The following is a 115,343-nucleotide window of genomic DNA, read 5'->3' as shown; positions in this document are numbered from 1 at the left end:
AGCATTCACTACGATACGCTAGTGATGGCTTTGGGAAGTACGTCCAATGATTTTGGGACTCAAGGGGTGAAAGATCACTGTATTTATCTTGATAATCCTCAGCAAGCCCACCGTTTTCGTAATGAAATGTTGAATCAGTTTCTTAAGCATTCATCAGCACAACACACCGATAAACCCGTGAACATCGCGATTGTCGGGGGTGGGGCGACAGGCGTAGAGTTATCAGCCGAACTTTATAATGCTGTTAAGCAACTCAACAGCTATGGCTATAAAACTTTAGGGCGTGAAGCGCTTAATGTGACCTTGGTGGAGGCAGGCGAGCGCATTCTTCCCGCATTACCTACCCGTATTTCGGCGGCGGCGCATCAAGAGCTAACTAAACTGGGTGTCCAAGTCAAAACTGCGACGATGGTGACCAGCGCTCAATCAGATGGGTTGAATACCAAAGACGGTAGCTTTATTGCAGCAGACCTAATGGTGTGGGCAGCAGGTATCAAAGCGCCTGATTTTATGAAGGATATTGCCGGTTTGGAAACCAACCGCATTAATCAACTGGTGGTACAACCAACCTTACAAACTACCCGTGATGAGAATATCTATGCCATTGGCGACTGCGCGAGCTGTGCGTTACCCGGTGGTGGATTTGTTCCACCTCGCGCGCAATCCGCACACCAAATGGCCTCGCAGGTACTTAAAAACATTCTTGCGGCACGTGCAGGAAAACCACAAACCGCCTATAAGTATCATGACCACGGCTCTTTAGTCTCCCTATCGCGCTTTAGTACCGTTGGGAGCTTAATGGGTAATCTGATGCGCGGGTCAATGATGGTCGAAGGGCGTATCGCACGTATGGTTTACCTCTCGCTTTACCGTATGCATCAAGTCGCTTTACATGGTTATTTCCGCACAGGATTGATGATGCTTTCAGGCAGTATTAATAAAGTTATCCGGCCTAAACTTAAGCTTCACTAATCTTTCTAGGCCGTTTCGGCGGCCTAGCTTAGTTTCACTGTCTATTTTCCTCCCTATTAACCTATAAAATAGCGTTCTGCTGTTTTTTGCAGCGTCTTATACTCTTTTTCTCCATAAATCTGATGGCTGATGTCAATTTCATTTGTCAGACTCTGTTAAACAATATCGAGAATACGGGATGAACCCTGTATTGAATAACGTCACAGGGTAGGAGGAATGATGAATAAATCATTAGTGGTCGGAGTGGGTATCGGTGTATTAGCGGCATTAGGGGTCGCGGCTGTGGCAGGTAATCATTTTGCACAACCTTCTCCCCAATTTGCTGAGGTGATTGCCGTACAGCCACACACTGAGATAATCAAAACGCCTCATGAAGTCTGTCACAATGTCAATGTTGTTCATCGCCGTGCGGTACAAGATGAGAATCGTATTACGGGCTCAGTATTGGGTGCGGTGGCAGGTGGGGTGTTGGGTCATCAATTTGGTGGAGGCCACGGGCGTGATATTGCGACAGTTGCCGGGGCTTTGGCTGGTGGTTATGCGGGTAATCAAGCACAACAGAGCTTACAAAATAGTGATACTTACCAGACGGCTCATCGTCGTTGCAGTACGCAATATACGCAGGAGCAGCGTACCAAAAACTATACTGTTACCTATAAAATCGGCCATACACAAAATACGGTAGTAATGGATCACAAACCGGGCTCAGTGATCCCGCTGGATAGTCAGGGCAATCTGAAGCTCAATGCGCCGATCGAACAGAAAAGCGAGTAAAGCAGGCGCAGCCTGACCGGCTGCGTCTACTTGATGATTATACAGTAACCCGATGCTGATCCATCTGCGTCAATAGATCGATCAGCCAATCGATACGTTGTTGCCGTTCACTTAAGTTACGAACAAAACGCAATTTTACCGGTCCTTCTAATTTCCATTGTTTAGGATCTTGCTGTAAAAGGCCGATAAGCCAGCCAGGATCAACCTCGTTCTTTTCAGCAAACTCGATGTAGCCACCTTTCTCACCGGCTTCAATTTTGGTGATACCTAATGATTCAGCTTGTAGACGAATCTCGGTCTGTAGTAATAAATTCCGTGTCGCATCGGGGAGTAGACCGAAACGGTCAATCATCTCCACCTTTATATCGTTTAATTCGGTACTGTCCTGCGCACTCGCAATTCGCTTATAAAGTGAGAGACGCGAATTAATATCAGAAATAAAGTCATCAGGGATCAGCGCAGGTAGACGCAACTCGACATCGGTATGTCGCTGTGAAAGGTCCTCTAACGACGGCTCTTTCCCGGCTTTAAGGGACTCCACGGCATTCTCCAGAAGTTCCATATACAGGGTGAAACCCAGCGTTTCCATCTGTCCACTTTGGTCGTCTCCCAGAAGTTCACCAGCGCCGCGAATTTCTAAATCGTGCGTAGCTAACGCAAAACCTGCACCCAGATCTTCTAACGCTGCAATGGCCTCTAACCGTTTGCGCGCATCGGTGGTCATGGCTTTGGGATGTGGTGTTAATAACCAAGCATAGGCTTGATGGTGCGAACGACCCACTCGCCCCCGTAACTGATGTAGCTGTGCAAGGCCGAAATGATCGGCACGCTCAATAATAATAGTATTTGCTGTCGGTATATCGATGCCGGTCTCGATGATTGTCGTACACACTAAGACATTAAAGCGTTGGTGATGGAAATCATTCATCACTTTTTCCAATTCACGCTCACGCATCTGGCCATGACCGATACCGATACGTGCTTCAGGGACTAATTCTGCGAGCTTTTCGGCGGCTTTATTAATGTTTTCAACATCGTTATATAAATAATACACTTGGCCGCCGCGTAAAATTTCACGCAATATCGCTTCACGGACCACTAATGCATCATATTCCCGCACAAAGGTTTTGACCGCCAGTCTACGTGCTGGCGGCGTCGCGATAATTGATAAATCACGCATACCGCTCATAGCCATATTCAATGTACGAGGAATAGGGGTGGCGGTTAAGGTTAAAATATCGACATCGGCACGCATGGCCTTAATGCGTTCTTTATGGCGCACTCCGAAGCGATGCTCTTCATCGACAATAAGTAGACCGAGATCTGCCCATTTCAACTCACTCATTAATAACTTATGCGTACCGATAAGAATATCGACTTTACCCTCAGCGGCAGCTTGCAATACTTGCGCTTGCTCTTTGGCACTTCTAAAACGCGACAGCATTTCGACATGAACGGGCCAATCGGCGAAGCGATCACGAAAGTTATCAAAATGTTGTTGGGCAAGTAGTGTGGTCGGCACTAACACTGCCACTTGTTTATGATTTTCTACCGCCAGAAACGCGGCACGCATCGCAACTTCTGTCTTACCAAACCCGACGTCACCACAGACGAGGCGGTCCATTGCCAGCGGTTGGCACATATCACTCAGAACAGCATTAATCGCTTGATTCTGATCATGGGTGGTTTCGTAGGGAAATGAGGCACAAAATTGCTGATAATGCTCACGATCATGGGTGAAGGCAAATCCCGTTTTCGCCGCGCGTTGTGCATAAATATCTAGTAACTCCGCAGCAACATCACGAACTTTCTCTGCCGCTTTTTGGCGTGCACGGTTCCACGCATCACTTCCCAATTTGTGCAACGGAGCATTCTCGTCAGCTCCCCCTGCATACCGACTGATGAGGTGCAGAGAAGAGATGGGAATATAGAGTTTGGCATCATTAGCGTAATTGAGAACTAAATATTCGGCGGTCACGCCTCCAGTTTCTAAGGTAGTCATACCGACGTAGCGACCAACCCCATGATCGAGATGGACAACGGGTTGACCAGGATGGAGTTCAGCAAGATTACGAATTAACACATCGGGGTTAATGGCGCGCCGCGTATCTTGACGCCGCCGCACGACACGTTCACCCAGTAAGTCGTTTTCACAAATAAAGATCAGTTGCTGAGGGGAGGCAATAAATCCTTTTTCTGCCGCTCCGACCATCAAATAGGTTCCCGCTTCGCTGGTTTCAGAGAAGGTATTAACGGTGGTAAGCCGTAGTTTACTACGAGCCAACATCTCTTGCAGTCGTTCACGGCGGCCTTGACTCTCGACTGAGAAGACAATCCGCTTATCCGCATGAGCATCGAGCAGTTTACGTAACGGCTCAAGAGGGTTTTGCTGATTATCTGCTTGATGAAGGGCCGGTAGGCTCTCATAACCCAAGTTAGTATTCGCGGCTTTTTTAGGCAATGCCTGAGAAAGCAATTGGACCCGAGGCCAATGTTTTAATTCACCATGTAATGTATCAGGGGCTAACCAAAGTTCATGGGGGGGAATTAGGGGACGCATCGGATCGACACGCCGATTTTCGTAGCGATGTCCGGTGTCTTGCCAAAAGCGCTCGCTACTTGCTGCCAGATCACCCGTATTCACCAGTAATGTCTGTGGAGGGAAATAACTGAATAGGGATGTTAAAGGCTCGTCAAAAAATAACGGCTGCCAATACTCAATGCCAGCAGGCAGAGTTCCGCGCGATACTTGCTGATAAAGATGTTCTGAATCACGCAATACATCGAATCTCTCACGCCACTGCGTACGAAAGCGTTCAATGGAGGCTTTATCGGTCGGAAACTCATGGGCAGGAAGTAAGCTAATCGCGTCCACTTCATGCAGCGTTCGCTGTGTATCTGCATCGAATGAGCGCAGGGTATCAATCTCATCATCAATAAAATCGAGACGGTAAGGGGCTTCACTACCCATTGGAAACAGATCCACTAACGCGCCGCGTGTTGCATATTCACCATGTACCATCACTTGTTCTACATGGCGGTAGCCCGCTTGGTCGAGCTGACGAATTAAAATATCACGGGATAATTTATCGCCGCGTTGCATGACTAATGCATGGCTGTGCAGGTAGCTATGAGGGCAAACACGCTGCATGAGCGTATTAACTGGCAGGATTAATAGCCCTTTTTTCAATTGCGGCAGCTGATAGAGCATCGATAAACGACTGGAAATAATCTCTTGATGTGGTGAGAAACTGTCGTAAGGTAACGTTTCCCAATCTGCCAGCGTATTCACATTGAGCGAGGTAAATTGGGCGATTTCACTGGTTAATTGCAATGCATTTTGCATATCACTGGCAATTAAAACCACCAGACCATCGTGCTTTTCGGCAATGTGTGCCGCTTCAATTGCGAATGCTGAGCCGACTAATTGGCCTAACTGGCGTACATCGCCTGCCTTGCTTGGCAGTGAATACTGCTGAATATCCGTCATAAACTTAGATTATCTCATGTTAACGATGCATTAATGTTTCTGTCTACATGGCAGAAAATCACTGATCAATGTTTCCCTTCCCTTAAAGTAGCACTCTGTATCGTGAAGCGGTATTCGCTTTGGGTGATTAATCGATGCGTTTGCCTTATTTTTATACAACTAAACCTTTTTCCGATAGTTTAGCGTCGTGTTAAGCCCGGTAAAGGTTTCATAAACCGCACAGCTCCATTATCATTCGTTCACTCCTTTTTTACCGTCCGGGATGGACTCTATGTATCAACCTGTCGCTTTATTTATTGGTCTGCGTTATATGCGTGGGCGTGCTACTGATCGGTTTGGGCGGTTTATCTCTTGGCTCTCGGCGATCGGTATTACCTTGGGTGTACTGGCGTTAGTCACCGTACTATCGGTGATGAATGGCTTTGAGCGCGAATTGGAGGGGAATATTTTAGGATTGATGCCACAAGCTGTGGTGTCGCAACCTGCAGGAAATATCGATCCACAGAGCTTTCCGGCCACAGCCCTGAATATTGCGGGTGTAAAGCGTGTAGCGCCCTTAACCACGGCGGAGGTGGTATTACAAAGTGCCCATAATGTTTCGGTAGGCGTCATGCTGGGCCTTTTACCGGGTGAGCAAGATCCCTTACTACCCTTTATTGAACAGGGTAGTCGCACTGTTCCTGCGGCAGGCAGCTATCAAGTGATTGTTGGTGCCCAATTAGCCAATCAGCTAGGTGTGCAACTCGGTGACAAAATTCGGTTAATGGTGCCATCGGTAAGCCAATTTACCCCTATGGGGCGTCTTCCAAGCCAACGTCTCTTTACTGTCGCGGGAATTTACGCGGCAAACAGTGAAGTCGATAGCTATCAAATTATCGTCAATCAACAAGATGCTTCGCGAGTGATGCTTTATCCACTCGGGCATATTACGGGGTGGCGTTTATACCTTGACCACCCATTGGCCATTGATGAGATCGATCATCATGCATTGCCACACAACGCGGTCTGGAAGGATTGGCGAGAGCGTAAAGGCGACTTGTTTCAAGCTGTGAGAATGGAAAAAAATATGATGGGCTTATTGTTAAGCCTTATCGTAGCGGTGGCTGCCTTCAATATCATCACCTCACTGGGCTTACTGATCATGGAGAAGCAAGGAGAAGTGGCGATTCTGCAAACGCAAGGGCTGACTCGTCGACAGGTGATGACTGTCTTTATGGTACAAGGCGCAAGTGCAGGCATTATCGGTTCCTTATGTGGCGCACTGCTTGGATGTTTATTGGCAACCCAGTTAAATCACTTATTGCCAGTTATTGGATTACTCTTGGAGGGTGCCGCATTACCAGTCGATATCCACGTTGGTCAAGTGGTGTTGATTACGCTAAGTGCAATGATTCTTGCACTGTTAGCAACGCTTTATCCCTCGTGGCGTGCAGCCACTGTACAACCCGCTGAGGCCTTACGTTATGAATAATACCCCATTATTACAGTGTGCTGAGTTATGCAAAACTTATCGTGAAGGCGTAGTCAGCACGGAAGTATTAAAAAATGTCAGTTTTAGTATTGCCGAACGAGAACTAGTGTCGATTATCGGCAGTTCAGGATCAGGAAAAAGTACACTGTTACATCTTCTAGGGGGATTGGATCAGCCCACTTCCGGTGAGGTGTTATTTCAAGGTCGATCGCTCAATACCTTAAGTGCGGGGGCTAAGGCAGATTTACGTAACCAACAGCTGGGATTTATTTATCAATTTCACCATCTCTTGCCAGATTTTACTGCGCTAGAAAATGTCGCGATGCCTTTGTTAATCGGTGGGTGTTCAGTACAAGAGGCGTCCCATCGTGCCGATGAGATGCTCAAGGCCGTGGGGCTAAGCCCACGGGGTAAACATCGACCCTCGGAGTTATCAGGGGGTGAGCGTCAACGTGTTGCGATTGCTCGTGCACTGGTTAATAAGCCCAGTTTAGTGATGGCTGATGAACCAACGGGCAACCTTGATGCACGTAATGCGGATGCTATTTTCGCGCTGCTAGGCGAATTGAACCAAAGCCAAGGTACAGCCTTTTTGGTCGTTACGCATGACTTAACCTTGGCAAAGCGTCTTGATCGGCAGATGGAAATGCGCGATGGCATTTTGCACGCGCAACCGGTATTGCAGGGAGGGAGCTAATGCGCGGCTCACTCTCTTTTTTGCTGGCATTACGTTTTAGTCGTGGACGTCGACGGGGCGGAATGGTTTCGTTGATTTCTGTATTATCCACTGCCGGGATCGCACTGGGAGTTGCCGTGCTGATTATTGGCCTGAGTGCGATGAACGGATTTGAACGGGAGCTTAATAAACGGATTCTCGATGTAGTGCCTCACGGTGAGATTATTCCTGTTCATCAACCTTTTAGCAATTGGCAGTCACTCTTGACTCCCATCGAACAGGTGAAGGGGGTTGCGGCAGCGGCGCCTTTTATTACCTTTACGGGGTTAATTGAAAGTGCGCAAAAATTACAAGCGATTCAAGTTAAAGGGGTCGATCCCCAGCAAGAAACCCACTTAAGCAGTCTACCGCAATTTGTACAGGATAATGCTTGGGCACAATTCACTGCCGGTCAGCAACAGATCATTATTGGTGGGGGAATCGCTAAAAGCCTTGGCTTGAAAACGGGAGATTGGTTAACAGTATTAATCCCCAATAATGACCAACAAAATAAGCTATTAGAGCCTAAGCGTATTCGTCTACAGGTCAAGGGTATTCTACAGTTAAGCGGTATGCTTGATCATAGCCTAGCCTTAGTGCCGCTTGCTGACGCGCAACAGTATTTGGATATGAATCATTCAGTCACCGGGATTGCGCTGAAGATGAATGATCCTTTCCAAGCTCCGGCAATCGTTCGCGCCGCAGGCGAAGCCACACACGGCTATGTTTATATTCGCAACTGGACCTCAGATTTTGGTTATATGTATCGTGATATTCAGATGATTCGCGCGATTATGTATTTAGCTATGATTCTCGTCATCGGGGTGGCCTGTTTTAATATTGTCTCAACGTTAGTGATGGCAGTTAAAGACAAAAGCAGTGATATCGCGATCCTACGTACCCTTGGCGCAAAAGATCGTCTCATTCGTGCCATATTTATTTGGTACGGTTTACTGGCAGGTATAACCGGCAGTCTTCTTGGCGTGGTGCTTGGAGTGTTAGGGGCTTTAAATCTAACGCGATTAATTAAAAGTATTGAATCGTTGACCGGGCATCATTTTCTCTCCGGGGATATTTATTTTATCGATTTTCTGCCGTCAGTTTTGCACTGGAGCGATGTCGTTATCGTTCTGTTCTGTGCATTGATATTAAGTTTACTTGCGAGCTGGTACCCGGCTCGTCGAGCGAGTCATATTGATCCTGCGCGAGTATTGAGTGGGCAATAACTTATCATGTACTCGTGCTATGGCGAGTACAGTGTTTAACGTGTTCTGCAGGAGTTTTCATGCGTACTAGTTATCGTCATCGCATTCGCGTCGCCCGTTTTAAAAAAGATAAGCGTAAAATGCGCCAACGTTTACGACAATCTTGTTTTGAAGATGCACGCATAGCCAAACTTATTCATAAACCTATGCCCAAAGTCGTTATCTTGACGGGGGCCGGGATTTCAGCCGAATCGGGTATTGCGACTTTTCGAGCCGCTGACGGTTTATGGGAAAATCATGCAATCGAAGATGTTGCGACTCCTGAAGGTTTTCAACGTGATCCAGAGCAGGTAAACCAATTTTATAACGCCAGGCGTCGTCAGTTAAAGTCTTCGGGGATATTACCGAATAATGCCCATCGTGCATTAGCGAAGTTAGGAACGGTATTAGGGGATAATTTATTAATAGTGACCCAGAATATTGATAACTTACACGAGCGAGCAGGCAGCCCCAACGTTATTCATATGCATGGCGAATTACTCAAAGTGCGTTGCTGTCAGAGTCAACAAGTTATTAACTGGCATGAAGATTTACATCCCTCGGATCGCTGTACCTGTTGTCAATTTCCTGCCCCATTACGGCCACATATTGTCTGGTTTGGTGAAATGCCTTTACAGATGGAAGGTATCTATCAAGCGATTGCTGAGTGCGATATTTTCATAGCAATCGGTACCTCAGGGCAAGTTTACCCTGCAGCAGGGTTTGTCCATGAAGCGAAGTTACAGGGCGCACAAACTATCGAGTTTAACCTTGAGCCTACTGCCTCGAAAGAGGAGTTTATTGAAGGACATTACGGCCCAGCTTCCCAAACGCTACCAGCTTGGGTGGAAATGTTTTTAAGCCAACGCTAAAGCGCTTAGGTAAACGCGTCAGTCATAACGGGTGGGGTGAAGCCTTGAGATGTTGCCACTTGTGGGCGGTTATCGTCGTGAATAGCGTTCTCGAAGAATACAAATACAAGACAAACCTTATGATGGGGCCATCATAAGGTTATAAGCGGCGATTATGCGTCGTCTTGTTCTTCAGCAAAGTACCAATAGCCCGCGTTAATTAACCCCGTAAGTTGCGCTAAAAGCACAGGGTTCTCGGTGAATGGCTGTAGCTGTGTTGGCGTGATGATTGTCGAGTTAGCGAGTAGAGAGAGAAAATTGGAGTCCGCACTACTCAATATTTCGCCATTGATAAACGTGTGTTCAGCGAGTTGCAATACTTTTAACCCACCAATACGGTGAAGCGGAGTACCTTCCTCTACTGCGCTGCGGACTTCATCTTCCTGATAAGCCGGTTCTGGCGGCGCGATATCAAGCTCATGGCGGGACTGTGAGAGAAACTCGCCTATCCATGGAGTAAAGTCTTGAGAGTGAAGCAGCGATATCATCATTTTACGTAACGTTTCCACCTCATCAGTCAATACTGTTGAGGCATTGTCTCTAAGGCGTAAGTCAGCATCTTGATAGCGACGACTGCCAAGCTCATGGGCCAATACATAGTCGGCAAAACCACTGAGCAGTTCTTTAGCCGAAGGCGCACGAAAACCGACAGAATAATTCAGTGAGTTCTCAAGTGAATAACCTTCATGTGGGAATCCGGGAGGAATATAAACTAAGTCACCGGGTTCAAGGATTTCATCGATTATCGCCTCAAAAGGGGCAACTTGCAGTAAGTCGGGATGGGGAGAATGCTGTGCGATGACATCGTTGTTACCCACCCGCCAATGACGTTTACCCGCGCCTTGAATAATGAATACATCATATTGGTCCAAGTGTGGGCCGACCCCGCCGTTTGGGACCGAGAAAGAGACCATTAAATCGTCCATTCGCCAATCTGAAAGTACACGAAACGGATGCATTAATTCCGCAGCAGCGGGATGCCAATGGTTAACGGCTTGAACTAAAAGAGACCAGTGACTCTCTTCCAACTGATCAAAATCGGTAAATGGACCATGAGCCACTTGCCATCCCTTCGCATTTTGACTGACTAATCGACTGTCTACTTCGTTTTCCATTGCTAACCCGGCGAGTTCATCGGGACTAATAGGATCCTGAAAATCGCGGAAGGCTTGGCGGATAACGACGGGCTTTTTTTGCCAATAAGTTGCAAGAAATTCAGGCCAATCAATGGAAAGTTCAAACGACATAATACCCTCAGAGCTAGAGATAATGGGCGTGAGTATACCAGTGTGGGACAGAGAAAGTGATCAGATTTCAAATCATCTGATTAGCAAACTCGATTTCCATGCGTGCACCACCCCAATGACTGCGCGCCACGCGAATCTCGCCGGCATAGTTGTCGACGATTTCTCGGGCGAGAGAAAGTCCGATACCTTGCCCTGGACGTAGCGTATCCACCCGATGCCCACGTTGAAAAATCATCTCTCGGCGAGCAATCGGAATACCAGGGCCGTCATCGTCGATAAAAAAGGTGAGCGTTGATTCGTTTTGTATTGCGCTAATTTGAATAAACTCTAAACAATATTTACAGGCATTATCAAGAACGTTACCCATGACTTCCATTAAATCATCGCGGTTTCCAGTAAAGGTCAGCTCAGGAGAGAGATCAACGGTAATATCCACCCCTTTAGTCTGATAAACCTTATTAAGCGCAGAGCATAAGCTGTCGATTAACGGTGCGACTGCATGAATTTCTCGGTTTAATAAATTATTTTCAGCTTGCAAGCTAGCTCGATGCAGATAATAACCGACTTGTTGTGAAATCCGACTGATTTGTTCGAGCATTATCGGTTCGGCCTCTTCAATCGGCATTGGTTTCGCTCCACGCAATGAACGGAGCGTACTTTGTAGTACTGCTAGAGGGGTTTTAAGGCTATGAGTCAGATCGGAGAGTGTTGTGTGATAACGACTACTGCGCTTTTGTTCACTTTTTAGCAGTAAGTTTAAATTACTGACTAAACTCTTAAGTTCTTTAGGCGGTGAGTCACCCAGCGATTCACGTTGCCCAGATTCTAAAGCCTTTAACTCGGCAGAGAGTTGACCGATAGGTTTTAGACTCCATCTTGCCGCTACCCACAGGAGAGGAATGACCAGTAAAAAGTTAGCGGCTAATACATAATTAAACCATGACCAGACTAATTCACTATGCTGTAACTCTTGCGGTATTGAATCCACGACCACGATGGTTAAGGCAGGAAGAGTTGCAGTCGCATCATAGCGACTGACGGCCACAGAGTGCGTAAAGGTATCCGCGCTATCAAGTTCTGCAATTTTTCTCTGGGCCTTACGGTTATCACCTATCGCCGCAATACTCGCCTTATTAGTGGTGTCTATCTCATAAAAATTATTCGTCTGTAACCAACTTTTTGAGATGCTATGACGAATTTCTGGCACATCACGCAACTGCCACAGTAAACGGCCGTGTTCATCATAAATAAAGACTAAGGTAGGAAAATTCAGTTTTAAATTATCAGGCCGGTCGATCACCAGTTTATTGTCACGCCACTGGGCAAGCGTAAAAAAAAGATTACTTTCACCGCGCATTACCTGGTAGGTATTCTTATCAAAGCTAATCACGTAACCGACAACGGCAACCACACCATAACAGAGCGAAATGACTAAAACTAAAACGGAAGCGGCGAGTAAAAAACGACCACGCAGTGAGAGTGGAGAGAGATTATTTTTGAGTCGATGAAAAGTACGAGAAGGACTAGGGGGCATCGAAACGATATCCTAGACCCCGTAAGGTGGTGATCACCTCTTGCGGATAAAATTGTTGAATTTTTTTACGTAAACGACCCATTAAAACATCGATAGTATGTCCTTCGCGAAGGTCGGCATCAGGATAAAGTTGTAACATTAATGACTCTTTACTCACCACACGACCCGCATTGATGATCAACGTCTCAACAATGGTATATTCAAAGGTCGTCAGTTTGATCGGCTGCTGATCAATGGTCAGCTCTTTTCTTGATAGATCAATAAGGAAAGGTGCATAGGAAATGACTTGCGAAGCATGGCCACCTGTTCGACGCAGTAGGGCTTGAAGGCGTGCAGCCACTTCCTCAATATGAAAAGGTTTTGTGACATAATCATCAGCACCCGCTTGTAATGCGGCGACTTTGGATTGCCAACCTTCGCGTGCCGTGAGCACTAATATTGGTTGTTTGATTTCTTGCGCGCGCCAACGCTGAATAAGGCTCATCCCATCTTCGTCAGGGAGCCCGAGATCGACTAAGGCAACATCAGGAGCATACTCATTAAGAAAATAGTCGGCTTCGTTAGCATCTTCGGCAGCATCGACTTGATGGCCCATTTCGCGTAGTTGAACGGCGAGATGGTGCCGTAACAAAGGGTTATCTTCGACCACTAATATACGCATTCGCATATCCTCTTTCTTATGAAACAACACATAAGCGTATCACTAAGGGTCTAAACGGGGACTTAACATAGTTAACAATTGTTAGCTTTATTAAGTCCCACTCATCACTATTTTAGTTCGTCAGTGAGTTGGATCGCACGGCCTAGATAGTTAGCGGGCGTCATTGCTTTTAGTCGAACTTTTTCTTCTTCTGGTAAGGCTAAATTATCGATAAATTGTTGCATGCCTTGTGCGTCGATACGTTTACCGCGTGTTAACTCTTTGAGTTTTTCATACGGTTTTTCAATACCATAACGGCGCATTACTGTTTGAATAGGCTCTGCGAGCACTTCCCAGTTTTGATCCAATTCTGCAAGCAGTTTATCTTGGTTCACTTCTAATTTAGAAATCCCTTTTAAGGTCGCTTGGTAAGCGATAAGCGCATAACCCAGTCCAACGCCTAAATTACGTAATACGGTAGAGTCGGTAAGGTCGCGCTGCCAGCGTGATACAGGGAGTTTGGTCGCTAAGTGGTGAAGAACAGCGTTAGCTAAGCCTAAGTTACCCTCTGAGTTTTCAAAGTCAATCGGGTTAACTTTGTGCGGCATGGTAGACGACCCAATTTCGCCAGCAATCGTTTTTTGACGGAAGTGATTGAGGGCAATGTAACCCCAAATATCCCGGTCAAAGTCGATAATAATCGTATTAAAGCGAGCGATACAATCAAATAACTCAGCAATGTAATCGTGCGGTTCGATTTGAGTAGTATAAGGATTCCAGCGGATGCCTAGTGCGGTAACAAACTCTTCACTAACTTGATGCCAGTCGACTTCTGGGTAGGCAGCAATGTGGGCATTATAGTTACCGACGGCACCATTGATTTTACCCAGTATATCGCTGTTTTCTAGTTGTGTAATTTGACGAGCTAAACGATAAGCGACGTTTGCCATCTCTTTACCTAAGGTCGAAGGTGTTGCGGGTTGACCATGTGTACGTGAAAGTAATGGGATATCACGGTACTCAGCGGCTAAGCCTTCGACTGCGGCTAACACTTTACGCCATTCAGGTAGGATAACTTGTTGACGAGCGGTTTCCAGCATCAATGCATGGGACAAGTTATTAATATCTTCGGAAGTGCATGCAAAATGGATAAACTCAGTCACCGCATGTAATTCAGGTACCGCCGCCACTTTCTCTTTTAAGAAATATTCGACCGCTTTAACATCGTGGTTAGTGGTACGTTCGATGGTTTTAATCGCTTGTGCATCTTCTAGCGAGAATTCTGCAACGATTTTATCTAGGTAAGCGTTTGCGTCGGCGCTAAATGAAGGAACTTCAGCAATTTGAGTGACTGATGAGAGTTTTTGTAGCCAACGGACTTCGACTTCTACTCGATATTTTAATAGACCGAACTCGCTAAAAATCGCGCGTAATGGGCTAACTTTGTCACCATAGCGACCATCAATCGGCGATACCGCGGTGAGAGAGGATAATTCCATCAGTAAACTCCTGAGTAAAAATGAAAATTGCTGCCGCTACGCGTCTGCGTGCGGCAAGCCAGATAAAATTAGTTTAGCCATTTCGACCAACTTACCGCGAGAGAACAGTAGCTGCAATCGTCCACCGCCGAGTTGTTGCCATAGCATCGCCGAACGGATACCTGTTAGTAATACGGCACGAACGCGGCTTTGTACTAACGAGTTTTGTAAAATAGCCTGTTCCCCAGTAATCTGAATACGAGGGCCAAGTGGGCTGACGATATCCGTATAAATACTGGCGATAGAGGAGGCGAGGGTCGAGGAGTCAATACCAAAATGTTGTAACTGACGGTCTAGTTGGCGTAAGCGTTGCTCGAAGTCGTTAAGAGCCTGCGTATTTTTTACAATTTTCCGCTCTAACCCAATCATTCCAAGGCTGTAGCGTGTTAGTTCAGCCAACGCTCCTTTCTGAGAGGGGGTGTTGAGTACAGCGATGGCACTCTCAAGCCCAAAGCGTAAAGCGGCTTCATCACCCCCAAAAAAGGGTAAAGCACCTGCCTGAATATCTAAAGGCATGGTTAGACTTCGCAGCGAACTGTGGTAAGCCTCTTCTGGGCAACGACCATGACGCGCTAATTGTTGCGCGAGATGTGCAGCTTGACAGATGCCTGCAAATGCTAAGGTCATCTCATAGATATTTTTTTTGGCCACTACAGGTTATCCGAACCGACCAGAGGTAAACGTTGTTCAATGACACCGCCACCCAAACAGCATTCTCCGAGATAAAACACCGCAGATTGTCCGGGTGTCACGGCAGCCACTGGCTCATCAAAGCGCACATCAATACGTTCTGCATCGATCGGCGTGACGGTACAGGGAATATCGATTTGGCGATAACGGGTTTTGACCGTACAGCGCAAAGGTGCAGTTAATGGTTGGCGATCAACCCAATGCAGTTGCTGGGCGATTAAGCCTACCGACATCAGTCGAGGATGTTCGCCACCTTGTGCAACAATGAGTTTATTATTCGCGACGTCTTTATCCACTACGTACCAAGGATTATCGTTACTCTCTTTGAGTCCGCCAATACCCAGTCCTTTACGCTGTCCTAGGGTGTGATACATCAAGCCTTGATGTGTGCCAAGTGCTTGGCCATCAACACTAAAAATAGGGCCTGGTTGTGCCGGTAAATAGCGGGCGAGAAAATCTTTGAACTTACGCTCACCAATAAAGCAGATGCCGGTCGAATCTTTTTTGCGTGCGGTCACCAAATCCAGTTCTTCAGCAATACGCCTTACTTCCGGTTTTTCTAATTCACCGACCGGGAAAAGACTTTGTGCGATTTGTTCGTGACTCAGGGTGTAAAGGAAGTAACTTTGATCTTTATTGGCATCCAGCCCACGTAGGAGCTGGCTTTTACCCTCTACGTCTTTGCGGCGGACGTAGTGACCGGTCGCAATATAATCAGCACCGAGATCTTCTGCTGCGAATTCTAAGAAGGCTTTGAATTTGATTTCTTTATTACAAAGAATATCGGGATTAGGGGTACGTCCAGACTTGTACTCTTCTAAAAAGAGTTCAAAGACATTATCCCAATATTCGGCAGCAAAATTAATTTTATGCAGTTTGATGCCGAGTTTGTCACAAACAGCTTGTGCATCGGCGAGATCCTCAGCAGCAGTACAATACTCTTCGCCATCATCTTCCTCCCAGTTTTTCATAAACAGGCCTTCAACCTGATAGCCCTGTTGCATCAGTAACCAAGCTGAAACGGAAGAATCTACGCCTCCGGACATACCGACGATGACTTTTTTTGCACTCTGGTCAAACATAAATACTCACTGAAGTTGGCAATAACTACGAACGCCCCAGTGTATCACGCAGCGAGGCAGATCGCACCTGTAAACACGGTGCGATGCTACACGCTATGTGCGGTGTTGGGGATTTACCGACTCTAGTGAGGAGGAGAGCGCAGAAGAGTGCGCGGCTTTTTTAAGCCGTTGGTTAAGTTGATTACCAAACAAGGTTAAAAATATACCTACCGCTAACGGACACATAAGACAGAGTGAGCCGAATGTGAGCGAACGACCGTAAACAATATTTTCTAAGCTCAATGCAATTATTGGAAAAACCAGAAAAACCGTTGAGGCTTGGAAAGCCGTTGCGCGTTGTTGCAGTAAGAAATAACACATAATCCCAAAGACACCGGCAAAGGCGCCCAAGTAGACAACGGCAAGTAGCGACTCGGTGGAAAAGTGCGTGATAACTGGGTGTTCTACCAGCCCGCCGAGGAGAGTTAACAATATTCCGGCCATAAGACAAGGCAGTGCATTGAAGGTTAGGACAGATACCTGACAACAACGCTTTTTGCACAAGGCATACATAACCGCATGGATAACGACTGCGGCGACTAACATAAGAATTCCCAGTAATTGCCCTGATGCCGCGCCTTGGGATTCGCGTAACAAGACTGAAATTAAGGCAACCAGTGCGAGAGTCAGCCCTAGTAGTTGAACGGTGTTTGTTTTTTCCCGCAATAGAATCATCGAAGCACTGAGGACTGCGACGGGCATCATTGCAAAGATAACCGATGCTAACCCTGAACTGACCCAGCGTTCACCGTAGATCATTAAGGTAAATGGAAGCGCAAAGTAGAACACACTGATAATTGCTTGAAAAAAACGTTGCCCTTTGGGAAACAACAGGGGGGTATTCGTTATTTTAAGAATAATGAGTAACAACGGTGCGGCACAGAGAAACCGTAACCCTGTCGCGAACAATGGTGGAATGGAGGTTCCAGCGATTTTCATCGCTAACCACGTTGTGCCCCAAGTGAGAGCGACAATAATAAAGAGCAGTAGTTTGATAGCAGAATTCATCTCAAAACCTCGATAAGTAGATGATGCAACTATATCGAGATTCCGAGAGAATTTTTTTACGATGTCGAGCACGTAACGCGCTTTTAGGAGAAAAAATATCTCTTTATTTTGAATTAAGGGGAAATATTTTTCCTATTAATAAGGAGTCTGCGGCGGCGATTCAAACCAATGGAACAGCGTGAGGGGGTGACGGCTTCCGGATTGCCAGAGCTTTATACTTTCAGCCACTAAGGGTGATCGCAATTGCGTTGATTCCATGATTTGCATCGGCGTCAGCCAGTGACAGCGCTCTATGTCACTGTCTTGCGGCGTGGTCGAGCAACAGGTTTCTATTTCACAGCTAAATAAAAAACGGATAAACGGAGTCCCATCTTTCGCTGTCCACTGGTGAACCCCGACGAGGTAGTCAGGGGTTAAATCTAAGCCAGTTTCTTCGCAGATCTCACGCTTCATCGCCGCGATTAGGCTCTCATCTGCTTCCAGATGCCCGGCCGGTTGGTTCCAAGTGAGTTTTCCGTCAATACGTTCTTCAACAACCAATAGCTTACCTTGTGCATGGACGATACATGCAACGGTGATATGGGGGGTAAAAAACATGACGGCTCCTTAACTTTGTTCAGTATCGATTTGTCGCCATTCACCTACGCCTAAACCCGTGAGTTGATAAGGGCCAATGGCATAACGAATCAAGCGTAATGTTGGAAAACCGATATGAGCGGTCATACGCCGAACTTGTCGATTTCGCCCTTCTTGAAGGGTGATTTTCAACCACTGTGTGGGGATCGCCTTGCGTTCACGAATAGGGGGAGTTCGGGCCCATAACCATTGGGGCGCTTCGCAACGTTCTACGCCCGCAGGCAGAGTGGGTCCATCTTTTAAGATAACCCCTTGCCTTAATGGTTCAAGTTGTTCTTCAGTGGGATGACCTTCCACTTGTACATAATAAATTTTATTTGTGCGCTTTCCGGGTTGTGTCAATTCCGCTTGTAACTTCCCATCATTCGTCAGAAGAATAAGGCCTTCACTGTCCCGATCTAAACGTCCAGCAGGGTAGACATCTGGAACTGAGAGATAATCTTTAAGCGTTTGTCTGCCTGCTTCATCGGAAAACTGAGGTAAGACATCAAAGGGTTTATTTAACAAAATAATAGTCTTAGGCCCTCGGGGACGGCGAGCAAGCGTGGGTTTTCTATGACGAGATGGGCGGGAGAGCGGTTTCATATTCACATTATCAATAGCGTTATTTTGCCCAGTATAGCCTAGACCGCTGTACGTTGAACAACGTTGTATTACGCTTTTACATTGATGTCTGCGAAAGATTCCAGTAAGTTTTTTTGAGGCTTACACTGAAGTTTGATATAGATTGAGCGATACCATGATTTTTTTGTTGTGAAATTGTATTGACCTATAAATCTGCGCTAATTCGAGGCTTAATCTGTGGCCAGAATAATTAGTATAGGTTTACCAACGGGTTATCAAATATAAAAATAAATTTTGCGACGTAGATACATTATTTTTACTATGAAAAGAGTAATCATTTCGCGTAGTATACCCCAACACATTACAACTTATTAACAAAGAGCTCGAAGGAGAGGTTGATGGAAAGCAAAGTAGTTGTTCCTGCATCAGGCCAGAAAATCACGCTAAATCAAGGTAAATTAACTGTTCCCAACAACCCTGTTATTCCTTATATCGAAGGGGATGGTATTGGCGTTGATGTCTCTCCTGTGATGCTGAAAGTGGTAGATGCTGCTGTCAATAAAGCCTACAACGGCGAGCGTAAGATTTCATGGATGGAAATCTATACCGGTGAAAAATCCACGGAAGTCTACGGTAAGGATGTTTGGTTACCGCAAGAGACACTAGATTTAATTAAAGAGTACCGTGTCGCGATTAAAGGCCCATTAACAACGCCAGTTGGCGGCGGAATCCGTTCATTGAACGTTGCTTTACGTCAAGAACTGGATCTCTATGTTTGCTTACGCCCAGTGCGTTATTACACCGGTACGCCAAGTCCAGTGAAACGCCCTGAAGAGACCGATATGGTCATTTTCCGTGAAAACTCTGAAGATATCTATGCAGGTATTGAGTGGAAAGCGGGCAGTGCAGAGGCTGATAAAGTGATCGCCTTTTTACGTGAAGAAATGGGCGTAAAAAAAATTCGCTTCCCTGAACACTGTGGTATCGGTGTAAAACCTTGTTCAGAAGAAGGGACTAAGCGCCTTGTCCGTGCTGCGTTCCAATATGTTATCGATAATGATCGTGATTCATTGACCCTCGTCCACAAGGGTAACATCATGAAATTTACCGAAGGTGCCTTCAAAGATTGGGGTTACCAACTGGTTAAAGAAGAGTTCGGCGCAGAGCTGCTAGATGGCGGCCCGTGGATGAAAGCGAAGAATCCTAAGACCGGTAAAGAGATCATCATCAAAGATGTAATCGCCGATGCGTTTTTACAGCAAATTCTACTTCGCCCAGCAGAATATGATGTCATTGCTTGTATGAACTTAAATGGTGACTATATCTCTGACGCCCTAGCAGCCCAAGTAGGCGGAATTGGTATTGCACCTGGAGCCAACATTGGTGATGAATGCGCGTTATTTGAAGCGACTCACGGTACAGCACCCAAGTATGCAGGCCAAGATAAAGTTAACCCGGGTTCAGTGATCCTCTCCGCTGAGATGATGCTCCGTCATATGGGCTGGTTTGAAGCGGCCGACTTAATCGTTAAGGGAATGGAAGGCGCAATCGCCAATAAGACCGTAACTTACGATTTTGAGCGTCTAATGGACGGCGCTAAGTTACTGAAATGTTCAGAGTTTGGTGATGCAATCATCTCTAACATGTAATTAATCACGCTGCGTGATTGATAAGAGCGGGTACTGGAAGGTGCCCGTTTTTTGTCTGTAAAATTCTTTCCCCAAAACTCTCCCCAAAATTCTTCCCCAAAACTACCCCGATTTTAGTGAAATAGTGACCCATTCTTTGCCTCGATCATCGTTATATCGGTCGGTCATTTTTGCTGACTTATGCCCCAATAATTTTTGAGTATTGATACCCTGTTCACGATAGAGTCGCTCCGAGAGTGATCGTTGTTCGTGTAAAGTCGGGGCCGCATTTTCTGGCCACGTAAAGCCCGATTTATCGCGAGCTTTTTTAAAGGCAGTGGTTAGGTTGCTGGTGGACAGTTGGCCACCACGAGGAGCTTGTGAGGTGGCATGGCGATAATGAACGAGGTATTGGCTCACCACTGCATCACGGCACTGTGATATAACCTCGGCTAACGAGATATTTAGCGCGTTACATCTGAGCGCTAATGGGATCGCTAATCGGCTTCCGGTTTCTCCTGTTCAATATGCAGATGCTCATCCCAAATATCGGTAAACTTCATCCTGCAGATATCGCCAATACGCTGGCCGGTCACCACAGCCAAGAGCATCCCATTAGCGAGATAGGGGCGCATGGTCTTGGCCTGCACGAGTATGGCTTGCCATTCTTCCAAGGATAATCTTTGGCGAGTGACCTTATTCCTTGGCTGCCGAGTTGCCAATGCGGGGTTATAGCCAGGCAGTACCACGCCAACATGCTGCGCCTCTTTGAAAACATCGACCAAAACCAGTCGTACAACTTGAGCCATACGATTGTGGCCCTTAGCTTTCACCTCATCGATAATTTCAGAGATATGTAGGGTAGTTACCTGATCCATTGGGGTCATACCACAGTGCTCATTGAATAATCTCAGCGGACTTTTTTTCTGTTTAAGACTGTTTTCTTTTAACTCGAGATGAGCCACTTTCTCTGCTTGAATTTCTAAGTAGCGATCGATCCATTGAGAAACAGTAGGGCTATAAGATGAGTTTTTTAGCCGGCTTAGTCGTTCATTAAGGCTAAGAATTTGTCGCTTTTTCTGTTCAGCGATTATGGTGTTCGCCTCGGAGGCTATTTGTTTTGCTTCAACTTCGTCGCTACCGAGACTATGAAATTTTCCTGTCAGAGGATGCTTATACTGCCAGTAGATCTTTCCGGTTCGCTTATCTAACTTGCAGTATAAGTTAGGTATAGAGATATTATGTGCTCTAGGTCTAGCAGCCATCCTCAATGATCCTTTTGAGTTTTGGGTGAGCATTTGTGGGTAATTTCGGAGCTGATAACTGCCCAACGTAGCGAGCTTCCTTGTCCACCATCCATCTACGACCCACTTTAATCGCTGGCGGCATGATCATATTGGCGCGTACTTGCATAAAATCCGTTCATGCGGCGCAAATTCGCCAAATTCAGTTATTGATGGAGAAGTCCGGCGGCTAGGCAGCATCTGATGGGAGTGGTGTTTATTACTTACATATTGCTGCAGGCTTCAAAGGTCTATTCCCGCCGACCAAAGGTTCCTCCCGCCTTAGTTACTCTGATGGTGATGGGCTAATCATTGATGGGTGCGCTTTTAAAGCACGAGGCATTCGGTATCTTTTTAGGGCCTGTAGTTGTCGGGGATTGGTTTATAATGCTTGGTATGGAGTTCAAAATTGATAAATGAAAAAAAGCGATTGAAATTGCAAAGTCTTTTGCAAGAGATAATAGGTATGGTTGGGATGAAAGCTTTTATGAAGCCAAGCTATCTTCTATCGATGGGAAGTCAGTTTGGTTAATTTCAACATTAGATATAAAACATTTTAAGGAATTACCCTGGATGATGGAAGAAATGCCTAGTCCGATTCATTACTTTATAGATATGTCTCTAGGTGAGTGCATAGCAGTAAAAGGAAGGGGAGAAATAACAATAAAACTTAAGTGAAATTTATAAAATATTACTCATGCCTCCTGCATTTTATCCTTTAATCTGATAAGAGTGGTTACTTTGACACACCGCTTATCCTATTCTCAGTCAAATGACTGGGTTGGTGGCGTAATTAGAAAGAAATTCATTTCCTCCCACTCAGGGATTATCTTTGTGAAAGGGGTGACTAGTACAGTGTTGACGCACTCTACCAGCCATCTGCTCATAACGCGGATCACAAGCAAACCAAGGCCCACCATTTTTGCGCAAAAGAGTAATGAGCCTAACAAGGCAAAGCTTATTGATCTATGAAAAGTCTTTCACAAGAAAACACATTTGCGATGTACCACGCAGATTGCCTTCAGGTCTTATCTTTATTATCAGATAATTCCATCGATCTAATTGTTACCGAGCCCCTTACTTTATTCCTGTCATCGTTATCTCGGTTAGTCTGTTTTTGTGATTTATGACCAAGTAGCGATTTCGTATTGATGGCTCGCTGAAAACTCACTGTTCAAGGGTTTGCCTGCTAGTGGAGTATTTTTCTTGGTACTAGAAGGGATGCGAAAATTAATGCTTACTTATAACATTGGAGCAAATAAAAATGGTTTTTTAAACTCTTATTTATATATAACAGTCCTTTTCGATTTGAAAAGTGCATAGGAAAAAGTATGCAGCTAAAAAGGATCACAATATGATCCTCTTTAAAAAGACTAATAATTTATATCACTTCTAGAAATAAGATAACTATTTACGCCTCCCAAAGAGCATTCTTCACTTGAAGAGTTGCTGGTGGTAATTACCTCATAGGATTGGCCGCTTTTACTGTAAAATTTGAAATGATAAACCTGAATGTAGAGATCCTTAGCCTTTTTCTCTGAAGCCAATAATAGATACTCCGTTTTTGACTCATCTAGGTTGGTAATATCAACAATTCCTGAGTTTTTCATCCAACCTTCTGTCATGTTCATGGGCCATGAATGACAATCAGGGCCGTTTGTGCTCGCGAACACGATGCTAGGAATCAGCATTATCGTAAAAATAGCTATTATTTTCCTCATTTTACTACCTCAATTTGCTTATCGCCGTGGATTAAAAAACCAGAACGAACAAACATATTATTTTTAGGAGCAGGCTGTAATCTGATAGAGTATGTTTCTGTAAGAGGGTGATGGAATGGATGACCTATAATGAGGTATTTTTTCTATGTTGAACAGATACGTACCAGCATAAGGTCGTACAAGCTTATAATCTCTTTGCTCAATACTACTTTCCATAATTTATCCTTGCTTCGCGTTAGGGTGTTGTAGGTCACTTGTGTCACATCAGAAGCAAGAATAAACACGCCAGTAGGTAATGAAATGCCAAAGGGGTATTTTATTTTCCTAAATACGGCTCTTGCCCCGAGAGAGGCATAAGATGTCCCTTTGTTCAAATCACCCCTTGTGCCTGAGTTGTTTATTTCTGGGACTACCGATGACAGCACTAAAATAATTTCCAGTTAACTCTTTAACCATATCCACATCTCCTTACTGGATATTATGAATTGAGTTCAAAATATAAACAAAATTCTAGGCCAGCTCAAGCAGCCGCTGCATTTTCAGATAACACCATACTTCTCGACAACTAACGCTAACTATCTGGAGTTATTGGTATTATTGCGTATAATTTAGCGTGAGTTTTATAAGTCTTTTACTTGTTGTTTTTTATGAAATTTAAAGGATTGAACTTGTTTTTCAAAGACACTGTTCTACCATAGGGGCTGCTTTAAAGTGGTGGACTTGGTGGTTAATGGAGTGAAAAGCTATAAATTACTAAAATAATAAGTGTTTTAGGGTGCTATGTTTGCCAATATACAAGCATTGAGTTTTAGCTTACAAAAGAATCGAGCACTAAAAGGTACCGAACTTTTAGTAAGCCTGCTAAGGGTTGTCAAAATATTATTAAAACCCCTCACGATTTATACTACTACGGTAGTACAATTCTTACTGAGATTGTCATGATATCGGTCAGTTTGTTTGTGCGTTTTATGACCGCGGATGCACCGTCTCTATAATCGTGGTACCTATTGGTGATTGCAAGAGGGCGCCGGAAGAGTCAGAGAAGAGTTATTTACGGTATCGGGAGGTAATCTTGACTAGTAATATTGAGATCATTAAAATTGAGCGCTAATGGGGAGTGTGGATAGCTTCGATTTTTCGTACCTTCCATTTTTTAATACCAATAACAGAACCCAACATTGAATTATTTTAGTTTTCATTTTGTATTTGGTAGATTCAAAAATTAGGTTATTAAGTTTTTTAAAATAAAATATTAGTTATGATGGGTAGATTTCATTAATGTTATAGGGTGTTGTCACAATTATATTATGAGAGGTTTATTTTGTAAGGCTGTCATTAAGTAAAACTTACAGTATAAATAATAAAATTTATATTTTTCTTTGGAATTCCATCATTAAATTCTTATTTAATATCCGTTATAACCTGATAAATGATACTTTTAGTTAATATTTTCATCTACGTGAATATTTCATGATTCACTACGTTAGTTAACTATATTAAATATAATATAAAAACATCAATAGTTAGCTACATTAAATATGATAATGCAGCTAACTATAATTTATTTACACTTAAATTTTAAATATATTAAAATTATTACCAACCAGCTGCAAATCCTACTCCTACAGCAGAGTTGTGTGATGAATCCCACGAAATATTAACTCTAGCTGCAGTATTTTGAGTCATGTGAACTTGTGCTCCAGCAGCAACTGCTTGGCCATTACTATATGTTCCACCACCCATTCCGTAAGAGAAACGATTATTATTTAAGTATGGTATCGATGCGATGGCTGTCACACCGGCTATACCAGCATTCAATTTCTTATTAGCTTGATCTATTTTATTAGAAAGTTTTCTTATTTTTTCATCACCTTGAATATTTAATTTTTCTATTTGTTTATCAGTATAGTTATTTGCTGAGCTCAGGGTGTTGGCCGAGGATTTATCAGTATAGCTATTTGCCGAGCTCAGGGTATTGGCCGAGGATTTATCAGTATAGCTATTTGCTGAAATAAGTGTATCTGAAGTGAATTTATTTAGTTGCTTTACATTCACCGCATCTGTATCTGAGGTCCCTTCAGCAACATTAGTAATTTTTCTTTTAATAGTATCACTTCCTACCGATACTGTATTTTCCTCATTTGTTGAGGAGTTTGAACCTATTGACACGGAGTTTTTTGCTGAGGTTGATGCTCCATCACCAATGGCCACTGAACTTGTTTCTGATGCACTTGCATTATGCCCAATAGCTGTTGAGCTTGTTCCATTTGTAGTCGCTCCCCGGCCTATTGCTGTTGAATAGTCACCATTACTCTTTGAATCATATCCGACCGCTGTACTTGTATCACCATTTGATTGGCTTTGACCTCCTACAGAAATTGCACCCCAGCCATTTGATGTAGATTGATTACCTATTGCTATCCCTTCTTTTCCTATACCAGTAGTTGTGTCGACTTTAGCATTTACCCCAATAGCAACCGATGCTTCATCGTCAGCATGCGCGTTAAAACCTATTCCAGTAGCAAGATAACCTGCAGAGCTTCCAGCGCCATAAGCAGACGCTCCTGGTTGGTTAGCATTACTATTTTGGCCAATTGATGTTGAGGCTTCAGTATTATGATCGTTACCACCACCCTCCGAAAAAGCTAGAGATGCGCTTGAATATGAAATTAATGTACTTAGCATTAATAGTTTAAATTTGATCATTTTTATTTAATCCCCAGCTTTTAAATTAAACATAAAGAAATGTAATATATTAAGTATCTATTAATGTAATTTATATTTCATTGATCTATATCATTATTTTGTTTAATTACATTAAATTAATTAACATAACTTATTCTTATTAGTGGTTATTGTGTTTTTTTAATTTTTAAATTAATATTTAAGGTGTTTATTTTAATTAATGATTTTATGGGTTGGGTATTTTATAAATAATATTTTTTAAATATAAAAATATTATTTATATTGAATTTATTGGTGATTGTATTTACAATAATTAAGTTTATTGGGGTTTTCATGTGTATGTATTTTATGAAGGTGTGATAAAAATAAATAATTTCTAACCGTGGGTAATTACCATGATAAATAAATCATGTTACATAATATTAGTCTCTACCTAGTGTTTTTTTAGTAACTTAATATTATTAATAAAAATATAATTACTACCTTACCTTCATATGCCCTTAGATGATTTTTATCTTATATATGAATTCAAGTAATAAAATATATCCATTTAAAAGAAAATTATGAACTTATGCTTCTGAAAAACTAGACAGTAGATTTATTTATAAATAAGATTTAGACTTGACTATGTGCCTAACATTAATACTAATTTGAGATGACTAAGATACCGTTAGTGTAAGAAGCCACAAACGTAATACTCCGCAGGGGAAAATTACTATTAGTATGCTTGTAGGGTTCATGGCGGTGCGTGGATTAAAACACTCAGCCAGATGTTATACTAGAATAGTGTCAATGTTGGACTATGTTCTGTACGACGACTGATGTAGTAATGCGGACTAACAAGTCGTCAACCAGTTAAAGAGTACTGCAGGGTTAAAGAAGACAGTATCCTTACATTACCAAACTGACTGAGCCGACAACTTTCGCCGCCCGCACTATACTGTCTCTGGTTCAGTGCTATTAGTTTCATTCGAGTGCATGATAAACGGTGCTATATCTCGCAGGTCTTTGATTTATATTCACGCCCGATTATCGATTTAGCCTTCTCTCTAGCAGCTTTTTCTAATTGAGCATGCAGGGCTTTGCGGAATACACAGAAAGACGATAGCGTAACTGACGAGTATTATTTCATTGGGATTCGAGAGTTTGGTGTACAGGTAATCAATACAGAAAATTATTATGGAATTATTGTATGATATTAAATATGAGCTGAAGAAGCGATTGCCTAGAACTCAACGATGGACAGAGTTTTTCATAGCCTCAAGAGTTAATAAATTCCCAATGTGATTTACGATAATTTTACCTATCTGGTGCACGGGATAAACTAATAGATAACAAGTTATTATGACTTAAAACATCCTCATATAAATAATCGCGGTTTACCTCCTTGCTGGTATTAAAAAGGTGGAAGTAGGATGTTCTGGTGTCCTGATTACGTGATTGACTACATAATCATATAATTTTACCCAACAAACAATTGTAGACACGAAACTAAGTGAGTAAACTCTTAACTATGAGTGATTACTCATGATAATAATCAGCATTAACCTGTAAAACTCTTCGTAAAACATAACCCTCGAATTTCACAAAGAAGCCCTCGAACTCGCTAAACATATTATTACCGTCAACGCAGAAGACGGGTAGATGATAAGTTACATAATGGATATCAACCTACTGCTCTGTTACCCTAGCTAATTTAAAGCTAATGACCAATCATCAATATAATGACAATTTATTGGCCGATATGCTTAACAAAAATTTTCCCATGATCGGGATAGTATTACAGCGAATCTTGACATAGATGGATTTAATTTTTCATCGGCTTTGATTGGCTGGCCTGTTTGACAGGTAACACTCTACGGTTGTTATATTTCTTTTAGAAGTAAGGTGACTATTTACGCCACTCAATGAACAGCACCGCTATGCGGTGTTTTTGATGGGTAATGCTTTAATTGTCACTGATTCCACAAAATTACAGCTTGGGTAATAGAAAGCCCTAATCCTAAGATTAGGGCTTAACACTTATGCTTTAAGACGGTTGCCGTTAGGTAGAGTATTCACTCCCCACAAACCCGCTAGGGAACTCACAATTGCACCTAAAAGTAGGGCAATGAAAGACCATAATGAGATTTTGGCAGCTGCTTTTGCTGCGGCATCTGCTTTTTGCTTAGCTTCTTGTTTAAACTGCGCGTACTCAGCCTTAGCTTGATTCACCTTATTTTGTAATTGATTAATGCTATCGTTAGCTTGTTGAACCGCTTTATCACGTGCCTGCATAAAGTTATCAACCGCTTTATTGGCTTGCTCTTGTGTCATCGACGTATTTTGAGCTAATGCATTTTTGACATCATCGCGGTTAACCGATTGACTAATTGTCTGGGTGCGTGCTTTAAGTTTATCCGTCAGCTGGCTAATAATTTGATCGCTGTTGTCTGGATTTGAAGCAATAGCTTTGCCTGCATCGATGACATCATTACTGGCTTGTTGTAGTTGGTCCTGCAAATAATCAGGTTGTAATGCCGGAATATTTGATTTTTTAAGAGCATTAATGACATCTTGATTTGTCTCAGAGGTATTCACTTGTGTGTTAACACCGAGTTTATCAAACATATCTTTACTGAAGTCAGCAGTGTTGGCGACAGCTTTACCCGCTCCGCTCACTACCGAACCGGCACCCGAGGCAACAGAACTGACTGCGCTGCCCGTTAATTTTAGTAGACCACCGACCGCAGAGAATCCAAGGACCGTTGCGACCAGCAGCGAGGTTCCCCAAATAAGAAAACCGTGTATTAAGCCATCAGTACCGGCTAAACGGCCTGCGACGAATCCGCCAGCAGCCAGACTGATCACTAAAGCGATCACCGTCCATATCATCACGGCTTTATCTGCACCGTTAACAATATCGTCAGAGGTCGGGGAAAGAAGGGAAAAGCCTAAACTTGCTCCTAAGGTGGTTAATAGCAGCGATACCGCAAGGACGGTAATTACCCCTGCAATAATGCTGCCCCAAGAAATACGTTTAGTCAGTGTGATCGGGTTATTTAATTCCATCATAAACTCCATTTTTAAAAGGATTACTCAATTAATACTGTAGTTCAAAGATAGAATATTACGAGTTTATGTATAAGATTCTGAGAAGGGCGTACACACTCCCTGTTTCGACACCAATGTTAGTATGGGCAGCTTAAAGTACCGCAGGGGCAGAGCATAACGGTGCGGTGTCTACGGTCGGTAATGCAGTAAGGGGTGACATCCATCACGTCACTGTCTTAACGGCTTACAGCATTACCGCACGGGTTAGCTATTTCACGACGGGGTTTTTATGCGTGGATAAGGCATTCATAAAATTATCATCGAGATGCAAGTGTTGCTGCACAAGCTCACTAGGTGTGCTGGCAAGCCACTGGTTGAGAGAAATATCAGCATAATAATCGCTCTTGAATAGCTCAAGAAAACGCAGGGGGGTGTCACCCGTATTTTCGACATAATGTCCCATCGCGAAAGGAACATAGCCGACATCACCGGCACGAAAATCAAAGGTTCTTGCTTGTCCTGACGAAGCAAAAACACCCATGCGCCCTTGGCCTGACAAATAATATTGCCACTCATCGTTATTAGGGTGCCAATGCAGTTCTCGCATTCCTCCCGGCGCTATTTCAACCAGTGCGGCAGCGATTGTTTTCGAGATAGGGAAGTTGGACGAATCTGTAATGCGGACTGAGCCTCCAGCAGACGTGATTGGTGTTTGATCCATCATATGATGAGTAAAATTCAGTAGTGATTTTTTACCCTTCTGGGGGGCCACTGAGGTAATATCGCCCGGGACTTTCCCAGCAAACATATATTCGCTCTCTGGGGAAGGGAGATGAGAAAAAGTCGACACGGGAACATTAAAGTTTTTTGCCAAGACTTCAGGGGGAATGTGCTTAAACCAATCTGACAGCAAGAAGGTGCTATCTTCATCGAATCCCCCATCGTCAAAGGCTAATAAAAATTCACAGCCATCATCACCAATACCTTGAATCGAATGAGGGATGCCAGGGGGAAAATACCATAAATCGCCGACTGAAATATCATCGATAAACCAGCCGCCCTTCGTATCAAAAGCAGTTACCCGCGCATGGCCATAGGTTACAAAAGCCCATTCGCCTTCTTTATGCCAGTGAAGTTCTCGAATCCCTCCGGCATTAAGGCGCATATCAACACCCGCAATGGTTTTCGCAGCGCCGAGCTCTCTATTAGTGACTTGCCTCGTCCATCCTCCACTACCTCGTCTTATATGGGCATCACTAAACGAATAACAAAGGTTAGGCAATGTACCGCTATCCGTTGACGGGGGATCGACAATATCTCTATTTTCCTGCTCACGAATTGGGTCATGGGGTCCAGGAAAATCGGCTTGAAAAGGGATCGCTTGAGTCTTGCTGTCATGGGCCATCACTTCACCGGCAGCGAGCATCATTGTTCCACCCGCTGCAAAGGACATAAAATTTCGTCGTGTAAAGTTAGCCATACGATTACCTCATTGTTATTTATAAGCTAATTTTTTACTCCATAAAGGAGTCGCGATAAAGCGATTGCTGTAACACTTTGTTAACAATGTTTTCCACGGCTGAAAAATTAGTCCCTTTTTTTTAAGAGGTTATGTCAGTAGATATTGGATAAATCTTGTTAAGATAAGTCGCACACCTTGTATTTGATACATACTGGTCTACGATTATTGTATAGCGTTGTTGAGCCATATTTCACTACCCAAGGATGAGTAGTGCTATACAACACCTAGATAGTAGTTATCCCGAAAATACGACTTATTTCCTTATTGGCCTTTCTTTATTGAAAGGCTTTTTTTTGGTTAAGAGTATGGATCGTTTTTCTGTATATAAAGCGATCAATGTAAGCCATGGTCGCCACCAATAAATGTAAATAGCGGTAATCGCTGAGTAGATAGCGAGGCTTTTCTGCTGTACCCTATGTCTATTAATTCTTTGATTTCTTATGGCGATTATAATGTCTAAGTCTAAACGTAAATTTTGGACCATTACGCTGCTCGCAGTTATTGTTGTGCCTTGTTTAATTATGGCAGCGCTATTAATTACAGTGATGTACGTAAAGCCTTACTAATCGTACTGTTTACGCCTGATGCTGCCTATCGTGTAGTGTCCTTTTCCGAGGTACCTCGCAGGTGGCGGGAGCGAGAGCGAGTCAGTGGTTAGGGCCAAAATCCGATTAACGCGAATCGCTTAATTAGGCTGTTCATTTTTTCATCTCAGAAACCTTCATCTAAAGTGCGTTCTTACCCTCGTTATTTTATTTTCGCATCGATCGGGGATTGGTACTGGTTAAGCTGTAAAACGATATTTATTAATGACTTTTTATTCAAAACAAGGTGGATAACTTGGAATCGATATATCACTCGACGATTAAATGGACAGGGAATTTGGGGCAGGGAACAGCGCACTATCGAGGCTACGCGCGAACATGGGACATCAGCATACCGGGTAAGCCGACAATAGCGTGTTCTAATGACCCACTTTTGGGGGGTGATCCGAGTAAAATGAATCCTGAGGATTTGTTGATCTCCTCACTCTCTGCCTGTCATATGCTCTGGTACTTACACTTAGCGTCATCCGCAGGTATCACTGTCGTGGCTTACCAGGATATGCCGAGTGCTGTCGGCGAAGTATTGAAAAGCGGGGCCGGTCGATTTCTTTCGATGACCTTAAAACCGGTGATTACCGTGTTACCTGGCACAGATCTTCAACTTGCCGAGCAGCTGCACCATAAGATCCACGAAGTGTGTTTTATTGCACGTTCGGTTAACTTTCCCGTCGACTATCAACCAGAATTTATTATCGCATCCGATAAAACTACCGCTGATAATACCTAATAAGCTGTGCGGGGGGGATTACATCGCAGAGAATAGAGTGGGCGATAAAAATAGTCGGTGACTGAGTCAGTCGTGTTTCTCTCTACGTGAAAATTATCGGAACATCAGTTGAACCCCTGCCAATAATAGGTAGACTGGTCTGTCTATTATTGGGAGGACTGTCTGTTGTCAACGAAGCAAAAAATACGAGATACGGCGCATTGCCTTTTTTATAACGATGGGATTCATGCCACCGGTATTGATCGCATTATTAAACAAGCCGGCGTTGCCAAACAGAGCTTTTATAATCATTTCACTTCTAAGCATAGTTTGGTGATGGATTATCTTGATCTCCGTCACCAACAATGGCTGGATCTCTATACTGCGCGGCTTACTGTCGCCAATACACCGCAAGAACGTATCCTTGCGGTGTACGATGCCTACCAAGATCATGCTGAAGCTCATTATCTAAAAGGATTTCGAGGTTGTGGGTTGCTTAATGCGGCAGCAGAATTTCCCGCTGACTCACCGGAGCGACAACAGGTTTCTAGGTATAAAGCACAAATTCAGCAATTTATTGAACATGCACTCTTGGATCTCATCCCTGATAGGCCCGAACTCGCAGCGATTTTAGCCTATGAGTTTGCTTTTCTTCTCGAAGGCAGTATCAGTCTAGCCGGTTTGGCTAGTCGTCCTGCATTAATTCAACTGGCTAAGCACAGTGTGACCCAACGGTTGGAGGTTTTATGAAACCGGCTACTTGGGGAAATGCTTGTGTGGTTATTGCTGCATTATTGTGGGGAACGACCGGAACGGCGGCGCATTTAGCACCACAACTAAGCCCGATTACTATTGCTTGTGTCGCGATGGGAGGAGGTGGGATCTTACAAGCATTGATTGCGTATTCCGCTATTATTCGTGCGCGTGAACCGCTTAGGCAGCACTACCCTTTATTACTTTGTGGGGCCGGTGCAGTGGCGATCTATCCACTTGCTTTTTATAACGCAATGGATTGTGCAGGTGTTGCGCTGGGTACAGTTATCTCGATTGGCTCGGCTCCCCTTTTTTCTGCACTAATCGAGAATCGGGTAGATGGGGCGCATTTGTCTATTCGGTGGTGGTGTGGTGCATTACTCGGTGCCTTAGGTATTGCGCTTTTGGCCAGCACACACGCTCATCCTATGATTGATAACGCACAGCCTTCATTACGATTTCCCCTTGGTATAGGGCTAGGCTTATTAGCTGGGTTAACCTATGCATTATACTCTTGGACCGCGAGAAGGATGATGGTCAATGGGATAGCGAGGGCGGCAGCTATGGGAGCAACCTTCGGCGTAGGTGGACTGCTATTGCTACCGCTATTATTCTACACCGGTGCACCACTGCTTCAGTCTTGGCATAACGCTGGGATCGGTGCTTACATGGCGCTCTTTCCAATGTGTATTGGGTATATCTGCTATGGGGCGGGACTTGCAAGAATAAGGGCTAGCGTGGCTACGGTTATAACTCTACTCGAGCCAGTTATCGCTGCACTACTTGCTGTGATCATTTTAGGTGAAAGGCTGACTTCAATGGGGTGGTTAGGCATTGTGATCATTATCAGTAGTTTAGGTATTATTATCTACCCTAATCAGCGTGTACCTAGCCTATAGCGAAACCTATGCTCAATTGCCGCAGTGAACTGTTGTGAGGTTATCAATACAGGGAGCAACTGCGGTATTGCAATTATTGTCCCCTCGGTTTTACCCTGCATGTTAACCGTTATCTAGTGGTCATTGAAATTGTGCGGCAAGCGAATAAAGAAAAATACCCGGCTAAAATCGATTAAAAATAATACAAATCACTGGGTTTCTTGGATAAAGAGTGTAATCGTTTACAATGATATCTGGTTAAGTTTTTGTTAATTTATTATCTTTTTAGGCTGAGCGCTGATCGACAAAGACACTAACAGAGGAATTCTTTCCTCTTCTCAAACCCTTTATCATCAACACTCTCAGCAAAAAAGATGAAACTGCATCCTTACAAATGTTGCATTATGAGAGTTACATCATGTTATAGAAACAAGTCATTAACATTTTGTGACTCGTCACGCAGTGTTCCAAAACGCATCACATTACTATGCGTTTACATAATAAAATTCACTGGAACGCTAAAATGATTGATAACGCACATCGACAACGTAAGGCTAGAAATTTCACCTTATTTGTAGGCGGAATTGCCGCATTGTCTGGTCTATTATTTGGCCTTGATATTGGTGTTATCGCCGGGGCCTTACCTTTTTTATCTCATGACCTTAATATTACTAGCCACCAGCAAGAATGGGTGGTCAGTGCAATGATGCTAGGCGCTGCAATCGGCGCACTCTTGGCGGGCTGGATGTCCTATCGACTTGGGCGGAAGAAAAGTATTTTAGCGGGTGCTTTTCTGTTTATTATTGGTTCGTTGTGGTCAGCCTTTTCCCCTGATGTGACCAGTTTAATGTGCGCTCGCATGTTGCTCGGTATTGCCGTCGGCTTTGCCTCGTATACTGCACCACTTTATATTGCTGAAATTGCCCCTGAGCGGTATCGCGGTTCGATGATCTCTATGTATCAGATGATGTTAACGACGGGTATCGTTGTCGCCTTTTTGTCTGATGCTGCGCTTAGCTATAGCGGTAACTGGCGATTAATGCTGGGGATCATAGCGTTCCCTGCAATAGTGTTATTTATCGGGGTATTATTTCTTCCGAATAGCCCCCGGTGGTTAGCAGCGATAGGGCGCCATAATGATGCACAAAAAGTCTTAGAACGGTTACGCAGCACGGATTTACAGGCACAGCAAGAGCTGGATGAAATTCGGGAAAGTTTATTAGTTAAACAGAGCGGTTGGGCGTTATTCCGTACTAATTCAAACTTCCGACGTTCAGTGGGGTTAGGGGTACTGTTACAAGTCATGCAGCAATTTACCGGTATGAACGTTGTAATGTATTACGCCCCTAAAATCTTTGCCATTGCAGGATTTGCAAGCACATCACAACAGTTATGGGGAACGGTTGTCGTAGGGTTAACCAATATGCTGGCAACACTGATCGCCGTAGGGTTAGTGGATCGTTGGGGAAGAAAACCAATGCTAATAACCAGTTTCTTCATCATGGCGGTTGGCATGGGAGCTTTAGGATTATTTATCCATAATGGCATTCACTCTGTATTCATCCAGTATGCAACGATTACAATGTTACTACTGTTTATTATTGGTTTTGCGATGGCCGCGGGTCCAATAGTGTGGTTACTCTGTTCAGAAGTTCAGCCATTAAAAGGGCGTGACTTTGGGATCACCATTTCTACTACGACGAACTGGATTGCCAATATGATTGTAGGCGCAACGTTCCTGACGCTACTCGAAAGTTTTGGAAATGCAAATACCTTTTGGCTGTATGGCGGATTCAATGTCTTGTTTATTATTCTGACATTCTGGTTGGTGCCTGAAACGAAAAATGTCTCTCTGGAGCATATTGAAAGAAATCTAATGCAAGGCAGACCATTACGCCACATTGGTAAGTAACTGAAAGGCGAGGGGGGGAATAATTCCCCCCTTACTGTTTCTTCTTATTCTGCAACAAGCCACATATCGGCTTCTTCAAACATCTCTTCTAACATACGGTTAAGTTTTTCCCGATCGCTCTTGCTCGCATCACTGTTCAATGCGTTGGTTTGCATCGGTTTAACCCGTACTTGTGCGTCAGGAAATAGACGTGCTACACGCTGTGTTAATTCTTGCAAAATAATTGCTTCAGCATTGTCGAGCCCTGCGACATTTCTTTTATCGTAAACTAATTCAACGTACATATCACACCCTACGGCTGTATGGATAAACAGTATATTGCCGAGGCGCTCGGGGCTTGTCAAGCGGGCCTTTACAAACCATTAGTGCTCAATATTGAAATCAGGGCTGTGCAGCGCATTGTCATCTACTATGCTAGTCAGTAATAAGAGATCAATGATATCCGACAATTTATGGAGTACGTTATGAAAGCAATAGTTTATCGTCAACACCAATTACCTATCACTGACAGCCAAGCACTGTACGAAATTGAGACGGCAATCCCGACACCCGGCGCCCGTGATCTATTAGTTAAGATTACGGCTATTTCAGTCAATCCCATTGATACAAAGATTCGTCGCAGTGCTGATGCCGAAGAACCACGTATTTTGGGGTGGGATGCGGTAGGAGAAGTGGTCGACGTGGGTGAAAACGTCACCTTATTTTCCCCCGGGGATAAAGTCTACTACGCAGGATCGCTAATTCGACCGGGAACAAATGCGGAATATCACCTTGTTGATGAACGTATTGTTGCGAAAAAACCAACACGTTGTAGTGACGCTCAAGCGGCGGCTTTACCACTTACCGCGCTCACGGCATGGGAGCTATTATTTGATCGTCTTGCCGTTGATAGTACGAGCGAGAAAACATTACTTATTATTGGTGCTGCAGGGGGCGTGGGCTCGATACTAACGCAACTGGCCAGTAAATTAACACGTTTGAGGGTGATAGGTACCGCGTCTCGCCCAGAAACGACGGAGTGGGTGCGTAAATTGGGTGCCGATCAGGTGATTGACCATACTCATCCCCTTAGTGAAGAGCTGGCAAAGATTGGGGTTAAACACGTCGACTACGTGGCCAGTCTGACTCACACTGATAGTCATTATCAACAAATTATTGAAGTCCTTGCACCACAAGGTAAGCTGGGATTAATCGATGATCCTAAAACTCTCGATGCAATGCCATTGAAGAAAAAAGCCCTTTCACTGCATTGGGAACTTATGTTTACACGATCGCTTTTCGAGACTGAGGATATGATCCGTCAACATGAAATTTTGAGTCAGGTTGCGAAGTTAGTTGATGAAGGGATTCTTAGTACGACGCTTGCTGAGCATTATGGCAAAATCAACGCAGATAATCTTCGTCGAGCACATGCAATGTTAGAGAGCCATAAGGCGAAAGGCAAAATTGTGCTAGAAGGATTCTAACTTTCTGATACGAGGGGCGACCCCCCCTCGTTCTGAAAAGTGTACTAGTCTAGCTGTGAGACTTCTTGAGGGGAAAGCGCTAAGGTTTGACGTTGACCACTGTGAGAGGCCTTGAACGCCGCATCAATCACCGCCATCACCGCAAGCCCTTCTAATCCACTTACAGGATTTTTACCGCCATTGCGAAGAGCATTATAGATACCTTGATAAAAGAGGCACTGATCACCGGCAGGTGTGGGGAGAAGTGTCTTTTTGCCGTCAGCAGGATAATAAATAGTCTCGTCACTATCTTTTCCCCACTGTTCACTGTGAGGAAGAATGCCAGCCAGCAGCTGAGGTTCTTGTTGGTCAGGAGAAGTCTTGACTAAACTGCCTTCAGTACCGTGTGCGACAAACCGTAAGTGGCCGCCAGCAGTCATCATTGAGCAGTGTAAAATCACCCGGTGATTGGGGTAGTTAAGAATGACATGTGCCCAATCGTCTGCCTGTGCGCCTTCGCGTAGCAGACTGATATTAGCCTCCACCGTTTCGGGTAAGCCAAATAACTGTAAGGCCTGATCAACAAGGTGCGGGCCAATATCGAACCACAAACCACTTCCCGGCTGCGATTGCTCACGCCAACGATCGAGAACTTTCGGGCGAAAACGGTCAATATGGGATTCAAAATGCACGACTTTACCAATTTTCCCTGCTTCAATGTAGGTTTTCATCGCCAAAAAATCGCTATCCCAACGTCGGTTTTGGAATACTGACAGCAAGCATTGCTGCTGCGTCGCTAAGTTTATTAGTTCTCGGGCATCCTCAAGATTAAGCGTGAACGGCTTATCAACCACAACATGTTTTTTTGCTTCCAGTGCACGTTTAGCAAGCGGGAAGTGCGTTTGATTCGGGCTTGCAATCACAACCAGATCAACATCAGGATGTGTAATTGCGGCATCTACGCTATCGGTGACTTGCACCGATGGGAAATCGTTATGGACTTTTTGACTATTACTGGAAGCCACAACCACCAATTCGAGGCCTTCAGTGGCGGTGATGAAAGGGGCATGCATGGTTTTACCGACAAAACCATAACCAATTAAAGCCACTCCCAAACGTGGCGATTTTTCTGGAGTCGATTCGCTCATTTTATCTCCTCAATGTTTACTAATTGTTAAATTATCATAACTAGTTAACAACGTTAACAGGAATTTGTTACTGAGTGAACCCAGAGATGTCACTTGCTTTCATCTTTCACCCCCTTTATCGTGTAAAACACTTATTTTGAACGAGTGTGCAACTGTGCAGACAACTCTCTCTATTACGGCTAAAAAGTTTAAAAAATCTTGCCTACTATTACTACTCGGTCTCTCTCTGGGCAGCCAGACTGCTTTGGCCGAGACATTAACAGTGACTTATGCTGGGTCAATGGGCGTTGTGATGGATAACGGCTTAGGGCCTGACTTTGCTAAACAACATCATGTCGATTATCAAGGACAAGGGCAGGGTGCTTATGGAATGGCCCGACTACTGGCTGCGAAAAAAGTTGTTGCAGATGTTTTCGTCTCGATTACCCCTGGACCTATTGACGTGCTTAAACAAGCTGGGCTTGTGGATCAGGCTCAGCCGGTCGCCAGTACACGGATGGTTATTGCGTATAATCCACGGAGTCGCTTTGCACCGCAATTGGCTAAAACCGGTCTCACGACAAGTCTCCCTTGGTGGAAAATCCTCACTGAGCCGGGCTTTCGTTTCGGCAGAACAGATCCAACCAGTGATCCACAAGGGCAAAATATTATTTTTACACTGAAACTCGCTGAAAACTATTATCAGCAACCAGGGTTGGCACAAAAAATAATGGGGCCTGTCATCAATCCACAACAAATCGCTGCGGAAGGCGGCCTACTGACGCGCTTACAAGCCGGGCAGATTGATGCGGCATCGGGCTATGAGAGTGCCACGCGTTCGGCGAAATTACCTTATATCGTTTTGCCCGATGAAATTAATCTCAGTAATCCGGATGATAGCCAACAGTGGTACGATAAAGTGAGTTTCACATTGACGGCTCAGACAGGCCAGCAAAAAATCTATCGTCCACAGCCTTTGGTCTTTTATGCAGTGGTTCTTAAAAATGCACCGCATCCGCAACTTGCACGCGACTTTGTTCACTATTTGATGAGTAAGCCTGCACAGAAAATTTTCAAGGATAATGGTTATGATCAACCCAAAGGGAAGCCATTTTAATTCTCTTCTCGGGAAAATGTGTCGCTGATGTTTTCTCGGAGTTTAATGTTTCCGGCATTGTGCCTGCTTGTCGTGCCATTTATCACTTTACTCATCGTGACACCTTGGCACGATTTTCACCTCGCCTATGGGGACGGACATGCCGTACTGACCTCTTTGAGCTTAAGTCTTATCAGCGTGCCTCTAATCGTTTTACTGGGTACCCCGGTTGCGTTATGGTTGGCGAATACTCAATCTCCTTGGCGGATTAGCGTTGAAATTGGGATCTTAATCCCACTATTAACGCCGCCACTGGCAATGGGAATACTGCTAGTAACGGCTTATGGACCTTATGGCACACTAGGTGAAGTTCTTACCCGACTGGGTATTAATCTTACCAATACACCCGCGGCATTTGTATTGGCGCAAGTTTATGCGGCGCTTCCCTACTATATATTGATGGCACGTAATGCGTTTGAAAATATTCCTCGCGAGGTTACCGAGGTGGCTCAAACATTAGGCGCAAGCCGCCAACAGCTATTTTGGCGATTAACCTTACCGCTGGCGAGAAGAGATTTACTCAATAGCCTCTCTTTAGCCTGGGCGAGGGCGCTAGGTGAATTCGGGATTGTGATGATTTTTTGTTATTTTCCACAAGGTATTCCGGTAAAGCTGTATGTTAATTTACAAAATGGCGGAGTTGATGCGGTATATAGCTTGCTGTGGATATTACTTCTTACCAGTCTGCCATTTCCGTTATGGTGTTTTTATCGTTCTCAGCGCAGTAAACATACGCCCGCATAACGCGGGCGTACATTAATAAAGAGAAGGTTTACCCTCTGGGCGTGTTTTAAAGCGCCGATGTAACCACATATATTGTTCCGGTGCCATCATCACACATTGCTCAACCAACTGATTGAGCGCGGTGGCGGTGCTGACATCTGAATCGACTGGAATAGTGTCAGCGGCAGGTAGGATAACCATCTCATAACCTTGATTTCCAGATAAGCGGCGGGCAAGGAAAGGGATAACGGCAGGTTGACTCATCCGAATAAGCATATAGCTACCTTTGGTCGAGGCGGCTTCATTGACGGCAAAAAAGGGTGCGAACACGCTGGTTTTTGGCCCATAATCATGGTCGGGCGCGTACCATAAAATATCACCTTGCTTCAGGGCTCGAAGCATTCCTTTGACATCTCGGCGATTAATCATATCTTTGTTAGAACGCATACGGCCGTAAGTCTGCAACCAATCCACAACCGGATTATCGTTTGGTCGATAAACACCAATACCGGGATTATAAATACCGAAAATGCGGGCACCGAGCTCTAGGGTAAGAAAATGTACCCCTAATAATAGCACCCCCTTGCCTTCTTGCTGAGCTTTGGAAATATGCTCGAGGCCGGTGACTTTAAAGTGTTTTTTGACGCGCTCATCCGACCAAAACCATGCCATTCCCGTTTCAAATAACGCCATACCCACAGAGGCAAAGTTGTCTTTAAGAAGCTGTTGCCTTTCTGACTCGCTTTTTTCAGGGAAACAGAGATGGAGGTTACGCGTAGCGATATAGACACGTTCCGTCATGACTTTCATCGCTAACCGTCCGACAAGTGGCCCCAGCTTATTAAGCCAGCGATAAGGCAATTGAACGACGAGATACAGCATGCCGATACCACACCATAATAAGAAAAAGCGAGGATGCAATAATTGACGAGTAAATTTAGGCAAAATGGTCATGTTAAACCCTGATCAACTAAAAAATTATAACAAATGCCGCGCAGTATACCGTAATTGCATAACATTTGCTGAGTTCGCTTTGCTACACTTAGATGAAAGAGTAAATAAAGAGAATCTTATGGCACGTGACACTGATAGTGAACTTTATCGTTACCCACAACGTCTACGAGAGACCCTTGATCACCTGCCACAAGCACCCGGTGTCTATTTTTTTTGGGCGGCAGAGAGCAAAGTTCCTCTTTATATCGGTAAAAGTGTCAATATACGTTCGCGAGTATTCTCCCATCTTCGCACGGTTAATGAAGCAAGATTACTGCGTCAAACGGATAAGATTACATTTACCGAAACAGCCGGCGATATCGGTGCACAATTGCTGGAAGCAACATTAATTAAGCAATTGATCCCATTACATAATAAACAGCTACGTAAACAACGTGCGCTTTTCTCCTTACACTGGGATGAAACAAAGATTGATATTGTCAGTTCTCGAGAAAAAAACTTTGCACTAACCCCTGAGTTGTATGGTTTATACCGTAACAAGCGAGCTGCGATGGAGTTTATTCGTAATTTGGCCGATGAACATCAGCTCTGTTTAGCAACATTGGGTATTGAGGCGCAACGGCGTGGGCAAGGCTGCTTTCGATCCATGTTGGGAAAATGCCGTGGAGTCTGTCAAGGTAAGGAGAGCATCGTCACGCATCATAGCCGTGCCAAGGATGCGTTAGCGACATGGCAGATAAAAATGTGGCCTTACCCAGGAAGAGTCGCTATTCACGAACAGCGAGAAGGATTTAATGATTATCACATTATCGATCATTGGCGCTATATCAACACCGTCAATAACTTAACTACGTTGCCCCCCGCTGCGACTGAAAATAGCTTTGACGGTGACAGTTATCGCATACTTTGTAGGGCGCTTTTTAATGAGAAAATAGACGTTATTACTCTCGAGTAGCGATAAAAAATAGGTAAATGGCAGAGCCCATTTACCTATATAGATAGCGTCAGTACGTCAAGTCATGATGGAGAAGTGCATATCTTCAATCAACAATGCGCCTTGTCGTAAAATCGTTCGCTTACCTACATATTGCTCTCGTATTTGTGGCCATTTAGGCAGTTCGTCACACTCTTTCTGCCATACACCACGGTAGTCGGGATTAATCGATTCAAATTCGTTTTTTGTTAATGTAAACATTCGTCTTCTCCTCAGATTTCACTGCACCAGACTCTAGATAATATTTGATGGCGCTCACATATCACCAGATTCCTTCTGATTGGCCACTTAATTCTTAAGTCCATATAACAACTATAGTGTGACAATCCTGTTACACCGCTAATTTTTACAAAAATTGAATATTTTTTTATTTTCGCTGAGGAGAAAAGGATATTAAGGCAGTACGTGGGGGAATATTCAGAAGAGGGGAGGTCAAATGACCTCCCGCAGTATCTGTATGATTTAGTGATTATAACGGACGGCGACGCCTAAAAATTCTGATACCACCACTCTTTACAGTGACTAAAATAATGCCAATAACGACTAAGTTAGCTCCCCAAACGAAGCTATTTTGAATCGTCTCATGGAGTAACCATGCACCGAGGATGACACCAAATAATGGCGTCATAAAAGTGAGTACCCCTAGCTGTGATGCAATATATTTTTTCAATAGCGAAAACCATGCTAAGAAACTCACAAAACAGATCACTACGGATTGAAAGGTGAGCGCAGCAATATTTTTAAATGAGGGCTCAAAGAGCGTGTTATCACTTAACCAACTAGCGATCAGTAAGAAAATAAACGACACAATCAGTTGATACAGTAAAATGGATCGAGAGGCCATTTGATTGACGCGAGTACTACGGATTACGACGGTGGTTGCACCCCACATTAACCCTGACAGCAGTGCAAAAAAATCACCTTTCAACATAGTGGTGTCAGCAAATCCACCCGAAAACGACACGCAGATCCCAATAAAAGAAAAAATAATACCGACCCATTGTAGCCCTGATAACCGTTCATCTTTAATGGCAAAATTTAAGCCGACAGCCGCAAAAATCGGGGAAGTGTACAGGAATACCACCACATGTCCGGCTGTTGTGTATTTGACCGCTTCAGAAACGAAAAAATATTCCAGCGAAAAAAGCAGACCCACTAACCCCCCCACTAACCACATACCGTTTGCGATGGGAAAACGCTGACGCTGAATCCCCATAAGTACGGCTAACATCAATGCGGCAATACCGGAACGGAAGGCTAATAATAGTAGTGGGGAGAAATTACTGGAAGTTTCTTTCAAGATAACTTGCTGAGAACTCCATACTAGACAAATCAATAGCATTGCGATTACCGCTGCACCATCGAGTTGTTTTCTGACGTCCATAATACTCCTATTAAAATGTGTGAAAGACTAAACGGCCGCGGACTATATCATAAACAGATTGATTCTTGCGGTACGGGAAAGAACAAGGCGCAGAATAAAAAAAAAGCCCGCATAAAGCGGGCAAGATAACTAGAGCAATGTGAGTAAGTTATATAAATACCTGATTGTTTTTATCAAGTATTCGATACGATAAAAATAACGTTAGGTAGCACGAATTGCAACACTATTTAGGATGATAAACATAAAAAAAGCACCCTAGGGTGCTTTTAGAAAAAGAGGGCGGCTATTTTCTACCGAGCAGATAACCAAATGCTACACCGATTGCTGCTGCAACCGCTAAACCTGCGTAGGGTTTATCAGAAACTTGTTGTTTGATCGTATCAGCAGCATCCTTTACCGCGTAGCTTGCTTGTGAGCCGTACTTGCGTGCTGCACCGCGTACAGAGTGCTCACTTTGGTCAGTTGCATCGCCATAAGCTTCTTGTGCTGCACCTGCATACTCTTCCACTTTATCTTGAATTTTATTAACCATTGTAATGCTCCTTGGTAAGCTGATTTATTGTTAACGATTTAACTATAGCAAAGAATTAGTACTGTGTAGTGAATACAGATTTTTCTTAAGAAAATGTATAACTATTAGGGTGTAACAGCATGCGTTGGGCAATTCCATGTCACCATTTCATTTTGCTCAGCATCAATTAATCTAAAGCGATCTGGCGAAAGACGCTGAGCCATAAACCCTTCTGCGGTTGTTGCACTGGGAACATAAAGAGAGGGATCGGCACTTTTTAAATAGCCACTGTTGACCGTATTACTTTTATGGGTCACCGAGAAGTGCTGAATTTCATCAAAGACCCAAGCAGAGGAATGGCCGGTTACCTTGCCATTGAGGGTTGAGACTTCACCAGGGCAGAGCCGACCGTAAGGCTTATGGCTACATCCGGTTAAGAAGAGTGACACTGCAACTAGGTGAATAACGCCTCGCATTTTTCCTCTCCGTGATGAGTCGTAGTGACGATATTAGTTATTACATAATGAAGGATAGCCAGATAGTTGTAATTGTCGTTGCTTTTCTTGCGCTATGAGTGTGGCTTGAGCGCCAATCGGTAACGTTACCGTATCTGGCTCATGTCCATAGTCTAAATGATTAATAAATGGCACGCCTGTTTTATGCTGCATATATTCCCAGACCGTCGCTAATTGATAGCCTTGATCATACGCATTGGGAGAGCTATGACTAAAACTTCCCGTAATAACGGCTTTCTGCTGCCCTAAAATCCCTGCGTGATACAGTTGCAGTAGCATTCGTTCGACACGAAAAGCACTTTCATTGATATCTTCAATCACTAAAATTCCATCAGTGACCTTAGGCAACCACGGTGTACCAATTAGTGAACAAATCATTGCAAGATTACCTCCCCACAGCTGGCCCTGCCAACAGCCATTCATAACCTGGGTATCTTGCCAGTTTATCGTATAGTGTTGTTGCTTGAGGAGTTGCCAAAAATGGTTTTCAGTAAATGATGAGAGTGTCTCTGCCCCGAAATTACCCGCTAACATAGGGCCGCTAAACGTAATTAATTCGCTCTGTGACAATAAGGCTAGTTGTAATGCTGTAAAATCGCTATGACCGCAAAAAATCGTTGGTTGGCCATTAAACGTTGACTGTAATCCTGCATAGTTAATCTGGTCGAGCAGCCGACTGACGCCGTAGCCCCCCCTGACTGCCAAGATAATATCGGGTAAAGAGACCAATTCCACGAGCTGATTAATATCATTCAGACGTTCGGTATCCGAACCTGCAAACCGTTGTTCTCGACGCTGAATGATCTCGGTATTTTCCAATCGATGTTGTTGGCTTAGCCGCATTATGGCCCGTGTTGCCGCATCTTGATGTTGGCAATAGCCGGATGGAGCAACTAAGCGTATTGAAAGAGATTTAAGCATGGGGGATCTTCATCTTGGCAAAATTTTATGATGAGTGAGGAGCGGGGCGAAGGCAAGACCTGCCATAAAATATTTGATGATGGGGAATCATAATTAGGATCTTTCAATTTTTTATGCTAAAAAATCGGTCAATCAGGAAAATATCTGATTAATGAGGCTAATTCAGTCACTTTAAGACAAAGAGCCATTTTCTAAATTTTACTGCTGAGTAAGATAGCTCGCAATTCATTATGTAGGAACTCCATGACGTGAAAAGCAAACTTTTGCTGTTGACGGTTCTCGCGCTGTCAGCCTGTTCACAGCATCCAGCCCCGAGCACTGAAAAACCTGATATTCAAAGTTCTAAATTTTTACTTGATCCACAAGATATCCCTACACCGGGTAAAGTTGCTACCAATAATCATTGGTCCCACTATACCCAAGATGCCGCCAGTCATTATGGCGTTGACCCGAAGTTAGTCAGCGCCATTATTAGTGTCGAATCTGGTGGAAATCCTAAAGTTGTCAGCCACTCTAATGCGATAGGGCTCATGCAAATCAAAGCCTCAACCGCAGGTCGTGCCGTGTATCAAGCGACTGGCCGTCGAGGACAACCGACCGGACATGAACTTAAAGATCCGGCTAAAAATATCCAGATTGGCACCGCATACTTGAAGTTATTGCAAGAAAACGAGCTTTCTGGCATCAAAAACCCGGTCACTTTACGTTATGCCACGATTGTTTCTTATGCAAATGGAGCGGGCGCGCTAATGCGTATTTTCTCCTCGAGCCGTGAGCAGGCTATTGCTAAAATCAATCTGATGACGCCTGAACAATTCATCAGTTATGTTCAGCGTGAACACCCAGCCGCCCAAGCGCCACGTTATTTGCGTAAGGTCACGGAGGCTTATCAAGACAGTTAACACGTTAAATTATAGCGATTTCTTATTTTTTATTCGCCAGGTTGTAATTTGTCTCCTATAATTATTTTGACAGTGTTTAAAAATATTCATTAATCACTTTGTGAATGTATAAATTGATGTTTGTCAGATAAGGAGCAGTAAATGGGTATTCTTTCGTGGATTATCTTTGGTCTGATCGCAGGGATCCTTGCGAAATGGATTATGCCTGGCAGAGATGGTGGTGGTTTTATCGTCACTGTTATTTTAGGTATTGTGGGTGCAGTCGTTGGTGGCTGGATCAGCACATTCTTCGGTCATGGTCGTGTTGACGGCTTCAACTTCGGAAGTTTCGTCGTTGCAGTAATCGGTGCGATAGTTGTACTGTGGATTTATCGCAAAGTTGTGAGCTGATGTCTGACGAATGACAACACCTACCGTCGGTGGTTAGTATCGAGCGGTTAGCATAACTCTTCGATGGTATGATAAAAATCCGTAACCTTAATAAGGATTACGGATTTTTTTATGTCTTAATTTTATGACAGTGGCGAATTTCATTGCAATGCTCGCGTTACTCTTCCCCTACATCTCGTCGCTAACCTGCTACTTAGGCTAATTGTCGTTGCCTAATGACTACGGCGTCACGATCGCTCCTACCCGAAACTCAACAGTGCAGGGCTTCATGGTATACTGTCGGTCATTACTTCGACCTTAGGCCCAAACTTATGAATGAATTTTCCTTGCTCTGCCGCATCCTTGGTACTCTTTTTTATCGCCAACCTGACGATCTTACCGTCAAACCCCTGTGGAACTTATTGGCAGAGGGTAAATTAAATCAACATTGGCCGTTAGAGCAAGATGAGTTACTGGCTCAATTACAACGTCCGTATGAGCGTGCGGCACTCAATCAGGATTACCAACAACTGTTCTTGACAGAGACGCCTGCGGTAACGCCTTATGGTCATGAATGGCCGAATGGACCCGAGGAAGCGGATGTCGCGAGTTTTTTGACTGCCCGCGGTATGCCACTTGCTGAGACTCCTGCGGATCACTTTGGAAGACTTTTATTAGCTGCCTCATGGTTAGAAGACAATGCTGCAGACGATGAAAATCAAGCAATTATGACTCTTTTTGAAGAATTTTTACTGCCTTGGTGTGGCGCATTCCTCGGTAAAGTGGAAGCCCATGCTCAAACTGGTTTTTATCGGGCGTTGGCGATGACAACACGCGGGGCTGTACAGGCGATGGCCGAAGAGTTACTTGAAGTCGATGATACTGAGGATGAACAGGAGGCGTAATCATGCACTACGAACCTGAATTGATTGATGAACTGGTCGCTTTACGACGTTCTTTGCATCAGCACCCTGAAGTTGCATTTGAAGAAGTGGTAACAGCGGCAGCGGTTGAGTCCTATCTACAACGATGCAATATGGATGAGATCCATACCGGCATTGGCCAAACGGGGATTGTGGCAGTACTTCACGGTAACCGTCCAGGTAAGATGATTGCATTACGGGCAGATATGGATGCGTTACCGATGCAAGAAGGCCGAGATCAGACTGAGGTAGAATACTGTTCACATCTTGCTGGCCGATTTCATGGCTGTGGGCATGACGGTCATACTGTGATGTTACTAGGTGCCGCAAAAATACTGGCTAAGCATCGACATTTTTCAGGTACCTTAGTCTTTATCTTCCAGTGTGCTGAAGAAAATTTACTCGGTGCTAAGGCGATGCTTGATGATGGGTTATATACCCGTTTTCCCTTTGACGAGATCTATGGCTTGCACAATATGCCGGGGAGAGCGCGAGGTGTTATTGAAGTCAATCAGGCGGCAACCTTAACTGCGAGTGATATTTTCACGCTCACCTTACAAGGGAAAGGCGGTCACGGTGCGGTGCCTGAACGCTGTGTTGATCCTATTGTGATGGCCGCAAGATTAATTGCTGACTATCAGACGATCATTAGCCGTTCTATTAGCCCATTGCAGACGGCAACCATTAGTTTCGGCTCGATCCAAGGGGGGAGTTCCCACAATATCATCCCTGATAAAGTTATACTCAGTGGCACCGTACGCACTTATGATCCGCAAGTACGTATTGAGGTCAAACAACGTATGCAACAACTGTTAGACAGTGTCACCCAAGGCTATGGGGGTAAGGGTGAGATTACCTATATTGCAGGCTGTCCTTCCGTGATCAACGACGATAAATTAGCCCGTGAGCTAGTTACCGCCTTTCAACAATGGCGAGGAATAGAATCCTGTTATCTGGCGAATAGCCCTGTAGGGCCTTCTGAAGATTTTGCCTTTTACCTGGCACATGCACCCGGTGTCTATGGCTTTTTAGGTATTGGTGAAAAACCGATGTGCCATCATCCTCACTATGATTTTGATGACAGCGTTATTGGTCAAGGGATCGACTGGTGGATAAATATTGCGGTAACGCGCCTTAGCTATCAGCGGTAAGCTAAAAACTAAGGGGTTGGTTGATCCGACCAATGATGTCGACAGCGATATACCCAAGCGGGTGGGACATTTTTTATTACACGTTGTCTCTCCCAAATAAAGTAGCGAGAAAGTACAGGTTGAGTCAGGGATGTGTATTGAAACTGAATAAATACACCGCCGGGTGTCAGGGTATGGTGGACTTTTTCTAAAATCGCGTGACGTGTCTTTGCAGGTAGCGAAAGGAGCGGTAGACCTGAAAAGATCGCATCATAACGTCCATTGAGATGCTCCGCAGAATGTGCATGGATTGCCAACCTGTGGTCGTGTATTTCATGTAACTGCTGTACAAGTCGTGGATTGATCTCAAAGATATCCAGTGATGCGTGAGGATCAAGGTATTGCAGCAGCAATCGAGTCAGGACGCCATCACCCGCTCCCAATTCAGCTACACGGGAAATGGTCTGCCAATCGGCGCTTTTTGCCATCGTTTCACAGAGCATCACTGATGAAGGGGTGATACTGCCTATAGCGCGTGGGTTACGGATAAATTGTTGAACAAAGCCTGCTTTTGAACGGACCATATTTAATGCTGAAGCGAGCATTTTACCCTCCTATTGCGACCTATTAAGTCACTTAGTCTTAAGTGTAGGATGAAAGTTTCAGAGTTTGGTCGTAATCCCTAAACTTATAGGAATAGTCCGTATCGGTATGCCGACTAATTTTCTTATCTATCTCACAAAATCATCCTCTTTCTTGTGACATTTTCAGATACTGGCGGTAATTTAACAGTTGTTTAACATCTGTTAGGGGGTTTTATGCGCTATGCATCACCAAGAGAAGCAGGTTCGTTAATAGTCTTACAAGAGACTTACCACAATTATATTAACGGGCAATTTAAACCGCCTCAAAGTGGCGAGTATTTCAAAAATACCTCGCCGATTGATGGATCGTTGATTGGTCAATTTCCCCGCTCAAATCAGCAAGATATTGATCTAGCAGTGGAGGCTGCCGCGCAAGCCTTTCCTATATGGAGTCGGTATTCAGTACAGCAACGTTCAGAAATTTTACTCAATATTGCACAGCGATTAGAACAGGCCTTGGAGCGATTTGCGGTCAATGAAACCTGGGACAATGGCAAACCAATACGTGAAACGTTAGCCGCTGATCTGCCTTTAGCCGTTGATCATTTTCGTTATTTTGCAGGTTGTCTTCGGGCACAAGAAGGCAGCTGCGCGGAAATTGATGAAACGACCGTCAGTTATCATTTTCATGAACCATTAGGTGTGGTTGGGCAAATCATTCCGTGGAATTTTCCCTTACTGATGGCGGCATGGAAACTGGCCCCGGCCCTTGCCGCGGGTAATTGTGTCGTGTTGAAGCCAGCGGAACAAACACCTTTGACGATCACACTATTTGCTGAGCTGATCGGCGATCTTCTGCCTAAGGGCGTATTAAATATTGTACATGGCTTTGGTAATGAAGCCGGGGAGGCTCTGGCCAGTCATAAAGGAATTGCTAAAATTGCCTTTACCGGTTCCACGGCAACAGGTCGTCATATTCTGGAATTAGCGGCAAAAAATATCATTCCCTCAACGGTTGAATTAGGCGGTAAGTCGCCGAATATCTTCTTTGAAGATATTATGACAGCGGAAAAGAGTTTCATCGAGAAAGCGGCTGAAGGACTGGTACTGGGTTTTTTAAATCAAGGTGAGATCTGTACTTGCCCTTCTCGTGCCTTAGTGCAAGCCTCCATGTTTGAACCTTTTATGGCTGTCGTGATGGAGCGTATGAAGGCAATTAAACGTGGTCACCCGCTCGACACGCAGACGATGATTGGTGCGCAGGCTAGCGAACAACAGTATGAGAAAATTTTGTCGTGGTTAGAGATTGCAAAACAAGAAGGGGCCGACGTTTTAGCAGGAGGACATGCCGAAAACTTTTCGGATGAGCTTGGGTCAGGGTTTTATATTCAACCGACATTATTAAAAGGTAATAACTCAATGCGGGTGTTCCAAGAAGAGATTTTTGGACCGGTCATTGGCATTACAACGTTTCAGGATGAGGCCGAAGCCATTGCTATCGCTAATGACACCATCTATGGCTTGGGGGCGGGGGTTTGGACTAGGGACACCAATCGAGCTTACCGTGTTGGGCGAGCCATACAAGCGGGACGTGTATGGACCAATTGCTATCATCTTTATCCCGCTCACGCTGCTTTTGGTGGCTATAAACAATCAGGAATTGGCCGGGAAACACATAAAATGATGCTTGATCATTACCAACAAACGAAAAATTTATTGGTGAGTTATGGCATTCAGCCATTAGGGTTTTTTTAGTCTTGAACCAGGGCGGCTAAAAGCCGCCCTGAGGGATTAATGAAAAAACATCACAGAGACACACAGCACACCGATAATTAACGTCAGTAAGTTGCCGAGACTACGATAGGGCTTTAATTCTGCAATTAACCATGTCGATAATGTGGGCATAATAAACAGTATCATGGCGATTAATGGACCACTAATGGCATAAATCATCGACAAAGCATTGGGATTAACGCTACAAACACCGAAAGTAATCAACGAAACAACACAGACCGATACCGTGCGATTAAAACGATAACTCCTCGATACGCCGAATGGCTTTAAAACGCTTCGAGTGAGCTCTGTTGCACCTTCAATCACCCCAAAATAAGTACCCAAAAATGATTTAGACATCGCGACGATTGCTACGATGATGCCCGATAAGGCTAGCCAAGCAGGAGAGTCCGGTTTCATCGATAGCGCTGAGAGAACGGTCAATCCCTTATCTTTCGCTTCTTGAATATTGGCGGTTGGGATCGATAAATAGCAGCTAAATACAAAAAATAGCACGCTAAGACTAATGACCAGATAAGCCCAACGCATAATACGTTGAACGTTGGATATCGCGGCATCGCCATGCGTCTCGCGTTGTGCCACCGAGAAGGTTGAAATAATCGGGGTATGGCTGAACGCAAAAACCATCACCGGCAATGACAGCCAGAGTTGGTGAAAGCTCGATGTCGAAAACTGACCCGTTAGCGCTAGGCGTTCTGGGTGCCAATCTTTTACCATATAACAGGATAGGAAAAAAAAGTATGCCAGTATGGGAAAGACCAGAAAGCCCATAACACGTAGGGTCGTTTGACGTCCCATCAAGAAAATTAAGTTAAGCACCATGACCACTAAAAAACTCAAACCGACGCGGGCGAGATGAGTGAGCGGATAGTGGGTAGCAATCTGCTCAATCAGTGAATTAGTGATGGCTACGGCATAAATTAAAACGATTACGAAGAAAGCAATAAAATAGAGAAAGGTGATAAGGTTACCCACTCGCTTTCCATAATAATATTTTACTGCATGGGTGATACCCTCTGCGGCACCGCTAGCGGGAGCCGCAAGAATAAACTGACTCAGGGCTTTATGCGGCCAATAGGTCAGTGGCCATGCCACAAGCGCAGTAATAAAAAGGACAATTGTCCCTGCAGAACCGAGTTGGATAGGAAGGAATAAGGTTCCTGCGCCTACCGCTGTACCGTAGAGTGCAAAACCCCATAGCGCAGCTTCTTTTGACCAAAATCTTGCCATCGATGAATTGATTATCCTGGTTAAATTAAAAAAGGCCGCTAATCTATCACATAAATTTGATCACTGTTAGAACGATTGATGGAGTTATTATGAGTAAAAAAGTATGGGTATTAGGCGATGCAGTCATCGATCTATTACCAGAAGGTGAAGGGCGTTTACTACAATGCCCCGGAGGTGCGCCAGCTAACGTCGCAGTTGGTATTGCACGCTTAGGCGGCAATAGTGCTTTCATCGGCCGTGTAGGTGAAGATCCATTTGGTAGATTTTTACAGAATACGTTAAAAAAAGAGCAAGTATCGACCGACTATATGTTTTTTGATCCTGAACAACGGACTTCTACTGTCGTCGTTGGGTTGGATGATGACGGCGAGCGATCATTCACCTTTATGGTCAGACCCAGTGCGGATCTTTTTCTGGTGAACCAAGATCTTCCTGGTTTTCAAGCTGAAGAGTGGCTGCATTGTTGTTCTATTGCTTTGAGTCGAGAGCCGAGTCGCGGAACAACGCTTGAAGCGATGGCACGGATCCGCCGTGCAGGTGGAAAAGTCTGTTTTGATCCGAATATTCGTGAAGATTTTTGGCCGAATGAACACCAGTTGCGTGAAACGTTGGCTGACGCTTTGACGTTAGCCGATGTGATTAAGTTGTCGGAAGATGAATTACAGTTTATCAGTGGGGATTATCAGTTAGAACAGGGCATTCGCTCAATTGTTGAGGCGTATCAACCGGAACTGTTGGTCATCACCCGCGGTAAAGAAGGGGTGACAGCCTACTATCAGGGTGAAATAAGTTATCACGAGGCTAAACCGGTCGTCAGTGTCGATACAACAGGAGCGGGGGATGCGTTTGTAGCAGGATTACTTTATGGACTCTCTACCCGAGGTTTTCCACAATCGTCGTCTCAGCTTGAGAGTGTGCTTGCGTTAGCACAGGTATGTGGGGCGCTTGCTACCACGGCAAAGGGAGCGATGACCGCGCTACCTTACTACTCAGAGATTACTAAACAGTTTTAACAGCCCATAGAATATCTGATTAAGATGCGTTTAATGCAGAAAACAGTTACCCTATACACATAAAGTATAGGGTTTTTGTTTTTTTATTAATTATGAGGTTCTTAATGTCAACACTTCCTCCTTGTCCCCAGTGTCACTCTACCTTTACTTGGGAAAACGAAGGGACGCTTAATTGTCCTGAATGCGGCCATGAATGGTCGCTGTCTGCTGTACAGGGGGGGGACGAACAGTTAATCGTCCGTGATGCCAACGGTAATCTCTTGAGCGACGGAGATGCTGTCACCATTATCAAAGATCTCAAAGTCAAAGGTAGTTCAACGCCGCTGAAAATTGGGACAAAAGTGAAAGCCATCCGGTTGGTTGAAGGTGACCATAACATCGATTGTAAAATTGATGGCTTTGGACCGATGAAGCTGAAATCAGAATTTGTAAAAAAGAACGGTTAATGTGCTTACCACGAAATACCACATTCAGGTATTTCGTGGTCTTTTCAGCGTGAAGAGTGCTTATTGTGACCAGGCTGTAATTGACGCCGCCCTAACAAGGCCATGCCAAACACCAGCATGGTCATAACGATCGCTGTAATTATCCAGAAAAGATGTTGATAACCATAATGGTCATGCAATGCGCCGAGAGGATAGGATATCAGTACCACTCCGATCGAACTGGCCACTTGAAACCCAATCAGAAAAATAGTGGAGGAGAGGCGTTTATCGAAATATAGGGTGCTATATTTGAATACCGCAATTACACATAAAGGAACTTCCAGTGCATGCAAAAGTTTGACTGCTGAAATCAGGTAGGGATTAACACTCAGCGCGCAGGAAAATATACGAATCGCCATAATCATCACACCTAATAATAAGGCATTTTTTGCGCCGATACGGTTCACCAGTGAAGGAATAAGAGCCATAAAAAAAGCCTCAAGGATCACTTGTGATGCATTGAGATAGCTATAAATCTCGGCGCCTAGCGCTGATGAGCTAAAAAGTTGTGTATAAAAAATAGGAAAGAGTTGTTGGTCGAAAATATTATAAAAAGACCATGTACCAATCACAAAGATGACAAAAATCCAAAAGTGCTTATCGTTAAATACCGCAATAAAGTCTTGTCGCCTAATTATATTTTGTTGAGATTCGGTATATTCAGGGGGAGTAAAGCGCGTATTAAGAAAGGCGAAGGCCACACCAAACAGCGATATAAGCCAGAAATTGAGATTAGGATCAATGCGAAATAACATACCCGCAATAAAGGCGCCAAGGGCGTAGCCTAACGATCCCCATGCTCTCGCCGCACCATATTCAAAATGAAAATGACGGCTTATTTTTTCGCAAAAAGTTTCTACTAACCCGAAACCGGCTAAGTAACCAATACCCAAAAAGAGTGAGCCTATAATAGCGCCTAAATAAAAGCTATTTAGTAATAAGGGCTGGTAAATAAACGTCATAAACGGGCCGGTCAAGATGAGCACAGCACTGACCACCCACATTAATATTTTTCTCAATCCTAATTTGTCTTGAATCACTCCGTAGGCAAGCATAAATATGATGCTGGCTGTTTGATTAATAGCGTAAAGAATTCCCAGCTCCGCACCGGTTAGTCCAATCCGCTGTTTTAGCCAGATGGCATACAACGACCACCACAGTGACCAACAGATAAAAAATAAGGCCAAATAGCCTGAGCTAATTCGATAGTGGCGGTCCGTGAATGGAATTGAAAACGTCATGATAGTCTCCCTTGTTCTGCGACAATGATTAGTGATACGCGCTTTCACCAATTTGCAAATCCCTCCCATCGAAAAGCTGCAATCTCCATCACACTTATCCTAGGTTAACGTTAACATTTGTGATTTTATTCACATATTAAGTCGGTCGACACTTTGCGAAATCGATGGTTAACGTTAACAATATAGAAAATGTACAGGGGAGAAGTACCATGAATAGTCTTAAGCAAGGGCAACAGGCACTGACTCGATTACAAGAAAAGCGAGGTAATCACTATTATCCACACTTTCATCTTGCTCCTCCTGCGGGGTGGATGAATGATCCCAATGGCCTTATTTACTTCAACCAGCGTTACCACGCCTTTTATCAACATCATCCGTTTAGTACCGATTGGGGACCGATGCATTGGGGGCATGCCACCAGTGACGATATGGTGCATTGGCAACATCAACCTATTGCTCTAGCACCTGATTGCGAGGCGGATAGCGATGGCTGTTTTTCAGGTAGTGCAGTGGTCGTCGGGGAACAACTTGCCCTTATTTACACTGGGCATCGTTGGTTGGGGGAAGTGGGGGATGATAGCCAAATTTGCGAAGTACAATGTTTGGCACTGAGCCAAGATGGTCTAACTTTTGAAAAACAAGGGGTGATACTGATGCCCCCTGCAGGAGTGATGCATTTTCGCGATCCGAAAGTGTGGTTTGAAGCCGGAAGCTGGTGGATGGTCGTTGGTGCAAGGAATGCGCAGCAGCAAGGCCAAGTATTGCTCTATAAAGGCGAGTCACTCACGTCATGGGTTTTTGATCGTATTCTCGCACAAGCCGCATCGGGAGAAGGCTATATGTGGGAATGTCCAGATTTTTTTAAGCTAGGTGACCATCGCTACCTTATGTGTTCACCGCAAGGTATGGTTGCTCAAGGTGACCGATTTAATAATTTATTCCAAAGTGGAGTATTTGCAGGACAGTGGTCGCCCGGTGAGGCCTTTATCCGTCAACAAGGGTTTCAAGAGCTGGATCGTGGGCATGATTTCTATGCCCCACAAAGTTTTCTTGCAGCAGATGGCCGGCGAATTGTTATGGCATGGATGGATATGTGGGAATCGAAAATGCCGACGAAGCAGGAGGGATGGTGTGGCAGTTTTACGTTGCCACGTGAACTTACTGAGGAGAATGGTCGATTACGGCAGCGACCCGTACGTGAACTGCAAGCGCTACGCGGGACACAAAAGACGATCATTGCCCCAACGATTTACCAGGATTATCCGCTAGCTAATTGGGTTGACCCGTTTGAAATTATTATTGCTTGGGGGGATTTAACGAATATATCGTCATCAGAAGTGGGAATTAAAATCGGTAGTGGAGTAAAGATGAGCTACCATGTTGCGGATCGAACACTATCCTTACGTCGAGACTACCCAGCACTGGGGATACAAGATGAGCGCCGTGTGAGTCTCGACGATGCACACTCCCTGCAGTGGCACATATACATTGATAGCTCCTCCATCGAACTTTTTATTAATGATGGGGAAACCGTATTAAGTAGCCGTATTTATCCTGATGAGGTTGATTGTGCAATAGCGTTGTATAGCCTAAATCTTCCTACGGTTATTGATGCACTTCACTGGTGGCCATTACGATCAGCGACAGAGTGACGGTGTAACAGCGGGCAATGTAGGTGATGAACGCCTGGGTTGTGCCGCTGTTGTATAATATGCAACGCGGCTTGCCGACCAATCTCTCTATGGGGGAGTTGTAACGTCGTTAAACCCGGTAAAAAAAGATGGCCAACGCCAACTAAATTATCAAAACCGATCACTGCAATATCATCCGGGATTTTTAATCCTAAAGTGAGAAGCTGCTGATAGGCAACAAAAGCGCTGCGATCGTTACCACAAATCACCACATCATGCGGTTGTGGTGGAGAAGCGAAACTGTCTTTTAAGAGCGCAGCAATTTTTAAATAGCCCTCATCACCCTTGGGCATATGGTATTGCACCGCATCGTGGAGATTTTTTCCCGCATCACTCCAGGCTTGTTCAAATCCCTTGCGTCGCGCTGTCGGCGCTAATTCATTTTCAGGTAACCAATAACAAAGTGGGTGTTGATAGCCTTGTGCTATTAAATACTGAGTCGCTTGATATTGGGCGTTATAATCATCGGGAATGTAGCTGGCAAGATGTGGATCGTCAGAAATACAGTTTGCGAGCACCACCGGTAATCCCTGCAGTACCTCAGGCAGCTGAATTTTGCGCAGGCCCATTGTGGTGTAGATAACCCCATCAGGACGATGTGCGAGTAACTCACGTGCTGCACGCTGTGTATCACCTGAAGCGAAGATATTAATGATGAAACTATCCCAGCTAAATTGCTGTGCAGTTTGTTCAATCGCTAATAAAAGCTCGACGGAAAAGGGGGTCGTGGCGGTATCTTCTGCGAGGACGGCAAGCGTCCGGGGCCTATTGGCCTGACCCCGGATTTTTTGAGCCGAGAGGTCAGGGACATAATGGAGGGCTTGAATGGCATCTTCTACACGTTGACGGGTTTCGGCATTGACGCGCGGTGCATGGTTAATGACACGGGAGACGGTCATCATCGAAACGCCTGCTAATTGTGCAACATCTTTCAGTGAAGCCATGCTATCTCCTCCATAAACCTTAGGGCAGTGTAGCAAAAACGAACGCCTAACATAAGAGTTGTTGCGTATCAATGAGATAACGCAGAAGCATCACATGCACGTTGACGAATACCATAAAATCACAGTGGGCGAGGTGTCACGCTCGATAGGGCGATAAATAGCTATCCCCAATAAGTGACAGGGTGTGAGAACAGGTCAATAACCTCAGCCCAGTGATGGTCATTATTTGAATTTTAGCAGTCTAACAGTTTCGTCTATATCCACTTCATCTTCACTAAAGACCAGCGTCTCACCTTGAAAAGTAGTGATAGCAATTTTGCGTAATGTACGCATTGCATCGGGACGCTGATCCGTTTTTGGACGGATTGTATTCATCAGCATTCCGATACTTAAGACGGTATTCGCTTTATCGATCGATTGGTTTGCCGGCACATCTTCACTAAATAACTTATAGTTTTTTATTGCGGTCAGTTTAACGCGCTCGCCTGCGATAAATAAATATTTGCTCGCCGGGATGACTTTAACGGCGTAGGCCGAAAGGCCTTTATTGTTAGTGGTTGGTTCAAAGGTTACCGCTGCATCTTTTTTGATTAAGTCGGGATTAGCGACTTTAACCTCATGAAAATAACGGTTATCACCATTTTCATCTTTGATAAACCCAAAGCCTTTTTCTTTAAACCATGTGGTGATGGTGCCGTTTAAAGCCATACTGTCCTACCTTATTTCTTACATTTTTTCTGCGCGCAGTGTAATGCATATTGCCTTGAGACTCTATGGGGGAGACGTGGATCAGGTTAATAAATCCGCGGAGAAACTATACCTGCGATTATTTTGTCGTTATGCGGTTGAACCGATTGTGCGAAAAGCAGACTGCGAAAAAATAAAAAAGCCCATGCTGTGTAGCATGAGCTTTTCTTTAACAGACAGCCTTAAACGTTAAACAAGAAATTCATGATATCGCCATCTTTAACGATATACTCTTTCCCTTCAGCACGCATTTTACCCGCTTCTTTTGCACCTTGTTCGCCCTTATTCGCGACAAAGTCATCAAAAGCAATGGTTTGGGCGCGGATAAAGCCTTTCTCGAAATCCGTGTGGATTTTGCCCGCCGCTTGGGGTGCGGTAGCACCAACAGGGATGGTCCATGCACGTACTTCTTTAACGCCCGCTGTAAAGTAAGTTTGCAGATTGAGTAAACGATAGCCTGCACGGATCACTCGGTTTAAGCCCGGTTCTTCGATGCCTAGCTCTGCCATAAACTCTTCACGTTCATCATCTTCCAGTTCAGAAATATCAGACTCAACGGCCGCACAGACTGGAACGACGACAGACCCTTCTTGTTCTGCAATAGCATAGACTTGATCTAAGTAAGGGTTATTTTCAAATCCATCTTCATTGACGTTGGCAATATACATCGTCGGTTTAAGTGTTAGGAAACTTAAGTAACGGATAGCGGCTTTTTCTTCGGCATCAAGATTAAGGCTACGGAGCATGCCAGCATTTTCCAAATGCGGCAGACATTTTTCCAGTACCGCTAATTCAGCTTTTGCATCTTTATCGCCACCTTTCGCTTTCTTTTGTAGGCGTTGAATAGCGCGTTCGCAAGTATCCAAGTCTGACAGGGCAAGCTCGGTATTAATGACATCGATGTCGTCGGCAGGGTTAACTGTCCCTGAAACGTGGATAATATTGTCGTTTTCAAAACAACGTACAACATGACCAATGGCTTCAGTTTCGCGGATGTTAGTCAGAAATTGGTTACCCAGCCCTTCACCTTTTGATGCGCCTTTTACTAATCCGGCAATATCAACAAATTCCATTGTGGTAGGGATAGTACGCTGTGGCTTAACAATTTCTGCGAGCTGGTCAAGACGCGCATCGGGCATTGGCACCACACCGGTATTTGGCTCAATGGTACAAAACGGAAAGTTCGCCGCTTCAATACCTGCTTTCGTCAGTGCATTAAAAAGAGTGGATTTACCGACATTTGGCAGGCCCACGATACCGCATTTGAATCCCATGCTTGAATACCTTATTACGTTAATTGTGCTTCGCTAAGCAGAACTGAATAGCAGAAAATTTGCCGTATTATACACGGATTTTAGTAAAGAGGGCAGCGCACTCAACCAGCTTTAAAGCTATGTAAACGATTCATCGCACGTAAACGATCTTCTTTTAGCCAGACTTCGGTGCAACGGGCAGCTTCATCAACTGCATCATCGATTAGCTTTTGTTCACTCAGTGGCGGCTTTCCTAGCACAAAACCAGTGACTTTATTGCGATCGCCAGGATGACCGATACCAATGCGTAATCGGTGAAAGTCAGCCACATTGCCTAACTTGCTGATGATATCTTTCAAGCCGTTATGGCCACCATGACCTCCACCTTGCTTAAACTTCGCTATACCGGGTGGTAAATCCATCTCATCGTGAGCCACTAAAATCTCTTGTGGTTGGATACGGTAGAAATTCGCCATTGCTGCTACAGCTTTGCCGCTTAAATTCATAAAGGTGGTGGGAACTAATAGGCGAACATCTTCTCCAGCGAGTGAAATACGGGCCGTTGCGCCAAAAAATTTAGCTTCTTCTTTCAACGGTTGACGAAAACGGTCTGCCAATAAATCGACATACCATGCACCCGCGTTGTGACGGGTGGCGGCATACTCAGTTCCGGGGTTAGCTAAACCCACAATCAATTTAATGGTACTCACGGGGGATTATCCTATCTGCGACAAAAAAAGGTAGTGTACTGCAATGATGAAGTGAAGTTCAAAAACATTCCTGCCCGGCAGTTTCAAACATGTGCCTGCGCTATCAAATCTCTCAAACTATGATCAAGATTAAAGATAATTACCTTGGTTACTCTTAACCTTTGTCAAGTAAGGTAAAAATTTCTAAGGAGAGGCTTATGAAACGTCAACATGCTTTATGCTCAGGTAACGCATTAATGGCTATCGGATTAGTAATGTCGCTGTTTAGCCTACTTATTGCGCTCTTAAGTCATGCTGGCACTATTCCCTTTACTACAAACTGGGCAACAGTGGCAGTTTTAGGGATATTTTGTGGGGCATTTATCTGGTTGCTGGGAGCCCAGATCAGTGGACGCGAGACAGTGTACGAAAAATATTATTTATTACGCTTTTATCAACGTTTCCCCCGTCGTCGTCGGCACTGATGATGACAAAAAAATGGGCCTTGTGGCCCATTTTTTATATCGCAATATTAATGTTCAAACATCGCTGAGATAGACTCTTCGTTGCTGATACGGCGGATTGCTTCAGCCAGCATCCCTGAGAGAGTCAATGTTCTGACATTAGGTAAGGCTTGAATTTCTGGAGAAAGTGGAATGGTGTCACACACAATCACTTCATCGATTACTGAACTGCGTAGGTTTTCAAGCGCATTACCCGAAAAGATGGGGTGGGTTGCATAAGCAAAAACGCGCTTAGCACCACGTTCTTTTAAGGCTTCAGCTGCTTTACATAAGGTACCGCCCGTGTCGATCATATCATCAACCAAAATACAATCACGACCGGCAACATCACCGATAATATGCATAACTTGGGAGACATTTGCGCGTGGACGGCGTTTATCGATAATAGCCATATCCGTTTCATTCAGTAATTTTGCAATAGCACGTGCCCGCACAACACCACCGATATCAGGAGAAACGACAATCGGATTTTCCATCTTTAGCTGTAACATATCTTCGAGCAAAATGGGGCTACCGAAAACGTTATCAACCGGGACATCAAAGAAGCCTTGGATCTGCTCTGCGTGTAGATCAACCGTTAATACGCGGTCAACTCCCACACTCGACAGAAAGTCCGCTACTACTTTTGCAGTAATGGGAACACGGGCTGAACGAACACGACGATCTTGGCGCGCATAACCAAAGTAAGGGATCACGGCAGTGATACGGCCCGCCGAGGCACGACGCAGCGCATCGATCATGACTACCAATTCCATTAGGTTATCATTGGTAGGTGCACAGGTAGATTGGATGATAAAAACATCACCACCCCGTACATTTTCATTAATCTGAACACTGACTTCTCCGTCGCTAAAACGACTCACTGCAGCGTTTCCTAGCGTCGTGTACAAACGGTTGGCAATACGTTGCGCTAGTTCCGGCGTGGCGTTACCAGCAAAAAGCTTCATATCAGGCACGAGTTAAACCTCAGGCTTTGGGTCCATAGAATGCCCCAGGGGGGCATGCTTACAGGTATATGTGAATAACAGCATGTACAGGCTCTGGAACAGGTAAGTCTGTTACATGCCGCCAATCACTCCGATAACTGTCGATGTAATTGGGAAACGTTAGCCCCCTTAGCTACAAAACATGTCATCCATGATGGAGTGAGATTAAGGACTTGACGAGCAGCGGCTTCACTGTCGAATTCAGCAAACACGCAAGCACCAGTGCCCGTCAGTCTTGACGGAGCGTATTCTAGCAGCCAGTTGAGTAGTTCATCAACCTTACGAAAACGTTTTCTTGCAATGCCTTCACAATCATTAGACCAAGATGAATGCATTAATTGCGCTACACTTCGTCTTGGTGTGTGGCGAGGAAGCTCTGGATCTTGGAAAATAACCGGTGTCGGAATACTGACGCCCGGGTGGGCAATCAGGTACCATTTTTCTGCAGGAGTGACAGGAGTGAGAACTTCACCGATTCCTTCTGCTAATGCGGCATGGCCGTGAATAAAAATCGGAACGTCGGCACCGAGTTTAAGCCCTATTTCAGCCAGTTGCTCGCGACTGTAGTTCAATTTCCATAGCTGGTTTAAGGCAATAAGAGTCGTCGCTGCATTGGAAGAACCACCGCCCAATCCGCCGCCCATCGGGAGTTTTTTATCAAGACCAATCGTCACGCCGATATTTTCATCGCCACGATGATCATCGATTGCTCTGGCTTTGAGTTGTTGGGCCGCGCGGTAGATAAGATTTTCTTCGCACGCGACATTATCAATATTATCAATCAATGTGATGCGGTGCTTTTGATCAACATTAAAAGTCAGCGCGTCACCATAATCAATAAATTGAAACAAGGTTTGCAGGGTATGGTAGCCATCTTCCCGCTGCCCAGTAATATACAAAAAAAGATTAAGTTTTCCGGGAGAAGGCCAGCGCTTGATCATTGTGTTACCCAACTATCCATCCGTAACTTAATACGCTGTCCTGACGTTGTTAATTCCACATTAGCGGGCAATGGTGGGGTAACTGTGTCGTTATAGCTATTAATCGTCACATGCCAAGTGACGCCGTCTTGGCTATAGTCGGCACTTTGTAGCTGGTAATGGTCATTTAAAACAAAATGGTCTGCCTTGCCCGGTAAACCTAGCATCCACCGGCGTAGGTTATCGAGAGGTATCGCCATTCCTGTTAATTTGGTGATCATTGTTTGGGCATCATGGCTGATATACCGTTGGCCTTTATTATCGACTAATTGAACGGTACTTCCTTGCTGATCAAGCTGTAATTCAGTGCTTCCAATTGGGCTGGTGAGCAACAAGCGGTAGCGATCTGGGGCTTGCTGTTGCCAGTTAAAGCGTGCATATACCTTTTGTTGGTCGGAGAGATAAGCAAAAGCGCCTCGAGTTTCAAAATGGGTAACTGTACTGACCGCAGCTTGATGCTGTTTCCATTGTGGTGAATCAGGACTTTTCGCAGGACCTTGTGAAACAGGGTGTGACACACACGCACTTAATAAAAGTGTTAGGGTAGGAACAACAATGCTTAGACGATTAGCAGTAGTAACTCGCACGCTTTTCTCCTTGGCGATGGCCGTCTACAACGGCAGACTTTAACGATCAATGCTATATTCAGCATAACACAAGCAATAAAAGAATCTTATTACACACTTATCTTTTGTATGGCTTTTCATGACAGTTAGCATCTTGTAGAATGGCGGCACAAAAATGCCTGTAAGGTTTGTAGGGTAAAAATAACTTATTATCATGACGCTGCTAGCACTCGGAATAAATCACAAAACTGCACCTGTCGCGCTTCGCGAACGGGTGGCGTTTGGCCCTGATATATTAGATACCGCTTTAGATAGCTTGTTATCGCAGCCGTCAGTGCATAGTGGTGTTGTGCTATCAACCTGTAATCGAACAGAACTTTACTTAAGCGTTGACGAACAACAGGATATTCAGCAGCAGTTAATTAAATGGTTATGCAATTTCCATCATCTCGATGAAAAGGAAGTGCTTAACAGTCTTTATTGGCATCAAAATAACGAGGCGGTTAGCCACCTCATGCGTGTTGCCAGTGGACTTGATTCTTTAGTGCTAGGTGAACCGCAAATTTTAGGGCAGGTAAAAAAAGCCTACGCGGAATCACAACGAGGTCATGTCATTAGTGGCGAATTGGAACGCATGTTCCAGAAAACCTTTTCAGTGGCTAAGCGGGTCAGAACCGAAACTGAAATCGGTAGTAGTGCTGTCTCTGTTGCTTTCGCGGCGTGTACACTGGCACGACAAATTTTCGAGTCACTTAAAACGGTTACGGTAATGTTAGTCGGGGCGGGCGAAACGATAGAGCTAGTGGCTCGTCATTTACGTGAACATCAAGTTAAGCGTTTGATGATCACAAACCGTACCCGTGAAAGAGCCGAGCGTTTAGCCGAAGAAGTTCATGCCGAAGTGGTCGATTTTTCCTCCTTACCTGAAAAAATAGCCTCGGCTGATATTATTATCTCTTCAACGGCCAGTCCATTACCGGTTATCGGTAAAGGCATGATTGAAAGCGCCTTAAAATCACGGCGCCATCAACCAATGCTGATTGTCGATATTGCTGTACCTCGAGATGTCGAGCCAGAAGTAGGGAAACTCGACTCCGCTTATCTCTATACGGTTGACGACCTCCAAGCGATTATTAAACACAATATGGCGCAGCGTGAAGCAGCGGCCGTGGAGGCTGAAACCATTGTTGTGCAAGAAAGTGGCGAGTTTATGGCCTGGTTACAGGCACAAAATGCGGTAGATGTGATTCGTGATTATCGCCATCAAGCTGAAGATATTCGTGAAGAACTCATGCAACGGGCTCTTTCTGCGCTTTCTCAAGGGCAGGACCCGCAAAAAGTCATGCAAGAGATGGCACATAAGTTAACCAATCGTTTAATCCACACACCGACAAAATCCCTACAGCAAGCTGCACGCGAAGGCGATGCTGAACGTTTACAAATTCTACGTGATAGCCTAGGCCTTAGTTAGCCAAGGCGGTCACCCCCTTTTGTTATTGGACAAATTATTCATACATGAAATCTTCTATTGTTGCCAAACTTGAAGCCTTACAGGAACGTCACGAAGAAGTCGAAGCGATGCTTGGTGATGCAGGTGTGATTGCTGACCAAGAGCGTTTTCGAGCGCTTTCCCGAGAATACGCCCAGTTGACCGATGTAACCCAGTGCTTCCGTCAGTGGTGCCAGGTACAAGAAGACATCGAAACCGCTAATGAAATGCTGGCGGATCCTGAAATGCGTGAAATGGCTTCGGAAGAACTTAAAGACGCAAAAGCGCAAAGTGAATCCCTTGAACAAACGCTACAGGTTCTACTTCTCCCTAAAGATCCTGATGACGAACGTTCGTGTTTTGTGGAAGTTCGAGCAGGAACCGGCGGTGATGAAGCGGCAATCTTTGCGGGTGACTTGTTTAGAATGTACAGTCGTTATGCGGAAGCTAATCGTTGGCGTGTCGAGGTGGTCAGTGCCAACGAAGGTGAACACGGTGGCTATAAAGAAATCATTGCCCGCATAGAAGGTGTTGGCGTTTACGGTCGGATGAAATTTGAATCAGGTGGACACCGTGTGCAACGTGTTCCGGAGACCGAATCGCAAGGCCGTATTCATACCTCTGCTTGCACAGTTGCGGTGATGCCTGAAATTCCAGAGGCAGAGTTGCCTGATATTAATCCGTCTGATTTAAAAATTGATACCTTCCGCTCCTCAGGGGCAGGGGGTCAGCACGTTAACACCACCGACTCAGCTATCCGTATTACTCACTTACCGACAGGAATTGTGGTGGAGTGTCAGGATGAGCGTTCTCAGCATAAAAACAAAGCTAAGGCTCTTTCAGTGTTAGGAGCTCGAATCCATGCTGCAGAGATGGCAAAACGTCATGAAGAAGAGGCATCAACGCGGCGTAATTTATTAGGTAGTGGTGATCGTTCAGATCGTATCCGTACCTATAACTACCCGCAAGGACGTATCACTGATCATCGTATCAACTTAACGATTTATCGCTTAGACGAGACGATGCAGGGTAAACTCGAGAGCCTGATTGAACCTGTAGTACAAGAACACCAAGCAGATCAGCTTGCTGCATTGGCAGGTCAAGAGTAATGCAGATTCGTCACTGGCTAAGTGAAACCCTTCCTTTACTGCGGCACAGTGACAGTGCAAAACGTGATGCTGAGGTGATCCTTGGCCATGTCCTCAATAAGCCACGCAGTTGGTTATTGGCATTTGATGATTATGAGCTTACGCCTGAACAGCAGGCGATGTTAGCCAAATTTGTCGAGCGTCGTGCCCAAGGTGAGCCGATAGCTTATTTATGTGGACAACGTGAATTCTGGTCTCTACCACTCGCCGTCTCACCCGCGACGTTAATCCCTCGACCGGATACTGAAGTATTGGTTGAGCAGGCTTTATCCCTACTACCTTGTCAGCCAGTGACGGTGTTAGACCTTGGAACGGGGACGGGGGCGATCGCTTTAGCGATGGCGAGTGAACGGCCAGAATCTCAGTTTCTGGGGGTTGATCGCATTGAACAGGCTGTCACCCTCGCACAGACGAATGCTGAGCGGTTAGCCATGGCTAATTGTCGATTTCAAGTGAGTCATTGGTTCAATCAGATACCTCCTTCTCAGTTTGATATGATAGTCACTAATCCTCCTTATATTGATGCCGATGATCCTCATCTAACGCAAGGGGATGTTACTTTTGAGCCACGCAGTGCCTTAGTGGCAGAGGCTCAAGGGTTGGCAGATATAACACTGATTATCCAGCAAGCCCCAAACTGGTTAGTCCTTGGGGGATGGTTAGTCGTCGAGCATGGCTGGCAACAACATCACCAAGTACAAGAGATATTTGCCGCGGTGGGTTTTGACGCTATTGATACGCGATACGATTATGGTGGTAATCCGCGGGTGACTTATGGCAAATTTGCTCAAGCATCGAAAAAGTTGTAGTGAATGATGAATTATTTCAAAAATACATATCGATATACCTCAGGGAGAAAACTATGGCTCCCATAGAAACTGGGTCTGTCCCTCCACGCTCGTTGGTGGATGCGATGATCGCCCTTATGGTTCAAGTCCGTGATGATTTTTCAGAGCAGTGGGTACGCGAACAACTCGCGCTATTACTTGTTGAAGCGAAAAATCATCTTGCCACTGAACCTAACCCAGATATAAAACTAGAGCGTTTACTGGAACTGTTTTTCAAGCAGTGGGGCTTTGCAAGTATCAGTGGCGTTTATCGTCTTTCAGAAGCCTTATGGCTAGATAATGTGCTTCGAGACCGACGGGGTAGTGCTGTATCACTGGGCGCTATTTTGCTCTATCTCAGTGAGCAGTTGGAATTACCTCTTTACCCCGTTATTTTTCCGACACAGTTAATCTTACGTGCTGATTGGGTCGATGGTGAAATGTGGCTAATTAACCCATTTAATGGCGATACGTTGGACGAACATACCTTAGACGTCTGGGTCAAAGGGACGATTGGCCCAACATCAAGTATTGATGATATTGACCTTGAGCCGGCGACCTCAGAAGAAGTGATCCGAAAATTACTCGAAACACTTAAAGTATCGTTAATGGAAGAAAACCAGATGGAGTTGGCGCTACAGATCAGTAAAGTGCTGGTGGCGCTGGATCCGGATGATCCTTATGAAATTCGTGATCGTGGGCTGATTTATGCACAACTGGAATGTGAACATATTGCATTGACAGATTTGGCCTATTTCGTTGAACAATGTCCCGAAGACCCAGTCAGTGAAATGATCAAAGTACAAATGCACACTATTGAATATAAATCGGTCACTCTGCATTAGAGAACCCAGTTAACTGCAAATGAAAGGATAAAAGTATGGTCCAAAAAGTTGTGTCTATCGGTGATATTCGTGTAGCCAATGATCTGCCCTTTGTACTCTTTGGTGGCATGAATGTGCTGGAGTCCCGTGACCTCGCCATGCAAATCTGTGAACACTATGTCAAAGTGACAGAAAAGTTAGGTATTCCTTACGTATTTAAAGCATCGTTCGATAAGGCAAATCGCTCATCGATTCACTCCTACCGAGGCCCAGGTCTTGAAGAGGGAATGAAAATTTTTCAAGAACTGAAATCGACTTTCGGTGTAAAAATCATCACTGATGTTCATGAAGCGAGCCAAGCACAACCTGTATCGGAAGTGGTCGATGTCATTCAACTTCCAGCCTTCCTTGCTCGACAAACCGACTTAGTTGAAGCGATGGCAAAAACCGGTGCGGTAATTAATGTCAAAAAACCACAATTTGTGAGTCCCGGACAAATGGGTAATATCGTGGATAAATTTGCCGAGGGTGGCAATGATCAAGTTATCCTGTGTGACCGCGGTAGCAACTTCGGTTACGATAACTTGGTGGTCGATATGTTGGGATTCAATGTCATGAAGAAAGTGACAAATAATTCTCCGGTTATCTTTGACGTCACCCACGCATTGCAAACGCGCGATCCTTTTGGCGCCGCTTCTGGTGGACGCCGTGCACAAGTTGCAGAATTAGCACGTGCAGGTATGGCTGTAGGTATTGCGGGCCTCTTTATTGAAGCACACCCACAACCTGCACAAGCACGTTGTGATGGTCCTTCTGCATTACCTTTAGACAAATTAGAGCCATTCTTAGTACAGATGAAAGCGATTGACGATTTAGTTAAATCGTTCCCTGAGCTCGATACAAGTAACTGATTAGTAATCCTTATTCTTTATTCAAAAAAGGTTCATGATCACCATGAACCTTTTTTGTTTTAGTGGCTTCTCCTGAACCTCTCGATACTAATACACCCGCTTTCCGATGTTGTACTTAAGATCTATTGTCCAGAGAAGGGTTAATAAAGTTTACCTATCGCATCACTCTAATGACTTTCTAGTGCTGATCATTTTGCGCGACCAGTATTAACTCTACATCGTTAGGGTAAGTCGTGGATAAACCGGTTAAAGCATAATGGTCATCAGGTATCCGACAAATAACACCAGATGTGCGACGCCATTCAATACATTGGTTCTACCGGTTGAGAAAGAAATTTGACTCAATATCAGTACGCTGGCTAAAACAACCATTTGTGGTGCATCTAAGCCGAAGTGTAGTGAATTACCGGTTAACGTCGAGATAATAGTAATTGTCGGTACGGTAAGTGAAATGGTTGCAATGACCGACCCAAAAAAGAGGTTCATCGCACGTTGTACCTGATTGGCCAAAACCGCTTTAATTGCCCCGAGCCCTTCGGGAGATAAAATCAGTAAGGCAATGAGAAAACCAGTAAATTGTTGTGGGGCATGTAATTCATGAAGCAGGTTTTCTAAAACTGGAGCATTAAGTTTGGTAACACTGATCACCGCAATAAGGTGGATGATAAGCCAGACACTATGCCAAGCACTACTATGTGCTGAAGGTTTTCCGTGGTGAGGATCACCATCATCACTGTCATCTTCATGCTCGTAGACAAAAAGACTTTGATGCGTTTTTGTTTGAATTAATAGAAAAACACCATACATCACGGCTGAAAGTGCCGAGATAAGGAGTGCTTGTCCTGTGGAAAAGTTTCCACCTGGTAGGGCATTAGGAAAAATTAAAATTAAAATTGCTAGAGGAAAAATAGCAATAAGATATTGCTTTACACCGGCTAAATTAACGTACTGAGTGGCAAACTTTCCTCCGCCTAATAGCAGGGCAAACCCGACCAGTCCACCGATGACTATCATAATGATAGAGTAGAGTGTATCACGCATTAATGTTGGTTCAGCGCCGCCTGTTGCCATCAATGCCGATATTAAGCTTACCTCCAAAATGACAACCGATAGAGTAAGAACCAATGAGCCGAAGGGTTCCCCTAGACGATGAGCAAGAACATCGGCATGTCTTACGACACTAAAAGCACTTGAGAGGATCGCAATTAACGCGATGATATTCATACCCGTTGTTAATAACAGCCCATCAGGCTGTCCAAATCCCAGTAATAGACCTAGCGCTACTACAGGTAACAGTAGGCTAAATTCGGTATGGCGCGTTTTTTCGTTACTTGGCATCAGATCTCCTTTTGATGATCACTGCTTTCAACACTCGCGAATAGAGTATTTCTAAATGTTAAGGATAAATATAGCAAATATTCGATAGAGTTCACTTTGTTTTACTTTGCTTTACTCATTGATAAAGTGGGTTAAAAAGCATTTAATCTTTTTATTTCATTGATTAATTTGAATAAAAATATATTTATTATTCATTTATTTATGAAATTAAAGCGAAAATAGAGATAAATAATCGACTTTTTTTGTTATTTGGTCTAAAAAAATAGCGATAGCAATCAGAATTAATATTTTTAGGTCGAAAAGCGAGCATTTATGATATGGTCACTAAATGAACTGAGTATTTACTCTTTTTCCCATAATGAGACTTCACAGCAGAAGATGGCTTTGCCATGATAGCAGTGTATTGATAAGTAGATTGGAGCGAGTGTGTTAACCCGAGAATTTTTGAAAAGCGCTGATTGTCAATCCTCCTTTGGGCCGGTTGAAGAAGGTCTACTGTTGTCGGCAGAACAAAGAATGGCCTCGTTAAGACATTTCTTACTGCATAAGCCAACGCCTGGACCCCTATGGGTGTTTGGGTATGGGTCGTTAATGTGGAATCCTCTGCTGGATTATGACCAGGTCGAAACGGCGACTCTGACCGGTTGGTCGAGAGATTTTTGCTTATCATTAATCGCAGGACGTGGTACAGCAGAAATACCAGGCCGAATGTTAGCGTTAGTAGAGGGCGGGCAAACCATTGGTCGAGCCTTTAAGTTATGTTGTGAAAATTGGGAAGCAGAATTATTACTGCTTTGGAAAAGAGAAATGATTACCGGTTGCTACTGTCCGCGCTGGCAGAGTCTGTTACTAGAAAATGGCAATACTGTGCAAGGATTAGTCTTTGTCGCGAATACCCAGCACACGCTTTTTAGGCCACAGGAAGATATAGAAACTAAGGCTAAGAAGATTGCTGATGCAAAAGGGCCACTTGGCAAAAATATTACTTATTTACAGGACATGATGGCAACGCTTAAAAAGTATGGAATTGAAGAACCTAAGTTGCGTCTGTTGATGGATTCCGTCCTAACATTCTCAAAAACATTCACTTAATAATCTTCAGAATGAGCCGATTTAATCATTATTAGCCTAACTTATATACTTGAGCGGTTTTACCCGTCGCGCACTATAAAGAGGAGTGGCTCAGCGTGTTTGATACAAAGTGGCACCCTGTACCGTTGACCAAGGTCATTATGGTACTTTATCCCTTTCTTTTTGTTAGTCGAGCTAGTGGTAATATGCTTAACTCAACAGACCCGATTACGCCCGAATCTTCGTATGCTTCCTCTCTACCTGACTTAGGGTCTTCATCTTCGTCGGATAACGTAATTGACCAGCAACTCACGGATATGGCGACCAGTTTGGGGAAGTCATTTCAAAACAGTGGCGAAAATACTCGTTCTGGACGAAGTGCGAGTGAGTGGGCTTTTAACCATTTACGTGACAGACTGACTGAAAAAGTAGACAGCACTGGCGAACATCTACTTTCTCCTTATGGCCAAGCTAACTTGAGTGTCAGTATAGATAGGGAAGGTAAATTTACCGGATCAATGGGGTCATTATTAACACCGTTAAGTGACAACGGCCATCGGCTGACCTTCAGCCAACTTTCGCTAAATCAAAGCAGTTTAGGGACGGTGGGCAGTGCAGGACTCGGCCAACGTCTTTCCTCTGATCGGTGGTTATTTGGATATAATGCTTTTTTAGATCAGTTATTTACCAATAATCAGCAGAGAGCTTCTTTAGGCACTGAATTATGGAGCCATTACCTGCGGTTATCGGCAAATTACTATACACCGTTATCGGGCTGGAAAAAAAATTCGGTCAGTCAAGCACAACGTATGGCTCGTGGCTACGATATCACGAGCCAAGGTTATTTACCTTTTTACCAACAACTCGGGGTTACCTTATCATGGCAACAATATTTAGGGCAGGGGATTGATCTGTTCAACGATGGTAATAACTATACTAACCCGCGAAGTATGTCTGTAGGAGTTACCTACACCCCGATACCTTTGGTCACTGTTTCATTGTCCCATAAAGAAGGTACAGGGGGTGAAAGCCAAGACGTATTTGGTTTAAATGTTAATTACCATTTTGGTCAATCCCTCTCTCAACAATTGTCGCCTTATGCCGTTGCTGAGGCTCGTTCATTGTTCGGAAGTCGTTATGACCTTGTAACCCGTAATACCCTTCCTGTTATGAGCTACCGTAAGCGCCAACCATTTTCGGTTTACTTAGCTACCCCGCCTTGGCAATTGAATTCAGGAGATTCAACGACTTTGGTCGTCCAAGTGACGCCTGATAAGTCGATTAAACGAGTGAGCTGGCAAGGCGATACACGAGAATTAAGCCTAACGCCTCCGGCAAATTCACAGCAATTGACAGGATGGACGATTATTTTACCTGCATGGGATACCACTCCAGGTGCTAAAAATGAATACCACCTTGCCGTCGAGGTCGATAATGGTAAACAGCAAGTCACGTCAAATACCATTACGTTGAAACCTGAACCCCCTAATCCACAAACCGATTATTTTAATAATGGTGATGCAGATCTAAGTGGCCAAAATTAACAGAATCATTACGAATTAATGTTACAGACATTGCAATGATTGCAATACGGATCAATATGATAGATAAATATTTGCAGGTTTTTACTGAACTGCGCGTTGCTTGACATTGGATAGCTTATTCTTTTCCCATGTTCACGACATTTTCGTGGTTGTTGAAAAGTAAAGGAAACTAAGATGCGTAAAGTAACATCATTATTATTAGCAAGTTCTTTAGTGATGGGTTCTGCATCACTGGTCTATGCAGAGACTGCGCCACTCAGTGCAACGCCGACTGAACATTCTCATATGCAAAAGCGTCCACACGGTGCACCTGAAATGATGCTCATGAAAGGGATTGTGTTGACCGATGCTCAAAAACAACAGATTCATACTATTCTTGAGCAAGCGCGTCAAAATATGACTCCCCCTTCAAAAGCAGATCGCCAAGCCGCTTTTGATTTGATTACGGCAGAAAAATTCGATTCAGCTAAGGCACAAACGCTGGCTGAAAACCATGCAACCTTAGATAAACAAAGAATGTTGAGCCGCTTGGAAACCGACAACAAAATTTATAATTTATTGACGGCTGACCAAAAGAAACAGTACCAAGCTAACTATGAAAAAATGAAAACGTTCAAACAGCCTGCACCTGAAGGCGAATCAAAATAACTGCTTCATTCATCACTGCGGAGTTTATCTCCGCAGTTTTTTTTATTCTCGCCAAAAATCATCAAAAACAGTAATAGGTGTACGACGCTTATGCTCTGTTTTTAAGTACCAGTTTTCGATAATCGCTGCGCGGTCTTGCGGGATAGTCTTTCCTTCTAAATACGCATCGATATCGGCATAGGTCACGCCTAACGCGACTTCATCTTGTAGCCCCGGTCGATCATCTTCCAAATCGGCGGTAGGATGCTTTAGGTAAAGGTGTTGTGGACAACCTAAATACGCCAGAATTTGTTTTCCTTGCTGCTTATTTAAACGAAAAATTGGGTTAATGTCGGTTCCACCGTCACCATACTTGGTAAAAAAGCCAGTCACTGCTTCCGCGGCATGATCTGTTCCGACGACAACGCCTTGTGTCATACCCGCGATGCTATATTGTGTTTTCATTCTCTCGCGTGCTTTATCATTACCGCGCACAAAATCAGAGACATCAATACCAGCCTCTTTCAACGCGCGTTCACTGGCTAATACCGATTCTTTGATGTTAACCACGAATGTTTTATCCGGCTGGATAAAAGCCAGCGCATCCTGGCAATCTTGCTCGTCCGCCTGAGTTCCATAAGGAAGACGCACTGCAATAAACTGACACTGGCGGTCGGGTAATTCGTGACGAAGTTCATTAATGGCTAACTGACATAGTTTTCCTGTAAGCGTTGAGTCCTGTCCACCACTGATCCCTAAGACTAATGAGCGTAAGCCAGGATAACGTTTAAGGTAATCCTTAAGAAAATCCACGCTACGTCTGACTTCTTCTTCCGGATTAATCGTCGGCTTAACGCCTAAGGCTTGAATGATTTCTTGCTGTAGAGACATGGCAAAACCTCTTGTTAGCTAATGAGAGTACAGTTAACGCGGTAAAGTCTCCTGGCAGAAAATGCAAGGAGACTTATGAAACTAGTGTGCGTTAGGGGTAGCGTTAGGTTTTTTGGCAACGAATATAAACATTATAATCGCCAGCATAAAACACCCAAAAATAGTCGCACCCATCGCCAATGCGGATGAACCACCAATCCCCGTTACAGGAATGGCGATTGAACCGAGTGTAAACATAGTAACACCGATGACTGCTGATGCACTGCCTGCCCGATGACCTTGGCTTTGCATAGCCAGTGATGAAGCGGTGGTAGAGATAATGGCATTACTGGCAATACTAAAAAATAGTGCCGCTAGAAAGACGGGGAGACTGGCATGTAATAGACCGCTTATCAGTAAGCAACTGGACGCAATGAAGGCAATAATCAGTCCGCAACGTAATACCGAATATTCCCCAAACTTGGGACAAAGTCGTGAGCTGATTTGTGAGGCTAAAATCATCCCAAAACCGTTGAGTGCGAAACATAAACTAAATGTTTGTGGTGACAGACCATAGGTTTCTTGTAAAACAAACGGGGAAGCACCGATATAGGCAAACATCCCAGACATCATAAATCCCTGCGTTAAACAAAAACCCATAAATGGACGATGACGGACCACCTCAATTAATAACTTCCAAGCACTTAATAACGAGCCTTGGCTGCGCTTTTCTATCACCAAGCTCTCTTCAATTTTAGTTTTTGCAAGAAAGAGTAAAATAACCGTAATGCCCGCTAATACGACAAAAATACCGCGCCAACTCATATAGCTTGTTAACAATCCACCTAAAATAGGTGCGACAATCGGCGCCAGCCCATTGACTAAAAGTAGCATAGCAAAAAATCGTGTTAACTCATGACCGCTAAAACGGTCTCGGGCGACAGCCCTAGATAACACAGCCCCACCTGCGCCGCCTAAGCCTTGGAATAAACGTGCAATAAGAAGCTGGACCAGCGTTTGCGAGAACGCGCAGGCGATAGAGGCAAGCAGGAGAATACATAGGGAGATGAACAGGGGTTTACTGCGTCCGTACTTGTCACTCAATGGCCCAAAAATAAGCTGACCAAATCCGAGCCCTAAGAGTCCTGCGGTCAGGCTAAGTTGAGCGCTCGCCGTCGGTACCGCCAAGTCATTAGCAAGTTGCGGTAAGGCCGGTAAATAAAGATCGATACAGAGCGGGCCTAACCCGGCCATCAATCCTAAAGCAATAGCAAGCGCCATACGTGGAGTGTGAGTTGTTGACATGGATCCTCAATCAATATGATTCGGTAACAAAATGCTGAAGCAGCTATATAGATGCAGAGGATAGCTACTTAGCCACTAAAGATCTATGTTAACTATTTGTTTTGCAGGAAATCTATGTCTACACTTAAATATGACTAAATCTTTACGAATGATTTTAACTCAACAGTTGCTATTTAAGAGGGACGATATGAAAAAATTAACGGGTATTTTGGCAGGTGGTCTGGCCTTAGCGGTATTAAGTGGTTGTACAACTTATCGTCAAGCAGAAAGTTACGTTACACAGCCAGTTGTGAAGAATGTTAAAAAGGGAATGACCCGCCAACAAGTACACCAAATTGCAGGGACCCCCTCAACGGACATTACGATGGTTCATGCGCGCGGTACCTGTGAAACCTATATTATTGGTAAAGGAACGGACAACAAACCTGTTACTTACTTTGTTAGTTATAACGGCAGTGATCGTGTGATGAACTATGGCTTCCAGAGCTGTCAAGAATACGACACTGACCCACAAGCTCCACAGCAATAAGTGTAAAGGGCCATTAAATGGCCCTTTCTGCAACTATGAATTCATCGTTTTCTCTTCGGAATGTTCCCGGGCCATAACCGCTTGATCCGTCTGACCTAGCCAGCGGCTAGTTAATGTCCCCGCAGTCATTGCACCATTCACATTTAATGCCGTTCTTCCCATATCGATTAAAGGCTCAATTGAAATTAATAGTGCAACCAGCGTGACGGGTAAACCTAAAGCGGGTAGGACAATTAATGCCGCAAATGTCGCTCCGCCTCCCACACCGGCAACACCAACGGAACTCAGTGTCACTAATCCCACTAAGGTGGCAATCCACATTGGCTCAAAAGGATTAATCCCCATTGTCGGGGCTATCATAACGGCAAGCATCGCAGGATATAATCCAGCGCAGCCATTTTGTCCTATCGTTGCCCCAAAAGATGCTGAGAAGCTGGCGATCGACTCAGGCGTGCCTAAGCGTTTTTGTTGTGCTTCAATATTTAATGGGATGGATGCAGCACTCGAGCGACTGGTAAAGGCAAAACTAATAACCGGCCAAACCTTACGGAAGTAACGTAAAGGATTGATACCATTGACGGCCAGCAATAAGGCATGCACCCCAAACATGATCAGGAGGCCTAAATAGGAAGCGACCACAAATGTTCCTAATTTCACAATATCGTGATAATTAGAAGTGGCAACGACTTTGGTCATTAATGCCATGACGCCATACGGCGTAAGACGCATGATAAGACGAACTAACTTCATCACCCAAATTTGTAGGGTATCGATCGCCACTAAGATCCGCTGACCTTTTTCAGGATTCTCTTTCACCAATTGAATGGCTGCCGCGCCAAGAAATACAGCGAAAATTACGACACTAATGATTGACGTTGGATTAGCTCCAGTTAAATCAGCAAATGGATTTTTAGGAATAAAAGAGAGGATCAGTTGAGGTACGCTAAGATCGGCGACTTGACCAACATAATGGCTCTGGATGGTATTTAACCGAGCCGTCTCGTTAGCACCTTGTACTAGCCCTTGTGCATTGAGCTTAAACAGACCGGTCACCAAAACAGCAACTAACGCAGCAATAGCTGTTGTGAAAAGCAGCACGCCAATCGTAAGAAAACTGATCTTACCTAAAGAACTGGCATTATGAAGTCGAGCAACGGCACTAAGTATCGATGCAAACACCAAGGGCATGACAACCATCTGCAACAGTTGTACATAACCATTGCCCACTATATTAAACCAAGATATTGACGTAGTAAGCACGGGATTGCCCACACCATAAACAGCCTGTAAGCCAACCCCGAAAAGTACCCCTACCAGTAAACCAAACAATACGCGTTTTGATAAGCTCCATTTTTCGTTACCGATGGTCGATAACAAGAATAACAGCAAAACAAAAACACCAATGTTTATGATCAATGACCAATCCATGAACACCTCTACATAGAGTGCCAAATATACCCGTGGCACATTTTACAAAAGGGGCAGACTGTAACATGAAGGGCTGAATGTTTTCTTATAACGAGAAGTTCTAGTCTATAACCATTTTTTTCACTGGTGAGTAAGACGTGAGAAAAGCGGAGCCCATTGTTGCCAAGTTTGGTTCATTTGCTGCGTACCAACGGCTACCCACTGCCGAGTCATACTCTCGGGTATAAGTACGGCAAAGGTTAACAGCACTATGCAGAAGTAGCGCTCAGGTTGCGGATATTTTGATGAAGGAAGAATAGGTAGACGAAAACGCCAACGACAAGGCCAAAGCAGAGGAACCCCGGCAGGGGTGAGCATGTCAGCTAAAATATGACTTAAATAGCCTAACACCATACCTTGAATGACGTCTTTTGGTATGAATAAGTCGCTAGGGAGTTTATTAACCAATAACAACACACCAAAAAACACGGCGATTAAACTATGTGTAAATCCTCGGTGACCGAATATTCGCGAAATAGGCACAGAAATAAAGCGCAATCGCCGACCGAGTAATGACTTTGGATGGTCAATATCAGGCAGTAAGCTAGTGAGTAAGCAGGCAGGTATAAGGTGCCACCAATCGGCAGCACTGAGAATAGGGGTTAAATCGTAGCGCTTAGCCGCAACAGCAGTGGCAAGCGCAAACAGTAAGTGGCCTTCGGCGGTCATGGATTAATACACTTAAATCTGGAAATACGTCCAGTATAGATAAGTATACAGTATTTGTGAATAGTGACGTTGTAACAAGAGTTATCGACTTATTTTTTGCCTTGCAGCATTTCCAGCGTTAATGCATTGAGCGAGGAGAGTTTACGATCGGCAACACACCAGATTGGCCAATGTGCTTGTTCCTCAGCAGGAACGGTAATTACCTTCATCCGAGCGGCTTTTGCGGCAATCATACCATTCACAGAATCTTCAATTGCCAGGCACTGTAAGGGATCGACACCCAGTGCTTTAGCTGCATTTAAATACACCTGAGGGTGAGGCTTGCTATAAGGTAGCGATTCAGCGGAAGAGAGCGTGATAAAGTACGGATGTAACTCAAAAAGAGTTACCACAGTAGTGATCATTGAGATTGGCGATGCGGAGGCTAAACCAATCTTAACGCCCGATTGCTGACATAATTGCAATGCATGGTGCACTCCAGGTAAAAGAGGGCGTTCAGCTTTTACTTTCTCGATCACAAATTCAATAATTTGTTGTGTAATGAGCGCAGCGTTGGCCGTACGGTTTTCGGCAACGTGTAGCCAGAGTTTAACAACTTGGTCGATGCGTAGCCCCGTCGTATCAGGAAGTTTTTGTTGAATAGACGGATCGATACCGTGATCGGAAAATACCTTTTGTTCAGCGATTTTCCAGTAAGGTTCAGAATTGATTAAAATACCGTCCATATCAAAAATAACGGCTTTAATAGGATGAGTTGTGGGCATCATTTCTCCTGCTAAGTCATAATATCGTAAAGCCTATTGTTTCTACTGAGGTCGATTTGTCAAATCAGCTATGCTATCTAATAACAGTTAACCCACTCGATAGGCGATTTTTATGACACTCTCTCAAGCTCGCACCAGCGCAATAATTAAAAAAAGCGTGGGTTGGGGTATTTTCATCATCGGGGCGCTGTCCACCACGATATCAATGCTTAATTACCTCAGTAGCCAGCGAGAAAAAATCGCTGGGTTTAATGCGGTGCTATCAGATTTTATTCGTGTCCTCGTTGATATGTTACGTTTTAATACCTCTTTTTTAGACCTATTCTGGCACTATTCACCGGTACCCAATTTTGCCGATAATTTAAATCTGGTTTTTTGGATTTTCTTTATACTCATTTTCTTTGGTATGGCATTAAATGCTGCAGGTTCACGACAATGGCGACAATATCGTTACGTTAAAGAACGTTTAGAAGATCAAAAAATTGTTGAACAGGTCCTCGGTGAGGAGGCGGATTTTTCTGACAATAAAATCAAATCGGTTAAGCTGACGCATCATAGCCCATTTCGACAATACTACCTTCTCTACGTTCAGCCAATTATCGTAGTCGTGGTAGGTTTTTTTCTCCTACATTGGCTAACATTAGTTTGAGTTATTACCATCACAAAAAGCGCTTAAGGGCGCTTATCGACTCTTTTCTCTGTCATCGTTATTCGTCTGATTTACACTTTACCCTCTTTTATTTTCAAAATTGATCGCTATGATACGCACCCAGCTAAGTCATCGCCTTGCTGCCCAATGGCGAAGTGCTGATGAGCGAGGAGTTATATTTACATTCAGGTATGCAGCTATTCTGCATTTTGGACTCATTTAGGTCAGTACAGGTCATTTAATGAAAGTTTTTAATAAAGTCGCATTCACATTATTATTAGGCTTAGGTGGATTGAGCCATCAAGCGCTTGCAGACACCGTTGTCTTTACGTCTATGGATAACCCGGCCACGGCTAAGAAGCCTTTTGATGGCAGCGCATCTGCGGGTTACTTAGCACAGAGTGGTAACACCACAAGCTCCAGCTTTACCGCGCAAACGAACATGACGTGGTTTGAAAACATGATGGCTTACAGCCTTTTTGGTAACGCTTCCAATACGTCTTCTAATGATGAACGTTCCTCTGAAACCTACAGTGTGGGCGGCCGTGCACGCTATAACTTAAATGCTGATGATTACTTGTTTGGTCAAGCAACCTGGTTGAGTGACCGCTATAACGGCTATCAAAGTCGTGACACTGCGGTAGCGGGTTATGGTCGACAAATTCTTGATGGACCCGTACATTCACTACGTGCTGAAGTTGGTCCAGGCGTTCGTTATGACGGTTATGAAGAAGGCGGACACAAAACCACCGGACTTGCTTACGGTGCGTTGAGCTACCAATGGCAATTAACTGATACCACGAAATTTGTTCAAGGTGTCTCAGTACTTAGTTCTTTAGGCCAAGATACTACCCTGAACTCAGAAACCGGGTTACAGGTAGCGATTAATACTAACTTCTCGCTGAAACTGGCTTATAACGTAACATGGAACAATGCGCCACCTTCTTCAGCGCCTGCCCATACTGATACTAAAACCTCTATCATGCTCTCTTACACCATGTAAGTGATAGCCACCCGCGCTTGTCATTTGCGGGTGGCATAAACAAAGTTTTCCGCTTACTTGTACGAGAGATTGAGCAACGACTATCGGGTGCTTTAGGCTTTATTCGATAAGTACTATTTCAATTTCTGTCGTGTCCTGCCAACTAAAATAAAATGCTTTTTACTTGATGCCTAGCCGTCATTTCCCGACTAAAAATCTATCGTAATGATGTGGTAAAACGACCACAATGACCATAATAATTAGTCTGATAGACGATAGGCGTTACATTGATTTTTTTGGAGCAATACCTTTTGGCAGTACATAAAACTATTGTTCGGTGCTGCGATAGCGATGTACCAGAGTAGGTAAGCCGCTCGCCTTCGCGATAATGTTTAACGCCAATCTGCAAAACAGGAAAATATATCGCCAAGGCGGATATGTCGGAGGAGAGTTTTCAACTTACCCTTTAAGTCACCACACTTAACCTGTAACATTGTGTTCTCAGAGATAAAAAGAGAAAACATCACGCTTACTATGTGTACCTGCTTGTGTACCAAATCAGCGAAGTGTGCCAGATAATCTCTGTAACTCATTGACTTTAAAATAAAACCAAATATAGCATGTAGCCTGTCGTGTGGGTTACCACTGCAATTAAGGATATATAATGCCAGTTATTACTCTTCCTGACGGAAGCCAACGTAGTTTTGATCATGCCGTTAGCGTGATGGATATAGCCCAAGACATCGGTCCTGGTCTTGCTAAAGCCTGTATTGCCGGACGTGTGAATGGCGAACTGGTTGATGCCGTCGATCCTATTACAGACGATGCAAAAGTCTCAATCATTACCGCAAAAGACGAAGAGGGCATTGAGATCTTACGCCACTCTTGCGCGCACTTATTGGGACATGCGATTAAACAACTCTGGCCACACACCAAAATGGCTATTGGTCCCGTGATCGATAATGGCTTCTATTATGATGTCGATCTTGACCATACGTTGACGCAGGAAGATCTCGAGAAGCTCGAGAAGCGGATGCACGAACTGGCAGAAAAAAATTACGAAGTTATCAAGAAAAAAGTCAGTTGGCAGGAAGCCCGTGATGCGTTTGAAGCGCGTGGCGAAACCTACAAAATAGAAATTCTTGACCAAAATATTAACCGTGATGATCAACCTGGTCTTTATCACCACGAAGAATATATTGATATGTGTCGTGGCCCGCATGTTCCTAATATGCGTTTTTGCCATCACTTCAAATTACAGAAGTTGGCAGGTGCCTACTGGCGTGGTAACAGCGATAATAAAATGCTGCAACGTATCTACGGTACGGCATGGGCAGATAAAAAGCAGCTTGCTGCCTATTTGAAGCGCCTAGAAGAAGCGGCGAAGCGTGATCATCGTAAAATTGGTAAGCAACTTGATCTCTACCATATGCAAGAAGAAGCACCCGGTATGGTCTTCTGGCATAACGATGGCTGGACCATCTTTCGCGAACTAGAGACGTTTGTACGCAGCAAACTCAAAGAGTATCAATATCAGGAAGTTAAAGGTCCTTTTATGATGGATCGCGTACTCTGGGAAAAAACGGGGCATTGGGAAAACTACAAGGAAGCGATGTTCACGACGTCTTCAGAGAACCGTGAATACTGCATTAAGCCGATGAACTGTCCAGGCCACGTGCAGATCTTTAACCAAGGGCTTAAGTCTTATCGTGATCTGCCACTCCGGATGGCGGAATTTGGAAGCTGTCACCGTAATGAACCATCGGGTGCCTTACACGGCTTAATGCGTGTTCGCGGCTTTACCCAAGATGATGCCCATATTTTCTGTACTGAAGATCAAATTCTGGATGAAGTAAATAGCTGTATCCGTATGGTCTATGATATGTACAGCACTTTTGGCTTTGAAAAGATCGTGGTGAAACTGTCCACCCGTCCTGAAAAGCGGATTGGTAGCGAAGAGCTATGGGATAAAGCTGAGCAAGATCTGGCTCAAGCGCTTAAAAATAATGATATCGAATTTGAATATCAACCGGGTGAAGGGGCTTTCTATGGCCCGAAAATCGAATTTACTTTATATGATTGTCTGGATCGTGCGTGGCAATGTGGTACAGTACAGCTCGACTTTTCTTTGCCAGAACGATTAGACGCAACCTATGTCGGTGAAAATAATGACCGACAAACCCCAGTAATGATTCACCGTGCTATACTGGGTTCTGTCGAACGTTTTATTGGTATTTTAACCGAAGAGTTTGCAGGTTTCTTCCCTACATGGTTAGCACCAATGCAAGCTGTCGTGATGAATATTACCGATAGTCAGGCAGAATATGTCAACGAATTGACCAAAAAATTGCAAAATGCGGGTATTAGAGTCAAAGCAGACTTGAGAAACGAGAAGATTGGCTTTAAAATCCGTGAGCACACATTACGTCGCGTACCCTATATGTTAGTCTGCGGTGATAAAGAGGTCGAGGCAGGCAAAGTTGCCGTCCGTACCCGCCGTGGGAAAGACTTAGGTGTTTTCGATGTCGACGTATTGATTGAGAAGCTGCAAAATGAAATTCGCAGCAGAAGTATTCATCAGTTGGAGGAATAAGGTATTAAAGGCGGAAAAAGAGTACAACCTACGCGTCCGAACCGTATTAACAGCGAGATTCGCGCAAATGAAGTACGTCTGACGGGGATCGAAGGCGAGCAGCTCGGTATCGTTAGTCTGCGTGAAGCTTTAGAAAAAGCCGAAGAGTCGGGTGTCGACTTAGTTGAAATTAGCCCGAATGCCGAGCCGCCAGTTTGTCGTATCATGGATTACGGCAAATTCCTCTACGAAAAAAGCAAGTCTTCTAAGGAACAGAAGAAGAAGCAGAAAGTTGTTCAGGTTAAGGAAATTAAATTCCGTCCTGGCACTGATGATGGCGACTATCAGGTCAAACTACGCAACCTGATTCGCTTTCTCGAAGATGGCGACAAAGCTAAAATCACACTGCGTTTTCGTGGTCGTGAAATGGCGCACCAGCAGATTGGTATGGAAATGCTTAACCGCGTGAAAGAAGATCTGTCTGAACTGGCAGTGGTCGAATCCTTCCCATCGAAGATCGAAGGCCGCCAGATGATAATGGTGCTTGCGCCGAAGAAGAAGCAATAGGCCATCAAGTAATGCTGCGCCAGCCTCGGTTGGCGCTGTATTCGCCTATTGTTTTATATTATTAACAATGCGAAGTGGATATTTGTAAAAATGCCAAAGATTAAAACTGTACGTGGCGCGGCTAAGCGCTTCAAAAAGACTGCCTCTGGTGGTTTTAAGCGTAAGCACGCGAACCTGCGTCATATTCTGACTAAGAAATCAACTAAGCGTAAACGTCACCTACGTCCGAAAGGAATGGTGTCAAAAGGCGATTTAGGTCTAGTTATTGCCTGCCTGCCGTACGCATAAGTCATTTTTTTAATTTCAGAATATAAAACAGGAGAGCTACTATGGCTCGCGTAAAACGTGGTGTTGTTGCCCGTGCTCGTCACAAAAAAATCTTAAAACAAGCTAAAGGTTATTACGGAGCACGTTCACGTGTTTACCGTGTTGCCTTCCAGGCAGTCATCAAAGCAGGTCAATATGCTTACCGTGACCGCCGTCAGCGCAAACGTCAATTCCGTCAGCTGTGGATCGCGCGTATCAACGCAGCAGCTCGTCAGAATGGCATCTCTTACAGCCGTTTCATCAATGGACTGAAAAAAGCGTCTATTGAAATCGACCGTAAGATTTTGGCTGATATCGCTGTATTCGACAAATCAACCTTTACTGCGTTGGTCGAAAAAGCGAAAGCAGCACTGGCATAAGTCAGTAGAAAAGGGAGCTTGCTCCCTTTTTTTATTTTGTACTCTCGAATTTGGACTCCACTTATGAATACGGTTTTTTTTCGTTTCTTTTTTTTCTTTAGCCTCTAAATAATTGAGGCTTTTGCGCATGAGATAAGAAACGAAAAAACGCGCGAAAAGCCTCCATCAAGGAGGCTTTGTCGTTTTTAAGACTTGTCGTTATTCATTGTTACATAGCATAACTTCCCAGATTGACTGGATAAAAGAGGAAAGACATGTCCCAACTCGCAGAATTGGTGTCCCAAGCAAAGGGCGCGATTGACGAGGCGACGGATATCGCCACATTAGACACGGTGCGTGTCGAATATTTAGGTAAAAAAGGTCATCTCACTTTACAGATGACCCAATTGCGTGAATTACCTGCTGAAGAACGCCCTGCGGCGGGAGCGGTGATTAACGAAGCGAAAAGCCAGGTACAAGAACATCTAAATGCGCGTAAAGAGGCTCTCGAGAATGCCGCACTGAACGCGCGTTTAGCGGAAGAAACCATCGATATTAGTTTACCGGGACGTCGTATTGAGAATGGTGGCCTACATCCGGTTACTCGTACTATTGACCGTATCCAGGGCTTCTTCAGTGAACTCGGCTTTACTGTGAAAACAGGTCCAGAAATTGAAGATGCCTACCATAACTTTGATGCCCTGAATATTCCCGCGCATCATCCGGCTCGCGCAGATCATGATACCTTCTGGTTTGATGCTGATCGTCTTCTGAGAACGCAAACTTCAGGCGTACAGATCCGTACCATGAAGGCTGAGCAACCGCCTATCCGTATTATTGCGCCGGGCCGTGTCTATCGTAACGATTATGATCAAACTCACACCCCAATGTTCCATCAAATGGAAGGGCTGATCGTCGATAAAGACATCAGTTTTACCAATTTGAAGGGAACCTTGCACGATTTCTTACGTAATTTCTTTGAAGAAGATTTGCAAGTACGCTTCCGTCCTTCCTATTTTCCATTCACTGAACCCTCGGCTGAAGTCGATGTCATGGGTAAAAATGGCAAATGGCTAGAAGTTTTAGGTTGTGGAATGGTGCATCCTAATGTTTTACGCAGCGTGGGTATCGATCCAGAAATTTACTCAGGTTTTGCTTTTGGTATGGGGATGGAGCGTTTGACCATGTTGCGTTACGGTGTTAACGATCTCCGTGCTTTCTTTGAAAATGATTTACGTTTCCTCAAACAGTTTAAATAAGGGCAGGTTATCCAATGAAATTCAGTGAACTCTGGTTACGTGAATGGGTAAATCCGGCCCTATCAAGTGCACAACTTTCCGAACAAATTACCATGGCTGGACTGGAAGTTGATGGGGTTGATCCTGTTGCGGGCGTTTTTCATGGCGTCGTGGTGGGTGAGGTGGTCGAATGCGGGCAGCACCCCAATGCAGATAAACTTCGTGTAACGAAAATTAATGTTGGCGGTGAGCGTCTTCTGGATATCGTTTGCGGTGCTCCCAACTGTCGTCTAGGTCTGAAAGTTGCGGTCGCAACCGTCGGGGCAGTGTTACCCGGTGATTTCAAAATTAAGCCGGCTAAATTACGCGGTGAGCCTTCTGAAGGGATGCTCTGTTCATTTAGCGAACTAGGGATTGATGTGGAATCAGAGGGGATCATCGAGCTTCCTGCCGATGCCCCTCTGGGGCAAGATATTCGTCACTATTTACAGCTTGACGACAATACTATTGAAATCAGTGTCACCCCGAATCGGGCAGATTGTTTGGGGATGACCGGCATTGCTCGCGATGTCGCGGTTGTGAATGGTCTACCTTTCACCGCTCCCGCAGTGACTCCAGTTAAGGTAACGACTCAACGTCAATTCCCTATCGAAGTACAGGCTGAAGAGGCTTGCCCACGTTATTTAGGGCGTGTTATCGAAAATATTAACATCAATGCTCCGACACCTTTATGGATGCAAGAAAAACTGCGTCGTTGTGGAATTCGCTCAATTGATGCCATTGTTGATATTACTAATTTCGTATTGCTCGAACGTGGTCAGCCAATGCATGCGTTTGACTTAGATAAACTCAACGAGAAAATTGTTGTTCGTCAGGCGATGTCGGGTGAGGCACTCACGTTATTAGACGGTAATACTGTTACATTAGCTGAGGATATTCTTGTCATTGCTGACCAAAACAACGCTGTTGCAATGGCCGGTATTTTCGGTGGTGAGACGTCCGGGATTAATGATAAAACGCAACATGTGTTACTGGAATGTGCCTATTTCTCGCCATTAGCCATAACGGGCCGAGCTCGCCGCTTTGGTCTACATACCGATGCATCACATCGCTATGAGCGCGGTGTGGACCCAGAGGGTCAATATGCGGCAATGGAACGTGCGACAGAATTACTTATCGATATTTGTGGCGGTCAAGCAGGTCCAATTATTGACAAAACTTCAGCAACGCATTTACCTAAGCCTGCTTCAATCACACTGCGTCGCCATAAACTTGACCGGATAATCGGGCATCACATTGCTGATGATAAGGTGACTGATATTCTCACGCGTCTGGGTTGTCAGGTAACAGTGTCTGAGCAACAGTGGCAAGTTGTTGCACCCAGCTGGCGTTTCGATATGGAAATCGAAGAAGATCTGGTGGAGGAGGTTGCCCGCGTTTACGGTTACGACAATATCCCTAATGTTCCGGTCAAGGCGAGTTTGATCATGCCTGAACACCGTGAGGCAGTTCTCTCATTACAACGTGTCAAAACCTTATTGGTTGATAAAGGTTATCAAGAAGCGATCACCTACAGCTTTGTAGATCCTAAGACTCAGCGCCTACTACACCCTGAGCAAGAGGCCTTAATTCTGCCAAGTCCTATCTCTGCCGATATGTCAGCGATGCGCCTTTCGTTATGGACAGGACTATTGGATGCGGTCGTCTACAATCAAAATCGTCAGCAAAGCCGTGTCCGTCTCTTTGAAAGTGGTTTACGATTTGTGCCGGATGCTAACGCACCGTTAGGGATTCGCCAAGAGATGTTATTAGCCGGAGTCATTGCGGGATCTCGCTGCGACGAACATTGGCTCATTGAGCGTCAAAATGTAGATTTTTACGATCTCAAAGGTGATCTGGAAGCTCTTCTTGATTTAACAGGAAAAACTGAGCATATCTCTTTCCGTCGCACAGCACACAGTGCCCTTCACCCCGGGCAGAGTGCGGAAATTGTTTTAGCGGGTGAAGTGATTGGCCTCATTGGTGTCATTCACCCTGAGCTTGAACGTAAGCTCGATCTTAATGGCCGTACCGTCGTCTTTGAACTGCTGTGGGATAAGATTGCAGAGCGTGAAATACCGCAGGCTTCGGCAATTTCTAAGTTTCCAGCCAATCGACGCGATATCGCGGTTGTCGTTTCAGAAACAGTTAATGCAGCAGATATTGTCGCAGAGTGTAAGAAAGTTGGCGTAAATCAGTTGGTTGGCGTAAACTTATTTGACGTATACCGTGGGAAAGGGGTTGAGCCAGGTTTCAAGAGCCTCGCAATAAGCCTGCATTTGCAAGATTCCACGCGTACACTTGAAGAAGAGGATATTGCTGCCACGGTAGCTGACTGTGTTGCAGCGTTAAAAGAGCGATTCCAGGCAACCTTGAGGGATTGAACCGATGGCGCTTACAAAAGCTGAAATGTCAGAATATTTGTTTGAAAAATTGGGCCTTAGCAAACGTGACTCTAAAGAGTTAGTCGAACTTTTCTTTGAAGAGATTCGTAGTGCGTTGGAAAAGGGAGAACAGGTCAAGCTATCTGGGTTTGGTAACTTCGATCTGCGGGAAAAAAACCAACGTCCGGGACGTAATCCCAAGACCGGTGAAGATATCCCGATCACTGCTCGCCGAGTAGTGACCTTCCGGCCTGGTCAGAAACTGAAAAGTCGGGTTGAAACTGCTGTACCAAAAAAAGGTTAATGCAGTCATCCTAATAATAAAAAAAGCTGCTTCGGCAGCTTTTTTTATCTCTATGGCTTTCGATATCGTCGTCATTAAGGAGTTGTGTGAGGCTATGTTGATACAATTGCTGTTGAGAAGCCGATTAGTTATTTCTATTTTTTTTACTTTTCTCATTATTGGATGTAGCAGCCATGCGCCTTCGCCGGACTCCCGTCTTTCTAACCCTCGGCAAGTCCATATGATACTGAGCGATCAACTGGTTAAATGGCGAGGCACCCCTTATCGTTACGGTGGAATGAGTCGAAGTGGTATTGATTGCTCAGGCTTTGTTTATCGCACTTATCGCGACCGATTTGGAATTCAGCTTCCCAGAACGACGCGTCAATTAAGCGAGACAGGCACTAAAATTCGTAAAAAAGACCTTTTACCCGGTGATTTAGTCTTTTTTAAAACAGGTTGGGGGGAAGGTGGATTACATGTTGGTATTTACGATACCCAAAATCAGTTTATCCACGCCTCCACCAGTCGTGGGGTGATGCGCTCATCACTGAGCAATATGTATTGGCAGAAAGTATTCTGGCAAGCGCGTCGCTTATAACCCGTTAAAATTCCGAGGTAATAATGAAATTTGAACATCAATGGTGTAGTGAACTTCCTGAACTGTGTACGGAAGTGATGCCGACGCCTTTGCAGCAGGGGAAACTTCTTTATTTCAACCGTCACCTCGCCTCTGATCTCTGTTTACCTGCATCAGAGGAGATGGAAAAGTCATCGGTATGGTGGGGCGGTGAACTCCTTTCTGGAATGCGGCCAATAGCCCAAGTCTATAGTGGGCACCAATTTGGAGTCTGGGCTGGGCAATTAGGCGATGGACGAGGCTTATTATTGGGTGAACAATTACTCCCCAATGGCAACAAGGTTGACTGGCATTTAAAAGGTGCAGGAAAAACGCCTTATTCACGAATGGGTGATGGCCGAGCAGTATTACGTTCGACGATCCGAGAGTTTCTTGCCTCGGAAGCAATGCATGGGTTAGGTATCGCGACGACTCGCGCACTGAGTATTGCGACAGGCAGTGATATTATTCATCGAGAGGTTCCTGAACCTGGAGCCATGTTAATTCGTACAGCTCAAAGCCATTTACGTTTTGGACACTTCGAGCATCTTTTTTACCGACAACAACCCGAAGCCTTAAGAAAGTTAGCCGACTATAGCATCACCCATTTTTGGCCGGAGCTTGCCGAAGACGAGGATCGTTATTTCCTTTGGTTCTCCGATATTGTGCGTCGTACAGGGATGATGATTGGTCAGTGGCAAAGTGTTGGGTTTGCTCACGGGGTAATGAATACCGATAATATGTCATTACTTGGCTTAACGTTGGATTATGGTCCTTATGCTTTCATGGACGATTACCAACCTGACCTGATTTGTAATCACAGTGACTATCAGGGGCGCTATGCATTTGAAAATCAGCCTACGATAGGATTGTGGAATCTTAACCGTCTAGCTCATGCACTATCTGGCCTTCTTCCTGTGGACAAAATTAAGTTAGCGCTGAAAAATTACGAACCGGCACTCATGGGGACTTGGGGAGAGCGTATGCGCGCTAAATTAGGGCTTTATGAAGCGAAGCCGCAAGATAATGATCTACTTATTGAGCTATTTGCTTTGATGGAGCGCGAAAAAGCGGATTATACGCAAACGTTCCGTTTATTGAGCTACTCTGCTGGAAGTGAAAAGGGTGGCGTATTACGTGATAATTTTATTGACCGAGCTGCTTTTGACAGTTGGTTCTTACGTTATCAGCAACGTCTTGCTTTAGAGCCGATGGAAATCTCTTTGCGTCAAACACGAATGCTGGCGATTAACCCTGCGGTGGTGTTGCGTAATTATCTTGCACAAGAAGCTATTCGTGCAGCGGAGCAAGGGGATACAACTGTCTTAGCAGAGTTACACCTTGCGCTGCTCAATCCTTTTTCACAACAGCTTGATAGCAGTCCTTTCGCTGAGCGTCCCCCTCAATGGGGTAAGCAGCTTGAAATCAGCTGCTCGAGTTAGTCGTTAAGGCTGTTGGCCAAGGTCAACAGCCGCAGCTAAGGTCGCAAGGACTTGTTCGGTATCGTCCCATCCAAGGCACGCATCGGTAATAGATTGGCCATAGCAGTCCTTACCATTGCCTTGCCAATCTTGGCGGCCTTCAACAATGAAACTCTCAATCATTACCCCTGCAATGCCATGATTGTCGTGACTCAGCTGTTGGGCGATGTCATCAACGACCACTCGCTGCCGCTTATGCTGTTTCAGGCAGTTACCGTGACTGCAATCAATAATCATACGGTCTGAGAGTGTCGCTGCAGAAAGTGCTTCCTGATACTGTTTCACATAGACCGATTGATAATTGGGCTCTTTACCTCCCCGCAAGATAATATGCCCATCTGGATTTCCCAAGGTCTGATAGACAGACATTTGCCCATGTTTGTCTGGCGAGAGAAAAAGGTGTGGAACTTGGGCCGCGCGGACTGCGTCAATGGCGATTTTGCAATTCCCGTCAGTACCATTTTTAAACCCTACAGGGCAAGAGAGTGCCGAGGCCATTTCCCGATGAATTTGGCTTTCAGTTGTACGAGCACCAATCGCCCCCCAGCTAATAAAATCAGCAATATATTGCCCCGTCACCATATCTAAAAACTCAGTGGCTGTCGGCATCCCTAGTGTATTGATATCCGATAATAACTGCCGGGCGATAACCAACCCGTGGTTGATATCGTGGCTTCCATCGAGATGCGGATCATTGATTAAGCCTTTCCAACCGACAATCGTGCGCGGTTTCTCGAAATAGGTTCGCATAATGATTTCAAGGCGACCTTGATACTTATCGCGCAAGGGTTTAAGCCTGGTAGCATAATCAACAGCAGCAATCGGATCATGAATGGAACAAGGCCCGATAATAACCAGTAAGCGCTTGTCATTACCCTGTAAAATTTGGCTAATGGCTTGACGTGTAGCCAGGATAAGATGTTGGCAATTTTCTGTAATGGGGACGCGTTGATTCAGTTGGTGTGCAGTCATCAATGTCCCGACAGGTACAGTTCTAAGTTCGTCGGTTAAGGTCATGATCTACTCTGTAGGGCTCATCGGCAACATACCGATAATTATCGCTCAACAATAAACGAAAATCGCAGAAATGAACATGGCTTGTTTGAGACAAAAAAAACCCGCCAATAGGCGGGAAATACGACACACAGCAATTCAATATTTAAGGCAGGTAAACTAAACGCGTCTTAGACGATACTACTCCGTCAGCGCCCTGCAATATGTAAGAATTCTCCCAGAACACACTTAGGATTCTTTAGCTATATGGGTTTTACGCTGCCGCTCGGCAGTATGTCGGGTATCCTCGAAGAGTTCTTCAAGAACTTCTTCTGGTGGAGCATCCGGGCAAGGTGCTTCATTCATCCACACACTCACTAGCCGATAAGAGACCGCTAACACCACCGGTCCAATAAATAATCCCAGCATTCCGAAGGCAATCAAACCACCAATAACACCAGTGAGTATAATCAACATCGGTAAATCGGCGCCTAAGCGAATAAGCATGGGGCGTATGACACTGTCCATTGAGGCAACTATAATGCTCCAGACTACTAAAACAGTTCCCCATGTCGTATCGCCACTATAATAAAGCCAAATAATCGCTGGAATCAGCACTAGCAATGGACCAATTTGAATCAAACAGCAGAGAATGATCAAGACGGTCAAAATGGTGGCATAAGGAATGCCCGCTAAAGCAAGGCCTATTCCTCCGACAACCCCCTGGAGTAATGCCGTTACGACAATCCCGAGGGCGACCGCTTTAATTGCTTGATTTGTTAAAATAACTACCGCATCTCCGCGGCTGCCCGCTAACCAGAAAGCAAAATGCCGAACGCCCATCGCAACACGCTCACCACGCCAGTACAGTAGGGCACTGAACAACAGCATTAACGCTAAGTGTACGAGTAGTCGTCCAAAATGCCCCGCTTGAGCAACAAAGAAACTGGTGGTTCGACCAATGTAGGGTTGAAGCATGGCGAGTAATTGGGCTCCTCCTCCTGCGACCATTTGATGGTAATAATGTGAGGCTTTATGGCCGACTAGGGGCAGTGCATCCAGCCAAGCTAATTGTGGCATCACCAGATGCCCAGCGCTTAACCAATGCAGAACGGGTTGTGCATTGTCGAGAACACTACTCACAAGTAGAGCGATAGGGATGATAAAGACGAGTAATATAATAAACGTCATCACAATAACGGCCAAGGTACGTCGATTCCAAAGCAGTCGTTGAATGCGTAACATCATTCCCCATGTTGCAATGACGACCATTCCAGCCCATGCAAAGCCTAAAATAAAGGGTTGCACGACCCAGAAACAACTGACAATCATTAATAAAAAAAATATTAATGTTAATAAGCGTTGTGGAATACTTCGCTCCGGTGGAAGCGGTCTACTCATGGTAAATGTTCCTTGTATTCATTAAGCCCGGCTTTTTATTGAGTCTATGATGCTTGATTCGTAGGGTGAACAACATCTCTTTTCGATAAATTTCGTAATCCCACAAGGCAGCACTATAAAAATATGATAAAACAAAGGGGTTGAACGAGACCACTTTTACATTGGCAATGGGCAAATGATTCCACAACTAAAACACTCCCCAGGACAGACAGACATCACCCGTAAATTTTTAGCTGCACTTAAACAGCAAGGGTTTGAGGGAGATATAGGGCAACGCTATGCTGATAGGCTAAGCATGGCGACCGATAATAGTATTTATCAAAATTTACCGGATGCCATTCTTTTTCCAAAATCGTTAACTGATATTGTCATTATCACCCAGCTAGCGCATACCAAAGATTATCAGGCTATCGCTTTTACTCCCCGTGGTGGGGGAACAGGGACCAACGGTCAATCCTTGAATAATGGAATCGTGATCGATCTTTCTCGGCATATGAATCGTATTCTTGATTTTAATGCTGAAGAGGGTTGGGTACGTGTCGAAGCGGGGGTGGTAAAAGATCAGCTTAACGCTTGGCTAAAGCCGCATGGTTTTTTCTTTGCACCCGAATTATCGACCAGTAATCGCGCTACGATTGGAGGAATGGTTAGTACTGATGCCTCTGGTCAGGGGTCGTTGGTCTATGGTAAGACATCTGATCATGTATTGGGTACACGTACGGTACTGATAAATGGTGAGGTGATAGACACAGCACCTTTATCTCGTCAGCATGCGGAAACGATTGCTCAAGGAGCCACTCAAGAATCGGCTATTTATCGCGAGGTAATGAACAGCTGCCATGACAACCTTGCACTTATTGAGGAAAAATTTCCTAAGTTAAATCGATTTTTAACGGGTTATGACTTGCGACACGTTTTTTCACAACAGGGTGAGTATTTTGACCTGACACGTATACTTTGCGGCGCAGAAGGGTCTTTAGCTTTCATTGCTGAGGTAAAACTCAATATTCTGCCGATACCCAAAGTACGTCAATTAGTGAATATTAAGTATGACTCTTTCGATTCAGCCCTGCGCAACGCACCCTTTCTTGTAGAGGCAAAAGCGCTCTCTGTTGAGACGGTCGACTCTACTGTACTCAATCTCGCCCGCGAAGATATCGTTTGGCATTCAGTCAGTGAATTAATTACTGATGTTGACGGCCATGTTATGCAAGGGATCAATTTAGTTGAGTTTGCGGGTAATGACCGTGAGCAGATTGAACGGCAAGTTGCTGAGCTGTGTCAAAAACTCGATACTCTGCGTGATACTCAACAGGCTGGGGTGATTGGATATCAATGTTGTCGCGAGTTAGATCAAGTTGAGCGCATCTATGCCATGCGAAAAAAAGCGGTAGGGCTACTCGGTAATGCTAAGGGGCGGGCTAAACCGATTCCTTTTGTCGAGGATACCGCAGTACCACCTGAACACTTGGCTGACTACATCACACAGTTTAGAGCCATTTTAGACAGCTATAACCTCTCCTATGGTATGTTTGGTCACGTTGATGCGGGTGTATTACACGTTAGACCTGCGCTGGATATGACTTCACCTGAGCAACACCAGCTGATGTTGACTATTTCTGACCAAGTCGCAGCCCTGACACGAAGCTATGGCGGATTGCTATGGGGTGAGCATGGGAAAGGCTATCGTTCTGCCTATAGCGAAGACTTTTTTGGCCATGAGCTTTACCTTCTACTGCGTCGAATCAAAACCGCTTTTGACCCTAATAATCGTCTTAATCCCGGCAAAATTTGTCAGCCGCTTGATAATCATACGCCGCTGTACGCTATAGATAGTCCGACACGGGGATCTTTCGACCGACAAATTCCGATTGTAGTTCGCGAGAGTTGGCGCGGGGCAATGGACTGCAATGGTAATGGATTATGCTTTAATTTCGACGTCAATAGCCCGATGTGTCCCTCAATGAAAGTGACTCGCGACAGAATACATTCACCTAAAGGTCGGGCGACCTTGGTACGAGAGTGGTTACGTTTACTCTCTGAGCAGAATATCGATCCGCAAAGTATCGATACGACTCAAAGCCTTTCATTGCGGACATTAAGCCAAAAAATAAAAAATAGCTGGGGATCACGAGCGGAAAACGCTGACTTCTCTCACGAAGTCAAAGAGTCGATGGATGGCTGCTTAGCCTGTAAAGCCTGCGCCACGCAGTGTCCTATTAAAATCGACGTGCCTGAATTTCGTGCGCGATTCTTAGCTCTTTATCACACCCGCTATTTACGGCCTATCTCCGATCACATCGTCGCAAATATTGAACCGTTGTTGCCGATCATGGCGAAGGCACCCCAGATGATGAACTTCTTTCTGACTAAATCATGGGTGAATCAGCTGAGTCGACGTTATGTTGGGATGGTCGACTTACCGCCATTATCGTCACCAACATTGAATAAACAGTTAGCCGGTCATTCAGCACTCGCAACGACCTTAGAAGATTTACAAGCTTTGACTGCTGAGCAGAGAGCGGAGTATGTGGTAGTCGTTCAAGATCCTTTCACCAGTTTTTATGAAGCGAATTTGGTCAGTGATCTGGTGCAGCTTATCGCTCATCTTGGCTATAAACCCGTGCTATTACCATTCGTTCCTAACGGAAAGCCGCAGCAAGTAAAAGGATTTTTAAAGCGTTTCACGCGTACAGCGCAAAAAAGTGCGGAGGTATTGAACCGTGTGGCAGCGTTAAATATCCCGATGGTGGGAACTGATCCCGCTTTAGTATTATGCTATCGCGACGAATACAAAATACTGGGTAAGCAGCGCGGTGAGTTTACCGTGTTATTAGCCCATGAATGGTTAAACACTCTCCCTAAACTATCGCGGTATGCCTCAGTATCTAATGGTGACTGGTATCTTTTTGCACACTGTACCGAAGTGACGGCGCTGCCTTCGGCAACGCAACAATGGAAAGGGATTTTTAGTCAATATGGCGCGACCTTGCATACGATCAATGCCGGATGTTGTGGAATGGCCGGAACTTACGGACACGAGGCACGTAACCTCGATAATTCACGTAAGATCTTCGACCTTTCATGGCAACCGCAACTTGAAGGTAAACCTGCATCGCGTTGTCTGGCTACAGGTTTTTCGTGCAGAAGCCAAGTGAAACGCTTTGGCGGAGAGAAAATTAAACATCCCCTCCAAGCATTATTACAGATGGTACAGCAACAGCAGTAACCCTTCCTAGTTCATTGAGTCAGCGTATTGCAAGAATTCACGTTGCAATTCGCTGGCTCTTTGCCAATTCCCCTGAGCGATGAATACTTGGCATAATCCTGTCATGGAGTGACGGGCTAGTTGTAGCGCCTGCAGTCGAAACAGAGGGGCACGTGGCCCATCGTGATGTAATTGGTCAATCAACTTCTGGTGTAAGTTAAATAAGATGGCAAAATAATTGTCATCATCGCCTTGTGTATAACAGTAATCAGCGATTTTTAGGCTCAGATCATTGAATTGACGTAATTGAGCCAATGTACATTGCGGTTGATGCAGCGGCCGTTCAGCAAGATAGTATTCCACACGTAAGTCGGCTAGGGCTTGCTGATAAGCATCAAGATTACTGGTTATCCAGAGCGAGAATGAATGAGGGATAGGCATAATAGCTCCTTCTTTAATGATAACAGTTATCATTATCATAGCGAGTTCTTATGTCTTTGCAATAGGGTGAGCGATATTTGAATAAAAAAAATGGCACCCCGAAGAGTGCCATTTTCTAGTCCAAGACTCTTACTTGCGGTAAGAGTGAGCTTGGTTGTCCAGACGCTGGTTAGCGCGAGCTGCGTCATCTTTAGCAGCTTGAACGTCAGTACGTACTGCGTTCAGATCGGTGCTCAGTTGATCAACTTTGGTGTTCAGAGTTTGAACATCGCTTGACAGTTGGTCGATTTTAGCGTTGCTTGAACAGCCAGCAAGCAGAGTTGAGCCCAGAATTACCGCGCCTAGTACCAGTTTAGTACGATTCATTATTTTACCCTCGTTATTAGGTTAATATCCATGTAGCCATATAAGTATTACACAAAGTTTTTTAAGTTGAGAATAAATTTTTTATAAGAAGATGCTTAAAAGCGCTTATTCGCTTAAATAGTGCACATTAGTTTTTTTTTGATAAATTTTAACGAGGAAAAAATATAATTTAATCGGAGTAACCTTTGTTATAAGCGCATAAAGTGCGATCGTTAATCTTATTTATCGATAAATAAAGGTTTATTGAAGAAAAAAAGTAATTGATATTAGGCCCTATAGGCTAACATTTTTAAGTGAAATGTCTAAAAACTAAGCATAATCATCAATCGCTCTAATTTTACGACAATACTCATAAAAAAAAGTTCACTAACCACGACGAAATAGTTTTAAGTTTTTATCGTTTTCTTTACGCTCTTTTCCCATTATTAGCACTTTTTTAGTGCATTTAAAATTAATAAATTCTCTAAAAGCAGAGATACCGAACGAGAAAGTGGAGGAGAAATAGAGAGGGGGAATTAAAAAAGGCCAGAAAATCTGGCCTTGAAACTATTAGTAGGAATTAAATAACATGAACAGAAGCAGTATTTGTTGTACCACTTGGTACTAACGCCCCTGAAACCATGACAACAACATCACCTTTTTGTGCAAAACCTTCCGCCAACGCAATTTCTTTACCAATGCGATAAAAATCGTCAGTCGATGCGATTTCTGGAACCAAGTGCGTCGTAACACCTTTAGTTAATAATAATTGACGGGAAGTCGTTTCATTATTAGTCAGCGCAAGGATGGTCGCAGAAGGGAAGTATTTACGAATAGATTTTGCTGATTTACCACCCTGAGTTGCAACGATAATCAGTGTTGACTCAAGTTTTTCAGCCGTTTCAACCGCACCGCGGCATACCGCTTCAGTGATACGGAGTTTATGGCCTTCTTTCAGTTCACCAATACGGCTCTTCATAACAGCATCGGTACGCTGGCAGATGGTAGCCATGATGGTCACGGCTTCTAATGGGTATTTCCCTTTAGCACTCTCGCCTGACAACATGACGGCGTCAGTTCCGTCTAAGATGGCATTAGCGACATCACCCGCCTCGGCACGAGTAGGACGAGGGTTTTTAATCATAGAATCAAGCATTTGCGTTGCAGTGATAACAACTTTACGCGCCTGATTACATTTTTTAACCATCATTTTTTGCGCGAAGATAACCTCTTCAACAGGGATTTCTACCCCAAGATCGCCACGGGCAACCATGATGCCATCAGAGGCTTCAAGGATCTCATCAAAGTTATTGAGTCCTTCTTGGTTCTCAATTTTAGAGATGATTTGGATATGCTCGCCGCCATGCTGCTTTAAATGCTCACGAATTTCTAAAACATCGGAGCGTTTACGGATAAAAGAGGCCGCAACAAAATCAAGACCTTGTTCGCATCCAAACACTAAATCACGTTTATCTTTTTCAGAAAGAGCAGGGAGTTGGATAGAGACGCCTGGTAAGTTAACCCCTTTATTTTCACCCAGATCACCGTTGTTAAGAACTTTACATACAACAGTATGTTCGGTGACTTCAATTACTTCCATTCCTAGTAGGCCATCATCAACCAGCACGGTATTACCGATACTCAGATCGGCGGCAAAACCAGAATAAGTCACTGCAACGCGGTCTTTATTCCCAATAACAGATTGGTCAGTGGTAAAGGTGAAGGTTTGGCCAGCTTGCAGCGTAACGTCATTTCCGCCTTCAAGTTTCATGGTGCGGATTTCTGGACCTTTAGTATCAAGAAGAATAGCGGCTTGATGGGCCGTTTTATTGACTACTGCGCGCAGATTCGCGATACGTTGACCGTGCTCTTCGTAGTCACCGTGCGAGAAATTAAGACGCATGACATTCATGCCTGCATCAAGCAGTTTGGTTAGCATCTCTTCTGATTCTGTTTTAGGACCGATAGTACAGACGATTTTGGTTTTTTTCATAGTATTAATCTACTCTTTAAAGGAATAGTTTTGAGTGTGTACACAGGAATAGCTGTATTTCTGCGTAGGGTAGGGGTTTGGAATACTTGTTTAAGATATGACGAGAAAATAAAAAAGATAAATAGGATGGCCGACCAAAGTGAATCGGTATCAGGATGACCCGTTGTAGAAACTGTTACTAGAGGGGCTCTACTCACGTCAATCGCGTAAACCATGCAAAGTGAACAATGAATTAAGTATAGACTTTCTGAGAGGCTAAACCAAATAGATTTATAAGCGAAGCGCAGTATAGATCAATAACAAAGAGAAAATTTCTGAGAAAAACCAATAGGGAAAATGAGAGGAAACTGTATGGTGCGTCCGAGTGGACTCGAACCACCGACCCCCACCATGTCAAGGTGGTGCTCTAACCAGCTGAGCTACGGACGCATTAGATAAGATTATTATTGGTGCGTCCGAGTGGACTCGAACCACCGACCCCCACCATGTCAAGGTGGTGCTCTAACCAACTGAGCTACGGACGCACTGGTGCGTTCTAGTGGACTCGAACCACCGACCCCCACCATGTCAAGGTGGTGCTCTAACCAACTGAGCTAAGAACGCAAACGCTGTAAGTGAACAGCGGGACGAATATTAGCGACAACGTTAGCGACTAGCAAGCAGAAAACGCTATTTTTTTGCTAAATGGTTGACATCTAATCATCACGTAGGAATTTTAAGCATATTTAAACGCTACTCATCGACTTGCACGGGTTAAGATGACGTCAGCCGGTTTTTTTTGCCATTTAATAATACGTGTCACCATCATGATTGCCGCAGAGGTCAGACCGATAATAAACCCACACCAAAATCCAGCAGGCCCCATACGGGGAACGATGAGATCGGTTAAGCCTAAAATATACCCACAGGGTAGACCTAGCAGCCAGTAGGCAATAAAGGTAATAAAAAATATTGCACGAGTATCTTTGTAGCCTCTCAAAATACCACTGCCAATCACTTGTACGCTATCTGAACATTGATAGATAGCAGCAAGGAACATCAAATGACCTGCGAGTGCAACAACTGCCGGATCATTGTTATAAAGACGGGCAATATCGTGGCGGAAGATTACGGTAGCCATTGCGGTACAACAAACAAAACATAAGCCAATAGCTTGTGATGTCCACGCTGAAACTTTTGCACCTTGCGTCGAACCCTGTCCGAGTTGATAGCCTATGCGTATGGTGCTGGCTACCCCCATAGATAAAGGGATCACAAACATCAACGAACTAAAATTTAGCGCAATTTGATGACCGGCTACCTCTACAATTCCCAATGGAGACACTAGTATTGCGACAACAGCAAACAGAGTGACTTCAAAAAACAGAGCCGATGCAATGGGTAATCCGAGGGTAAATATTCGTCCTATTACCGTGAAATCCGGTTTAGCCCAGCGCACGGTAGGGCGGATGTCTTGTAATCCCTTGGCTTTTTTTGTCCATATCCACAGCCCAAAAAACATTAACCAATACACTGAAGCGGTGGCGACTCCGCATCCAACGCCACCGAGGGCAGGCATACCGAAATGCCCGTAGATAAAAATATAGTTGATGGGAATATTGAAAAGTAAACCAATAAAACCAAAGACCATACTGGGTTTTGTTTTAGATAACCCGTCACACTGGTCACGAATAACCTGAAAAAAAAGAAAACCGGGTACCCCCCACATTAACGCATGTAAATAGCGTTCGGCAATATCGGCCATGTTAGGGTCAATACCCGACATAGCACGAATAAAAATACCGGCATTCCAGATGACGATCATGACCAAAACAGAGAGTAGCGCTGCGAGCCATAAGCCCTGCTGTACATGGTCGCCAACCTTATCTCTGCGGTTAGAACCTGCTAAATGGGCGACGGTCGGGGTGATCGCCATCAGGATACCTAGCGCGAATAAAATCACGGGTAACCAAATTGAAGTACCGACTGCTACCGCAGCCATGTCAGTAGCACTCACTGAACCTGCCATAGTGGTATCAACCACGCCCATCGCGGTTTGTGAGGTTTGTGATAAGATAACGGGGATGGCTAAAACTAATAATTTTTTAGCTTCTTCGACATATTTTTGCAATGTATATCCTTAACTTACTTATTTATCCTCTTCGCTGTCTATCATCGCTGAACTGATTACGTTCATAAAGGATTAACAGAAAAATATTTTATTGGCTTCCTGCTACCGGTCATTTTCTTGATACGATTTGTGATAATCTGAGGGAAAATAAGGGGGAAGAGATGTTTACTGGTATAGTGCTCGGCACCGCTGAAATTGTTGAAATTGACGAACAACCACTTTTTCGTACACATAAGGTGTTGTTCCCAAACGAATGGTTGACCGATCTGCAGATAGGTGCTTCTGTAGCACATAACGGATGTTGTTTAACCGTCACCGAGATTAATCAGCATACGGTGAGCTTCGATCTGATTAAAGAGACCTTGCGGGTAACTAATTTAGGACAACTATCGGTCGGCGACCGAGTCAATATTGAGCGTGCGGCTAAATTCTCAGATGAAATTGGTGGACACCTCATGTCTGGCCATATTATGTCTCAAGCTACACTCTGTAAAATTATACAGTCAGAGCATAATCGTGAAATTTGGTTTGAAATTGACGATCCGTCTCTGATGAAATATATCCTACATAAAGGGTTTATTGGGATCGACGGGTGTAGTTTGACTCTCGGTGATGTAAAGGAGAAGCGTTTTTGTGTATATTTAATTCCTGAAACACTCGAGCGTACATTATTTTCAAGTCGAAAGTTAGGCGATAAGGTTAATATTGAGATTGATACGCAAACACAAGCGATTGTGGATACCGTAGAAAGAATGCTTAATAAAGAGAATTAACAAAAAAGCTCCCGATGGGAGCTTTTTTTATGATTAACGCGCGACGCGAAGACCGCCATCAATACCTCGGCTAAATACGACTTGCCATAATTGAATATCACGTGAACGAAAGGCTCCCGCACAAGCATTCAAATAATAGGTAAACATTCGTTTAAAGCGTGTATCGTAACGTTCAGATAACTCTGGCCATGCAGCGAGGAATCTTTCATACCACGCCATTAGCGTTTTGTCGTAATCGGTACCAAAATTATGCCAATCTTCCATAACAAAATGTGGCTCACTGAACTCTGCAATATGTTTTACTGAAGGGAGGCAGCCATTGGGGAAAATATATTTATCGATCCAAGGATCGACATTTAAATCAGTCTGATTAGAACCGATAGTATGGAGAACAAAGATTCCCTCAGGTTTTAAATTTCTTGCAGCTACATCAAAATAAGTTGCGTAATTTTTGGGGCCGACATGTTCAAACATTCCAACAGAGACAATTCTGTCAAACTGTTGGTTAAGATCACGATAGTCTTGTAATAAAATTTCAACGTCTAAGCCGGCACAACGCTCCTGAGCCATTTTTTGCTGCTCGGCTGAAATAGTGACACCCTTCACTTTAACCTGATAATGTTTTGCCGCGTATTCTGAAAGTCCTCCCCATCCACACCCAATATCTAATAATGTCATACCCGGTTTAAGCTGCAATTTTTGACAAATGAGGTCAAGTTTAGCTTCCTGAGCCGCTTCAAGTGTTGTGGCGGTGTTCCAATATGCACAAGAATATTGCATGTAGGGGTCAAGCATCAGAGAAAAAAGGTCATTACCAAGATCATAATGCTCTTTACCGACAATCCAAGCTCGCTTTCTAGATTGGAGGTTGGTCAGCCTTGCTGTGGCAATACGTAATGTATCTTTAAAATGGTGGGGCAATTGTTGATCTAATTTATGACGTAACACTTTGGTAAAGAATATATCGAGCCGGTCGCATTCCCACCAACCATCCATATAACTTTCACCGAGACCTAAAGAACCTTCCTGTAATACTCGTTTAAAAAACTGTTGATTGACGACACTGATATCGCCGGGTCTTGAACCGTTAATTTGGATATCTGCACTCTCCAGTAATTCTCGAGAAATACGAAACCAATGATCTTCTTTTAAATTAACTTCTTCGATACATGACGTAGACATATGCGTATATCACCTGTTCAAATAACACACTACGCTTAGGAGCGGTTGCAGGACTTTTCGTAGAAAAGTAAACAGCTATTCATCAGTGACAATTGATTATTTTTATAATTGAGTGGTTTTGTAAAGATTTGTCTAACATTTACCACCGAAATCAGTATAGGACTGACTTCGGCATAGTTCAATAGAGAATGATAAAGGAAGAAGTTAGGAACTGCTCGACTTAGCTTGATAGAGGTAACCAACCAGAGACAAAATAACGGTTGTTGCCATCGCAATAACGGTAATACTCAGTGCGTGATAAACTTGTGATGAAACCCATAAACTATATAAAAAACAGAGTCCTAGCTGAGTGAAATTCTGAACCGATGCAGCCTTACCACTATGCTGTGGAAATGTCTTCAGCGCTTTCGAGACCACGATAGGATAGATAGCACCATTTGACATCGCCATAACACTAAACGGAATTAATAACAAAGTCAGAGAGGGTGTCATCCATAACCCTACAATCAGTAACGCTATGATACTTATCGCGTAAAAAAACAGTAGGCCAGGGAGGAGTTGTTCGCCACGATAGCGATTGAGTAACGCACGACAACCAAATCCCCCGATAAGAAACGTAATGGTTTGTGGAATATAACTCAGGCCAATTTCATTAGGATTTAATCCCAACTGCCCCATGATAAAAGGGGAACCGGTTAACCACGCAAAAAAACTGGCAGAACAGGCAGCATAGATCAGCACGTTACCAGTAAATATTGGCTGAGAAAGCAATTGCTTATAAGATAGAATTGTTTCAGTAGCCTTGGCTGATGGACGGTTAGCGGGAAGCAGTAACACGGTAAAGATGAGCAATACAAGGCTAATCAACATTAAAACTAGAAATATTACCTGCCAAGTAAAATGAGTAATTAGCCAAGCCCCAATTAAAGGCGCCAGTGCCGGAGAGAGCGCGACTAATGGCATAATTGCCGCAAACATTTTATGGGCTTTTTCTTTTGGATAATGATCGAGCACCAACGATTGCCAACAGACCGCAGCAGCACAAACACCACTGGCTTGTAAAAATCTTAGGACTAATAGTATCCGAGCATCTCGTACCCATACCACGGCTAAACAACTCAGAGTAAAAAGTGATAAGCCATAGAGTAAAACTTTGCGGCGGCCAATTTTATCTGATAAGGGGCCCCAGAACAGTTGCGCGCAGCAGAACCCAGCTAAAAAAAGGCTTAAACTGGCGCTCACCATTGTCGCCGAAGTGCTTAAAGAGTGTTGCATAGCGCTAAAAGCAGGTAGATACATATCAGTAGCGAGAAAACCGAGCATACTGAGTAGGGCAAGATAAATAAAAAAGAGTTTGGGATGTTGCATGGCGTGTCCTAATTTACAGAATGCGGCGAGTGTAAAAGGGTGCAGAACAGTTTGTAAAACGGTAATATTTGCTAACAGTAATCAAAATAATTGAAAGCAATATGTGGTCTGAATATACCTTAACTGTTATTGATAGTGTTGCGAGAAACGGTAGCTTTTCTCGTGCTGCACAGGAATTGCACCGAGTACCGTCTGCTATCAGTTATTCGGTCAAACAAGTTGAAGAATGGCTTGCAGTTGATCTTTTTGAACGCCGACATCGTGACGTGGTATTAACCGCCTCTGGCAAGCACTTTTTAGTTGAGGCACGAAGTGTTATCAAAAAAATGAATGGCACTCGTTTACAATGCCAGCAGTTAGCCAATGGCTGGAGAGGACGGTTTGCAATTGCTATTGACCGCATCGTTAAACAATCACGCGTTGAACAATTAGTTCTGGATTTTTATCAGCACTTTCCAGACATTGAACTGCATATTACTGATGAAGTTTTTAATGGCGTGTGGGATGCCTTAGCCGATGAACGCGTTGATATGGCGATTGGAGCCACACAAGCGGTCCCTGTATCGGGGCGATTTCACGTTCGTGATATGGGAAGCCTTTCTTGGTGCTGCGTGGTGGCTAAGGGGCATCCACTCACAGATAATCAGGTCAATGATGAGCAGCTACGTGCTTGGCCCTCATTAGTGATTGAGGATACCTCGCGGGTACTTCCACGTCGGGATACTTGGACGTTAGATTATCAGCGACGATTAGTTGTTCCTAATTGGTCAGTGGGTATGCGCTGTGTCCAAGCCGGTTTATGTATTGCAATGGTCCCGACACACATTGCGACCCCATTATTACAACAGGGGTCACTGAGCCGTTTACCCATTCATTTTCCTGATAGCCCTTGCTGTCTAAGTTGGCGAGAAAATAGTAACAGCCCGGCATTACAATGGGTTTTAGATTACCTTGGTGATCCTCAGACCATTAACCAAGAGTGGCTGGCATCGGTATAGCATTTATCGCCGATAATCAATATAAGGGCCATCGATCACGGAACGGCGCTCAACTAATTGGGGATGAATTTCCAAGCGCTGAGCGGTATCACGTTTATTCACGATACGATCCAGCAGCATCTCAAGTGCCTTTTCACCCAGTTCCACTTTCGGCTGGTGGATGGTCGTCAGTGCCGGTGAAAAATATCGCGAGTTACGAATATTATCGTAGCCAATGATAGAGATATCGTGAGGAACGCTTAATCCTTGCTCGTTGGCCGCACAAATTGCACCCATTGCCATGACGTCACCTCCACAGAAAACAGCGGTAGGTCGCTGCTTTTGTGAGAGGATCTTTTGCATCGCGTTATACCCTGACTCAGATTCAAAATCACCCTGAACGATCCACTCATCGCGGGGAGTGATCCCTGCATCTTGCAAGGCTTTAATAAACCCCGCTAGACGACCTTCACCAGTGTGACGTTCTTTTTGTCCAGGAATACAGCCAATATCGCGATGGCCACGTTCAAGAAGATAACGGGCCGCAAGGTGACCCCCAGCAAAAGCATTATCTTCAACGGTATCGGTAAAACTAGCTTGAGAACTTCCCCAGTCCATCACCACCATCGGCATTTGACTATGTTCTTCAAGAATTCTCAACAGTGATTCTGGATACTCGGCACACATAACCATTAATCCATCTACGCGCTTTTGAGCCATCATTGATAAATAAGCACGTTGTTTATCAAAATCGGTATGTGCATTAGCGAGAAGCAATGTATACCCATGTTGAAAACACTTTTTTTCAATCGCTTCAATAATCTCTGCCCAATAGGGAGCTTCTACAGAAGTCGATAAAAGACCGATAGTTTTGGTGGTATTCACCTTTAGGCTTCGCGCAACAGCACTGGGAGAATAATGAAGAGTGTTAATCGCCTCCCAAACCGTCTGTTGAGTTTGTTCTGCAACGAAACGCGTTTTATTGATAACGTGAGAAACTGTTGTTGTGGAAACCCCGGCGAGTTTTGCCACATCTTTGATCGTTGCCATGGGGAAATCTCCTAGGAAAGCGTTTGCGTATTGCGCGACTAAAAATAAAGGGCAGAATTCTAGCAGGGCGTAGTAGTGAACACGAGCTTTTTGCGCAACAGAATGCTCCTGTTTTACAAATCGTTACGTAGCAAGAGGAAGGAAAATTTTTATTTGTATAAAAAACATCCCTAACGTTATGTTCAAAATCAATTGATGCAGAATGATCTTGTACCCAACCGTAAAATAGGGTGGCTGGCTTATTTATCAGGGGCGGATCGCGGTGACTATATGAAACGAGTTTTTCAATCGGCGATTCTTCAATTTTACGACTCCGATCGAAGTTTCAAAAGAAGATCGTATTAACGAATGAGTGAGCGGATCAGGTTGTTATAGTCACTAAGAGCGATAATCGGAATCTGTCTCAATGAACTTGAGTTAAAGAATAAGGCATGAGGTAAAAAAAACGGTAACCTTTCACAAGATTACCGATGGTTATATCAATGGCGAAGAGCGATAATTCTGGATTAACGTACCGAGTTAGGCGTCATCATCCGTCGTGCACCAATATAATGTTTTTGCCAGTATTCCCCGGTTAAATCAGTGATTTGTATATCTTTACCTGTACGAGGAGACTGAATAAATTTGCCGTTTCCGACATAAACGCCAACGTGATCAGCCGCACCACGGTGGTGGATCCGGAAGAAAACCAGATCACCTTTTTGCAAAGAATCACGCTTAACCGGCGCAGCGTCTCGTAGGTGATACATTTCATTAGCAGTACGAGGAATTTTGAATTTAACGAGATCTTTATAGGCATAGTAAACCAAGCCGCTACAGTCGAAACCGGTATGCGGCGACGTACCCCCCCATTGATAAGGCTTACCCAGTTGGTTCATCAGCTTATTCATCGCAGTTTGGCGAGCTTTTTGATATTTTTGATGATGGGTTGCGCTGATTACCATAGCGGCGGTATGCGGTGAAGCGATGCGAATCTTATGACGAGCCAGCACTTTTTGGCTTGAGTAATATTTTTTCTGCGTCATACGCGATTGCGCAAGTTTCCTCGCCTGAGTTGAGCGTGAGCGAGGAAGGTTTTTTTGAGGAATTTCTTTAATTTTATGAGGTTGAGGTTGTTTACTACGCTTAGTTGCCGTTTTTAGCGGCTTACGTTTACGACGATTATCGTCAGTAGCCGGTTTTCTAGCCGATTTATGAGCGGTAGCATTAACATGTCGGTGCGGTGCTGCTTCAGCAACATTGAAAAAAAGTTGCATAAAAGCAAGTATTGAAAGCGTAATTATTAGCCGCATATTTATTATTTAGTCAGTGATGTACTCAAAATAGAGTCAGTGAGTAAAAATAACCTCTGACAATCATGTCAGCCCCATAAGCCATTCTAATCCAGAACTTTTCTAAAAGTTAAGCAAGAATTTAAATAAATCTGTTACCAAGCGTTTTTAGTTGAGTTATTTATCTATTATTTTTCCCATAGTGGGTGGAATAGAATGTTTTTATGTGATCTAAATCACAAAATTAGAGGTTATTAAGAAAAATCTTATTCGTCACCGAGTATTGCGTAGTAAAACCATACGGCATTTCACTCTAGCAGTGATAAAGGCTACAATACCTGAAAAACAGTCTGTTGTTAAGGAAGTCACATGAGCACTCTTGAAAAAATCAAAACTCAAATCTCTGAAAATCCAATTCTTCTCTATATGAAAGGATCCCCAAAATTACCAAGCTGCGGCTTTTCTGCACAAGCAGTACAAGCACTTTCTGGCTGTGGGGAACGTTTTGCTTATGTTGATATCCTGCAAAATCCTGACATCCGTGCTGAGCTTCCTGCATACGCAAACTGGCCGACTTTCCCGCAGCTTTGGGTCGATGGTGAGTTAGTCGGTGGCTGCGATATCATTATGGAAATGTATCAACGTGGTGAACTGCAATCTCTTATTAAAGAGACTGCAGACAAATATCGCGAAGCTGAATAGCTTTTAGACTATCGATGAGGGTGGTGGGGAAGAGTCCACCACTTGTTGTTCGGTTTCTTGTGCCAGTGGCCATCCCCCCAAACGTTTCCATCTATTCACCAGCTCGCAGAATAACGCCGTAGTTTGCTGTGTGTCGTATAACGCACTGTGCGCTTGCTCGCTATCGAAGCTCATTCCCGCACTGATACAGGCTTTAGCAAGAACGGTTTGGCCGAGTACTAGGCCGCTGAGAGCTGCGGTATCAAAAGTGGCAAAGGGGTGGAAAGGATTACGTTTTAATCCTGCTCGCTGAGCCGCAGCCATTGTAAAACTATGGTCAAAATGGGCATTGTGAGCCACGATAACAGCCCGTGAACAGTCTGCATCTTTCATCCCTTTTCTGACCATTTTGAAAATAGCATGTAGGGCGTCATATTCACTGACTGCGTTGCGCGCGGGGTCATCAGGATTTATACCGGTAAAGGCTAACGCTTCAGGATGTAAGATAGCCCCGTCGAAAGGGGTTATATTGAAATGAATTTGTTGATCTTTGACTAGCCAGCCATTCTCATCCATCCGTACGGTTATTGCGGCAATCTCAAGCAAAGCATCAGTATTTGCGTTGAAGCCTGCTGTTTCCACATCAATAACGACAGGATAAAAACCACGGAAGCGATGTTTGAGTAAAGTAGAGTGGGGAATGTCTGACATCAGATTCTCAGTAACAGTAAAAAATTGTCGGCAAGTATGACAAAAACAGGGCTGCAAAGCAGCCCTAAAACAACGAATACTGAAGATTAATCGTTATTTAATCCAAGACCCGCATATTTTTTTTCAATTAATTCAATTTTGTAGCCATCAGGATCTTCTACAAAGGCAATAACGGTTTTTCCACCTTTTACTGGGCCTGCTTCACGGGTCACTTTCCCCCCAGCTTGACGGATACGTTCGCAGGTTTCTGCGGCCGAATCAACTTCAAGCGCGATATGACCGTAACCTTCACCAAGATCGTAGTGATCGACGCCCCAGTTATAGGTTAGCTCAAGGACTGCCCCTTCAGATTCATCGGTGTAACCGACAAAAGCTAAGGAATACTTATACTCTGTGTTTTCACTGACACGTAGTAAACGCATTCCTAATACACGGGTATAGAAATCGACAGCTCGATCAAGGTTTCCGACGCGGATCATTGTATGTAAAAAACGCATAATACCTCGCTAACGCGTTGCTAAATAAGGGATAGAATACTCGTTTTTCACTGGTTTAAAAATGGATAATCAGTGTAACCCCGCGCATCGCCACCGTAAAAAGATTCTGGGTGCTGTGTATTGAGGGGGGCATGGTGAGCGAGGCGCTCCACTAAATCAGGATTGGCAATAAAATCACGACCAAATGCTACGGCGTCAATCAGCCCTTCGGACAGCAATGTTTGTCCTTTTTCCAAGGTATAAGCTCCTGCACCAATAATCGTACGGCTAAATGCTGCCCGTACTGCTTGTCTGAACTCGGTCGTATACGCATTGCCACCTGCCCAGTCGGGTTCAGATAAGTGTAAATAAGCTAGATCACAACGGTTGAGTTGTTCGATAAGCCAGATAGCATCTTCCTCTTCATGTGGACCGTTGCCTAATGATTGGAAAGAGCCTACGGGTGATAAACGAATACCTATATGACGCGGTCCCCATACTTGGGAAATTGCCTCAATGATTTCAAAAATAATGCGTGCACGATTTTCACGACTCCCCCCGTACTCGTCAGTGCGTTGATTAGACTCGGGTGATAAAAAGGTGTGTAGAAGATAACCATGTGCAGCATGGATCTCTAGTAGATCAAAGCCTGCTTGTTGTGCATTCATTGCGGCATTTTTAAAATCTTCAATAACTTGTTTGATCTGCGCCAAGCTCATAGCTTGAGGGAGAGTGGTGTCACTTCGATACACCTCTCCTTGTTCATTTTTCAGTGATGTACGGGTGTGCGATGGCAGAGCAGAAGGTGCTTGTGGCGCTGCACCATGAGGCTGTAACGACGCGTGAGAGATACGCCCAGTATGCCAGAGTTGTACGGCAATTTTTCCTCCCTTAGCATGAACGCCTTGAGTAATGCTATGCCATGCAGCAACTTGCTCTGGCGTATGTAAGCCTGGTGCCCCTGCGTAGCCTTTTGCTTCAAAAGAGATTTGTGTCGCTTCAGTAATGATTAATCCTGCGGTCGCCCGTTGTTGATAATAGGTTTTCATTAATTCGGTAGGGATATCGCCAGGTTCAATACTTCTTAGGCGGGTCAGTGGTGCCATAAAAATACGATTTTTAGTTGTAATAGCACCCAGTTCAAGAGGGGAAAACAGTGATAATGTCGACATATTACTCTCCAGCTATAATAGTATTAACTCTCACACAAGATAGATTTCGTTGTTTCTTACGACAAGTTATGTGACTTGTAACCGCACAGAACAACAAGTCAGTATGACTGATCGTGAATGACAGTAGGGTTAAATGATGGCAGAACAACTTGAAATGTTTACGCTTCCTAATCCTTGTCGAGGGTTGTGCCAAACTAATGCTCGTGGGTATTGCCTCGGCTGTTTTCGTAACCGGCAGGAACGTTTTGGATGGCAATCCTTTAGTGATACGCAAAAGCAGAATATCTTACGCCTTTGTCGCTTGCGTCGATATGCTGCACAGCAGTCGGTAGATAAATCCACCGAACCGACCCTGCAACAGGGTGAATTATTTTGAGTGGGTGGGCGGTACTGAATGACCTAATTGCGCGAGCGAACAATGCAGTCGCCAAAGTAGTCCAGCTAAACGAATAGAATCTGGTTGCTGGGAGTGTGAGAGGTCATTGCTTTGCTCAGCCAACTCTCTTAACACGGCATTAAGCTGCGAAGTCAGAACTCCACGTTCACTGATAATGGTATGTAATATTTCAAAGCAACGATCGCGTTTGCCCATCAATTGCTCTGATCCTGACTGCCAACTTCGCAGCTCCCAAACGATATGGGCGCTATTTTGTAAAACGACCCCCCAACGGAGTAGCCATAGCTTTGCTTGGTGATTTTGGCTACTTTTCAGCTGGTTGATATGATAATAAAGACTTGATTCATAATTATTTTGACTGGAACGAGGTCGAGAGCGAAGTTGATCCAGAAATCCCCGACGTAGGGCGCGGATATGGCGTAGACTTTTTCTGTCGTCTGAACTCGGGCGAATGAGTACAAAAGCGAGCCAAGCAAAAATCACCCCACATACTTTTGCAATGTCCCCATTGAGTACTGAGCCATAATCCCACGTTGGCGGATTGCTCACGGAGATAAACGATCCCATAAAGACCACAATTTGTCCCCATAACGGCGCGCGCTTAGGGAGGAGTAATTTAAATAATTGTAGCGTGATGATAATAGGGAACAGCACAATCAAAAATTGCCATAATTGGGTAATTTGAATCATGATCCCGAATTTCATTACGAAGCTAATAACGCAAAGAATCAATAACGTTTTTAAGAGAAGGGTCACACTAGCGGAGGGTGATGGGGCTGAAGAGTAAAGGACACAAGCGATAGCGGTTAGCGTTAATGCTGCCGGGCCCTGATCCCATTGCGTGTAAATTTGGAAAGAGCTACCGAGGACGATTGCGAAAAAAGTTCGCCCTGCACTTAATAGCGCTTCAGCACGATCAGATTCTAAGGCGAGAGCCGGGACTTTAGGGGGATGTAAGCGTTGCTCATGCTCAGCATTGTCCAGTAGCCTTATCCAACGTTGCACATCTACGTAAACCCAGCAAAAATAGCGAAGTCGATTGACAAAAGCGAGTTGGCGGTAGTTTCCTGACGCTGTTGGTGTCACGGTACTAAGAAGTTTAGCCAACTGATATTTATGGCAATTGGGCTGTTCGAGTGCGCTAAAGAGGGCATCGATCACTCGATAGAGTTCATCAGGCGCCTCTGGCCAATTTAATAGCATGCGCCGCAAACCTGACAGAATACCAGTTAAACGCAGTTGTTGATGTAAAACATAGTTTAATACACTATTTTGTCGTCGATAGCGATAATGGCTCCAGTAGGCCTGGATACGTAACAAATTCGTGGTCAGGATTTCGCCAATCATCGTTTCGTGAGCCGTGTGAGCATTATCAGCCGTCTCTTTATTTAAAAGTAAGCGAGCATGCTCAAGTAGACGAGCGTGCATCTGATGCAGAGTCTTCATCAATGCATCACCGTCTGAGGTGCTGGGCAGTAGCATCATCATGAAACCGGCACAGAGAATACCGGTAATAGCTTCACAAACACGGGCTTGTGCAATATCCCATAGCTGATTAATGTCAGTAATATTAACGGTACTAAAAGCAATTAAGGCTGCGGTGTAACCCGCTAATGAGAATGCATAGGCGACGTTGTTTTGGTGAAGATTAGCAATCCAGGTACAAAATGCGAGCCACGACGCAAAAGCAAAGGTAAATAGCCAAGGGTCATTCAGGGTATAACCAGCGATTAAGACCGCAGCGGCGGCTCCCACTAAGCTGCCGATAATACGGCCTAAACTTTTACTGATTGCCCCACCAATAGTAGGGAAACTGACGACCGCCGCAGACGTCATCGCCCAATAGGGCTCATCCAAATCGAGGCTGTAGGCAAAGCTCAGTGCTAAGCACATCGCTAGAGTATTACGCAGTGCATAACGCCATTGTGGTTGTGAGGCTCGCACCCAAGGTAGATTTTCCCATGCTAGCCACTGTAGAGACATCACTGTTTTTCCGGATGGATAATAATAGTACACGTCGTTCCCGCGACCAGTAGCTGTTGCTCCGGCAATTCGCTCAGTCTGATCCTGACAGGAACGCGTTGCGCAAGTCGAACCCAAGGTACTGTCGGTTTGACGTCTGGAACCAGACTACTATCCGAGTCGAGACTCTGATCGCTGATAGCTCGACCAATACTGTCGACAACGCCTTTTAACGAGCGGTTATCGCTATAGAGGGTTAGGGTCGCCGGTAAGCCTGGACGGATATTACGTAATTTGGTTTCTTCAAAATATCCCACCACGTAGAACGAGTGACTATCAACTAACGCAAATAAGGTCGATCCTGTATTAATATAATCCCCCTTACGCAAGTGAAAATTAGTCACCCAGCCATCCACTGGAGCAAAAACTTTAGTTTGTGAAAGATTCCATTCTGCTTGGTCAACATTAGCTTTTGCCGCAAGCCAGTTGGCTTTCATTGCATTGGCAGACTGGCGATAACTGTCTTGATCTTCGGCGGAAATAACATTGGTAGAAAGCTGAGCACGGCGGGTGGACTCGTGTTCGGCCTTCAGTAAATCAGCGTCGCTTTTTGCCAGCTGTGCTTGGGCATTTTCTAATGCTATTTGGTAAGGGCGGGGATCTAAGGCCAATAATAAATCACCGCGATGCACATATTGGTTATCCTTAATCGGCACGTCGAGTAAACGTCCCTCTACTTCAGAAGCGACTTTCACCATTTCAGCATGGACTTTTCCATCACGTGTCCAGGGAGATTGCATATAATAATTCCACATCCACCATGCAGCTAACACAGCAATGGCAAAAGTGAATAATGTAGAGAAATACCTAAGGGCATTAAATTTCATGTTAGTTATCCATCTTACTAGCTAAGAATTGCCATAGATGCCGTGACACAAAGAAAAAAGAGTGAGAGGTCCAGTAAGGTGGGGTGCCATACTTGGCCGGAATAAATTTTATGTCTGATGAGTGGGTGGATGGCGAGCCAAAAAAAGAAACCCAGCAATACCGATTTAAAGATAGGTGGAAAAAATAGCATGTCGCCCACAACGAGATCTGTTAACGCTGAGGAGAGAGGAAATTGTGACGAATGCATTATTTAATCCTATTGGGCTATACAACTCTTAAACAAATCAACTTTTTAACCGATACTTATTTGTAATTCCGTGATGGAAAACGGAAAATAGTCTAAAACTAGCTAAACTACTTAGCAAACTAATTATAGGTAAAATTATGGAATCTTCATTGGGGACAGATCTTGCAAGACTCGTGCGTTTATGGCGAGCGATTATCGACAACCGCCTAAAACCTCTGGGACTGACTCAGACCCTTTGGGTAACACTGCATAACATACACCAGTTACCGGCTGAACAATCACAAATTCAGCTGGCAAAAGCGATAGGTATTGAACAACCGTCATTAGTTAGAACCCTTGATCAATTAGAGCATAAAGGATTAATTGTTCGGACCGCATGTCCAGATGACCGTCGCGCCAAACGTATTTCACTGACTGAACAGGCAGCTCCGATTATCGAGCAATTAGAGACAGTGATTAAACAAAGTCGAGTCGATATCTTAAACGGGCTTTCTGAACAAGAACGGCAACAATTGAAGAGTTTAATTGCACGTTTAGAAGTGAATATTGTCGAAATTCAAAAAAATGAGTTGAAAGGTTAAAATTTCAACACTAATTATTAGAGCGAATCATCGGCATTACAGCATCTCAGCGCCTGAACCTCGTATCGCAAACACAAAAAACCCCTCTTAAGAGGGGCTTTCTAACACTAAGGTTCACGTTATTTTAGCGACGTGGCGAAACAGTGACTTGGCTACCATTGGTGGCAAGTGCAACACGTTGTCCTGCTGAGTAGCGTGTCGCGCCTTGTTTTTGTACAACCATGATGGTGTTGCCATCATCTTTACGAATTTCTAGCTCAACACCATTGGATGTATTAAGTTCGCTCTGCACACCTTGCCCTGCTACGCCACCAAGAATAGCACCGCCAGCGGTAGCAAGACTTCTTCCTGCGCCGCCACCAATAGTATTCCCTAAGAAACCGCCTAACACTGCACCGCCAATGGCACCCAAGGCGCTGGTATCATCACCACCTTGAATTTTGACAGGACGTGCGGAAATAACGGTACCGTAAGTGACGTTTTGTACTTGTTTGGCTTCACTAGCCGAGTAAACATCGCCAGAAAGAGAATTGTCGTTAACACATCCTGTTAAGGTCGTAGCAACAGTCATTACTGCTGCAATAGTTGAGAACCGTTTTAACATTTGAAACTCCTTTCAATATTGAGTGCATTATCAACCATGCAGGCATTAGAAATCATAGTAAGTGTAGTACAATCTTGTATGAAAATACTAGCGAAGCTAAAGAGCCTAAGTTTAACGACTCTATATTAACGGTAACTCAATATCTTTCATTGATTTTGCGTAAATGGGGCATTGTCAAATACATCGGCCTACTTTTAGGGGAGTGGATACATGCAAACAGGACGCTATATTGGCGTGATGTCGGGAACAAGTTTGGATGGAATAGATGTTATTGTCGCGGCAATAGACCAGAATATTGTGGCGTTACAAGCAAGTTATTGTCATCCGATGCCATTGGAGATTCGCCAGCAAATTCTAAGTATTAATCAAGGACAGTCTGTGACACTGTCACAAATAGGTCGTTTAGATACGCGATTAGGTCGTTTATTTAGCGAGGCTATTTTACAATTGATGACGCAAGAAGGGCTCTCTGCCCGCGATATTGTTGCCATTGGATGTCATGGCCAAACCGTCTGGCATGAGCCTCAAGGTGATGCGCCATTTAGTATGCAGCTTGGTGACAATAACATCATTGCCACCCAAACAGGC

106 protein-coding genes, 3 tRNA genes, 4 pseudogenes and 1 other annotated feature (2 of these 114 running past the window's edge) are annotated in these 115,343 nt (G+C 44.4%); of the genes and pseudogenes, 52 read left to right on the top strand and 61 right to left on the bottom strand.

The features are described 5' to 3' along the window. Both HGT73_RS04255 and HGT73_RS04250 read left to right on the top strand, forming a co-directional pair. On the top strand, positions 1–972 hold the 3' portion of the coding sequence (locus HGT73_RS04255; RefSeq protein WP_214212410.1) for an NAD(P)/FAD-dependent oxidoreductase. The gene continues 333 nt to the left of window position 1, outside the view; the window shows 972 of its 1,305 coding nt (coding positions 334–1,305); the start codon falls outside the window, past its left edge; the stop codon is at positions 970–972. Positions 973–1,191: 219 nt separating this feature from the next. Then, on the top strand, positions 1,192–1,746 hold the full coding sequence (locus HGT73_RS04250) for a glycine zipper 2TM domain-containing protein (protein WP_214212511.1): 555 nt from the start codon (positions 1,192–1,194) through the stop codon (positions 1,744–1,746). 37 nt (positions 1,747–1,783) lie between these two features. Here HGT73_RS04250 and mfd read toward each other — a convergent pair whose 3' ends face one another. Beyond that, entirely contained in the window at positions 1,784–5,236 is a 3,453-nt protein-coding gene (gene mfd, locus HGT73_RS04245; protein ID WP_214212409.1) for a transcription-repair coupling factor, read from the bottom strand. 271 nt (positions 5,237–5,507) lie between these two features. Between mfd and lolC the strand changes: the two genes are divergently transcribed. From lolC to cobB, 4 genes are read left to right on the top strand one after another with little or no spacing between them, the layout of a single operon-like run. Next, positions 5,508–6,707, top strand: a complete 1,200-nt coding sequence (gene lolC / locus HGT73_RS04240; protein ID WP_214212408.1) for a lipoprotein-releasing ABC transporter permease subunit LolC — start codon at positions 5,508–5,510, stop codon at positions 6,705–6,707. Then, complete coding sequence (lolD, locus tag HGT73_RS04235) at positions 6,700–7,404, top strand: lipoprotein-releasing ABC transporter ATP-binding protein LolD (protein WP_214212407.1); 705 nt, start codon at positions 6,700–6,702, stop codon at positions 7,402–7,404. Before lolC ends, lolD begins: the two co-directional genes overlap by 8 nt. Continuing rightward, positions 7,404–8,648, top strand: coding sequence for a lipoprotein-releasing ABC transporter permease subunit LolE (gene lolE / locus HGT73_RS04230; protein WP_214212406.1), 1,245 nt, complete (start codon positions 7,404–7,406; stop codon positions 8,646–8,648). The genes lolD and lolE overlap by 1 nt, the downstream gene beginning before the upstream one ends. 59 nt (positions 8,649–8,707) lie before the next feature. After that, positions 8,708–9,538 (top strand): Sir2 family NAD+-dependent deacetylase, encoded by an 831-nt coding sequence (gene cobB, locus HGT73_RS04225; protein WP_214212405.1) that lies wholly within the window; start codon positions 8,708–8,710, stop codon positions 9,536–9,538. 152 nt (positions 9,539–9,690) lie between these two features. On the opposite strand, the gene HGT73_RS04220 is transcribed toward cobB, so the two are convergent. The 9 genes from HGT73_RS04220 to rluE form a co-directional block, all read right to left on the bottom strand. After that, positions 9,691–10,824 carry a ribosomal protein uL16 3-hydroxylase gene (locus tag HGT73_RS04220; protein WP_214212404.1) on the bottom strand — a complete coding sequence of 378 codons (1,134 nt, stop codon included), beginning with the start codon at positions 10,822–10,824 and terminating at the stop codon, positions 9,691–9,693. 67 nt (positions 10,825–10,891) lie between these two features. Beyond that, positions 10,892–12,358, bottom strand: a complete 1,467-nt coding sequence (gene phoQ, locus HGT73_RS04215) for a two-component system sensor histidine kinase PhoQ (RefSeq protein WP_214212403.1) — start codon at positions 12,356–12,358, stop codon at positions 10,892–10,894. Further along, positions 12,348–13,019 carry a two-component system response regulator PhoP gene (gene phoP / locus HGT73_RS04210; protein ID WP_214212402.1) on the bottom strand — a complete coding sequence of 224 codons (672 nt, stop codon included), beginning with the start codon at positions 13,017–13,019 and terminating at the stop codon, positions 12,348–12,350. Before phoP ends, phoQ begins: the two co-directional genes overlap by 11 nt. A 107-nt stretch (positions 13,020–13,126) precedes the next feature. Continuing rightward, positions 13,127–14,497: an adenylosuccinate lyase gene (gene purB, locus HGT73_RS04205; RefSeq protein ID WP_214212401.1), complete on the bottom strand. Its 1,371-nt coding sequence runs from the start codon at positions 14,495–14,497 to the stop codon at positions 13,127–13,129. Between the two features lie 36 nt (positions 14,498–14,533). After that, positions 14,534–15,187, bottom strand: coding sequence for a high frequency lysogenization protein HflD (gene hflD, locus HGT73_RS04200; protein ID WP_338111574.1), 654 nt, complete (start codon positions 15,185–15,187; stop codon positions 14,534–14,536). Then, positions 15,187–16,308, bottom strand: coding sequence for a tRNA 2-thiouridine(34) synthase MnmA (gene mnmA, locus HGT73_RS04195; protein ID WP_214212400.1), 1,122 nt, complete (start codon positions 16,306–16,308; stop codon positions 15,187–15,189). The genes hflD and mnmA overlap by 1 nt, the downstream gene beginning before the upstream one ends. 93 nt (positions 16,309–16,401) lie before the next feature. Next, complete coding sequence (locus HGT73_RS04190) at positions 16,402–17,355, bottom strand: DMT family transporter (protein WP_214212399.1); 954 nt, start codon at positions 17,353–17,355, stop codon at positions 16,402–16,404. Positions 17,356–17,490: 135 nt separating this feature from the next. Beyond that, a complete protein-coding gene (locus HGT73_RS04185; protein ID WP_214212398.1) occupies positions 17,491–17,952 on the bottom strand; it encodes an NUDIX hydrolase in 462 nt (153 codons plus the stop codon). A 9-nt stretch (positions 17,953–17,961) separates the two neighbouring features. After that, the gene (rluE, locus tag HGT73_RS04180) at positions 17,962–18,576 is read right to left on the bottom strand and encodes a 23S rRNA pseudouridine(2457) synthase RluE (protein WP_214212397.1); all 615 of its coding nucleotides are present in this window, start codon (positions 18,574–18,576) and stop codon (positions 17,962–17,964) included. Between the two features lie 377 nt (positions 18,577–18,953). Here rluE and icd point away from each other — a divergent pair, with 377 nt between their 5' ends. After that, complete coding sequence (gene icd / locus HGT73_RS04175; protein WP_214212396.1) at positions 18,954–20,204, top strand: NADP-dependent isocitrate dehydrogenase; 1,251 nt, start codon at positions 18,954–18,956, stop codon at positions 20,202–20,204. A gap of 102 nt (positions 20,205–20,306) precedes the next feature. Here icd and HGT73_RS04165 read toward each other — a convergent pair. After that, a pseudogene (locus HGT73_RS04165) lies at positions 20,307–21,448 on the bottom strand (phage integrase Arm DNA-binding domain-containing protein). Then, positions 21,438–21,667 (bottom strand): annotated as a pseudogene (locus HGT73_RS04160) (excisionase). Before HGT73_RS04160 ends, HGT73_RS04165 begins: the two co-directional pseudogenes overlap by 11 nt. Before the next feature lie 5 nt (positions 21,668–21,672). Here HGT73_RS04160 and HGT73_RS04155 point away from each other — a divergent pair. Then, positions 21,673–21,879, top strand: a pseudogene (locus HGT73_RS04155) (antiterminator Q family protein); the annotation flags it as partial. 960 nt (positions 21,880–22,839) lie between these two features. Here the strand turns inward: HGT73_RS04155 and HGT73_RS04150 are convergent. From HGT73_RS04150 to HGT73_RS04130, 5 genes and pseudogenes are all read right to left on the bottom strand, one after another. Continuing rightward, on the bottom strand, positions 22,840–23,091 hold the full coding sequence (locus HGT73_RS04150; RefSeq protein WP_241609438.1) for a hypothetical protein: 252 nt from the start codon (positions 23,089–23,091) through the stop codon (positions 22,840–22,842). Between the two features lie 308 nt (positions 23,092–23,399). After that, positions 23,400–23,585, bottom strand: a pseudogene (locus HGT73_RS14775) (STM2901 family protein); the annotation flags it as partial. A gap of 1,198 nt (positions 23,586–24,783) precedes the next feature. Continuing rightward, complete coding sequence (locus HGT73_RS04140) at positions 24,784–25,893, bottom strand: YadA-like family protein (RefSeq protein WP_214212393.1); 1,110 nt, start codon at positions 25,891–25,893, stop codon at positions 24,784–24,786. 2,001 nt (positions 25,894–27,894) lie between these two features. Continuing rightward, entirely contained in the window at positions 27,895–28,926 is a 1,032-nt protein-coding gene (locus HGT73_RS04135) for a YrzE family protein (RefSeq protein WP_241609044.1), read from the bottom strand. A 247-nt stretch (positions 28,927–29,173) separates the two neighbouring features. Further along, a complete protein-coding gene (locus tag HGT73_RS04130) occupies positions 29,174–30,385 on the bottom strand; it encodes a cupin domain-containing protein (RefSeq protein WP_214212392.1) in 1,212 nt (403 codons plus the stop codon). Between the two features lie 882 nt (positions 30,386–31,267). Between HGT73_RS04130 and HGT73_RS04125 the strand changes: the two genes are divergently transcribed. The 4 genes from HGT73_RS04125 to HGT73_RS04110 all read left to right on the top strand — a co-directional run bounded on the left by HGT73_RS04125 (position 31,268) and on the right by HGT73_RS04110 (position 35,281). Continuing rightward, positions 31,268–31,759 carry an OsmC family protein gene (locus tag HGT73_RS04125; RefSeq protein ID WP_214212391.1) on the top strand — a complete coding sequence of 164 codons (492 nt, stop codon included), beginning with the start codon at positions 31,268–31,270 and terminating at the stop codon, positions 31,757–31,759. Positions 31,760–31,924: 165 nt separating this feature from the next. Continuing rightward, positions 31,925–32,488, top strand: a complete 564-nt coding sequence (locus HGT73_RS04120) for a TetR/AcrR family transcriptional regulator (RefSeq protein WP_214212390.1) — start codon at positions 31,925–31,927, stop codon at positions 32,486–32,488. Then, complete coding sequence (locus HGT73_RS04115; protein ID WP_214212389.1) at positions 32,485–33,390, top strand: DMT family transporter; 906 nt, start codon at positions 32,485–32,487, stop codon at positions 33,388–33,390. Before HGT73_RS04120 ends, HGT73_RS04115 begins: the two co-directional genes overlap by 4 nt. Positions 33,391–33,892: 502 nt before the next feature. Beyond that, positions 33,893–35,281 carry a sugar porter family MFS transporter gene (locus HGT73_RS04110; protein WP_214212388.1) on the top strand — a complete coding sequence of 463 codons (1,389 nt, stop codon included), beginning with the start codon at positions 33,893–33,895 and terminating at the stop codon, positions 35,279–35,281. A gap of 44 nt (positions 35,282–35,325) precedes the next feature. On the opposite strand, the gene HGT73_RS04105 is transcribed toward HGT73_RS04110, so the two are convergent. Further along, complete coding sequence (locus HGT73_RS04105; protein WP_214212387.1) at positions 35,326–35,565, bottom strand: DinI family protein; 240 nt, start codon at positions 35,563–35,565, stop codon at positions 35,326–35,328. A 180-nt stretch (positions 35,566–35,745) separates the two neighbouring features. Between HGT73_RS04105 and HGT73_RS04100 the strand changes: the two genes are divergently transcribed. After that, positions 35,746–36,747 (top strand): zinc-binding alcohol dehydrogenase family protein, encoded by a 1,002-nt coding sequence (locus HGT73_RS04100; RefSeq protein ID WP_214212386.1) that lies wholly within the window; start codon positions 35,746–35,748, stop codon positions 36,745–36,747. Between the two features lie 44 nt (positions 36,748–36,791). On the opposite strand, the gene HGT73_RS04095 is transcribed toward HGT73_RS04100, so the two are convergent. Further along, positions 36,792–37,874 carry an oxidoreductase gene (locus HGT73_RS04095; protein WP_214212385.1) on the bottom strand — a complete coding sequence of 361 codons (1,083 nt, stop codon included), beginning with the start codon at positions 37,872–37,874 and terminating at the stop codon, positions 36,792–36,794. Between the two features lie 154 nt (positions 37,875–38,028). On the opposite strand from HGT73_RS04095, the gene HGT73_RS04090 reads away from it, so the two are divergent. Both HGT73_RS04090 and HGT73_RS04085 read left to right on the top strand, forming a co-directional pair. Further along, complete coding sequence (locus HGT73_RS04090; protein WP_338111573.1) at positions 38,029–38,970, top strand: extracellular solute-binding protein; 942 nt, start codon at positions 38,029–38,031, stop codon at positions 38,968–38,970. Positions 38,971–38,997: 27 nt separating this feature from the next. Further along, entirely contained in the window at positions 38,998–39,753 is a 756-nt protein-coding gene (locus HGT73_RS04085) for a molybdate ABC transporter permease subunit (RefSeq protein WP_214212384.1), read from the top strand. Positions 39,754–39,765: 12 nt separating this feature from the next. Here the strand turns inward: HGT73_RS04085 and HGT73_RS04080 are convergent, their stop codons facing one another. After that, positions 39,766–40,686, bottom strand: a complete 921-nt coding sequence (locus HGT73_RS04080; protein WP_214212383.1) for a Kdo(2)-lipid IV(A) acyltransferase — start codon at positions 40,684–40,686, stop codon at positions 39,766–39,768. A 118-nt stretch (positions 40,687–40,804) separates the two neighbouring features. On the opposite strand from HGT73_RS04080, the gene HGT73_RS04075 reads away from it, so the two are divergent. Continuing rightward, positions 40,805–41,641 (top strand): endonuclease, encoded by an 837-nt coding sequence (locus HGT73_RS04075; protein WP_214212382.1) that lies wholly within the window; start codon positions 40,805–40,807, stop codon positions 41,639–41,641. A gap of 57 nt (positions 41,642–41,698) precedes the next feature. On the opposite strand, the gene HGT73_RS04070 is transcribed toward HGT73_RS04075, so the two are convergent. The 5 genes from HGT73_RS04070 to ldcA all read right to left on the bottom strand — a co-directional run bounded on the left by HGT73_RS04070 (position 41,699) and on the right by ldcA (position 45,011). Continuing rightward, the gene (locus tag HGT73_RS04070) at positions 41,699–41,881 is read right to left on the bottom strand and encodes a hypothetical protein (RefSeq protein ID WP_214212381.1); all 183 of its coding nucleotides are present in this window, start codon (positions 41,879–41,881) and stop codon (positions 41,699–41,701) included. Positions 41,882–42,149: 268 nt separating this feature from the next. After that, complete coding sequence (locus tag HGT73_RS04065; RefSeq protein WP_214212380.1) at positions 42,150–43,064, bottom strand: DMT family transporter; 915 nt, start codon at positions 43,062–43,064, stop codon at positions 42,150–42,152. 283 nt (positions 43,065–43,347) lie between these two features. After that, entirely contained in the window at positions 43,348–43,596 is a 249-nt protein-coding gene (locus HGT73_RS04060) for a CsbD family protein (protein WP_214212379.1), read from the bottom strand. A 104-nt stretch (positions 43,597–43,700) separates the two neighbouring features. Beyond that, positions 43,701–44,051, bottom strand: coding sequence for a hypothetical protein (locus HGT73_RS04055; protein WP_214212378.1), 351 nt, complete (start codon positions 44,049–44,051; stop codon positions 43,701–43,703). A gap of 33 nt (positions 44,052–44,084) precedes the next feature. Next, entirely contained in the window at positions 44,085–45,011 is a 927-nt protein-coding gene (ldcA, locus tag HGT73_RS04050) for a muramoyltetrapeptide carboxypeptidase (protein WP_214212377.1), read from the bottom strand. 248 nt (positions 45,012–45,259) lie between these two features. On the opposite strand from ldcA, the gene HGT73_RS04045 reads away from it, so the two are divergent. The 4 genes from HGT73_RS04045 (at position 45,260) to HGT73_RS04030 (ending at position 48,356) form a co-directional block, all read left to right on the top strand. Continuing rightward, entirely contained in the window at positions 45,260–45,913 is a 654-nt protein-coding gene (locus HGT73_RS04045; protein WP_214212376.1) for a transglycosylase SLT domain-containing protein, read from the top strand. Positions 45,914–46,054: 141 nt separating this feature from the next. After that, entirely contained in the window at positions 46,055–46,303 is a 249-nt protein-coding gene (locus HGT73_RS04040; protein WP_214212375.1) for a GlsB/YeaQ/YmgE family stress response membrane protein, read from the top strand. A gap of 311 nt (positions 46,304–46,614) precedes the next feature. Continuing rightward, positions 46,615–47,187 (top strand): TorD/DmsD family molecular chaperone, encoded by a 573-nt coding sequence (locus HGT73_RS04035; protein ID WP_214212374.1) that lies wholly within the window; start codon positions 46,615–46,617, stop codon positions 47,185–47,187. Positions 47,188–47,189: 2 nt separating this feature from the next. Next, positions 47,190–48,356, top strand: coding sequence for a M20 metallopeptidase family protein (locus HGT73_RS04030; protein ID WP_214212373.1), 1,167 nt, complete (start codon positions 47,190–47,192; stop codon positions 48,354–48,356). A gap of 8 nt (positions 48,357–48,364) precedes the next feature. Here HGT73_RS04030 and HGT73_RS04025 read toward each other — a convergent pair whose 3' ends face one another. Then, positions 48,365–48,940, bottom strand: a complete 576-nt coding sequence (locus HGT73_RS04025) for a class I SAM-dependent methyltransferase (protein ID WP_214212372.1) — start codon at positions 48,938–48,940, stop codon at positions 48,365–48,367. Positions 48,941–49,153: 213 nt separating this feature from the next. On the opposite strand from HGT73_RS04025, the gene HGT73_RS04020 reads away from it, so the two are divergent. Next, complete coding sequence (locus HGT73_RS04020; protein ID WP_214212371.1) at positions 49,154–50,674, top strand: aldehyde dehydrogenase family protein; 1,521 nt, start codon at positions 49,154–49,156, stop codon at positions 50,672–50,674. A 36-nt stretch (positions 50,675–50,710) separates the two neighbouring features. On the opposite strand, the gene HGT73_RS04015 is transcribed toward HGT73_RS04020, so the two are convergent. Next, positions 50,711–51,943, bottom strand: coding sequence for an amino acid permease (locus HGT73_RS04015; protein WP_214212370.1), 1,233 nt, complete (start codon positions 51,941–51,943; stop codon positions 50,711–50,713). Between the two features lie 89 nt (positions 51,944–52,032). On the opposite strand from HGT73_RS04015, the gene HGT73_RS04010 reads away from it, so the two are divergent. Together HGT73_RS04010 and HGT73_RS04005 are read left to right on the top strand one after the other, a co-directional pair. After that, on the top strand, positions 52,033–52,956 hold the full coding sequence (locus HGT73_RS04010) for an aminoimidazole riboside kinase (RefSeq protein WP_214212369.1): 924 nt from the start codon (positions 52,033–52,035) through the stop codon (positions 52,954–52,956). 104 nt (positions 52,957–53,060) lie between these two features. Then, positions 53,061–53,402 carry a zinc ribbon domain-containing protein YjdM gene (locus tag HGT73_RS04005; protein WP_214212368.1) on the top strand — a complete coding sequence of 114 codons (342 nt, stop codon included), beginning with the start codon at positions 53,061–53,063 and terminating at the stop codon, positions 53,400–53,402. Positions 53,403–53,446: 44 nt separating this feature from the next. On the opposite strand, the gene HGT73_RS04000 is transcribed toward HGT73_RS04005, so the two are convergent. After that, positions 53,447–54,682, bottom strand: coding sequence for an oligosaccharide MFS transporter (locus HGT73_RS04000; protein WP_214212367.1), 1,236 nt, complete (start codon positions 54,680–54,682; stop codon positions 53,447–53,449). A gap of 209 nt (positions 54,683–54,891) precedes the next feature. Between HGT73_RS04000 and HGT73_RS03995 the strand changes: the two genes are divergently transcribed. Beyond that, positions 54,892–56,334: a glycoside hydrolase family 32 protein gene (locus tag HGT73_RS03995; protein WP_214212366.1), complete on the top strand. Its 1,443-nt coding sequence runs from the start codon at positions 54,892–54,894 to the stop codon at positions 56,332–56,334. Here the strand turns inward: HGT73_RS03995 and HGT73_RS03990 are convergent. The 4 genes from HGT73_RS03990 to pth all read right to left on the bottom strand — a co-directional run bounded on the left by HGT73_RS03990 (position 56,301) and on the right by pth (position 60,027). Beyond that, complete coding sequence (locus tag HGT73_RS03990) at positions 56,301–57,317, bottom strand: LacI family DNA-binding transcriptional regulator (protein ID WP_214212365.1); 1,017 nt, start codon at positions 57,315–57,317, stop codon at positions 56,301–56,303. The two genes, HGT73_RS03995 and HGT73_RS03990, sit on opposite strands and share 34 nt — an antisense overlap. 222 nt (positions 57,318–57,539) lie before the next feature. Continuing rightward, a complete protein-coding gene (locus HGT73_RS03985; protein ID WP_214212364.1) occupies positions 57,540–58,025 on the bottom strand; it encodes a cold-shock protein in 486 nt (161 codons plus the stop codon). Between the two features lie 221 nt (positions 58,026–58,246). Continuing rightward, the gene (gene ychF / locus HGT73_RS03980; RefSeq protein ID WP_214212363.1) at positions 58,247–59,338 is read right to left on the bottom strand and encodes a redox-regulated ATPase YchF; all 1,092 of its coding nucleotides are present in this window, start codon (positions 59,336–59,338) and stop codon (positions 58,247–58,249) included. A gap of 101 nt (positions 59,339–59,439) precedes the next feature. Next, positions 59,440–60,027, bottom strand: a complete 588-nt coding sequence (gene pth, locus HGT73_RS03975) for an aminoacyl-tRNA hydrolase (RefSeq protein ID WP_214212362.1) — start codon at positions 60,025–60,027, stop codon at positions 59,440–59,442. 197 nt (positions 60,028–60,224) lie between these two features. Between pth and HGT73_RS03970 the strand changes: the two genes are divergently transcribed. Then, positions 60,225–60,491 carry a DUF2583 family protein gene (locus HGT73_RS03970; protein ID WP_214212361.1) on the top strand — a complete coding sequence of 89 codons (267 nt, stop codon included), beginning with the start codon at positions 60,225–60,227 and terminating at the stop codon, positions 60,489–60,491. A 47-nt stretch (positions 60,492–60,538) separates the two neighbouring features. On the opposite strand, the gene prs is transcribed toward HGT73_RS03970, so the two are convergent. The 3 genes from prs to lolB all read right to left on the bottom strand — a co-directional run bounded on the left by prs (position 60,539) and on the right by lolB (position 63,083). After that, positions 60,539–61,486 (bottom strand): ribose-phosphate diphosphokinase, encoded by a 948-nt coding sequence (prs, locus tag HGT73_RS03965; RefSeq protein ID WP_214212360.1) that lies wholly within the window; start codon positions 61,484–61,486, stop codon positions 60,539–60,541. 116 nt (positions 61,487–61,602) lie between these two features. Beyond that, entirely contained in the window at positions 61,603–62,457 is an 855-nt protein-coding gene (ispE, locus tag HGT73_RS03960; RefSeq protein ID WP_214212359.1) for a 4-(cytidine 5'-diphospho)-2-C-methyl-D-erythritol kinase, read from the bottom strand. After that, positions 62,454–63,083: a lipoprotein insertase outer membrane protein LolB gene (gene lolB, locus HGT73_RS03955; RefSeq protein WP_214212358.1), complete on the bottom strand. Its 630-nt coding sequence runs from the start codon at positions 63,081–63,083 to the stop codon at positions 62,454–62,456. The genes ispE and lolB overlap by 4 nt, the downstream gene beginning before the upstream one ends. Before the next feature lie 193 nt (positions 63,084–63,276). On the opposite strand from lolB, the gene hemA reads away from it, so the two are divergent. Genes hemA through kdsA form a run of 5 tightly spaced genes read left to right on the top strand, consistent with a single transcriptional unit; the run spans position 63,277 to position 68,261 of the window. Beyond that, positions 63,277–64,533 (top strand): glutamyl-tRNA reductase, encoded by a 1,257-nt coding sequence (hemA, locus tag HGT73_RS03950; RefSeq protein WP_214212357.1) that lies wholly within the window; start codon positions 63,277–63,279, stop codon positions 64,531–64,533. Between the two features lie 44 nt (positions 64,534–64,577). Further along, on the top strand, positions 64,578–65,660 hold the full coding sequence (gene prfA, locus HGT73_RS03945; RefSeq protein WP_214212356.1) for a peptide chain release factor 1: 1,083 nt from the start codon (positions 64,578–64,580) through the stop codon (positions 65,658–65,660). Then, a complete protein-coding gene (prmC, locus tag HGT73_RS03940; RefSeq protein WP_214212355.1) occupies positions 65,660–66,508 on the top strand; it encodes a peptide chain release factor N(5)-glutamine methyltransferase in 849 nt (282 codons plus the stop codon). Before prfA ends, prmC begins: the two co-directional genes overlap by 1 nt. Positions 66,509–66,561: 53 nt before the next feature. Beyond that, the gene (sirB1, locus tag HGT73_RS03935) at positions 66,562–67,371 is read left to right on the top strand and encodes an invasion regulator SirB1 (RefSeq protein WP_214212354.1); all 810 of its coding nucleotides are present in this window, start codon (positions 66,562–66,564) and stop codon (positions 67,369–67,371) included. A 35-nt stretch (positions 67,372–67,406) separates the two neighbouring features. Then, positions 67,407–68,261, top strand: a complete 855-nt coding sequence (gene kdsA / locus HGT73_RS03930; protein WP_214212353.1) for a 3-deoxy-8-phosphooctulonate synthase — start codon at positions 67,407–67,409, stop codon at positions 68,259–68,261. A 246-nt stretch (positions 68,262–68,507) separates the two neighbouring features. Here the strand turns inward: kdsA and chaA are convergent, their stop codons facing one another. Further along, positions 68,508–69,599 (bottom strand): sodium-potassium/proton antiporter ChaA, encoded by a 1,092-nt coding sequence (chaA, locus tag HGT73_RS03925; RefSeq protein ID WP_214212352.1) that lies wholly within the window; start codon positions 69,597–69,599, stop codon positions 68,508–68,510. Positions 69,600–70,025: 426 nt separating this feature from the next. Between chaA and HGT73_RS03920 the strand changes: the two genes are divergently transcribed. From HGT73_RS03920 to HGT73_RS03910, 3 genes are all read left to right on the top strand, one after another. Continuing rightward, entirely contained in the window at positions 70,026–70,691 is a 666-nt protein-coding gene (locus tag HGT73_RS03920) for a gamma-glutamylcyclotransferase (RefSeq protein ID WP_214212351.1), read from the top strand. Positions 70,692–70,786: 95 nt separating this feature from the next. Beyond that, positions 70,787–72,214 carry a YchO/YchP family invasin gene (locus HGT73_RS03915; RefSeq protein ID WP_214212350.1) on the top strand — a complete coding sequence of 476 codons (1,428 nt, stop codon included), beginning with the start codon at positions 70,787–70,789 and terminating at the stop codon, positions 72,212–72,214. Positions 72,215–72,388: 174 nt separating this feature from the next. After that, positions 72,389–72,862, top strand: a complete 474-nt coding sequence (locus HGT73_RS03910; protein ID WP_214212349.1) for a Spy/CpxP family protein refolding chaperone — start codon at positions 72,389–72,391, stop codon at positions 72,860–72,862. 42 nt (positions 72,863–72,904) lie between these two features. Here the strand turns inward: HGT73_RS03910 and nadE are convergent, their stop codons facing one another. Both nadE and HGT73_RS03900 read right to left on the bottom strand, forming a co-directional pair. Then, the gene (gene nadE / locus HGT73_RS03905) at positions 72,905–73,732 is read right to left on the bottom strand and encodes an ammonia-dependent NAD(+) synthetase (RefSeq protein ID WP_214212348.1); all 828 of its coding nucleotides are present in this window, start codon (positions 73,730–73,732) and stop codon (positions 72,905–72,907) included. An 81-nt stretch (positions 73,733–73,813) separates the two neighbouring features. Beyond that, positions 73,814–75,016 carry a multidrug effflux MFS transporter gene (locus HGT73_RS03900; RefSeq protein ID WP_214212347.1) on the bottom strand — a complete coding sequence of 401 codons (1,203 nt, stop codon included), beginning with the start codon at positions 75,014–75,016 and terminating at the stop codon, positions 73,814–73,816. 187 nt (positions 75,017–75,203) lie between these two features. On the opposite strand from HGT73_RS03900, the gene osmE reads away from it, so the two are divergent. Next, positions 75,204–75,545: an osmotically-inducible lipoprotein OsmE gene (osmE, locus tag HGT73_RS03895; RefSeq protein WP_214212346.1), complete on the top strand. Its 342-nt coding sequence runs from the start codon at positions 75,204–75,206 to the stop codon at positions 75,543–75,545. Between the two features lie 33 nt (positions 75,546–75,578). Here the strand turns inward: osmE and HGT73_RS03890 are convergent, their stop codons facing one another. From HGT73_RS03890 to hxpB, 3 genes are all read right to left on the bottom strand, one after another. Next, positions 75,579–76,973 carry an L-cystine transporter gene (locus tag HGT73_RS03890; protein ID WP_214212345.1) on the bottom strand — a complete coding sequence of 465 codons (1,395 nt, stop codon included), beginning with the start codon at positions 76,971–76,973 and terminating at the stop codon, positions 75,579–75,581. A gap of 120 nt (positions 76,974–77,093) precedes the next feature. Further along, on the bottom strand, positions 77,094–77,681 hold the full coding sequence (locus tag HGT73_RS03885; protein WP_214212344.1) for a metal-dependent hydrolase: 588 nt from the start codon (positions 77,679–77,681) through the stop codon (positions 77,094–77,096). Positions 77,682–77,770: 89 nt separating this feature from the next. Further along, on the bottom strand, positions 77,771–78,445 hold the full coding sequence (gene hxpB, locus HGT73_RS03880; protein WP_214212505.1) for a hexitol phosphatase HxpB: 675 nt from the start codon (positions 78,443–78,445) through the stop codon (positions 77,771–77,773). Positions 78,446–78,557: 112 nt separating this feature from the next. Between hxpB and HGT73_RS03875 the strand changes: the two genes are divergently transcribed. The 11 genes from HGT73_RS03875 to HGT73_RS03825 all read left to right on the top strand — a co-directional run bounded on the left by HGT73_RS03875 (position 78,558) and on the right by HGT73_RS03825 (position 89,885). Continuing rightward, positions 78,558–79,094, top strand: a complete 537-nt coding sequence (locus tag HGT73_RS03875; RefSeq protein WP_214212343.1) for a YniB family protein — start codon at positions 78,558–78,560, stop codon at positions 79,092–79,094. A gap of 241 nt (positions 79,095–79,335) precedes the next feature. After that, complete coding sequence (locus HGT73_RS03870) at positions 79,336–80,097, top strand: DUF481 domain-containing protein (protein WP_214212342.1); 762 nt, start codon at positions 79,336–79,338, stop codon at positions 80,095–80,097. Positions 80,098–80,740: 643 nt separating this feature from the next. Next, on the top strand, positions 80,741–82,669 hold the full coding sequence (gene thrS / locus HGT73_RS03865; RefSeq protein WP_214212341.1) for a threonine--tRNA ligase: 1,929 nt from the start codon (positions 80,741–80,743) through the stop codon (positions 82,667–82,669). Positions 82,670–82,672: 3 nt separating this feature from the next. Further along, complete coding sequence (gene infC, locus HGT73_RS03860; RefSeq protein WP_214212504.1) at positions 82,673–83,215, top strand: translation initiation factor IF-3; 543 nt, start codon at positions 82,673–82,675, stop codon at positions 83,213–83,215. Positions 83,216–83,305: 90 nt separating this feature from the next. Then, positions 83,306–83,503 (top strand): 50S ribosomal protein L35, encoded by a 198-nt coding sequence (rpmI, locus tag HGT73_RS03855; protein ID WP_004157374.1) that lies wholly within the window; start codon positions 83,306–83,308, stop codon positions 83,501–83,503. A gap of 41 nt (positions 83,504–83,544) precedes the next feature. Further along, the gene (rplT, locus tag HGT73_RS03850) at positions 83,545–83,901 is read left to right on the top strand and encodes a 50S ribosomal protein L20 (protein ID WP_048912072.1); all 357 of its coding nucleotides are present in this window, start codon (positions 83,545–83,547) and stop codon (positions 83,899–83,901) included. Positions 83,902–83,958: 57 nt separating this feature from the next. Beyond that, positions 83,959–84,085: a sequence feature (Phe leader region), on the top strand. A gap of 70 nt (positions 84,086–84,155) precedes the next feature. After that, the gene (pheS, locus tag HGT73_RS03845; protein ID WP_214212340.1) at positions 84,156–85,139 is read left to right on the top strand and encodes a phenylalanine--tRNA ligase subunit alpha; all 984 of its coding nucleotides are present in this window, start codon (positions 84,156–84,158) and stop codon (positions 85,137–85,139) included. A gap of 14 nt (positions 85,140–85,153) precedes the next feature. Then, entirely contained in the window at positions 85,154–87,541 is a 2,388-nt protein-coding gene (gene pheT / locus HGT73_RS03840; protein WP_214212339.1) for a phenylalanine--tRNA ligase subunit beta, read from the top strand. Between the two features lie 4 nt (positions 87,542–87,545). After that, positions 87,546–87,845: an integration host factor subunit alpha gene (gene ihfA / locus HGT73_RS03835; RefSeq protein WP_048912075.1), complete on the top strand. Its 300-nt coding sequence runs from the start codon at positions 87,546–87,548 to the stop codon at positions 87,843–87,845. 94 nt (positions 87,846–87,939) lie between these two features. Further along, positions 87,940–88,425, top strand: coding sequence for a C40 family peptidase (locus tag HGT73_RS03830; protein ID WP_214212338.1), 486 nt, complete (start codon positions 87,940–87,942; stop codon positions 88,423–88,425). A 23-nt stretch (positions 88,426–88,448) separates the two neighbouring features. Next, positions 88,449–89,885, top strand: coding sequence for a protein adenylyltransferase SelO (locus tag HGT73_RS03825; RefSeq protein ID WP_214212337.1), 1,437 nt, complete (start codon positions 88,449–88,451; stop codon positions 89,883–89,885). A gap of 3 nt (positions 89,886–89,888) precedes the next feature. Here HGT73_RS03825 and HGT73_RS03820 read toward each other — a convergent pair whose 3' ends face one another. Then, positions 89,889–90,941, bottom strand: coding sequence for a 3-deoxy-7-phosphoheptulonate synthase (locus HGT73_RS03820; protein WP_214212336.1), 1,053 nt, complete (start codon positions 90,939–90,941; stop codon positions 89,889–89,891). A 225-nt stretch (positions 90,942–91,166) separates the two neighbouring features. Then, a complete protein-coding gene (gene ydiK / locus HGT73_RS03815) occupies positions 91,167–92,318 on the bottom strand; it encodes an AI-2E family transporter YdiK (RefSeq protein ID WP_214212335.1) in 1,152 nt (383 codons plus the stop codon). A 175-nt stretch (positions 92,319–92,493) separates the two neighbouring features. Between ydiK and ydiJ the strand changes: the two genes are divergently transcribed. Further along, positions 92,494–95,547 carry a D-2-hydroxyglutarate dehydrogenase YdiJ gene (gene ydiJ / locus HGT73_RS03810; protein WP_214212334.1) on the top strand — a complete coding sequence of 1,018 codons (3,054 nt, stop codon included), beginning with the start codon at positions 92,494–92,496 and terminating at the stop codon, positions 95,545–95,547. Positions 95,548–95,553: 6 nt separating this feature from the next. On the opposite strand, the gene HGT73_RS03805 is transcribed toward ydiJ, so the two are convergent. From HGT73_RS03805 to HGT73_RS03775, 7 genes are all read right to left on the bottom strand, one after another. Further along, positions 95,554–95,967: a hypothetical protein gene (locus HGT73_RS03805; RefSeq protein ID WP_214212333.1), complete on the bottom strand. Its 414-nt coding sequence runs from the start codon at positions 95,965–95,967 to the stop codon at positions 95,554–95,556. A 129-nt stretch (positions 95,968–96,096) separates the two neighbouring features. Then, positions 96,097–96,333, bottom strand: a complete 237-nt coding sequence (locus HGT73_RS03800; RefSeq protein ID WP_214212332.1) for a major outer membrane lipoprotein — start codon at positions 96,331–96,333, stop codon at positions 96,097–96,099. Between the two features lie 559 nt (positions 96,334–96,892). Continuing rightward, positions 96,893–98,305, bottom strand: coding sequence for a pyruvate kinase PykF (pykF, locus tag HGT73_RS03795; protein WP_214212331.1), 1,413 nt, complete (start codon positions 98,303–98,305; stop codon positions 96,893–96,895). 352 nt (positions 98,306–98,657) lie between these two features. After that, a tRNA-Val gene (locus HGT73_RS03790) sits at positions 98,658–98,734 on the bottom strand. A gap of 18 nt (positions 98,735–98,752) precedes the next feature. Next, a tRNA-Val gene (locus tag HGT73_RS03785) sits at positions 98,753–98,829 on the bottom strand. 2 nt (positions 98,830–98,831) lie between these two features. Then, positions 98,832–98,908: transfer RNA gene (locus HGT73_RS03780), tRNA-Val, on the bottom strand. 133 nt (positions 98,909–99,041) lie between these two features. Continuing rightward, positions 99,042–100,415 (bottom strand): MATE family efflux transporter, encoded by a 1,374-nt coding sequence (locus HGT73_RS03775; protein WP_214212330.1) that lies wholly within the window; start codon positions 100,413–100,415, stop codon positions 99,042–99,044. Positions 100,416–100,576: 161 nt separating this feature from the next. On the opposite strand from HGT73_RS03775, the gene HGT73_RS03770 reads away from it, so the two are divergent. Further along, on the top strand, positions 100,577–101,188 hold the full coding sequence (locus HGT73_RS03770) for a riboflavin synthase subunit alpha (RefSeq protein ID WP_214212329.1): 612 nt from the start codon (positions 100,577–100,579) through the stop codon (positions 101,186–101,188). A 33-nt stretch (positions 101,189–101,221) separates the two neighbouring features. On the opposite strand, the gene cfa is transcribed toward HGT73_RS03770, so the two are convergent. Both cfa and punC read right to left on the bottom strand, forming a co-directional pair. Further along, entirely contained in the window at positions 101,222–102,370 is a 1,149-nt protein-coding gene (cfa, locus tag HGT73_RS03765; protein WP_214212328.1) for a cyclopropane fatty acyl phospholipid synthase, read from the bottom strand. Between the two features lie 204 nt (positions 102,371–102,574). After that, positions 102,575–103,738: a purine nucleoside transporter PunC gene (gene punC, locus HGT73_RS03760; protein WP_214212327.1), complete on the bottom strand. Its 1,164-nt coding sequence runs from the start codon at positions 103,736–103,738 to the stop codon at positions 102,575–102,577. A gap of 101 nt (positions 103,739–103,839) precedes the next feature. Here punC and punR point away from each other — a divergent pair, with 101 nt between their 5' ends. After that, a complete protein-coding gene (gene punR / locus HGT73_RS03755) occupies positions 103,840–104,736 on the top strand; it encodes a DNA-binding transcriptional activator PunR (protein ID WP_214212326.1) in 897 nt (298 codons plus the stop codon). A gap of 3 nt (positions 104,737–104,739) precedes the next feature. Here the strand turns inward: punR and purR are convergent, their stop codons facing one another. Both purR and HGT73_RS03745 read right to left on the bottom strand, forming a co-directional pair. Then, positions 104,740–105,765 (bottom strand): HTH-type transcriptional repressor PurR, encoded by a 1,026-nt coding sequence (gene purR, locus HGT73_RS03750; protein ID WP_214212325.1) that lies wholly within the window; start codon positions 105,763–105,765, stop codon positions 104,740–104,742. A 506-nt stretch (positions 105,766–106,271) separates the two neighbouring features. Further along, the gene (locus tag HGT73_RS03745) at positions 106,272–107,057 is read right to left on the bottom strand and encodes a C40 family peptidase (protein ID WP_214212324.1); all 786 of its coding nucleotides are present in this window, start codon (positions 107,055–107,057) and stop codon (positions 106,272–106,274) included. Positions 107,058–107,405: 348 nt separating this feature from the next. Between HGT73_RS03745 and HGT73_RS03740 the strand changes: the two genes are divergently transcribed. After that, positions 107,406–107,738 carry a Grx4 family monothiol glutaredoxin gene (locus HGT73_RS03740; protein WP_048913987.1) on the top strand — a complete coding sequence of 111 codons (333 nt, stop codon included), beginning with the start codon at positions 107,406–107,408 and terminating at the stop codon, positions 107,736–107,738. A 3-nt stretch (positions 107,739–107,741) separates the two neighbouring features. Here HGT73_RS03740 and rnt read toward each other — a convergent pair whose 3' ends face one another. The 3 genes from rnt to nemA form a co-directional block, all read right to left on the bottom strand. Further along, positions 107,742–108,428: a ribonuclease T gene (gene rnt / locus HGT73_RS03735; RefSeq protein WP_214212323.1), complete on the bottom strand. Its 687-nt coding sequence runs from the start codon at positions 108,426–108,428 to the stop codon at positions 107,742–107,744. An 86-nt stretch (positions 108,429–108,514) separates the two neighbouring features. Further along, complete coding sequence (gene gloA / locus HGT73_RS03730; protein WP_214212322.1) at positions 108,515–108,925, bottom strand: lactoylglutathione lyase; 411 nt, start codon at positions 108,923–108,925, stop codon at positions 108,515–108,517. A gap of 47 nt (positions 108,926–108,972) precedes the next feature. Further along, the gene (gene nemA, locus HGT73_RS03725) at positions 108,973–110,076 is read right to left on the bottom strand and encodes an N-ethylmaleimide reductase (protein WP_214212321.1); all 1,104 of its coding nucleotides are present in this window, start codon (positions 110,074–110,076) and stop codon (positions 108,973–108,975) included. A gap of 136 nt (positions 110,077–110,212) precedes the next feature. Here nemA and HGT73_RS03720 point away from each other — a divergent pair, with 136 nt between their 5' ends. Beyond that, positions 110,213–110,452, top strand: a complete 240-nt coding sequence (locus tag HGT73_RS03720) for a DUF1289 domain-containing protein (protein WP_214212503.1) — start codon at positions 110,213–110,215, stop codon at positions 110,450–110,452. On the opposite strand, the gene HGT73_RS03715 is transcribed toward HGT73_RS03720, so the two are convergent. Genes HGT73_RS03715 through HGT73_RS03705 form a run of 3 tightly spaced genes read right to left on the bottom strand, consistent with a single transcriptional unit; the run spans position 110,444 to position 113,570 of the window. Next, positions 110,444–112,456 carry an FUSC family protein gene (locus HGT73_RS03715; RefSeq protein WP_214212320.1) on the bottom strand — a complete coding sequence of 671 codons (2,013 nt, stop codon included), beginning with the start codon at positions 112,454–112,456 and terminating at the stop codon, positions 110,444–110,446. The genes HGT73_RS03720 and HGT73_RS03715 overlap by 9 nt on opposite strands. After that, the gene (locus tag HGT73_RS03710) at positions 112,456–113,322 is read right to left on the bottom strand and encodes an efflux RND transporter periplasmic adaptor subunit (RefSeq protein ID WP_214212319.1); all 867 of its coding nucleotides are present in this window, start codon (positions 113,320–113,322) and stop codon (positions 112,456–112,458) included. The genes HGT73_RS03715 and HGT73_RS03710 overlap by 1 nt, the downstream gene beginning before the upstream one ends. Before the next feature lie 17 nt (positions 113,323–113,339). Beyond that, positions 113,340–113,570, bottom strand: coding sequence for a DUF1656 domain-containing protein (locus HGT73_RS03705; protein WP_214212318.1), 231 nt, complete (start codon positions 113,568–113,570; stop codon positions 113,340–113,342). A gap of 137 nt (positions 113,571–113,707) precedes the next feature. Between HGT73_RS03705 and slyA the strand changes: the two genes are divergently transcribed. Continuing rightward, positions 113,708–114,151 (top strand): transcriptional regulator SlyA, encoded by a 444-nt coding sequence (gene slyA / locus HGT73_RS03700; RefSeq protein ID WP_214212317.1) that lies wholly within the window; start codon positions 113,708–113,710, stop codon positions 114,149–114,151. Between the two features lie 124 nt (positions 114,152–114,275). On the opposite strand, the gene slyB is transcribed toward slyA, so the two are convergent. After that, entirely contained in the window at positions 114,276–114,722 is a 447-nt protein-coding gene (slyB, locus tag HGT73_RS03695) for an outer membrane lipoprotein SlyB (protein WP_407073141.1), read from the bottom strand. A gap of 243 nt (positions 114,723–114,965) precedes the next feature. Here slyB and anmK point away from each other — a divergent pair, with 243 nt between their 5' ends. Then, positions 114,966–115,343, top strand: the beginning of a protein-coding gene (gene anmK / locus HGT73_RS03690) for an anhydro-N-acetylmuramic acid kinase (protein ID WP_214212315.1). The gene runs 744 nt beyond the window's last position; the window shows 378 of its 1,122 coding nt (coding positions 1–378); its start codon is at positions 114,966–114,968; its stop codon lies beyond the right edge, outside the window.

The organism is Rosenbergiella australiborealis (assembly GCF_018494035.1).
GTDB lineage: Bacteria > Pseudomonadota > Gammaproteobacteria > Enterobacterales > Enterobacteriaceae > Rosenbergiella > Rosenbergiella australiborealis.
Note: the sequence above shows the minus strand (reverse complement) of the source record. Positions and strands in the feature narration are given on the sequence as shown.

What these genes read in the sequence shown, in the direction of transcription:
- rnt (WP_214212323.1), bottom strand. Translation starts at nt 108,428, where the DNA reads ATGTCAGACATTCCCCACTCTACTTTACTCAAACATCGCTTCCGTGGT.
- HGT73_RS03720 (WP_214212503.1), top strand. Translation starts at nt 110,213, where the DNA reads ATGGCAGAACAACTTGAAATGTTTACGCTTCCTAATCCTTGTCGAGGG.
- gloA (WP_214212322.1), bottom strand. Translation starts at nt 108,925, where the DNA reads ATGCGTTTTTTACATACAATGATCCGCGTCGGAAACCTTGATCGAGCT.
- HGT73_RS03875 (WP_214212343.1), top strand. Translation starts at nt 78,558, where the DNA reads ATGACACTCTCTCAAGCTCGCACCAGCGCAATAATTAAAAAAAGCGTG.
- pheS (WP_214212340.1), top strand. Translation starts at nt 84,156, where the DNA reads ATGTCCCAACTCGCAGAATTGGTGTCCCAAGCAAAGGGCGCGATTGAC.
- HGT73_RS04075 (WP_214212382.1), top strand. Translation starts at nt 40,805, where the DNA reads ATGGCACGTGACACTGATAGTGAACTTTATCGTTACCCACAACGTCTA.
- thrS (WP_214212341.1), top strand. Translation starts at nt 80,741, where the DNA reads ATGCCAGTTATTACTCTTCCTGACGGAAGCCAACGTAGTTTTGATCAT.
- nemA (WP_214212321.1), bottom strand. Translation starts at nt 110,076, where the DNA reads ATGTCGACATTATCACTGTTTTCCCCTCTTGAACTGGGTGCTATTACA.
- HGT73_RS04250 (WP_214212511.1), top strand. Translation starts at nt 1,192, where the DNA reads ATGAATAAATCATTAGTGGTCGGAGTGGGTATCGGTGTATTAGCGGCA.
- HGT73_RS03800 (WP_214212332.1), bottom strand. Translation starts at nt 96,333, where the DNA reads ATGAATCGTACTAAACTGGTACTAGGCGCGGTAATTCTGGGCTCAACT.
- HGT73_RS03870 (WP_214212342.1), top strand. Translation starts at nt 79,336, where the DNA reads ATGAAAGTTTTTAATAAAGTCGCATTCACATTATTATTAGGCTTAGGT.
- slyA (WP_214212317.1), top strand. Translation starts at nt 113,708, where the DNA reads ATGGAATCTTCATTGGGGACAGATCTTGCAAGACTCGTGCGTTTATGG.
- HGT73_RS04035 (WP_214212374.1), top strand. Translation starts at nt 46,615, where the DNA reads ATGAATGAATTTTCCTTGCTCTGCCGCATCCTTGGTACTCTTTTTTAT.
- HGT73_RS04040 (WP_214212375.1), top strand. Translation starts at nt 46,055, where the DNA reads ATGGGTATTCTTTCGTGGATTATCTTTGGTCTGATCGCAGGGATCCTT.
- HGT73_RS04115 (WP_214212389.1), top strand. Translation starts at nt 32,485, where the DNA reads ATGAAACCGGCTACTTGGGGAAATGCTTGTGTGGTTATTGCTGCATTA.
- HGT73_RS04070 (WP_214212381.1), bottom strand. Translation starts at nt 41,881, where the DNA reads ATGTTTACATTAACAAAAAACGAATTTGAATCGATTAATCCCGACTAC.
- HGT73_RS03985 (WP_214212364.1), bottom strand. Translation starts at nt 58,025, where the DNA reads ATGGCTTTAAACGGCACCATCACCACATGGTTTAAAGAAAAAGGCTTT.
- rplT (WP_048912072.1), top strand. Translation starts at nt 83,545, where the DNA reads ATGGCTCGCGTAAAACGTGGTGTTGTTGCCCGTGCTCGTCACAAAAAA.
- ychF (WP_214212363.1), bottom strand. Translation starts at nt 59,338, where the DNA reads ATGGGATTCAAATGCGGTATCGTGGGCCTGCCAAATGTCGGTAAATCC.
- HGT73_RS03770 (WP_214212329.1), top strand. Translation starts at nt 100,577, where the DNA reads ATGTTTACTGGTATAGTGCTCGGCACCGCTGAAATTGTTGAAATTGAC.
- prmC (WP_214212355.1), top strand. Translation starts at nt 65,660, where the DNA reads ATGCAGATTCGTCACTGGCTAAGTGAAACCCTTCCTTTACTGCGGCAC.
- sirB1 (WP_214212354.1), top strand. Translation starts at nt 66,562, where the DNA reads ATGGCTCCCATAGAAACTGGGTCTGTCCCTCCACGCTCGTTGGTGGAT.
- pheT (WP_214212339.1), top strand. Translation starts at nt 85,154, where the DNA reads ATGAAATTCAGTGAACTCTGGTTACGTGAATGGGTAAATCCGGCCCTA.
- lolC (WP_214212408.1), top strand. Translation starts at nt 5,508, where the DNA reads ATGTATCAACCTGTCGCTTTATTTATTGGTCTGCGTTATATGCGTGGG.
- lolE (WP_214212406.1), top strand. Translation starts at nt 7,404, where the DNA reads ATGCGCGGCTCACTCTCTTTTTTGCTGGCATTACGTTTTAGTCGTGGA.
- HGT73_RS03885 (WP_214212344.1), bottom strand. Translation starts at nt 77,681, where the DNA reads ATGACCGCCGAAGGCCACTTACTGTTTGCGCTTGCCACTGCTGTTGCG.
- HGT73_RS03825 (WP_214212337.1), top strand. Translation starts at nt 88,449, where the DNA reads ATGAAATTTGAACATCAATGGTGTAGTGAACTTCCTGAACTGTGTACG.
- slyB (WP_407073141.1), bottom strand. Translation starts at nt 114,722, where the DNA reads ATGACTGTTGCTACGACCTTAACAGGATGTGTTAACGACAATTCTCTT.
- HGT73_RS04080 (WP_214212383.1), bottom strand. Translation starts at nt 40,686, where the DNA reads ATGACCATTTTGCCTAAATTTACTCGTCAATTATTGCATCCTCGCTTT.
- mnmA (WP_214212400.1), bottom strand. Translation starts at nt 16,308, where the DNA reads ATGTTTGACCAGAGTGCAAAAAAAGTCATCGTCGGTATGTCCGGAGGC.
- HGT73_RS04000 (WP_214212367.1), bottom strand. Translation starts at nt 54,682, where the DNA reads ATGACGTTTTCAATTCCATTCACGGACCGCCACTATCGAATTAGCTCA.
- pykF (WP_214212331.1), bottom strand. Translation starts at nt 98,305, where the DNA reads ATGAAAAAAACCAAAATCGTCTGTACTATCGGTCCTAAAACAGAATCA.
- purB (WP_214212401.1), bottom strand. Translation starts at nt 14,497, where the DNA reads ATGGAATTATCCTCTCTCACCGCGGTATCGCCGATTGATGGTCGCTAT.
- hemA (WP_214212357.1), top strand. Translation starts at nt 63,277, where the DNA reads ATGACGCTGCTAGCACTCGGAATAAATCACAAAACTGCACCTGTCGCG.
- HGT73_RS03705 (WP_214212318.1), bottom strand. Translation starts at nt 113,570, where the DNA reads ATGCATTCGTCACAATTTCCTCTCTCCTCAGCGTTAACAGATCTCGTT.
- HGT73_RS04060 (WP_214212379.1), bottom strand. Translation starts at nt 43,596, where the DNA reads ATGGTTAATAAAATTCAAGATAAAGTGGAAGAGTATGCAGGTGCAGCA.
- HGT73_RS03970 (WP_214212361.1), top strand. Translation starts at nt 60,225, where the DNA reads ATGAAACGTCAACATGCTTTATGCTCAGGTAACGCATTAATGGCTATC.
- ydiJ (WP_214212334.1), top strand. Translation starts at nt 92,494, where the DNA reads ATGATTCCACAACTAAAACACTCCCCAGGACAGACAGACATCACCCGT.
- HGT73_RS04150 (WP_241609438.1), bottom strand. Translation starts at nt 23,091, where the DNA reads ATGACAGAAGGTTGGATGAAAAACTCAGGAATTGTTGATATTACCAAC.
- HGT73_RS04135 (WP_241609044.1), bottom strand. Translation starts at nt 28,926, where the DNA reads ATGATGGAATTAAATAACCCGATCACACTGACTAAACGTATTTCTTGG.
- HGT73_RS04025 (WP_214212372.1), bottom strand. Translation starts at nt 48,940, where the DNA reads ATGCTCGCTTCAGCATTAAATATGGTCCGTTCAAAAGCAGGCTTTGTT.
- cobB (WP_214212405.1), top strand. Translation starts at nt 8,708, where the DNA reads ATGCGTACTAGTTATCGTCATCGCATTCGCGTCGCCCGTTTTAAAAAA.
- HGT73_RS04065 (WP_214212380.1), bottom strand. Translation starts at nt 43,064, where the DNA reads ATGGACGTCAGAAAACAACTCGATGGTGCAGCGGTAATCGCAATGCTA.
- ihfA (WP_048912075.1), top strand. Translation starts at nt 87,546, where the DNA reads ATGGCGCTTACAAAAGCTGAAATGTCAGAATATTTGTTTGAAAAATTG.
- HGT73_RS04020 (WP_214212371.1), top strand. Translation starts at nt 49,154, where the DNA reads ATGCGCTATGCATCACCAAGAGAAGCAGGTTCGTTAATAGTCTTACAA.
- HGT73_RS04110 (WP_214212388.1), top strand. Translation starts at nt 33,893, where the DNA reads ATGATTGATAACGCACATCGACAACGTAAGGCTAGAAATTTCACCTTA.
- osmE (WP_214212346.1), top strand. Translation starts at nt 75,204, where the DNA reads ATGAAAAAATTAACGGGTATTTTGGCAGGTGGTCTGGCCTTAGCGGTA.
- HGT73_RS04005 (WP_214212368.1), top strand. Translation starts at nt 53,061, where the DNA reads ATGTCAACACTTCCTCCTTGTCCCCAGTGTCACTCTACCTTTACTTGG.
- HGT73_RS03805 (WP_214212333.1), bottom strand. Translation starts at nt 95,967, where the DNA reads ATGCCTATCCCTCATTCATTCTCGCTCTGGATAACCAGTAATCTTGAT.
- HGT73_RS03910 (WP_214212349.1), top strand. Translation starts at nt 72,389, where the DNA reads ATGCGTAAAGTAACATCATTATTATTAGCAAGTTCTTTAGTGATGGGT.
- HGT73_RS03820 (WP_214212336.1), bottom strand. Translation starts at nt 90,941, where the DNA reads ATGACCTTAACCGACGAACTTAGAACTGTACCTGTCGGGACATTGATG.
- purR (WP_214212325.1), bottom strand. Translation starts at nt 105,765, where the DNA reads ATGGCAACGATCAAAGATGTGGCAAAACTCGCCGGGGTTTCCACAACA.
- HGT73_RS03710 (WP_214212319.1), bottom strand. Translation starts at nt 113,322, where the DNA reads ATGAAATTTAATGCCCTTAGGTATTTCTCTACATTATTCACTTTTGCC.
- HGT73_RS04100 (WP_214212386.1), top strand. Translation starts at nt 35,746, where the DNA reads ATGAAAGCAATAGTTTATCGTCAACACCAATTACCTATCACTGACAGC.
- ydiK (WP_214212335.1), bottom strand. Translation starts at nt 92,318, where the DNA reads ATGAGTAGACCGCTTCCACCGGAGCGAAGTATTCCACAACGCTTATTA.
- HGT73_RS04105 (WP_214212387.1), bottom strand. Translation starts at nt 35,565, where the DNA reads ATGTACGTTGAATTAGTTTACGATAAAAGAAATGTCGCAGGGCTCGAC.
- phoP (WP_214212402.1), bottom strand. Translation starts at nt 13,019, where the DNA reads ATGCGTATATTAGTGGTCGAAGATAACCCTTTGTTACGGCACCATCTC.
- HGT73_RS03745 (WP_214212324.1), bottom strand. Translation starts at nt 107,057, where the DNA reads ATGCGGCTAATAATTACGCTTTCAATACTTGCTTTTATGCAACTTTTT.
- HGT73_RS03715 (WP_214212320.1), bottom strand. Translation starts at nt 112,456, where the DNA reads ATGTCTCTACAGTGGCTAGCATGGGAAAATCTACCTTGGGTGCGAGCC.
- HGT73_RS03740 (WP_048913987.1), top strand. Translation starts at nt 107,406, where the DNA reads ATGAGCACTCTTGAAAAAATCAAAACTCAAATCTCTGAAAATCCAATT.
- HGT73_RS04010 (WP_214212369.1), top strand. Translation starts at nt 52,033, where the DNA reads ATGAGTAAAAAAGTATGGGTATTAGGCGATGCAGTCATCGATCTATTA.
- kdsA (WP_214212353.1), top strand. Translation starts at nt 67,407, where the DNA reads ATGGTCCAAAAAGTTGTGTCTATCGGTGATATTCGTGTAGCCAATGAT.
- HGT73_RS04015 (WP_214212370.1), bottom strand. Translation starts at nt 51,943, where the DNA reads ATGGCAAGATTTTGGTCAAAAGAAGCTGCGCTATGGGGTTTTGCACTC.
- HGT73_RS04095 (WP_214212385.1), bottom strand. Translation starts at nt 37,874, where the DNA reads ATGAGCGAATCGACTCCAGAAAAATCGCCACGTTTGGGAGTGGCTTTA.
- HGT73_RS04140 (WP_214212393.1), bottom strand. Translation starts at nt 25,893, where the DNA reads ATGATCAAATTTAAACTATTAATGCTAAGTACATTAATTTCATATTCA.
- rpmI (WP_004157374.1), top strand. Translation starts at nt 83,306, where the DNA reads ATGCCAAAGATTAAAACTGTACGTGGCGCGGCTAAGCGCTTCAAAAAG.
- hxpB (WP_214212505.1), bottom strand. Translation starts at nt 78,445, where the DNA reads ATGCCCACAACTCATCCTATTAAAGCCGTTATTTTTGATATGGACGGT.
- HGT73_RS04055 (WP_214212378.1), bottom strand. Translation starts at nt 44,051, where the DNA reads ATGCGAGGCGTTATTCACCTAGTTGCAGTGTCACTCTTCTTAACCGGA.
- HGT73_RS04190 (WP_214212399.1), bottom strand. Translation starts at nt 17,355, where the DNA reads ATGAATTCTGCTATCAAACTACTGCTCTTTATTATTGTCGCTCTCACT.
- HGT73_RS03990 (WP_214212365.1), bottom strand. Translation starts at nt 57,317, where the DNA reads ATGGCTTCACTGAAAGATGTTGCACAATTAGCAGGCGTTTCGATGATG.
- HGT73_RS03995 (WP_214212366.1), top strand. Translation starts at nt 54,892, where the DNA reads ATGAATAGTCTTAAGCAAGGGCAACAGGCACTGACTCGATTACAAGAA.
- HGT73_RS04085 (WP_214212384.1), top strand. Translation starts at nt 38,998, where the DNA reads ATGTTTTCTCGGAGTTTAATGTTTCCGGCATTGTGCCTGCTTGTCGTG.
- prfA (WP_214212356.1), top strand. Translation starts at nt 64,578, where the DNA reads ATGAAATCTTCTATTGTTGCCAAACTTGAAGCCTTACAGGAACGTCAC.
- HGT73_RS03830 (WP_214212338.1), top strand. Translation starts at nt 87,940, where the DNA reads ATGTTGATACAATTGCTGTTGAGAAGCCGATTAGTTATTTCTATTTTT.
- punC (WP_214212327.1), bottom strand. Translation starts at nt 103,738, where the DNA reads ATGCAACATCCCAAACTCTTTTTTATTTATCTTGCCCTACTCAGTATG.
- HGT73_RS03900 (WP_214212347.1), bottom strand. Translation starts at nt 75,016, where the DNA reads ATGTCAACAACTCACACTCCACGTATGGCGCTTGCTATTGCTTTAGGA.
- mfd (WP_214212409.1), bottom strand. Translation starts at nt 5,236, where the DNA reads ATGACGGATATTCAGCAGTATTCACTGCCAAGCAAGGCAGGCGATGTA.
- chaA (WP_214212352.1), bottom strand. Translation starts at nt 69,599, where the DNA reads ATGCCAAGTAACGAAAAAACGCGCCATACCGAATTTAGCCTACTGTTA.
- ldcA (WP_214212377.1), bottom strand. Translation starts at nt 45,011, where the DNA reads ATGCTTAAATCTCTTTCAATACGCTTAGTTGCTCCATCCGGCTATTGC.
- rluE (WP_214212397.1), bottom strand. Translation starts at nt 18,576, where the DNA reads ATGAAACCGCTCTCCCGCCCATCTCGTCATAGAAAACCCACGCTTGCT.
- cfa (WP_214212328.1), bottom strand. Translation starts at nt 102,370, where the DNA reads ATGTCTACGTCATGTATCGAAGAAGTTAATTTAAAAGAAGATCATTGG.
- HGT73_RS04185 (WP_214212398.1), bottom strand. Translation starts at nt 17,952, where the DNA reads ATGTTTTTTACCCCCCATATCACCGTTGCATGTATCGTCCATGCACAA.
- HGT73_RS04220 (WP_214212404.1), bottom strand. Translation starts at nt 10,824, where the DNA reads ATGTCGTTTGAACTTTCCATTGATTGGCCTGAATTTCTTGCAACTTAT.
- icd (WP_214212396.1), top strand. Translation starts at nt 18,954, where the DNA reads ATGGAAAGCAAAGTAGTTGTTCCTGCATCAGGCCAGAAAATCACGCTA.
- phoQ (WP_214212403.1), bottom strand. Translation starts at nt 12,358, where the DNA reads ATGCCCCCTAGTCCTTCTCGTACTTTTCATCGACTCAAAAATAATCTC.
- nadE (WP_214212348.1), bottom strand. Translation starts at nt 73,732, where the DNA reads ATGTCTCTACAGCAAGAAATCATTCAAGCCTTAGGCGTTAAGCCGACG.
- punR (WP_214212326.1), top strand. Translation starts at nt 103,840, where the DNA reads ATGTGGTCTGAATATACCTTAACTGTTATTGATAGTGTTGCGAGAAAC.
- HGT73_RS03890 (WP_214212345.1), bottom strand. Translation starts at nt 76,973, where the DNA reads ATGGATTGGTCATTGATCATAAACATTGGTGTTTTTGTTTTGCTGTTA.
- HGT73_RS04130 (WP_214212392.1), bottom strand. Translation starts at nt 30,385, where the DNA reads ATGGCTAACTTTACACGACGAAATTTTATGTCCTTTGCAGCGGGTGGA.
- lolD (WP_214212407.1), top strand. Translation starts at nt 6,700, where the DNA reads ATGAATAATACCCCATTATTACAGTGTGCTGAGTTATGCAAAACTTAT.
- ispE (WP_214212359.1), bottom strand. Translation starts at nt 62,457, where the DNA reads ATGATCAAGCGCTGGCCTTCTCCCGGAAAACTTAATCTTTTTTTGTAT.
- HGT73_RS04030 (WP_214212373.1), top strand. Translation starts at nt 47,190, where the DNA reads ATGCACTACGAACCTGAATTGATTGATGAACTGGTCGCTTTACGACGT.